The organism is Mycobacterium sp. IS-3022 (assembly GCF_001500065.1).
In the GTDB taxonomy this organism is placed as follows: domain Bacteria; phylum Actinomycetota; class Actinomycetes; order Mycobacteriales; family Mycobacteriaceae; genus Mycobacterium.
In genome coordinates this window covers 342,220-457,562 of sequence record NZ_LQIN01000012.1, presented here as the reverse complement: position 1 = coordinate 457,562, position 115,343 = coordinate 342,220, and the positions used below count along the sequence as shown (strand labels likewise).

General features: G+C 68.7%; 101 protein-coding genes and 1 tRNA gene (1 of these 102 running past the window's edge). 33 read left to right on the top strand and 69 right to left on the bottom strand.

Going from position 1 to position 115,343, the window contains the following annotated elements; genetic code table 11:
* From AU188_RS11450 to AU188_RS11435, 4 genes are all read right to left on the bottom strand, one after another.
* A protein-coding gene (locus AU188_RS11450) for a hypothetical protein (protein ID WP_059163782.1) crosses the window boundary here: on the bottom strand, window positions 1-251 show its 5' portion. 214 nt of this gene lie to the left of the window's left edge; 251 of the gene's 465 nt are visible here — the first part of the coding sequence; it begins with the start codon at window positions 249-251; the stop codon falls past the left edge of the window.
* A 2-nt stretch (window positions 252-253) separates the two neighbouring features.
* A complete protein-coding gene (locus AU188_RS11445; RefSeq protein ID WP_059163781.1) occupies window positions 254-2,542 on the bottom strand; it encodes a glycoside hydrolase family 183 protein in 2,289 nt (762 codons plus the stop codon).
* Between the two features lie 166 nt (window positions 2,543-2,708).
* A complete protein-coding gene (locus AU188_RS11440) occupies window positions 2,709-3,077 on the bottom strand; it encodes a hypothetical protein (RefSeq protein ID WP_059163780.1) in 369 nt (122 codons plus the stop codon).
* An 81-nt stretch (window positions 3,078-3,158) separates the two neighbouring features.
* Window positions 3,159-3,231 (bottom strand) — tRNA-Asn (locus AU188_RS11435).
* A gap of 148 nt (window positions 3,232-3,379) precedes the next feature.
* Between AU188_RS11435 and AU188_RS11430 the strand changes: the two genes are divergently transcribed.
* Window positions 3,380-3,634, top strand: a complete 255-nt coding sequence (locus AU188_RS11430) for a hypothetical protein (protein ID WP_059102463.1) — start codon at window positions 3,380-3,382, stop codon at window positions 3,632-3,634.
* Here the strand turns inward: AU188_RS11430 and AU188_RS11425 are convergent.
* From AU188_RS11425 to AU188_RS11415, 3 genes are all read right to left on the bottom strand, one after another.
* Window positions 3,631-3,927: a DUF7155 family protein gene (locus tag AU188_RS11425; RefSeq protein ID WP_059163779.1), complete on the bottom strand. Its 297-nt coding sequence runs from the start codon at window positions 3,925-3,927 to the stop codon at window positions 3,631-3,633. The genes AU188_RS11430 and AU188_RS11425 overlap by 4 nt on opposite strands.
* 64 nt (window positions 3,928-3,991) lie before the next feature.
* Window positions 3,992-5,911, bottom strand: coding sequence for a DNA primase (gene dnaG / locus AU188_RS11420; RefSeq protein ID WP_059163778.1), 1,920 nt, complete (start codon window positions 5,909-5,911; stop codon window positions 3,992-3,994).
* 40 nt (window positions 5,912-5,951) lie between these two features.
* A complete protein-coding gene (locus tag AU188_RS11415) occupies window positions 5,952-7,208 on the bottom strand; it encodes a deoxyguanosinetriphosphate triphosphohydrolase (RefSeq protein ID WP_059163864.1) in 1,257 nt (418 codons plus the stop codon).
* 59 nt (window positions 7,209-7,267) lie between these two features.
* Here AU188_RS11415 and AU188_RS11410 point away from each other — a divergent pair, with 59 nt between their 5' ends.
* Window positions 7,268-9,274, top strand: a complete 2,007-nt coding sequence (locus AU188_RS11410) for a TPM domain-containing protein (protein ID WP_059163777.1) — start codon at window positions 7,268-7,270, stop codon at window positions 9,272-9,274.
* A gap of 99 nt (window positions 9,275-9,373) precedes the next feature.
* Here the strand turns inward: AU188_RS11410 and AU188_RS11405 are convergent, their stop codons facing one another.
* Window positions 9,374-10,795, bottom strand: coding sequence for a glycine--tRNA ligase (locus tag AU188_RS11405; protein WP_059163776.1), 1,422 nt, complete (start codon window positions 10,793-10,795; stop codon window positions 9,374-9,376).
* Window positions 10,796-10,923: 128 nt separating this feature from the next.
* Here AU188_RS11405 and AU188_RS11400 point away from each other — a divergent pair, with 128 nt between their 5' ends.
* Both AU188_RS11400 and AU188_RS11395 read left to right on the top strand, forming a co-directional pair.
* On the top strand, window positions 10,924-11,289 hold the full coding sequence (locus tag AU188_RS11400; protein WP_059163775.1) for an ArsR/SmtB family transcription factor: 366 nt from the start codon (window positions 10,924-10,926) through the stop codon (window positions 11,287-11,289).
* 2 nt (window positions 11,290-11,291) lie between these two features.
* On the top strand, window positions 11,292-11,705 hold the full coding sequence (locus tag AU188_RS11395) for a Fur family transcriptional regulator (protein WP_172799467.1): 414 nt from the start codon (window positions 11,292-11,294) through the stop codon (window positions 11,703-11,705).
* Window positions 11,706-11,767: 62 nt separating this feature from the next.
* Here AU188_RS11395 and AU188_RS11390 read toward each other — a convergent pair whose 3' ends face one another.
* Genes AU188_RS11390 through recO form a run of 3 tightly spaced genes read right to left on the bottom strand, consistent with a single transcriptional unit; the run spans window position 11,768 to window position 13,903 of the window.
* A complete protein-coding gene (locus AU188_RS11390; protein ID WP_059163773.1) occupies window positions 11,768-12,193 on the bottom strand; it encodes a hypothetical protein in 426 nt (141 codons plus the stop codon).
* Complete coding sequence (locus AU188_RS11385; RefSeq protein WP_059163772.1) at window positions 12,193-13,089, bottom strand: decaprenyl diphosphate synthase; 897 nt, start codon at window positions 13,087-13,089, stop codon at window positions 12,193-12,195. Before AU188_RS11385 ends, AU188_RS11390 begins: the two co-directional genes overlap by 1 nt.
* Window positions 13,022-13,903, bottom strand: coding sequence for a DNA repair protein RecO (gene recO / locus AU188_RS11380; RefSeq protein WP_059163771.1), 882 nt, complete (start codon window positions 13,901-13,903; stop codon window positions 13,022-13,024). The genes AU188_RS11385 and recO overlap by 68 nt, the downstream gene beginning before the upstream one ends.
* A gap of 63 nt (window positions 13,904-13,966) precedes the next feature.
* Between recO and AU188_RS11375 the strand changes: the two genes are divergently transcribed.
* Window positions 13,967-15,484 (top strand): amidase, encoded by a 1,518-nt coding sequence (locus tag AU188_RS11375; protein ID WP_059163770.1) that lies wholly within the window; start codon window positions 13,967-13,969, stop codon window positions 15,482-15,484.
* 56 nt (window positions 15,485-15,540) lie between these two features.
* On the top strand, window positions 15,541-16,056 hold the full coding sequence (locus AU188_RS11370; RefSeq protein ID WP_172799466.1) for a CAP domain-containing protein: 516 nt from the start codon (window positions 15,541-15,543) through the stop codon (window positions 16,054-16,056).
* Here the strand turns inward: AU188_RS11370 and era are convergent.
* The 8 genes from era to hrcA form a co-directional block, all read right to left on the bottom strand.
* Window positions 16,053-16,955: a GTPase Era gene (gene era / locus AU188_RS11365; RefSeq protein ID WP_059163768.1), complete on the bottom strand. Its 903-nt coding sequence runs from the start codon at window positions 16,953-16,955 to the stop codon at window positions 16,053-16,055. The genes AU188_RS11370 and era overlap by 4 nt on opposite strands.
* A 67-nt stretch (window positions 16,956-17,022) precedes the next feature.
* Window positions 17,023-17,343: a cytidine deaminase-like protein gene (locus AU188_RS11360; RefSeq protein ID WP_059163767.1), complete on the bottom strand. Its 321-nt coding sequence runs from the start codon at window positions 17,341-17,343 to the stop codon at window positions 17,023-17,025.
* On the bottom strand, window positions 17,336-18,628 hold the full coding sequence (locus AU188_RS11355) for a hemolysin family protein (protein WP_059163766.1): 1,293 nt from the start codon (window positions 18,626-18,628) through the stop codon (window positions 17,336-17,338). The genes AU188_RS11360 and AU188_RS11355 overlap by 8 nt, the downstream gene beginning before the upstream one ends.
* Entirely contained in the window at window positions 18,625-19,161 is a 537-nt protein-coding gene (ybeY, locus tag AU188_RS11350; protein ID WP_059163765.1) for an rRNA maturation RNase YbeY, read from the bottom strand. Before ybeY ends, AU188_RS11355 begins: the two co-directional genes overlap by 4 nt.
* 9 nt (window positions 19,162-19,170) lie before the next feature.
* Window positions 19,171-20,217: a PhoH family protein gene (locus AU188_RS11345; protein ID WP_059163764.1), complete on the bottom strand. Its 1,047-nt coding sequence runs from the start codon at window positions 20,215-20,217 to the stop codon at window positions 19,171-19,173.
* 86 nt (window positions 20,218-20,303) lie between these two features.
* Entirely contained in the window at window positions 20,304-21,044 is a 741-nt protein-coding gene (locus AU188_RS11340; RefSeq protein WP_059163763.1) for a 16S rRNA (uracil(1498)-N(3))-methyltransferase, read from the bottom strand.
* 13 nt (window positions 21,045-21,057) lie between these two features.
* Window positions 21,058-22,203: a molecular chaperone DnaJ gene (gene dnaJ, locus AU188_RS11335; RefSeq protein WP_059163762.1), complete on the bottom strand. Its 1,146-nt coding sequence runs from the start codon at window positions 22,201-22,203 to the stop codon at window positions 21,058-21,060.
* Window positions 22,204-22,242: 39 nt separating this feature from the next.
* Window positions 22,243-23,274 carry a heat-inducible transcriptional repressor HrcA gene (hrcA, locus tag AU188_RS11330; protein WP_059163761.1) on the bottom strand — a complete coding sequence of 344 codons (1,032 nt, stop codon included), beginning with the start codon at window positions 23,272-23,274 and terminating at the stop codon, window positions 22,243-22,245.
* A 173-nt stretch (window positions 23,275-23,447) separates the two neighbouring features.
* Between hrcA and AU188_RS11325 the strand changes: the two genes are divergently transcribed.
* Window positions 23,448-23,783: a type II toxin-antitoxin system VapB family antitoxin gene (locus AU188_RS11325; RefSeq protein WP_059163863.1), complete on the top strand. Its 336-nt coding sequence runs from the start codon at window positions 23,448-23,450 to the stop codon at window positions 23,781-23,783.
* Here AU188_RS11325 and mbtG read toward each other — a convergent pair.
* The 8 genes from mbtG to AU188_RS11285 all read right to left on the bottom strand — a co-directional run bounded on the left by mbtG (window position 23,780) and on the right by AU188_RS11285 (window position 43,289).
* Window positions 23,780-25,081 carry an NADPH-dependent L-lysine N(6)-monooxygenase MbtG gene (mbtG, locus tag AU188_RS11320; RefSeq protein WP_059163760.1) on the bottom strand — a complete coding sequence of 434 codons (1,302 nt, stop codon included), beginning with the start codon at window positions 25,079-25,081 and terminating at the stop codon, window positions 23,780-23,782. The genes AU188_RS11325 and mbtG overlap by 4 nt on opposite strands.
* Window positions 25,078-29,397, bottom strand: coding sequence for a non-ribosomal peptide synthetase (locus AU188_RS11315; protein WP_059163862.1), 4,320 nt, complete (start codon window positions 29,395-29,397; stop codon window positions 25,078-25,080). The genes mbtG and AU188_RS11315 overlap by 4 nt, the downstream gene beginning before the upstream one ends.
* A 47-nt stretch (window positions 29,398-29,444) precedes the next feature.
* On the bottom strand, window positions 29,445-34,547 hold the full coding sequence (locus AU188_RS11310) for a non-ribosomal peptide synthetase (RefSeq protein ID WP_059163759.1): 5,103 nt from the start codon (window positions 34,545-34,547) through the stop codon (window positions 29,445-29,447).
* Complete coding sequence (gene mbtD, locus AU188_RS11305; RefSeq protein ID WP_059163861.1) at window positions 34,544-37,483, bottom strand: mycobactin polyketide synthase MbtD; 2,940 nt, start codon at window positions 37,481-37,483, stop codon at window positions 34,544-34,546. The genes AU188_RS11310 and mbtD overlap by 4 nt, the downstream gene beginning before the upstream one ends.
* On the bottom strand, window positions 37,483-38,814 hold the full coding sequence (locus AU188_RS11300) for a beta-ketoacyl [acyl carrier protein] synthase domain-containing protein (protein ID WP_059163758.1): 1,332 nt from the start codon (window positions 38,812-38,814) through the stop codon (window positions 37,483-37,485). The genes mbtD and AU188_RS11300 overlap by 1 nt, the downstream gene beginning before the upstream one ends.
* Window positions 38,804-39,547 carry a thioesterase II family protein gene (locus tag AU188_RS11295; RefSeq protein ID WP_059163757.1) on the bottom strand — a complete coding sequence of 248 codons (744 nt, stop codon included), beginning with the start codon at window positions 39,545-39,547 and terminating at the stop codon, window positions 38,804-38,806. Before AU188_RS11295 ends, AU188_RS11300 begins: the two co-directional genes overlap by 11 nt.
* Window positions 39,548-39,732: 185 nt before the next feature.
* Window positions 39,733-41,466: an ABC transporter ATP-binding protein gene (locus AU188_RS11290; protein ID WP_059163860.1), complete on the bottom strand. Its 1,734-nt coding sequence runs from the start codon at window positions 41,464-41,466 to the stop codon at window positions 39,733-39,735.
* Window positions 41,463-43,289 carry an ABC transporter ATP-binding protein gene (locus AU188_RS11285; RefSeq protein WP_059163756.1) on the bottom strand — a complete coding sequence of 609 codons (1,827 nt, stop codon included), beginning with the start codon at window positions 43,287-43,289 and terminating at the stop codon, window positions 41,463-41,465. Before AU188_RS11285 ends, AU188_RS11290 begins: the two co-directional genes overlap by 4 nt.
* Before the next feature lie 103 nt (window positions 43,290-43,392).
* Between AU188_RS11285 and AU188_RS11280 the strand changes: the two genes are divergently transcribed.
* Complete coding sequence (locus AU188_RS11280) at window positions 43,393-44,253, top strand: LLM class F420-dependent oxidoreductase (protein ID WP_059163755.1); 861 nt, start codon at window positions 43,393-43,395, stop codon at window positions 44,251-44,253.
* Here AU188_RS11280 and AU188_RS11275 read toward each other — a convergent pair.
* Window positions 44,245-47,742, bottom strand: coding sequence for a non-ribosomal peptide synthetase (locus tag AU188_RS11275; protein WP_059163754.1), 3,498 nt, complete (start codon window positions 47,740-47,742; stop codon window positions 44,245-44,247). The genes AU188_RS11280 and AU188_RS11275 overlap by 9 nt on opposite strands.
* A gap of 100 nt (window positions 47,743-47,842) precedes the next feature.
* On the opposite strand from AU188_RS11275, the gene AU188_RS11270 reads away from it, so the two are divergent.
* On the top strand, window positions 47,843-49,525 hold the full coding sequence (locus AU188_RS11270) for a (2,3-dihydroxybenzoyl)adenylate synthase (RefSeq protein WP_059163753.1): 1,683 nt from the start codon (window positions 47,843-47,845) through the stop codon (window positions 49,523-49,525).
* A gap of 112 nt (window positions 49,526-49,637) precedes the next feature.
* Here the strand turns inward: AU188_RS11270 and AU188_RS11265 are convergent, their stop codons facing one another.
* Window positions 49,638-54,770 carry a type I polyketide synthase gene (locus AU188_RS11265; protein WP_059163859.1) on the bottom strand — a complete coding sequence of 1,711 codons (5,133 nt, stop codon included), beginning with the start codon at window positions 54,768-54,770 and terminating at the stop codon, window positions 49,638-49,640.
* 206 nt (window positions 54,771-54,976) lie between these two features.
* Window positions 54,977-56,149, bottom strand: coding sequence for a radical SAM family heme chaperone HemW (gene hemW / locus AU188_RS11260; protein ID WP_059163752.1), 1,173 nt, complete (start codon window positions 56,147-56,149; stop codon window positions 54,977-54,979).
* Window positions 56,150-56,307: 158 nt separating this feature from the next.
* Here hemW and AU188_RS25975 point away from each other — a divergent pair, with 158 nt between their 5' ends.
* The 4 genes from AU188_RS25975 (at window position 56,308) to AU188_RS11245 (ending at window position 59,618) form a co-directional block, all read left to right on the top strand.
* Window positions 56,308-56,403, top strand: coding sequence for an Ms4527A family Cys-rich leader peptide (locus AU188_RS25975; RefSeq protein ID WP_353612118.1), 96 nt, complete (start codon window positions 56,308-56,310; stop codon window positions 56,401-56,403).
* 103 nt (window positions 56,404-56,506) lie between these two features.
* Window positions 56,507-58,189, top strand: coding sequence for a nitrite/sulfite reductase (locus tag AU188_RS11255; RefSeq protein ID WP_059163751.1), 1,683 nt, complete (start codon window positions 56,507-56,509; stop codon window positions 58,187-58,189).
* 8 nt (window positions 58,190-58,197) lie between these two features.
* Window positions 58,198-58,890, top strand: a complete 693-nt coding sequence (locus AU188_RS11250) for a phosphoadenylyl-sulfate reductase (protein WP_059163858.1) — start codon at window positions 58,198-58,200, stop codon at window positions 58,888-58,890.
* On the top strand, window positions 58,869-59,618 hold the full coding sequence (locus tag AU188_RS11245; RefSeq protein ID WP_059163750.1) for a sirohydrochlorin chelatase: 750 nt from the start codon (window positions 58,869-58,871) through the stop codon (window positions 59,616-59,618). Before AU188_RS11250 ends, AU188_RS11245 begins: the two co-directional genes overlap by 22 nt.
* A 4-nt stretch (window positions 59,619-59,622) precedes the next feature.
* Here AU188_RS11245 and AU188_RS11240 read toward each other — a convergent pair whose 3' ends face one another.
* The 6 genes from AU188_RS11240 to AU188_RS11220 form a co-directional block, all read right to left on the bottom strand.
* Window positions 59,623-60,672 carry a sulfate/molybdate ABC transporter ATP-binding protein gene (locus tag AU188_RS11240; protein WP_059163749.1) on the bottom strand — a complete coding sequence of 350 codons (1,050 nt, stop codon included), beginning with the start codon at window positions 60,670-60,672 and terminating at the stop codon, window positions 59,623-59,625.
* A gap of 17 nt (window positions 60,673-60,689) precedes the next feature.
* Complete coding sequence (cysW, locus tag AU188_RS11235; protein ID WP_059163748.1) at window positions 60,690-61,502, bottom strand: sulfate ABC transporter permease subunit CysW; 813 nt, start codon at window positions 61,500-61,502, stop codon at window positions 60,690-60,692.
* Window positions 61,499-62,326: a sulfate ABC transporter permease subunit CysT gene (gene cysT / locus AU188_RS11230; RefSeq protein WP_059163747.1), complete on the bottom strand. Its 828-nt coding sequence runs from the start codon at window positions 62,324-62,326 to the stop codon at window positions 61,499-61,501. Before cysT ends, cysW begins: the two co-directional genes overlap by 4 nt.
* Window positions 62,323-63,354, bottom strand: a complete 1,032-nt coding sequence (locus AU188_RS11225; protein WP_059163746.1) for a sulfate ABC transporter substrate-binding protein — start codon at window positions 63,352-63,354, stop codon at window positions 62,323-62,325. The genes cysT and AU188_RS11225 overlap by 4 nt, the downstream gene beginning before the upstream one ends.
* A gap of 117 nt (window positions 63,355-63,471) precedes the next feature.
* A complete protein-coding gene (locus tag AU188_RS25970; protein ID WP_353612117.1) occupies window positions 63,472-63,564 on the bottom strand; it encodes an Ms4533A family Cys-rich leader peptide in 93 nt (30 codons plus the stop codon).
* 140 nt (window positions 63,565-63,704) lie between these two features.
* Entirely contained in the window at window positions 63,705-63,902 is a 198-nt protein-coding gene (locus AU188_RS11220) for a hypothetical protein (RefSeq protein ID WP_059102425.1), read from the bottom strand.
* A gap of 32 nt (window positions 63,903-63,934) precedes the next feature.
* Here AU188_RS11220 and AU188_RS11215 point away from each other — a divergent pair, with 32 nt between their 5' ends.
* The 3 genes from AU188_RS11215 (at window position 63,935) to AU188_RS11205 (ending at window position 67,982) form a co-directional block, all read left to right on the top strand.
* The gene (locus AU188_RS11215; RefSeq protein ID WP_059163745.1) at window positions 63,935-65,176 is read left to right on the top strand and encodes an FAD-dependent oxidoreductase; all 1,242 of its coding nucleotides are present in this window, start codon (window positions 63,935-63,937) and stop codon (window positions 65,174-65,176) included.
* Window positions 65,177-65,246: 70 nt separating this feature from the next.
* A complete protein-coding gene (locus tag AU188_RS11210) occupies window positions 65,247-67,283 on the top strand; it encodes a glycoside hydrolase family 15 protein (protein WP_059163744.1) in 2,037 nt (678 codons plus the stop codon).
* Between the two features lie 87 nt (window positions 67,284-67,370).
* Window positions 67,371-67,982, top strand: a complete 612-nt coding sequence (locus AU188_RS11205; RefSeq protein ID WP_059163857.1) for a sigma-70 family RNA polymerase sigma factor — start codon at window positions 67,371-67,373, stop codon at window positions 67,980-67,982.
* 24 nt (window positions 67,983-68,006) lie between these two features.
* On the opposite strand, the gene AU188_RS11200 is transcribed toward AU188_RS11205, so the two are convergent.
* Entirely contained in the window at window positions 68,007-68,513 is a 507-nt protein-coding gene (locus AU188_RS11200; RefSeq protein WP_502687607.1) for an ArsI/CadI family heavy metal resistance metalloenzyme, read from the bottom strand.
* Between the two features lie 119 nt (window positions 68,514-68,632).
* Between AU188_RS11200 and AU188_RS11195 the strand changes: the two genes are divergently transcribed.
* Window positions 68,633-68,881 (top strand): hypothetical protein, encoded by a 249-nt coding sequence (locus AU188_RS11195; protein ID WP_156426634.1) that lies wholly within the window; start codon window positions 68,633-68,635, stop codon window positions 68,879-68,881.
* A gap of 12 nt (window positions 68,882-68,893) precedes the next feature.
* Here the strand turns inward: AU188_RS11195 and AU188_RS11190 are convergent, their stop codons facing one another.
* From AU188_RS11190 to lepA, 3 genes are all read right to left on the bottom strand, one after another.
* Entirely contained in the window at window positions 68,894-69,556 is a 663-nt protein-coding gene (locus AU188_RS11190) for a sensor domain-containing protein (protein ID WP_059163855.1), read from the bottom strand.
* 107 nt (window positions 69,557-69,663) lie between these two features.
* Window positions 69,664-70,377, bottom strand: a complete 714-nt coding sequence (locus AU188_RS11185) for a sensor domain-containing protein (RefSeq protein ID WP_059163742.1) — start codon at window positions 70,375-70,377, stop codon at window positions 69,664-69,666.
* Between the two features lie 5 nt (window positions 70,378-70,382).
* Entirely contained in the window at window positions 70,383-72,293 is a 1,911-nt protein-coding gene (gene lepA / locus AU188_RS11180; RefSeq protein WP_059163741.1) for a translation elongation factor 4, read from the bottom strand.
* Window positions 72,294-72,326: 33 nt separating this feature from the next.
* Between lepA and AU188_RS11175 the strand changes: the two genes are divergently transcribed.
* Window positions 72,327-72,917 carry a type II toxin-antitoxin system PemK/MazF family toxin gene (locus tag AU188_RS11175; protein WP_059163740.1) on the top strand — a complete coding sequence of 197 codons (591 nt, stop codon included), beginning with the start codon at window positions 72,327-72,329 and terminating at the stop codon, window positions 72,915-72,917.
* A gap of 82 nt (window positions 72,918-72,999) precedes the next feature.
* On the opposite strand, the gene AU188_RS11170 is transcribed toward AU188_RS11175, so the two are convergent.
* Both AU188_RS11170 and AU188_RS11165 read right to left on the bottom strand, forming a co-directional pair.
* Window positions 73,000-73,605 carry a GNAT family N-acetyltransferase gene (locus tag AU188_RS11170; RefSeq protein WP_059163739.1) on the bottom strand — a complete coding sequence of 202 codons (606 nt, stop codon included), beginning with the start codon at window positions 73,603-73,605 and terminating at the stop codon, window positions 73,000-73,002.
* A complete protein-coding gene (locus AU188_RS11165) occupies window positions 73,598-74,026 on the bottom strand; it encodes a CBS domain-containing protein (RefSeq protein WP_059102414.1) in 429 nt (142 codons plus the stop codon). The genes AU188_RS11170 and AU188_RS11165 overlap by 8 nt, the downstream gene beginning before the upstream one ends.
* A 162-nt stretch (window positions 74,027-74,188) precedes the next feature.
* Here AU188_RS11165 and AU188_RS11160 point away from each other — a divergent pair, with 162 nt between their 5' ends.
* Window positions 74,189-75,049 (top strand): ribonuclease Z, encoded by an 861-nt coding sequence (locus tag AU188_RS11160; RefSeq protein WP_059163854.1) that lies wholly within the window; start codon window positions 74,189-74,191, stop codon window positions 75,047-75,049.
* A gap of 150 nt (window positions 75,050-75,199) precedes the next feature.
* Window positions 75,200-75,460, top strand: coding sequence for a 30S ribosomal protein S20 (rpsT, locus tag AU188_RS11155; protein WP_059163738.1), 261 nt, complete (start codon window positions 75,200-75,202; stop codon window positions 75,458-75,460).
* A gap of 82 nt (window positions 75,461-75,542) precedes the next feature.
* On the opposite strand, the gene holA is transcribed toward rpsT, so the two are convergent.
* From holA to AU188_RS11140, 3 genes are read right to left on the bottom strand one after another with little or no spacing between them, the layout of a single operon-like run.
* Window positions 75,543-76,484, bottom strand: coding sequence for a DNA polymerase III subunit delta (holA, locus tag AU188_RS11150; protein ID WP_172799464.1), 942 nt, complete (start codon window positions 76,482-76,484; stop codon window positions 75,543-75,545).
* 14 nt (window positions 76,485-76,498) lie between these two features.
* Window positions 76,499-78,052, bottom strand: coding sequence for a ComEC/Rec2 family competence protein (locus AU188_RS11145; RefSeq protein ID WP_059163736.1), 1,554 nt, complete (start codon window positions 78,050-78,052; stop codon window positions 76,499-76,501).
* A gap of 5 nt (window positions 78,053-78,057) precedes the next feature.
* The gene (locus AU188_RS11140) at window positions 78,058-78,879 is read right to left on the bottom strand and encodes a ComEA family DNA-binding protein (protein ID WP_059163735.1); all 822 of its coding nucleotides are present in this window, start codon (window positions 78,877-78,879) and stop codon (window positions 78,058-78,060) included.
* A 110-nt stretch (window positions 78,880-78,989) separates the two neighbouring features.
* On the opposite strand from AU188_RS11140, the gene AU188_RS11135 reads away from it, so the two are divergent.
* The 3 genes from AU188_RS11135 to AU188_RS11125 are packed head-to-tail and all read left to right on the top strand — an operon-like array spanning window position 78,990 to window position 81,613.
* Window positions 78,990-79,694 carry a hypothetical protein gene (locus AU188_RS11135; RefSeq protein WP_286137389.1) on the top strand — a complete coding sequence of 235 codons (705 nt, stop codon included), beginning with the start codon at window positions 78,990-78,992 and terminating at the stop codon, window positions 79,692-79,694.
* Window positions 79,695-79,730: 36 nt separating this feature from the next.
* The gene (locus AU188_RS11130) at window positions 79,731-80,537 is read left to right on the top strand and encodes an SDR family NAD(P)-dependent oxidoreductase (protein ID WP_172799457.1); all 807 of its coding nucleotides are present in this window, start codon (window positions 79,731-79,733) and stop codon (window positions 80,535-80,537) included.
* Window positions 80,538-80,560: 23 nt separating this feature from the next.
* Complete coding sequence (locus AU188_RS11125) at window positions 80,561-81,613, top strand: NAD(P)H-dependent amine dehydrogenase family protein (RefSeq protein ID WP_059163733.1); 1,053 nt, start codon at window positions 80,561-80,563, stop codon at window positions 81,611-81,613.
* 69 nt (window positions 81,614-81,682) lie between these two features.
* Here AU188_RS11125 and AU188_RS11120 read toward each other — a convergent pair whose 3' ends face one another.
* The 11 genes from AU188_RS11120 to AU188_RS11070 form a co-directional block, all read right to left on the bottom strand.
* The gene (locus tag AU188_RS11120; RefSeq protein ID WP_059163732.1) at window positions 81,683-82,312 is read right to left on the bottom strand and encodes a maleylpyruvate isomerase family mycothiol-dependent enzyme; all 630 of its coding nucleotides are present in this window, start codon (window positions 82,310-82,312) and stop codon (window positions 81,683-81,685) included.
* Window positions 82,312-82,797 carry an SRPBCC family protein gene (locus AU188_RS11115; RefSeq protein ID WP_059163731.1) on the bottom strand — a complete coding sequence of 162 codons (486 nt, stop codon included), beginning with the start codon at window positions 82,795-82,797 and terminating at the stop codon, window positions 82,312-82,314. Before AU188_RS11115 ends, AU188_RS11120 begins: the two co-directional genes overlap by 1 nt.
* The gene (locus tag AU188_RS11110) at window positions 82,794-83,114 is read right to left on the bottom strand and encodes an ArsR/SmtB family transcription factor (protein WP_059163730.1); all 321 of its coding nucleotides are present in this window, start codon (window positions 83,112-83,114) and stop codon (window positions 82,794-82,796) included. The genes AU188_RS11115 and AU188_RS11110 overlap by 4 nt, the downstream gene beginning before the upstream one ends.
* A 44-nt stretch (window positions 83,115-83,158) precedes the next feature.
* Entirely contained in the window at window positions 83,159-83,995 is an 837-nt protein-coding gene (locus AU188_RS11105) for a DegV family protein (protein ID WP_059163729.1), read from the bottom strand.
* On the bottom strand, window positions 83,986-84,708 hold the full coding sequence (octT, locus tag AU188_RS11100) for a diglucosylglycerate octanoyltransferase (protein WP_059163728.1): 723 nt from the start codon (window positions 84,706-84,708) through the stop codon (window positions 83,986-83,988). Before octT ends, AU188_RS11105 begins: the two co-directional genes overlap by 10 nt.
* Window positions 84,698-85,357: a glucosyl-3-phosphoglycerate phosphatase gene (gene gpgP, locus AU188_RS11095; RefSeq protein WP_059163852.1), complete on the bottom strand. Its 660-nt coding sequence runs from the start codon at window positions 85,355-85,357 to the stop codon at window positions 84,698-84,700. Before gpgP ends, octT begins: the two co-directional genes overlap by 11 nt.
* Window positions 85,358-85,377: 20 nt before the next feature.
* The gene (gene rsfS, locus AU188_RS11090) at window positions 85,378-85,779 is read right to left on the bottom strand and encodes a ribosome silencing factor (protein ID WP_059163727.1); all 402 of its coding nucleotides are present in this window, start codon (window positions 85,777-85,779) and stop codon (window positions 85,378-85,380) included.
* The gene (nadD, locus tag AU188_RS11085) at window positions 85,776-86,414 is read right to left on the bottom strand and encodes a nicotinate-nucleotide adenylyltransferase (RefSeq protein ID WP_082686581.1); all 639 of its coding nucleotides are present in this window, start codon (window positions 86,412-86,414) and stop codon (window positions 85,776-85,778) included. The genes rsfS and nadD overlap by 4 nt, the downstream gene beginning before the upstream one ends.
* Before the next feature lie 139 nt (window positions 86,415-86,553).
* Window positions 86,554-88,002 carry a vWA domain-containing protein gene (locus tag AU188_RS11080; RefSeq protein WP_059163725.1) on the bottom strand — a complete coding sequence of 483 codons (1,449 nt, stop codon included), beginning with the start codon at window positions 88,000-88,002 and terminating at the stop codon, window positions 86,554-86,556.
* A gap of 1 nt (window position 88,003) precedes the next feature.
* Entirely contained in the window at window positions 88,004-88,879 is an 876-nt protein-coding gene (locus AU188_RS11075; RefSeq protein WP_059163724.1) for an AAA family ATPase, read from the bottom strand.
* A 16-nt stretch (window positions 88,880-88,895) separates the two neighbouring features.
* Complete coding sequence (locus tag AU188_RS11070) at window positions 88,896-90,152, bottom strand: glutamate-5-semialdehyde dehydrogenase (RefSeq protein WP_059163723.1); 1,257 nt, start codon at window positions 90,150-90,152, stop codon at window positions 88,896-88,898.
* A 74-nt stretch (window positions 90,153-90,226) separates the two neighbouring features.
* On the opposite strand from AU188_RS11070, the gene AU188_RS11065 reads away from it, so the two are divergent.
* From AU188_RS11065 to AU188_RS11045, 5 genes are all read left to right on the top strand, one after another.
* On the top strand, window positions 90,227-91,117 hold the full coding sequence (locus AU188_RS11065; RefSeq protein ID WP_059163851.1) for a PfkB family carbohydrate kinase: 891 nt from the start codon (window positions 90,227-90,229) through the stop codon (window positions 91,115-91,117).
* Window positions 91,114-91,953, top strand: coding sequence for an enoyl-CoA hydratase/isomerase family protein (locus tag AU188_RS11060; protein WP_059163722.1), 840 nt, complete (start codon window positions 91,114-91,116; stop codon window positions 91,951-91,953). The genes AU188_RS11065 and AU188_RS11060 overlap by 4 nt, the downstream gene beginning before the upstream one ends.
* 110 nt (window positions 91,954-92,063) lie before the next feature.
* On the top strand, window positions 92,064-92,393 hold the full coding sequence (locus AU188_RS11055) for an ArsR/SmtB family transcription factor (protein WP_059163721.1): 330 nt from the start codon (window positions 92,064-92,066) through the stop codon (window positions 92,391-92,393).
* Window positions 92,393-92,998, top strand: coding sequence for a cation efflux transmembrane domain-containing protein (locus AU188_RS11050; RefSeq protein ID WP_059163850.1), 606 nt, complete (start codon window positions 92,393-92,395; stop codon window positions 92,996-92,998). The genes AU188_RS11055 and AU188_RS11050 overlap by 1 nt, the downstream gene beginning before the upstream one ends.
* Before the next feature lie 19 nt (window positions 92,999-93,017).
* On the top strand, window positions 93,018-93,626 hold the full coding sequence (locus tag AU188_RS11045; protein ID WP_059163720.1) for a methyltransferase family protein: 609 nt from the start codon (window positions 93,018-93,020) through the stop codon (window positions 93,624-93,626).
* 40 nt (window positions 93,627-93,666) lie between these two features.
* Here AU188_RS11045 and AU188_RS11040 read toward each other — a convergent pair whose 3' ends face one another.
* Complete coding sequence (locus tag AU188_RS11040) at window positions 93,667-95,721, bottom strand: NAD(+) synthase (protein ID WP_059163719.1); 2,055 nt, start codon at window positions 95,719-95,721, stop codon at window positions 93,667-93,669.
* 43 nt (window positions 95,722-95,764) lie between these two features.
* Here AU188_RS11040 and AU188_RS11035 point away from each other — a divergent pair, with 43 nt between their 5' ends.
* From AU188_RS11035 to AU188_RS11015, 5 genes are read left to right on the top strand one after another with little or no spacing between them, the layout of a single operon-like run.
* Window positions 95,765-96,304 carry a cysteine hydrolase family protein gene (locus tag AU188_RS11035; protein ID WP_059163718.1) on the top strand — a complete coding sequence of 180 codons (540 nt, stop codon included), beginning with the start codon at window positions 95,765-95,767 and terminating at the stop codon, window positions 96,302-96,304.
* Window positions 96,305-96,345: 41 nt separating this feature from the next.
* Window positions 96,346-98,799, top strand: coding sequence for a molybdopterin oxidoreductase family protein (locus AU188_RS11030; protein WP_059163717.1), 2,454 nt, complete (start codon window positions 96,346-96,348; stop codon window positions 98,797-98,799).
* Complete coding sequence (locus AU188_RS11025) at window positions 98,796-99,275, top strand: hypothetical protein (RefSeq protein ID WP_059163716.1); 480 nt, start codon at window positions 98,796-98,798, stop codon at window positions 99,273-99,275. The genes AU188_RS11030 and AU188_RS11025 overlap by 4 nt, the downstream gene beginning before the upstream one ends.
* A 42-nt stretch (window positions 99,276-99,317) precedes the next feature.
* The gene (locus AU188_RS11020) at window positions 99,318-100,157 is read left to right on the top strand and encodes an NAD-dependent protein deacetylase (protein ID WP_059163715.1); all 840 of its coding nucleotides are present in this window, start codon (window positions 99,318-99,320) and stop codon (window positions 100,155-100,157) included.
* Between the two features lie 8 nt (window positions 100,158-100,165).
* Entirely contained in the window at window positions 100,166-100,831 is a 666-nt protein-coding gene (locus tag AU188_RS11015) for a hypothetical protein (protein WP_286137388.1), read from the top strand.
* Window positions 100,832-100,868: 37 nt separating this feature from the next.
* On the opposite strand, the gene proB is transcribed toward AU188_RS11015, so the two are convergent.
* The 12 genes from proB to AU188_RS10955 form a co-directional block, all read right to left on the bottom strand.
* Window positions 100,869-101,978, bottom strand: coding sequence for a glutamate 5-kinase (gene proB, locus AU188_RS11010; RefSeq protein WP_059163714.1), 1,110 nt, complete (start codon window positions 101,976-101,978; stop codon window positions 100,869-100,871).
* Complete coding sequence (gene obgE / locus AU188_RS11005; RefSeq protein ID WP_059163713.1) at window positions 101,975-103,423, bottom strand: GTPase ObgE; 1,449 nt, start codon at window positions 103,421-103,423, stop codon at window positions 101,975-101,977. The genes proB and obgE overlap by 4 nt, the downstream gene beginning before the upstream one ends.
* A 76-nt stretch (window positions 103,424-103,499) precedes the next feature.
* On the bottom strand, window positions 103,500-103,757 hold the full coding sequence (gene rpmA / locus AU188_RS11000; RefSeq protein ID WP_059102385.1) for a 50S ribosomal protein L27: 258 nt from the start codon (window positions 103,755-103,757) through the stop codon (window positions 103,500-103,502).
* A 13-nt stretch (window positions 103,758-103,770) separates the two neighbouring features.
* Entirely contained in the window at window positions 103,771-104,082 is a 312-nt protein-coding gene (gene rplU / locus AU188_RS10995) for a 50S ribosomal protein L21 (protein ID WP_059163712.1), read from the bottom strand.
* A 192-nt stretch (window positions 104,083-104,274) separates the two neighbouring features.
* Window positions 104,275-106,974: a ribonuclease E gene (rne, locus tag AU188_RS10990; RefSeq protein ID WP_059163711.1), complete on the bottom strand. Its 2,700-nt coding sequence runs from the start codon at window positions 106,972-106,974 to the stop codon at window positions 104,275-104,277.
* Between the two features lie 305 nt (window positions 106,975-107,279).
* Window positions 107,280-107,699: a nucleoside-diphosphate kinase gene (ndk, locus tag AU188_RS10985; protein WP_156426632.1), complete on the bottom strand. Its 420-nt coding sequence runs from the start codon at window positions 107,697-107,699 to the stop codon at window positions 107,280-107,282.
* A gap of 24 nt (window positions 107,700-107,723) precedes the next feature.
* Complete coding sequence (locus AU188_RS10980; RefSeq protein WP_082686592.1) at window positions 107,724-108,065, bottom strand: DUF4233 domain-containing protein; 342 nt, start codon at window positions 108,063-108,065, stop codon at window positions 107,724-107,726.
* Window positions 108,066-108,148: 83 nt separating this feature from the next.
* Complete coding sequence (folC, locus tag AU188_RS10975) at window positions 108,149-109,570, bottom strand: bifunctional tetrahydrofolate synthase/dihydrofolate synthase (protein WP_059163708.1); 1,422 nt, start codon at window positions 109,568-109,570, stop codon at window positions 108,149-108,151.
* The gene (locus AU188_RS10970; RefSeq protein ID WP_216636177.1) at window positions 109,567-112,245 is read right to left on the bottom strand and encodes a valine--tRNA ligase; all 2,679 of its coding nucleotides are present in this window, start codon (window positions 112,243-112,245) and stop codon (window positions 109,567-109,569) included. The genes folC and AU188_RS10970 overlap by 4 nt, the downstream gene beginning before the upstream one ends.
* 52 nt (window positions 112,246-112,297) lie before the next feature.
* Window positions 112,298-112,915, bottom strand: coding sequence for a DUF937 domain-containing protein (locus AU188_RS10965; RefSeq protein ID WP_059163707.1), 618 nt, complete (start codon window positions 112,913-112,915; stop codon window positions 112,298-112,300).
* Window positions 112,916-113,018: 103 nt separating this feature from the next.
* On the bottom strand, window positions 113,019-114,275 hold the full coding sequence (locus AU188_RS10960; RefSeq protein WP_059163706.1) for a saccharopine dehydrogenase family protein: 1,257 nt from the start codon (window positions 114,273-114,275) through the stop codon (window positions 113,019-113,021).
* A gap of 95 nt (window positions 114,276-114,370) precedes the next feature.
* Window positions 114,371-115,297 (bottom strand): hypothetical protein, encoded by a 927-nt coding sequence (locus tag AU188_RS10955; protein ID WP_059163705.1) that lies wholly within the window; start codon window positions 115,295-115,297, stop codon window positions 114,371-114,373.
* Between the last annotated feature and the right edge of the window lie 46 nt (window positions 115,298-115,343).

The window sequence follows — 115,343 nt, the reverse complement described above, 5'->3', positions numbered from 1 at the left end:
ATGCCCTGTCCGTGCAGTTTCAGTGGCGAGTCGAAGCTCACCCAGCGATCCGCGGGTGGTTGTGGCGTGGTCACCGGCTGCCATGCGCCGCCCCGGCACACCGACGGGCTGTCGGCATCAGGCTGCCGCGTCATGGCACCCTCGAGGTCCGCCGTGCAGCTGCCGCTTGCTGACGGTGGGCCGGGTTCAGCGCAGGCCACCGGCGCACTGGCCAGTGCGACCACAATGCCGACGAGGGTCAGTCGAAGCATGGTCACACCTTGGACAGGTCCGTGCGCATCAACATGACGTTGTAGTCGTCCCACAACGACAGGTTCCAGTACAGGTCGGTACCGGTGCCCTGAGTCGAGGGCGACCACGGGTGCATCATCGGCGCGTAGATGCCACCGGGCTGCTGGCTCATCAGCACCTTCGCGCTCGACCAGGTGCCCTGCGGGGTGTCGGAGGTCCGCATCACGATGTTGTTGAACTGATCGCCATGGAGCACCACGTACTTCTTCAGCGACTTGTTGTACTGGACAGACATTTCACTGACCTGATTGCCGGGATTGGCGACGCCGCACGCACCCTGGTCGACCCCGAAAACGGCTGTGGCCGCGGCGGGGTCGTTTTTGCGCCAGCCGGCCGGGGTCGCGCCCCAGCCGAAGAAGCCGGCGTTTCCGCCGTTCCAGTACTCGTACTTGGTCAGGTCCAGGATGTCCTGTTCCGGCACCCGCGACAGGTACGCGGCGCCCTGTCGGCCGTTGGGGGTGCCGTACATGTAGACGTATCCGTCGCCGGGCCGGACGAACGCCGACTGCTGGAAGTTCTGGTTTCCGCTCCACGGCTGGTTGTAGCGGACCGTCTGCGGCGCGACATGGAAGGTCTCGCCGTTGTCGTCGGACCACGCGATCGCCGAGTAGTTCGTCGTCCAGGAACCCGGCGACCCCCACTGGGACACCGACATGAAACTGACGTACTGGATCGCTCCGAACCGTGAGCCCGGTGTGGGCACCGAGATCCCCGCCGTCGGGATGAGCGTCACACCGGCGGGCAGACCTTCGGGCAAGATGACCTGCCTGGCCCGGTTCGGGTTCCCGTCGGGTCCCAACGGCGCGCCGCCGAACATGTTGCCGGTGTACCACTGACCGTTGGGAATTTCGATCCCGTTGGCGAGGTCCCAATCGGAGCTGCGGAAGATGGTGTTGGACCGCCAGTCCACCGACATGTCGCCGTCGGCGAACGTGTCACCGACGGCGATCAGGACTTGGTGTTCGTTGATCGGCGTGTTCGGGTCGTCGGGAATTCCGTTGTCCCACATGATGCCGAGGTCCGTACCGCCCACGCGGTAGCGGTCGACGGTGTTGGCCATCAGGTCTGAGTATCCGCTGAGGGGATCGTTGGGATATTTGTAGGGGCCCGTCACCCAGGAGACGAATTGTGTCGACGGGCTCACCTGCGGGTTGGGGAAGGGCGAGTAGAGCGGTCCCGTAGGCACCGCCGCTGCTGCCAGCGCCAGTCTGGTCGCCGGTTCCACCAGCGTCGTCGCCGTCGAGTTGGACCGTCCTGTCAACGCCGAGAAGAAATTCTCGAACTCGCGGCGAGCGAATGCGAGCAGGCCCCAGATCAGCGGCGGCTGTGCGGGCGTCGTCGGCGCCGTGCCGGCCAACGGGTTGAGAACCCAATTGATCGCGCTGGACACGACATTGGCCACCGCAGTGAACAGGTTCGCCGGTGCGGTAGGGGTAGGCGCCGACGTCGTCTGAAAAGCGGCCATCGTCGGCGACACGTCGTCCGTCTTCGCCGCCAGCGAGCGGGCATCGGCGAATACTGCGAACCTGGTCGGTTCCTGAACCGCCGCAGCGGGATTCGAGAGCGACTGCACCGTGCGTGCCGTAGCGCTGGCGGCCGGTTGTTCGACCGCCACAGTGGCGGGCCCGTCGAGCTTCGACTGTGACGACGGAGATGAACCCGGTTCGCGCGCAGCAGTTTCCACCGAGTTCTTCGCCGGTTCCGCTGTCGGCGTCGCGGTCGGTTCGGCTGTGGGCGTCTGCGTCGGCTCGGCTGTCGGCGTCTGCGTCGGTTCGGGCTCTGACGTCGCGGTGGGCCCGGGTTCTGGTTCCGGTTTCGGCTGGTCTTGTGTCGCCGCCGTCTCCGCGGCGACGGTGACTTCCGGCGCTTTGGCGTCGGGCGCCGACCCGGTGTTGGTCTGCGCGCTGACCGTCACACCACCGGTGACGGTGGTTGTCGTCGTCGAGGAGTTCTTTGACTCGTCGGCGTCCGCGTCGCCCGGATCGTCGGTCTCAGTCTCGGTCTCTGTCGACGTCTCCGTCGACGTCCGAGTGGAACCCGTGGTCGCGCCGGTCGCCGAAGTCGCGGCGCCGGTCCCGGTTCCGGACCCGCCGGACGGCTCTGTCGAGGATTGCTCGGAGTTGGCGGAGTTACCTGGTTGTGAGTCGGTGGTTTCGGCCCCCGCGACGGCGTGTCCCGAGGCAATCGCACTGCCCACGCCCAGAGCGACGGCCAATCCCCCGACGCGACCGATGTACCTTGCTGCGCCCACGCTTCCCCTCCACGAGAAATCCCCCTCCCCGTCAATTAGCGCCATTTAATAGCACCGGCCAGGTACCGCGCAGCAAAAAGGACAAATGTCGCATGTGCAACAAGCGTCCCTGTGGTGCTGATCGTGTATGGGTTTTGGCAACCGGCTCAGGGGCCAGCAACGCCCGTTAAGAGAGCAGGCCGGCCTTGCGCAGCGCTTCGTCGTACAGCCCCATCGCCTCGCCCAGGCCGTCGTTGACCCAGGCGTCGACCATTCCGACCCGGTCGGCCACCAGTTGGATCTGGGTGATCCACTGCTGGAATTCGCCGTCGCGGCGCAGAGCGTCGATCTGGTCCTGGGAGCCTTGGATCAGGATGAACCCGCCGAGTTCCACGCTCTGCGGACGAAGGATCGCGGTGTCGAACCGCTCGATTCTCCCGTCGCGCCGGAGGCGGTCGAGATAGCCCGTCGTGGACTGTTTGAGGAGTTCGAGAGCGTTTACTTCGCGTCCGCGCGCGGGAATTCCCCACGCGATCCAGAACCCTGCATCGGCCATGCGCCCATCATGCGCTGCCTGCGGGCGCGGTGACGGCGCCGACACGGTCGGGAGATCGGGAAGTCGGGACGATGGTGCCTGCTCCCCCGGCTGGACTCGAACCAGCAACCCTTCGGTTAACAGCCGAATGCTCTGCCAATTGAGCTACAGGGGACTGCTCACCCGCGATCACGCTAGTGTGCGGGCCGGGGGTTGACTCTAGCCTACGTCTCGCAGGGCCCGCCAATACGCCGTCACCCCGCGCGCTCTCAGGTACGTGAGGCAGGATGGGACCGAACACACCGTCGTCTGGAAGGGACCCTGTGATCGGGTATTTCGTCGTATTGGGTGTCGGCTATGTACTGGGCTCGAAGGCCGGCCGTCGCCGATATGAGCAGATCGCCGGAACCTACAAGGCGGTCACCGAGAGCCCGGCGGCCAAAGCCGTGATCGACGCCGGCCGGCGCAAGATCGCCGATCGGGTGTCGCCGGACCCGCCCATGGTCACGTTGACGGAGATCGACAACGGGACGACGGTGATCGGTCCCGATGTCGAGCAAGGAGAGAAGGTCCGTTAACGGTACGGATCGTTGATGGTCTGGCCCGGGAACATCGGCGAAGTGTTGATGCCGATCCCGTCCGATCCGTTGAGGCCGACCTCGGGTGTGCCGACGTTGACGCCGTTGCCGTTGGAGTACGACAGGCACTTGCCGTCTTCCTTGTTGCCGAACCATGCCAGGCAAGCCGGGGCTGCCTGGGTGTCAGACGCCGTCGATCCCAGCACGGATGCGGCGAACGGAGCCGCGACCGCAGCCACCGCGAACGCGCCTGCAGCGACGAGCCGCCGCGCCCGGTTGTTGGTCGATGTCACGTGCCCGCCTTCCTGACCGTTCCCGACGGTTTATAGCGCGCCCACCATATCGCGTTACCGAGGGCTACGCAGAGATGTCGTCGCCGCTCGCCTGTTCCAGCAGGCTGCGGCGATACGCCTCCATCGCGACCAGGTCGCCGAACAGCGCGTGATACTCGTCGCCCTGCTCGACCGGCGACATGCGCTGCAGCTTGGACTTCACCTCGGCGATCTGGCGGCCCACCCACACTTCTTGTAGCCGGGCCAGCACCCCGCCGATGTAGCGAGGCAACCGCTCGTCGTCGTCGACGTTGATGGCCTCCACCCCGAGTTCGTTGACGAGGTTCGCCGCCGCGGGCGTCGCGACCTTGGAGCGGACCGTCTCGATCCATTCCGCGCCGGACCGCCCTGCCGACGTCCCGCCGGCGGCCTCGATGGCCGACCGCACGGCGGCGTAACCCGGATGCGTGAAGCTCTCGACGGTCAGCGAATCGAACACCGGGCCCGCCAGCGCCGGATACTGCAGCGCGGATTTGAGCGCTTCGCGCTGCGGCCACAGCGTCGGATCGGCGGGATCGGGCCGCGACCCCGCGTCCGGGGGGCGGGGTCTGCGCGGCTGCGCCTGTTCGGTCGCGTCGCGCCGCCGACCGCCGCGGTCGGGCAGGCCGCGTTTCTGGGCCTCCTCGCGAACCCGCGTCAACACCTGCGTGTCGTCGGCCCAGCCGACCCAGCCCGCCAGCCGCCGGGCGTACTCGTCGCGCAACATCGGCTCCTTGATGCGCGCCACCATCGGTACGCACCGGCGTAGCGCCGACACCCGGCCCTCCGCGCTGTCGAGGTCGTGCTCGGCCAGTGCGGTGCGAATCGCGAACTCGAACAACGGAGTTCGTCGCGCCACCAGGTCGCGTAGCGCACCCTCGCCCGACTTGAGCCGCAGATCGCACGGGTCCATGCCATCGTCAGCCACCGCCACGAACGACTGCCCGGCCAGGTTCTGCTCACCTTCGAACGCCTTGATCGCCGCGGCGCGCCCCGCGGCGTCCCCGTCGAAGACGTAGATCAGTTCACCGCGAAAGAAGTTGTCGTCCATCATCAGTCGCCGCAGCATCGACAGATGCTCGTCGCCGAACGCGGTTCCGCACGACGCGACCGCCGTCGTCACCCCGGACAGGTGCATGGCCATCACGTCGGTGTAGCCCTCGACCACCACGGCCTGATGCCCCTTGGCGATGTCGCGCTTGGCCAGGTCCAGTCCGAACAACACCGAGGACTTCTTGTACAGCACGGTCTCGGGTGTGTTGACGTACTTGGCCTCCATCGGGTCGTCGTCGAAGATGCGCCGCGCGCCGAAACCGATCACCTCGCCGCCGCTGGCCCTGATCGGCCACAGTAGCCGGCGGTGGAAGCGGTCCATCGGTCCGCGCTTGCCTTCGCGGGACAGCCCGGCCGCCTCGAGCTCCTTGAACTCGAATCCCTTGCGCAGCAGGTGCTTTGTCAACGTGTCCCAGCCCGAAGGGGCGAAGCCGCAGCCGAACCGCTTGGCCGCCGGGGCGTCGAAGTTGCGTTCGATCAGGTACTGGCGGGCAGGCGCGGCCTCGTCGGACTCCAGCGCCGTCGCGTAGAACTCCTGCGCGGCCGCGTTGGCCGCCAGCAACCGGCTGCGGCTGCCGCGGTCGCGCTGCACGTTGGTGGTCGACGCGCCGCTGTAGGTGATCGTGTAGCCGACGCGGTCGGCCAGCAGTTCGACCGATTCGACGAAGCTAACGTGTTCGATCTTCTGGACGAACGCGTAGACGTCGCCACCCTCACCGCAACCGAAACAGTGAAAGTGGCCGTGGTTCGGCCGCACATGAAACGACGGCGACTTCTCGTCGTGAAACGGGCACAGACCCTTCATCGAGTCCGCGCCGGCCCGCCGCAGCTGCACGTAGTCGCCGACGACGTCCTCGATGCGAACCTGGTCACGGATGGCCGCGATGTCGCGATCAGGAATGCGGCCGGCCACCGGGCCAGTCTAGAGCGCCCGGCGTCGGGTGCGATCACGCTTACGCCGGTTCCAACCGCTCCAACCGACCCTCTGTGAAAGAGGCAACCTGGTCGATGACCACGCGCAGTCGGGCGCCGTCGTCGCCTGCGGCGTTGAACGCCGGAACGAAGATCGGGTCGAGGGTCGCCGGTGCGCCCGCGGCCAGCCAGGCCACCACCCGGTGAACGCGCTCGCGCTGCTGTGCCTGCAGCTCCAGATGCCGAGGGTCGGACATGATGAACTGCAGCGCGAGGATCTTGAGCACCGCGACCTCGGCTCGGACCAGTTCCGGGACGCGCAGGTCGGCCTGGTAACGGACCACCGGACCCGATCCGGATTTCTCGCGGGTGGCCGCGATGGCCGCGGAGGCGAACCTGCCGACCAATTCGCTGGTCAACCGTTTGAGCGCGACGGAGGCGGACAAGGTTCCGTCGTATTTGCCGACGGCGGCCACGACCGGCAGGGCAGACAGCCGCGCCGCCGCGGCCACCAGATCGTCGGACCGCAGCCCGGCGCCCATCCCGCTCGCCTCCCCCAGCCGGCCCAGCTCGGCGGCCGCGTCATTGTCGGCCAGCACCCGCATGTCGATGCGACCGGACACCACGCCGTCCTCGACGTCGTGCACGGAGTACGCGACGTCGTCGGCCCAGTCCATCACCTGGGCCTCCAAGCACGGCTTGTCGGCGGGCGCCCCGCTGCGCACCCACTCGGCGGCGGGCACGTCGTCCTCGTAGAAACCGAACTTGGCCGGCCGTGCGCCGCGCCGCCACGGGTACTTGGTGACGGCGTCCAGAGCGGCGCGGGTGAGGTTCAGGCCCGCGCTTTCACCGTCGGCGGCAACGACTTTCGGCTCTAGTCGGGTCAGGATGCGGAAGTTCTGCGCGTTGCCCTCGAAGCCGCCGCAGTTCGCGGCGATCTCGTTCAGCGCGCGCTCGCCGTTGTGCCCGTAGGGCGGATGCCCGATGTCGTGCGCCAACCCGGCGAGGTCGACGAGGTCGGGGTCGCAGCCCAACCCGATCGCCATTCCGCGGCCGATCTGGGCGACTTCCAGCGAGTGGGTCAGCCGCGTGCGCGGTGTCTCGCCTTGGCGCGGCCCGACCACCTGCGTCTTGTCGGCCAGCCGGCGCAGCGCCGCGCAGTGCAGCACCCGGGCCCGGTCCCGCGCGAAATCGGTGCGGTGATGATTGTCGGCGCCCGGCAGCGCGGCACCCTTCGGTGGCTCGACCGCCCGTCGCTCGCGGTCGAACTCGTCGTAGGGATCTTCGTTCGCTGTCACCGACGAATAGTCTGCCAGCACCAACCGGCCGGACCGTGCCGCGCATTAGATTGACGGGCATGCGCCTCGTCCGCTTGCTGACCCTCGTGCTCGCCACGATCGCCGCCGGTGCGCTTGTCGCGCCGGCGGCCTCGGCTGAGACTCCGTTCCGGCTTCCGGGTTACGTCACCGACAACGCGGGTGTGCTGAACCCGGCCAGCCGTGCACAGCTGACCTCGGCGATCGACGAGTTATACGCGAGCCGCAAGACCCGGTTGTGGGTCGTCTACGTCGAGTCGTTCTCCGGCCAGTCGGCGCAGACGTGGGCGCGTAACACGATGCGGGTCAGCGACCTGGGTGATTTCGACGCACTGCTCGCCGTCGCGACAGTCGATCGTGCGTATGCCTTCCTGGTGCCGAACAGCGCCACCGAACTGAGCTCCAGCCGAGTGGAAAGCGTGCGGCGCAACGACATCGAACCCGCACTGCGTCAGGGCGATTGGGCCGGTGCGGCCGTGGCGGCGGCCGAGGGTCTGACTCAGTCCACCGGTTCGGGTTCGAAGATCAGCTGGTTCGGGTTGCTGGTGGCGCTGGGAGTGATCGCGCTTGCGGTGGTGCTGTTGATGTTCTGGCGACGACGTCGGCGGCGCAAGCGTCGGGAGGCCGAGTTCGCGGCGGCACGCCGAGTGGATCCGACCGATCCCCATGCGCTGGCGGCGGTGTCGCTGGACGCCCTCGATGACCTGTCGCGCGCGATGGTGGTCGAAGTGGACAACGCCGTGCGCACCAGTGACCACGAATTACAGCTCGCCGTAGAGGAATTCGGCGCCGAGCGCACGGAGCCGTTCACGCGTGCGGTCAACAACGCCAAGACGACCCTCGGCCAGGCGTTCAACGTCCGGCAGATCCTCGATGACGCCATTCCGGAGACCGCGGCGCAGCGTCGTGACCTGTTGACTCGCGTGGTGGTCGCCGCCGCCAAGGCCGATCGTGAGCTCGACGCGCAGCGGGACGCGTTCGCAGATTTGCGGAATCTGGTGATCAACGCGCCGTCGCGCCTGGACGCGTTGACCCAGCAGGTGGTCGACATCACCGCCCGGCTGGGCCCGTCGCAGGAGAAGCTCGAGCAACTGCACGGCGAGTTCGACGCGACGGCGCTGAGTTCGGTGGCCGGCAACGTGGACGCGGCCAAGGAATTGCTGACCTTCGCCGACCAGAACATCGCCCGCGGCCGCGATCTTGCCGAGCGGCCGGTGGCGGGGCGCCAGACTGAACTCGTCGAATGCGTCCGTGCGGCCGAGGCCGCCTTGGCTCAGGCGCGCGGGTTGCTGGACGCGGTGGACAGCGCTGCCAGTGACATCCGCCGGGCGGCCGCCTCGCTGCCGGCCGCGATCGAAGACATTCAAAAAGGCATCAAGCAGGCCGGCGCCCTGCTGCAGCAGCGCAACGTGCCGCAAGCCGCTCAACTGGCCGAGGCCCGCGACGCGGCGGCGGTCGCGGTGGCGGCCGCGCAGCGCTCGAATTCGGCTGATCCGCTGGGCTCCTTCACCGAGCTGACGAAGGCCGACGCGGATCTGGACCGGCTGCTGGCCGCCGTCGAACAGGAACGGGAAGCGGCCGAGCGACTCAACCGGGCGCTGGACGAGGCGCTGTTCACTGCGCGGTCGCGGGTTCGCTCGGTGTCGGATTTCATCGACACCCGCCGCGGCATCGTCGGTCCGGAGGCCCGCACCCGGCTGGCCGAGGCCGTCCGGCAGATCGGCGCGGCCGAGGAGAAGCGGTCGACGGATCCGGCCGGGGCCATCGCGCACGCCAACGGTGCGGCGATGCTGGCGGCACAGGCGCAAACCCTCGCCAACGCCGATATGCAGAACGCACGACACTCGTATATGGGTGGTCCATTCGGCGGCGGGGGCGGTGGGGGAAACATGGGCGCGATCATCGGCGGGATCTTGATCGGCAACATCCTCAGCGGAGGAATGCGCGGCGGCTTCGGCGGCGGCGGCGTGGGCGGCGGGTTCAGTCCCGGGTCGTTCGGCGGCTCCGGCGGCGGCGGCGGCATGTTCGGCGGCGGCGGCCGGTTCTAACCGCGATGCGCGAGCCGCGCGAGCAGACGCAAAATGCCGCGAAAAGCCCCGCAATTCAAGGGCAATTTGCGCCTGCTCGCGGGATATGTCGCGGGAGATTCAGCAGCCCTTGAGGCGAACGGCGAGGTAGTCGCTGACGTTGTCGAGGGCGACGCGGTCCTGCGTCATCGCGTCGCGCTCGCGGATCGTCACGGCCTGGTCCTCGAGCGAGTCGAAATCGACCGTCACGCAGAACGGGGTGCCGATCTCGTCCTGGCGGCGGTAGCGGCGGCCGATCGCCCCGGCATCGTCGAACTCGACGTTCCAGTTCTTGCGCAGTTCGGCAGCGAGGTCGCGCGCCTTCGGCGACAGCGCCTCGTTACGCGACAGCGGCAGCACCGCGGCCTTGACCGGTGCGAGCCGCGGATCCAGCCGTAGCACGGTGCGCTTGTCGACGCCGCCTTTCGCGTTGGGCGCCTCGTCCTCGGCGTAGGCGTCGACGAGAAACGCCATGAACGACCGCGTCAACCCGGCTGCCGGCTCGATCACGTACGGCACATAGCGGGTGTCGTTGGCCTGGTCGTAGTACGACAGGTCGACACCGGAATGCTTTGTGTGCGTGGACAAGTCGAAGTCGGTGCGGTTGGCGACGCCCTCCAGCTCGCCCCACGGATTGCCGACGAAGCCGAACTTGTACTCGATGTCGACGGTGCGGTCGGAGTAGTGCGACAGCTTCTCCTTGGGGTGCTCGTAGAGCCGGAGGTTGTCGCGGTCGATGCCGAGTTCGACGTACCACTGCAGCCGCTCGTCGATCCAGTACTGATGCCACTCGCGGGCGGTCGACGGCTCGACGAAGAACTCCATCTCCATCTGCTCGAACTCGCGAGTCCGGAAGATGAAGTTGCCCGGGGTGATCTCGTTGCGGAAGCTCTTACCCGTCTGGGCGATGCCGAACGGTGGCTTCTTGCGTTGCGTGGTAACGACATTGGCGAAGTTGACGAAGATGCCCTGCGCGGTCTCCGGCCGCAGATAGTGCAACCCCTCCTCGGTCTCGATCGGCCCGAGGTAGGTCTTGAGCATCATGTTGAAGTCGCGCGGCTCGGTCCACTGGCCCCTGGTCCCGCAGTCCGGGCAGGTGATGTCGCTCATCGGCACGGAGTCGGGATCATCGATCCCCTTCTTCTCGGCGTACGCCTCCTGCATGTGGTCCTGCCGGTGGCGCTTGTGGCAGTTGAGGCACTCGACCAGCGGATCGTTGAACACGTCGACGTGCCCGGAGGCCACCCACACCTCGCGCGGCAGGATGATCGCCGAGTCGAGGCCGACGACGTCGTCGCGGCTGGTGACCACCGAGCGCCACCACTGGCGTTTGATGTTCTCCTTCAGCTCCACCCCGAGCGGACCGTAATCCCATGCCGATCTGGTGCCGCCATAGATCTCCCCCGATTGGTAGACCAGGCCGCGCCGCTTGGCCAGGTTCGCGACGGTGTCGATGATCGAAGAAGATGAAGCCACGACTGCACAGCGTAGCGACCGCCGCATCCCCCGCGAGCGACCGCATTTGCACACGACACGCCGCAGACTTCGGGACAGACACGGCCGCTCGCGCTCGGGGCGGCTCGGGTTGCGGCGTTGACATGCGTCGAAGCGCATGTATTGTGGCGGTCATAATGAAAACCGTTTCCACTTGGGCTGACGGACACGAGGCCGCCCATGACCACAGCGGCGCACCCTTTCCCGAGCTGCCGTCGCGCGATGTGCTCGACACTTCCGGCGACCTGCTGCGCGCACTGGCCGCGCCGGTGCGCATCGCGATCGTGCTGCAGCTGCGGGAGTCGGCGCGCTGCGTGCATGAACTCGTCGACGCGCTGGCCGTACCCCAACCGCTGGTCAGCCAGCACCTGCGGATCCTCAAGGCCGCTGGTGTGGTGGCCGGCGAGCGGTCCGGACGCGAAGTGATGTACCGCCTCGTCGATCACCACCTCGCCGAGATCGTCGTCGCGGCGGTGACGCACGCGGCCGAGGCCGGCCAGTGAGCATGGGAGTGCGCGCCACCCGTCAGCGGGCGGCCATCGCGGCGCTGCTGGACAACCTCGACGAGTTCCGCTCCGCCCAGGAATTGCACGACGAGTTGCGGCGCCGCGGTGAAGGCATCGGGCTGACGACGGTCTACCGCACCCTGCAGCAGATGGCGGCCGCGGGCGTCGTCGACACTTTGCGCACCGACACCGGCGAGTCGGTGTACCGGCGCTGTTCGGAGGACCACCATCACCACCTGGTGTGCCGCGTATGCGGGTCGACTGTGGAAATTCAGGGCGGTGACGTCGAAACCTGGGCCGCCGACATCGCCCACGAACACGGCTTCTCCGATGTCAGCCACACGATCGAGATCTTCGGCGTCTGCGGCGCCTGCGCGGCCGGAAGCCCTGAGACTCCGCGGGCTCGAAACTGAACTTCTGCACGAGGTTCCGCCGGCGGGACAACGCACACAAGTTCAGTTTCGGCGTAAACGGTTCAGCCGACTAGCGCGCGACGCACCTCGGAACCGGTGGCCAGCACCATGAGGATCAGCGTGCGCAGCGCGTCGTCGGTCAACCCGGCGGCCGGAAAGTTGTAGCGCAGCAGCACATCCGCGGCCTTCTTGGAGTTGCGCTTGGCCCCCGCGGCGACCTCCTTGGGCGCGCTCTTGGCCGCCAGCGACACCGTGCCCAGCAGCGTGTTGTGGGCATGCTCGGCGACCTTGGCCCGCAGCTTGGCGTCCAACGGCAGGTCCCAGGCCAGGATCTGGGTGAGCGACACCAGCTCGAGTCCTTCGGCGACCGGCACCGTGCGCAGCGAAGCGAACGTCTCGTCGTGGTGGACGGTCACCGCGCCGTCGGCCTCGCGCGTGACGGGCAGCACCCCCTCGAGGATCTCACCGAGCCGATCTTGTAGCGCCATCACGCCCTGCCGAAGCGTCGGTTGCGGTTGACGTACTCCTCGCAGGCGGCCCACAGATCGCGGCGGTCGTAGTCCGGCCACAGCTTGTCCTGGAACACGAACTCGGCGTATGCCGCCTGCCACAGCAGGAAGTTGCTGGCGCGCTGCTCCCCCGAGGTCCGGATGAACAGGTCGACGTCGGGGATGTCGGAGCGGTGCAGGTGCTTGGCGAAGGTGGCCTCGCTGATGCGATTCGGCTTGATCTTGCCGTCGACCGCCAGCTGCGCGAGCTCGCGGGTCGCCTCGACGATCTCGGTGCGGCCGCCGTAGTTGACGCAGTAGTTGATCGTGATGACGTCGTTGCCGACGGTCATCTGCTCGGCGATGTCGAACTCCTTGATCACGCTGCGCCACATCCGCGGTCGCGAACCGACCCAACGCATCCGCACGCCCATGTCGTTGAGGTTCTCCCTGCGCCGACGCACCACTTCCCGGTTGAAGCCCATCAGGAAGCGCACCTCCTCGGTGCTGCGGTTCCAGTTCTCGGTGGAGAACGCGTACACCGTCAGGTGCTTGATACCGATTTCGATTGCGCCGCAGGTGATGTCGATGAGCACAGCCTCACCCATCTTGTGCCCCTCGGTGCGGTGCAGGCCACGCTGGGTGGCCCAGCGACCGTTGCCGTCCATGACGACGGCGACGTGGCGGGGCACCTGGTCGGCCGGGATCCGGGGCGCGGCCTCCTTGGAGGTGTGCTGGGGCGGGCGGGCGAACCGGCCGTTGGTGCCTGCCGGGATCTCGGGGAAGACGACGGGCCACGTCGACTTGTCGGGGAACGTCGGGTAGTCGTCAGGCGCCGGGGGCAGCTGTGGGTAGATCGCCGGGGCCTTCCTCCGCCCAGCCCGTTCGCTTGCCATGGGGCACATCCTGCCCGACCAGCGACACATGCTGGTCGACCACCACCGCGGTGCGGTGATCGACCAGGGTCCTGTCCACTCGGTACACCCGTTCGACCAGCGGCAACGTCCGCAGTTGGCGCTCCAGATGCCACTGCAGATGCGCGGCGACCAGCCCGCTGGCCTGGCTCCGGTGCGACGACGTCGACGTCTGGGCGTGCTCCCAGTCCCCGTCGTGCAGCGCGGCCATCAAGTCCAGCACTCCCTGCGGCGGCGTCACCGACCCCGATGGCCGGCAGTGCACGCACACGCTGCCCCCAGCCGCCACGTGGAAGGCCCGGTGCGGACCCGGCGCAGCGCATCGCGCGCATTCGGTCAGCGCCGGCGCCCACCCCGCGATCCCCATGGCCCGCAACAAGTAGGCGTCCAGCACGAGCTCACGGGGTCGGCCACCGTCGGCCACCGCCCGCAACGCGGCCACCGTCAGCCGGTGCAGCGCGGGCATCGGGGCGCGTTCCTCACCGGCCAGGCGTTCGGCGGTCTCCAGCACCGCGCATGCGCAGGTGTAGCGGCCGTAATCACTGACGATGTCGGAGGCGAACGCGTCGATGGCCTGCACCTGGGTGACGATGTCGAGATTCCGGCCGGGATGCAGCTGAACGTCGATGTGCGCGAACGGCTCCAGCCTGGCGCCGAACTTGCTGCGGGTACGCCGCACCCCCTTGGCCACCGCCCGCACCAACCCGTGCTCGCGGGTCAGAAGTGTCACGATCCGGTCGGCCTCGCCGAGCTTGTGCTGGCGCACCACCACCGCCCGGTCCCGATACAGCCGCATCGGTTCAGTCTCCCACCACCATCCGTCAGATTCCGATTCGCACCGCCGATATCCTCTGAGGTGATGGTCAACAACGCGCGATTTCCCACCCTGACTCAACAGCTCTTCCAGCTCGCGAGCGGCTCGGTCACGTCGGTGGAACTGGTCCAGCGCTCGCTCGACGCCATCACGGCCAGCCAGCCGACGCTCAACGCGTTCCGCGTGGTGTTCACCGATCGGGCACTGGCCGACGCCGTCCGCGCGGACCGCAAACGTGCCGCGGGCCATGACCTTTCGAAACATCCGCTCTTGGGAATCCCGATCGCGGTCAAGGACGACGTCGACGTCGCCGGGGTGCCGACCCGATTCGGCGCCGACGGTACCGTCCGGCCCGCCACCCAGGACGCCGAGGTGGTGCGGCGGCTGCGGGCGGCGGGCGCGATCATCATCGGAAAGACCAACACCTGCGAACTGGGTCAGTGGCCGTTCACCAGCGGGCCGGCGTTCGGACACACGCGCAACCCGTGGTCGCGCGAGCACACACCCGGTGGGTCCTCGGGCGGTAGCGCCGCGGCGGTCGCGGCCGGACTGGTGACCGCCGCGATCGGCTCCGACGGCGCGGGCAGCGTGCGCATCCCCGCGGCGTGGACGCATCTCGTCGGCATCAAACCGCAGCGCGGCCGCATCTCGACATGGCCGCTGCCCGAGGCGTTCAACGGCATCACGGTCAACGGCGTGCTGGCCCGCACGGTCACCGACGCCGCACTGGTGCTCGACGCCGCGTCCGGAAACGTCGCGGGCGATCGCCATCAGCCACCGCCGGTGAACGTTTCGGAGTGCGTCGCGCAGGCGCCCGGCCCGCTGCGCATCGCGATGTCGACGAAGTTTCCGTTCACGGTGTTCCGGGCCACGCTGCATCCGGAGATCCGCGCGGCGATGGACGTCGTCGCCGAACAACTGCAGCAACTCGGGCACACCGTCGTCGCGGCGGACCCCGAGTACACGCTCGGCATGTCATGGAACTTCCTGTCCAGGTCGACGTCGGGACTGCTGGACTGGGCCGACCGGCTCGGCCACGACGTCAGGCTCGACAAGCGGACCAAGGCCAACTTGCGCATGGGCCGGTTGCTCTCGGAGCACGTGCTGCGCAAGGCCCGCGCTCGCGAAGCCCGCGCGCACCGCCGGATCGGCTACCTCTTCAACATCACCGACGTGGTGTTGGCGCCGACCACCGCGCAACCGCCGCCCAAGGTGCACGAGTTCGACCGCCTCGGCGGGCTGTCGACCGACCGCACGATGATCAAGGCGTGCCCGGTCACCTGGCCGTGGAACCTGCTGGGCTGGCCGTCGATCAATGTGCCCGCCGGGTTCACCAGCGACGGCCTGCCGATCGGCGTGCAGCTGATGGGGCCGGCGAACAGCGAGCCGCTGCTGATCTCGCTGGCAGCGGAGTTGGAGGCGATCAACGGCTGGGCGATGAAGCAGCCGGAGCCCTGGTGGCTTCCCGAACCGGCGCCCGATCCCGAGCCGGCGGCATCCGACGTGCCCATAACGGGCCCCGACCGGCCAGAACACGAGCACGTCTCCGACGAGGTCGCGTAAAGTCTCCCGGAATGAGAGCACTGCGCTACGCCCGTGCGGTTCCGGTGCTGGCCCTGATGGGCGGCCTGGTGGGTGGCGCCGTCGCGGGCGCTCCGGGAGCCGCCGCTGACAACAAACGGCTCAACGACGGCGTGGTGGCCAACGTCTACACGATGCAACGTCAGGCCGGCTGCGACACCGACATCAAGATCAACCCGAAGCTGCGCCTGGCCGCCGAGTGGCACACCAACGACGTGCTCAACAACCGGGCGCTGAACGGCGACACCGGCTCGGACGGGTCGACCGTCGCCGACCGTGCGCGTAAGGCGGGCTACGCGGGCGGCGTCGCCGAAACGGTGGCGATCAACCCAGCGTTGGCGATCAGCGGCATCGAGTTGATCAACCAGTGGTACCACCGGCCGGACTACCACGCGATCATGAGCGACTGCTCCAACGTCGACATCGGCGTGTGGTCGGCGAACTCACTCGACCGCAGCGTGGTGGTCGCGGTGTACGGCAAGGGCGATGTGGCGCCGCCGGCGCACGGGCCGGGCCGGCCGTTCGGCGAGCCGGGCTCGGGCGCCCAGAGCTAAAAGCCCAAGCGGCCCAGCTGTTTCGGGTCGCGCTGCCAGTTCTTGGCGACCTTGACCCGCAGGTCGAGGAACACCTTGGTGCCCAGCAGCTTCTCGATCTGTGTGCGGGCCGCGGTGCCGACCTCGCGCAGCCTGGCGCCGCCCTTGCCGATCACGATGCCTTTTTGGCTGTCGCGTTCGACGTAGAGGATGGCGTGCACGTCGATCAGGTCGTCGCGGTCCTCCCGCGGCGTGACCTCCTCAATGACGACGGCCAGCGAGTGCGGCAGCTCGTCACGTACACCCTCGAGCGCGGCCTCGCGGATCAGCTCGGCCATCAGGGTTTCCTCGGGCTCGTCGGTGAGCTCCCCGTCGGGGTAGAACGCCGGCCCCGGTGGCAGCTTGGCGGCCAGCACATCGACGAGCACGTCGAGATTGTCCGCGGCGGTCGCCGACACCGGAACGATCTCCACGTCGGGGCCGACCAGCTCGCTGACCGCGACCAGTTGTGCGGCGATGCGGTCCTTGGGCACCTTGTCGATCTTGGTGACGACGGCGACCAGCGTGGTCTTGGGCGCGACGGCGCGGATCTGGTCGTGGATCCACCGGTCCCCCGGCCCGATCTTCTCGTCGGCCGGGATGCACCACCCGATGACGTCGACCTCGGAGTAGGTGTCCTTGACCAGATCGTTGAGCCGCTGCCCCAGCAAGGTGCGCGGCCGGTGCAGTCCCGGCGTGTCGACGAGGATGATCTGGAAGTTCTCGCGGTGCACGATGCCGCGGATGGTGTGCCGGGTGGTCTGCGGCCGGTTGGACGTGATCGCCACTTTCGCACCGACCAGCGCATTGGTCAGCGTGGACTTGCCGGTGTTCGGCCGCCCGACGAAACAGACGAAGCCGGAGCGGAATTCGCTGCTCATTTCGCGCCGAGACTGCGGGGAGATCGCGAAATCCGCCGGAAACGCGATCTCTGCGCAGTTTCGACGGTCATGGGATCACCGTGCCGGCTCGGTCGGTGACGATGACGTCGGCGTCCGCCGACAGTTCACGGACCGCGGCCACCCCCGCGTCGTCGCGAGAGCCGCCGACGAGCACCGCGGCCTCCAGACCGGTTGCGCCGCTGGCGACCGCCGCAGCGACGGCGGCCTGAAGTGCGGTGAGTTGCAATGACTTCAACCCCACCGGGGCACCGGCGTAGGTGCGGCCTTCGACGTCGCGCACGGCGGCGCCGCTGCTCGCCGCGGCGCGGCCCATCGCGCCGCGGGCCAGCGTCACCAGCTTGGCGTCCTCGGCGTCGAGCTCACTCATCGTCGTCTCCTTCGGGAGTTTCGGTACGGCTGACCAGAACAGTGCCGATGCGCACCCGCCCGCGGTGGTCCGGTCCGCCCTCGGCCCGCAGTCGCAACCCATCCCAGGTCACCTCGGCGCCGGGCAGCGGCACCCTGCCGAGTTCCAGTGCGACGAGGCCGCCGACGGTGTCCACGTCGAGATCGTCGTCGAACTCGATGTCGTAGAGCTCACCGAGGTCCTCGATCGGCAGTCGGGCCGACACGCGATAGCGGTTGTCGCCCAACTCTTCTACGGGCACCACTTCGCCGGCGTCGTACTCGTCGACGATCTCGCCGACGATCTCCTCGAGCACGTCCTCGATGGTGACCAGACCGGCGATGGCACCGTACTCGTCAACCAGCAGGACCATGTGGACGCGATCGCGTTGCATCTCGCGCAGCAGCTCGTCCAGCGGCTTGGAGTCCGGCACGAACGCCGCGCGGCGCATGACGTCGGAGACCTTGGTGCCGCGACCGCCGTCGGTCGAGTAATACGTCCGCTGGACAAGGTCTTTGAGATACACGACGCCGACCACGTCGTCGACGTTCTCGCCGATGACCGGTATGCGGGAGTGGCCGCTGCGCACCGCGAGCGAGGTCGCCTGCCCCGCTGTCTTGTCGCTCTCGATCCACACCATCTCGGTACGCGGCACCATCACCTCGCGCGCCGGGGTGTCGCCGAGTTCGAACACCGACTGGATCATCCGCCGCTCGTCGTCAGCCACCACACCGCGCTGCTGCGCCAAATCCACGACTTCACGGAGCTCGATCTCGGAGGCGAACGGGCCGTTACGGAATCCGCGGCCCGGGGTCAACGCGTTACCGATCAACACCAGCAGCCGGCTGATCGGTGTCAGCAGCACCGAAAGCACTTGCAGCGGGAGCGCGGCCAGCAACGCGATCGTGTACGCGTGTTGCCTGCCCAAGGTGCGCGGCCCCACGCCGATAGCCACGAAGCTGACCACGACCATGATCGAGGCGGCCACGAACAGTCCCCATGTGACGCCGAGATGCCCGTCGAGGTAGGCGGCGAGCAGCACGGTCGCGCCGACTTCGCAGGCGATGCGCAGCAATACGATCAGGTTGATGTAGCGCGGGCGTTCGGCCACCACCTTGGCCAGCCGCACCGCTCCCGGTCGCTCGTCGCGGACGAGTTCCTCGACGCGCGCCATCGACACGGTGCTCAGCGCCGCGTCGATCGCCGCGAAGAGCCCGCCGAAGGCGACGAGCACGATCGCGAAGATCAGCTGTCCGACACCGGTCACAGTTCGTCGAAGAATCGGGAGTTGTCGAGGAGCCGGCGTTCCTTCTCGGTCTGGCGGTCCTGGTGATACGCCTCGACCTGGTCGGCCACCCACTCTTCGAGCAGTTGGCGCTGCAGGGTGAACATCTCTTTTTCCTCAGCGGGCTCGGCGTGGTCGTAGCCCAGCAGGTGCAGCACTCCGTGCACGGTGAGCAGCGCCAGTTCCTGGCCCAGCGAGTGGCCGGCCGCGGTGGCCTGTTCGGCGGCGAACTGCGGGCACAGCGCGATGTCACCCAACATGGCCGGGCCGGGTTCGGGCGCGTCGGGCCGCCCGCCGGGCTCCAACTCGTCCATCGGGAAGCTCATCACGTCGGTGGGCCCTGGCAGGTCCATCCACCGCATGTGCAGGTCGGCCATCGCCGCGGCGTCGAGCAGGACCATCGACAGCTCGGCGGCGGGGTTGACGTTCATCTTGCGGATGACGAACCGGGCGACGCTGATCAGTTCCTCTTCGGAGACGTCGATGCCCGACTCGTTGGACACCTCGATGCTCATGGTGGCCCGCTACCGTCGCGGCCGGCCGCCGCCGGAGGCGCGTCGCTGCGCCCGGTTCAACTGGGCCGGCTCGTCGTGTCTGGCGTAGGCGTCGACGATCTCCGACACCAGCCGGTGGCGCACGACGTCGGCGCTGGTGAGTTCGGCGAAGTGGATGTCGTCGATGCCCTCGAGGATGCGCATCGCGGCGCGCAGACCCGACGCGGCCCCGCCGGGCAGGTCGACCTGCGTGATGTCGCCCGTCACAACGATTTTCGAGTTGAAGCCGAGCCGGGTCAAGAACATCTTCATCTGCTCGGCGGTGGTATTCTGCGCCTCGTCGAGGATGATGAACGCATCTGAGATCGTTCTGCCACGCATGTATGCCAACGGCGCAACCTCGATAACGCCCGCGCTCATCAGTTTTGGGATCAGCTCGGGGTCCATCATGTCGTGCAGCGCGTCGTAAAGCGGTCGCAGATACGGGTCGATCTTCTCGCTCAGCGTGCCCGGCAGAAAGCCAAGGCGCTCACCGGCTTCCACGGCGGGACGGGTGAGGATGATCCGCGAGACCTGCTTGGACTGTAATGCGTTGACCGCCTTGGCCATCGCCAGATACGTCTTACCGGTGCCGGCCGGCCCGATGCCGAACACGATGGTGTGCGCGTCGATCGCGTCGACATAACGCTTCTGGTTCAACGTCTTCGGCCGGATCGTCTTGCCGCGCCGCGACAGGATGTCGAGGGTGAGCACCTCGGCGGGCGACTCGTTGCCGGTGCCGGTGAGCATCGCGACGCTGTGCCGCACGACTTCCGGGGTCAACGACTGGCCGTTGGCGACGATCGCGATCAACTCGGAGATCACCCGCTCGGCCAACGCGACGTCGGCGGGTTCACCGGAGAGCGTGACCTCATTGCCGCGTGCATGGATATCGGCGGAAAGGGCGCGTTCGAGCGCGCGCAGATTCTCGTCGGCGGAACCCAGTAGGCCCACGATGAGGTCGGGCGGAACATTGATGCTGCTGCGTACCGACTCAGAAGACTGATCAGAGTCAGCGGTCGTCTCGCGGGGCGTCAAGAGGGTTCAGTGCCTACTTTCTGTGTGAAGGGCTTGGCCGTTGCTGTGCTCACAGTTTACCGCTGGGCACTGACCAGTCCCAATGGTTAAGGACGCCAGCGGTCCGTCAGCACGCCCAGCGCCCCCAGCGCGACGGCAGCGGCCGTCGACGTCCGTAGCACATTCGGCCCTAACCGCACCGCCGTCGCACCCGCATCGGACAGCGCGGCGAGCTCGTCGTCGGTGATGCCGCCTTCCGGTCCGACGACCAGGATCAGCGAGTCGGCCGAGGCCAGCGGCACGTCCGTGAGCCGCTGCGTCGCCGATTCGTGCAACACCAGCGCGACGGAACCGCCGCCGAGCCCGTCGACCACCTCCGCCGTCGACACCACACCGTTGACCTCGGGGATGCGGGCCCGCCGCGACTGCCGGGCAGCCGACCGGGCTACTGCGCGCCACCGGCGCAGCCCCTTGTCGACCTTCGCAGCCGTCTCCCATCGCGCCACGCATCGCGCCGCCTGCCACGCCACGAAGCCGTCCGCTCCCGCCTCGGTGGCCAGTTCGATGGCGAACTCCGAGCGGTCGGACTTGGGCAGCGCCTGAACGACAGTGACGGTCGGCGATGGGGGCGGCACGAAGCGCCGATCGAGCACCCGCGCCGTCAGCCTGCCCTTGGCGACCTCGTCGACCTCGCAATGCGCCAACTCTCCGGCGCCGTCGCTGAGGTCCACCCGCTCACCGGACCGGATGCGACGAACGTTGGCGGCGTGGAAACCCTCGTCACCGTCGACGACCGCGCGCTCACCGACTTCAGGCAAGGCGTCGACGTAGAACAGCGCGGCGGACAACGGCGTTTACACGTCAGCGGCCGCTGAACGTCTCACGCAGCCGACTGAACAAGCCGCCACCGGTGGCGGCCGCCTGCGTGGAGCGCACCTCGGCGACGTCGCGGGCCCGCCTGTCCTTGAGTTTTCGCAGCAGTTCGACGTCGTCGTTGTCCAGCCGCGACGGCACCACGACGTCGATGTGCGCGTGCAGATCACCGCGCACTCCCGAGCGCAGATGCGGCATGCCGTGCCCACGCAGCGAAACCACCGAACCCGGCTGGGTGCCCGACGGGATGCTGACCTCGGTGGGTCCGTCGAGGATCGCGTCGACGGTGACCGTGGTCCCCAGCGCCGCGTCGACCATCGGCACGGAGATCGTGCAGTGCAGGTCGTCGCCGTCGCGCAGGAAGGTCGGATGCGGCTGCTCGTGCACCTCGACATACAGGTCGCCAGCGGGCCCGCCGCCGGGGCCGACCTCGCCCTGGGCCGCCAACCGCACCCGCATCCCGTCGCCGACACCGGCCGGGATCTTGACGCTGATCTCCCGGCGGGCGCGCACCCGACCATCGCCGCCGCAGCGGTGGCACGGATCCGGGATGACCTCGCCGACGCCGCCGCACACCGGGCACGGACGTGACGTCATGACCTGGCCGAGCAGAGAACGCTGCACGGTCTGGATCTCGCCGCGCCCGCCGCAGGTGTCGCACGTGACCGGGCTGGACTTACCGTGGGTGCCCTTGCCGTGGCAGAGGTCGCACAGCACCGCGGTGTCGACGGTCACCTGCTTGGTCACGCCGGTCGCGCACTCCTCGAGGTCCAGCCGCATCCGCAGCAGCGAATCCGAACCCGGGCGCACCCGGCCGACCGGACCACGCGAGGTGGCGCCCCCGCCGAAGAACGCCTCGAACACGTCGCCGAGACCGCCGAACCCGGCGAACCCGTTGCCACCCGCGGCGCCCGCCGTTGCCAGCGGGTCGCCGCCGAGGTCGACGATGCGGCGCTTCTCCGGATCGCTGAGCACCTCATAGGCGACGCTGATCTCCTTGAACCGCGCCTGTGCCTCTTCGTCCGGGTTGATGTCGGGATGCAGTTCGCGCGCCAGCTTGCGATAGGCGCGCTTGATCTCCGCATCCGACGCACCCTTGCTCACTCCGAGCAGCCCGTAATAGTCGCGTGCCACGCTGACCTTGCCTGTCTTCCTGGTTAACCGTGCCGGCCGCTACCGGCTGCCTAAGACTTCCCCGATATAGAGAGCAACCGCAGCGACATTAGCGATAGTTCCCGGATAGTCCATTCGGGTGGGGCCCAACACCCCCATACCGCCGTACACCTTGCCCGAACTACCGTATGCCGTGGTGACCACCGAGGTGCCCGCCATCTCCTCGGCCTCGGTTTCGTGGCCGATGCGCACGGTCACCTTGCCGGCCTCCTGCTGCGCCGCCAGCAACCGCAGCACCACCACCTGCTCCTCGAGCGCCTCGAGGACCGACCGCAGCGAGCCGCCGAAGTCGGCGGTGTTGCGGGTGAGGTTGGCGGTGCCGCCCAGCAGCAAGCGCTCCTCGCTGTGCTCGACGAGCGTCTCGACCAGCACGGTCGCCGACCGCCCGACCGCGTCGGCGAGGCCGCCCCGCCCGTTGAGCTGCGACGCCAGATCCGACACCGCTACCGACGCGGCAGCCAGCGGCTTCCCCTCGAGCGCCTGCCCGAGCAGGTCGCGCAGCTTGACCACGTCATGCTCGTCGAGGGCGTCCCCGAGTTCGACGATCCGCTGGTCCACCCGGCCGGTGTCGGTGATCACCACCAGCAGCAGCTTGGCCGGGGTGAGCGCAACCACCTCCAGATGCCGGACCATCGACGTCGACAGCGTCGGGTACTGAACGATCGCGACCTGACGCGTGAGCTGGGCGAGCAGGCGCACCGCGCGGCGTAGCACGTCGTCGAGGTCCACACCGGATTCAAGGAATGCCAGGATCGCGCGTCGTTCCGGCGACGACAGCGGCTTGACCTCGTCGATCCGGTCGACGAACTCGCGATAGCCCTTCTCGGTGGGAACCCGGCCGGAGCTGGTGTGCGGCTGGGTGATGTAGCCCTCGGCTTCCAGCACCGCCATGTCGTTGCGCACGGTCGCACTCGACACACCGAGGTTGTGCCGCTCGACGAGTGTCTTCGATCCGATCGGCTCCTTGGTGGCCACGAAGTCGGCGACGATCGCGCGCAGCACCTCGAACCGGCGGTCGTCGGCGCTACCCATGTCTGATCACCTACCCCTCGAGTCACGTCAGCACCCATTTTAAGGGCACCAACAGCGCAGACAGCGCCCCAGCACTGTTCGTATCGCCCGCGGGCCCATTGCATTAGCCTTTACACCTGATGCCGGCGTGACGCCGCAGCCCGGGGGTGTACGACGCGAAGGACGTTCGCCGGATGATTTTCAAGGGAGTCAGAGAGGGCAGGCCGTATCCCGACCACGGCTTGTCACATCGCCAGTGGGCACAGATCCCGCCGCGGCAGATCCGCCTCGACGAACTGGTCACCACCACCACGGTGCTCGCGCTGGACCGGTTGCTTTCGGAGGACTCGACGTTCTACGGCGACCTCTTCCCGCACGCAGTGCGATGGAAGGGCATCGTCTATCTGGAGGACGGGTTGCACCGGGCGGTGCGCGCCGCGCTGCGCAACCGCACGGTGTTACATGCGCGAGTGTTCGACATGGATGTGCCGTCGCGAGCCGACGCGTGGGCCCAAGCGCAACAGGCTTAGCCGCGCCGCGCAGCGGGCAGCGCGCTGTCGTCGCCGGCTGTGGTCGAGGCCAGGTCGGCGCCCAGGATGCGGTCGGACAACAACCCGAGGCACGACAGGTTCGGGAAACCGGGCCCCTGCGTTAGCCCGGACAGGCCCGGCAGGAACAGCTTCGGCGCCACGCCGGTGACGGCGAGGTCGTCGCCGATGGACTCCTGCAACGCATCCGGAGTCAGCGGTGCGCCGAGGCCCAGTTCCAGCAGATCCAACGCGTCCTGGCCGAGCAGCGGCACGAACCACATGGCGTCGGCGCCCGAGCCGTCGATGACCAGATCGAAACCGTGGACGGTCTCCAGCGACTCCCCGCCCGCAGTGGTGCTCAGCGTCAACCGGATTCGGCTGTCGCGGGCGACCGCGTGCGCGACCCGGCCGCGCAGGTGGCGAATCCGGTCGTCGGCGAGCAGGGCCTCCTGCACCCGCGCGGAGAACACCCCGCGGTCGGTGCGCATCAACGCGTCACGCCGCTCCCCCATCGTGAGGCTGGTCCAGCCGGTGGGATCGGAGAACAGCGTGTTCTCGAAGAATCCCTCGCCGCGGGTGAACAAAGTCACCTGGGGTGAAATCACCGTGATCGTCGAAACCCGGTGGCGGAAAAGCTCATTGAGTATCGACGCCGCGGTCTCGCCACCGCCGATGACGGCGACCCGTTCGGCGCGGATCACCTCGTGCTGCGCGGCGCGATGCCAGAACTGCGCGATCGAGAGCACCCGCGGATTGCCGGGCAGGATCGAACGCTCGGGCTGCCCGGGTCCGGTGATCATCAGGCCGTCGGCCGTCACGGTGCGGTCCGGCGTGCGCAGTGCCCACCGCGGCCCGCCGGAGTCGGTGTCGACCGAAATGGCTTGCACCTCACCGCTGATCACGGTCATCTCGATGTTGGCCGCGACCCAGCGCAGGTACTGGCTCCACCGGCGGTGGGTGGGTGCGGGCCTGCCGCGGTCGATCCACTCGGAGAACTGGCCGGTCGAGATCAGGTACTGCTGCCAGCTGTGCCGGGTCATGCGCTCGTCGAGTTCGGCGTTGCGACGTGGCACCAGCGCCGAGCGGTAGGGGAAGCCGACGTCCTTCTCGGGGCTGGTGCCCAGCCGGTGCTGGCCGTCGGTCCAGCCGCCGTCGGCCTGCCAATTGGCGGCGACACCGGTCTTCTCAACCGCGACGACGTCGGGCACGTCGAGGCCCATGTCGCGCAGTTCGGCGGCCTTGGCGGCCACGGCGACGGCTTTGGCGCCCGCGCCGACCACCGCGAGTGTGCGGCTCATGAGACGACCTCTCGTAGCGATTCCTGCCACATCGCCTGCAGCGTGGTGACGTCATCGGCGGTCAGGATGTCGGGCAGCGTGCGCCACTGGGTGCCCAGCACCGGTGCGTCGGTATCGCCGAGCACCGCCGCCAGCACGGTCAACTCGTGCCGAACGGCCAGCAGCGGCTCGGGAAGCGGCGACACCCCGGCGAGCAGCGCACGGTCCGGCCGAAGCTCGCCGCCGTCGATGCCTACGTGCACGCGGCCCAGGAAGTTCAGCAGCAGCTGCGGCTGCCGGTAGGCGGCGAGGCGTTCGGCGGTGTCCGGCCGCAGATAGCGCAGCAGCCCGTAATCGATGGCGTCGCCGGGTATCTGGGCGACGTCGCGCGCCGAGCGCACCCGCAGCGGGTAGATCGCGGTGAGCAGCCCGACGGTGTCGGAGGTGTCGGCGCCGTCGATGACGCCGTCCGCGCGGCCGTGGGTTTCCAGGGCCAGCAGCGGCGGCGGTGTCTCCTGCCCCCGGTGCAGCCGCCAGCGGGTGACGGTGCGCGCGGCGGCTTCAGCCAGCAGGTGCGGCGTGGGTTCGGAGCCGTTGAGCAAACGCAGCGTCAGGTCGGTATCGGTCACCGCCATCGAGACGACGACGTCGCCGACTCGGTCGGTCTGGGGCCGCAGCCTGCGCGCACCGAGGGCGGGGTCTTCGCCGTCCAGTTGGGCGGCCCAGAAGTCGGCCGTGTCAAGCGCGTACGCCCGCTCGCTGAGCAGTCGCGACCAGCGGCGGTAGCTGGTGTGTTCAGGTGTCGGCGCCGGATCGCGACCGGACGCGACGGTATGCCACGCCGCGTCGAGTTCGGACAGCACGATCCGCCAGGACGCCGGGTCCATCGCCAGCACGTGGGCGGTCAGCAGCAGCACACCACCGCCGCGGGGCGGCCGCAGCCACACCGCGACGAACATCGAGCCCTGTTGCGGGTCAAGGCGTTCGACCGACCGCCGGGCGTGTTCGGCGACGGCGTCGGCCAGGGTTTGGGCGCCGCCGCCGATCCGCACCTCCGTCAGCAGATCCTGCGCCGGGTGCTCGACGAACGTCATCGTCTGCCGGTCCAACCGGCTGCGCAGCACCTCATGGCCGTCGACGACTGCGCGCAGCAACCGCTCGAGCTGTGCACCGGTGATGCCGTCGGGCAACGCGATGGCCTCGGTCTGCGCCAGCCGTCGCGGATCACCGTGCTCGTAGAGCCAGTGCGCGTTGGGCAGCACGGGCACGGGTCCCTGCAGATCGTCGCCGTGGCGGGCGACCGCCGATTCGCTGTCGACGGCCGCGGCGAGCTCGCGCAGCGTCGCGCACTCGAGCATCAACCGCGCGCGTAACGGGATGCCGCGCCTGCGCGCCGCCTGCACCACCGACAGCGCCACGATGCTGTCCAGGCCGAGCGCAAGGAAGTCGGCGGCGACGTCGATGTCGTCGCTGTCGGTGCCGTTCAACACCTCGGCCAACACCGCCGCGAGCGCCGCCTCCGTCTCGGTCTCCGGGGTGGCCGACGGCCCGTCGGCGACGGCGATTTCGGCGAGGGCGGCTTCGTCGACCTTGCCGTGCGCCGTCAACGGCATCTGCTCGACCACCACGATGGAGTGCGGAATCATGTAGCGAGGCAGGCGCTTTGAGACCAGCGTGCGCAGCTCCGACACGTCCGGCGCCGGCGCCGCAGCGACGAAGGCGACCAACTGGGGGCCCCACCGTTGTTCGCGCACTGCCACGTGGGCGTGGCGCACCGCGGGATGGGTGTGCAGAACCGCCGAGATCTCGGCCGGCTCGACGCGGAAGCCGCGGATCTTCACCTGGGCATCCGAGCGGCCGAGGAACTCCAGCGCGGCGTCCGGTCGGCGGCGCACGACGTCCCCGGTGCGGTACATCCGCTCGCCGGGCGCGAAGGGATCGGCGACGAAGCGGGCCGCGGTCTCGCCCTGCCTGCCGAGGTAACCACGCGTCAGCTGACGACCCGCCAGATACAACTCGCCCGGCACTCCGTCGGGCACCGGGCGCAGCCACGAGTCCAGCACGTAGGCCCGGCTCGGCGACGTCGGGCGCCCGATGGTCGGCTCCTCGTGCTCGGCGATCGCGGCCACGACGGCTTCCACGGTGGTTTCGGTTGGGCCGTAACAGTTGTAGGCCGTCATCCCGGTGCGCGCGCACTCGTCGCGGATCATGTTCCACGCCGGAATCCCGACGGCCTCGCCGCCGAGCGCCAGCACGCCGAGCGGCACCGTGGTCAGCAGTCCGACCGCGCGCAGTTGCGCGAACATCGACGGCGTGGTGTCGATCAGGTCGATCCCGTACCGGCCGATGGTCTCGACCAGCGCCTCGGCGTCCCGTTGCACGGCGTCGTCGACGATGTGTACCGCATGCCCGTCGAGCAGGGCGGCCAACGGCTGCCATGCGGCGTCGAAGGTGAACGACCAGGCGTGGGCGACCCGCAGCGGGTGCTGCAGCCGAGCGGCCGCCGGCCGCAGCACGTTTCGGGCGTGGTCGTCGGCGTAGGCCAGCAGGGCCTGATGGGTGCCGACGACCCCTTTCGGTCGGCCCGTGGTGCCGGAGGTGAACACCATGTACGCGGCCTGGCCCGGCGCAGCGGGTACGGCTCGGAACTCCTCGACCGCTTCGGCCGCCGCGGCGAGCAGCTCGTCGTCCACGACGACCGTCGCGCCGCACTGGCCGAGGATGTCGGCGATCCGCTCCGCGGGCATACCGGGGTCCAGCGGCACGATGACGCCACCGGCCTTCAGGACCGCGAACATCGCGATGACGTACTGCGGTCCACGCGAAAGACGGATCGCCACGGGTGTTTCGGTGTGTACGCCGCGCTTGGCCAATGCAGAGGCCAGCCGGTCGGCCGCCTCGTCGAGTTGCCGGTAGGTGAGTTCGCCGCCCGCCCAACTCAGCGCCGGCGAGCCGAGCCTGCTGCTCGCGGTGTCGGTGAACGCGGTGTGCACGCCGAGATGCGCGGGGGCGGGCGCCAGCCCGGCCGCCGGAACCTCGGCCTCACCGTCGAGCAGGACACTGACGGCGCGTAACGGGTTGTCCCAGTGGGTGATCAGCCGTTGAGCGGTGGTGAGCACGCGGCGCCCGAGCGATTCCGGGCTCATCTGGCCGAGCGCACCGTCGATCACCTCGACCAGCACGGTGAGCTCGTCGTCGATCATGTGCGCGGCGATCGTGATCGGGAAGTGCGACACGCTCTCCAGCGCCGCGGGACGGAACGTGGCGCTGTTGGCGACGAAGTCGCCGCCGCCGACCAGACCGCCGGGTGGGAAGTTCTCGTAGACCAGCAGGGTGTCGAACATCTCGCCGATGCCGCCCAGCGAACGCAGTTCGTTGTGGGGCAGATAGCTGTGGTCACGCAGCTTGGCCGCTTCCCGTTGCAGGGCAACGCATTGCGCGCCGACGGGCGCCACCGGGTCAAGTCGGACCCGCAACGGCACGGTGTTGATGAACAGCCCGACCATGGTCTCGACGCCGGCGAGCTCGCCGGGACGACCCGAAACCGTTACGCCGAACACCACGTCGGAGCGGTCGGTGAACGCGGACACCACTGCGGCCCAAGCCATTTGCATCAGGGTGTTGACCGTGACGCCGCGCGACCTCGCGGCTTCGGCCAGGCGGAGCGACGCGGCGCGATCCAGGTTGATCTCGGTGCGGCGCGGTTCTCCGGCGGGCGGCTCGCCGGAGGCCAGCGCCGGCGTGACGAGTGTCGGCCCGCCGAGGTCGGCGAGGTGTTCGCGCCACAGGTTGCGGCTGCTCTCCTGATCCCGGTGTGCCAGCCAGCCGATGTAGTCGCGGTATGGCCGCGGCGGCGGCGGCAACGCGGCAGGGTCGCCGCCCGAGCGGTACAACGAGATCAGCTCGCCGACGAACAACGGCAGCGACCAGCCGTCGATGATGATGTGGTGGGCGACGACGATGAACCGCCAACGCGGACCGGGTGTTTCGATCAACACGAACCGGATCGCGGGACCGCGTTCGAGGTTGAACGGCCGGCCCCGTTCGTCGGCCTCGAGCGCGTCGACCTCGTCGGCCGCCGCGGTGATGTGCCGCCACGGCAGGTCGACGCGGGTGGGCACCACCTGAACCGGTTTGCTCTGGGCGCGCAGGAAACTGGCGCGCAGGTTGGGGTGGCGGGCCAGCATCGCCGCGGCGCACTCGCGCAGCAGGGCGGTGTCGAGGTCGCCGGTCACTTCGGCGACCATCGCGATGACGTACGGGTCCTCGCCACCGTCCTCACCGGTGCTCAACTGCGCCAGCGAGAACAACCCCTGTTGCAGCGGGCTGAGCGCCATCACGTCCTCGATGGCGGGCTTCGATTCGGCCTTGGGTTGGGTTGAAGTCACGGGGCACCGTCTTGCGACGCCGACCACATCGACGTGACCGCCGCCAACTCGTCCGCCGACAGCCCGGACGCTGCCATCGGCTCGTGATGGGTGTCGGGCGTATCGGTTCCCGAGCCGGCCTCGTCGACCACGCTCGCGAGCTCGTGAAGTGTGGAGTGCTCGAACACCATTCGCGCCGTGACCGCCAAACCGGCATCCCGCGCCCTCGCCGCCAGCTGCACCGCGAGAATTGAATCGCCACCCAACTCGAAGAAGTTGTCGGTGCGGTTGACCTCGGCCACGTTGACGACCTCGGCCAGGAGTGCGGCGAGCGCCCGTTCGGTCTCGGTGCGTGCCGGTTCGGCCGGACCCGCGGGTGTCGACGGGCGGCGCGCGTCGGCGGCCTCGACGAACTCGAGCTGACCATCGGCCGTCCACCGCCCGCGCCTACCGGTGGCGCGCAGATCGGCGCCCGTTTCGTCGACGACATGCTCGAACACGTCGCCCACCACGCCGATCGCGACCGGGTCCCGCCAGCCGTCGAGCACGCTGGCCGACGCCGACGCGCTGAACCGGTGCACCACGCGGCGCTCCTCGCGGTCGGCGATCTGCACGTCGCGTACTCGTTGGCCGGGATCGTCGGCGAACGCGGTCAGCACGCGAGACAACCACCCGACGAACCGTTCGGCGGTGCTGCGCCGGTACAGGTCGGTCCGGTAGATGACGTGCCCGCGGTAACCGTCCTCGCCGCCGAAGAAGTTGACCGACAGGTCGGCGTGCGCGACGTCGAAGGGCGGCTCGAGCGCGGTGAACGTGGTGTCGCCGTTCGGCCCCGATTCGATGACCTGATCGGCGGGCAGGGCATCGCGCACATGCACGACGACCCCGAACAGCGGGTTACGCGACAGCGACCGCGCCGGCCGCACCGCGTCGACCACCTGGTCGAACGGCAGGTCTTGATGGGCGTACGCCTCCAGCGCCGTTTCGCGGGCCCGGCGCAGCACCTCGCGCAACGTCGGGTTGTCGGTCAGGTCGTTGCGCAGCACCACGATGTTGATGAAGAACCCGACGAGCTGGTCGAGTTCGGTTTCGGTGCGGCCGGCGACCGGTGTGCCCAGCGGAATGTCCGGGCGCTCACCGGCTTTGTGCAACGCGACCGCCACCGCCGCCTGCAGCAGCATGAATTCCGTGACCCCGAGTTCGGAGCTCAGTTCGGCGAACTTCGCCCGGGTGGCGGCATCGATGCCGAACGAGACGGCGTCGCCTTCCCCGCTCAACACCGGCGGACGCGAAAAGTCCGGCGCCAGACCCGGATCCTCGTGCAGGCCGGCCAATTGCCTGCGCCAGTAGTCACGCTGGGCCGCGACGGGGCCGTCGGTCTGGCCGAGCAGCGCGGCCTGCCACGCCGCGTAGTCGGCGTACTGGACCTGTAGCGGCGCGAACCCGGGTGCGTGGCCGGCGCGCCTGGCCCGGTATGCCGTCAGCAGGTCGGTGAACAACACCATTGCCGACCAGTGATCGGCGGCGATGTGGTGCACCACCAGCGAGACCACGTGCGCGTCCGGCGTCGCCAGCACAGCGGCCCGCACCGGCGGATCGCTTTCGAGGTCGAAGACGTGTCTGCGCTCGGCGTGCAGTTCGGTGTCCAGCCAGGCGTCGTCGTCGCCCCGAGCGCGGCGCACCGCGACCTCGAGGCCGTCGTTGACGATTTGATATGGGGCCCCGTCGATTTCGCGGTAGGTGGTCCGGAGTACCTCGTGCCGGGCCACCACGTCGCGCACCGCCTGCACGAACGCGTCCGTGTCGCACGGTCCGCTGATGCGGGCGGCGAACGGAATGTTGTTGACCGGGCTGGGCCCGTCGATGCGGTACTGGAACCACATCCGCAACTGCGAGGCCGACATGAGCAGAGGCCCGTCGTGCGGAACGGGGACCAGTCGGGGCCGGACGGCCGCGGTGGCCTCCGAGGATGGGGCCGAGTCGATCCGCTGCGCCAGCGCCGCCACGGTGCCGAGTTCGAAGACTTCGCGCACACCGATGTCGACGCTGAACGCGGCCCGCACTGCGGCGACGAGTTTCGTCGCCAGCAGCGAGTGTCCGCCGAGGTCGAAGAACGAGTCGTCGGCACCGATCTGGTCGCGTTCGAGCAGTTCGGCGAACAGGTCGGCGAGCCGCCGCTCGGTTCCCTCGACGGGTTCGCGGTAGGCCGCGCCCGAGTCGATGTCGGGATCCGGCAGCGCCGCGCGGTCGATCTTGCCGTGCGCGGTGATCGGGATCTCGTCGACGACGACGTAGGCCGCCGGCGTCATGTACTCCGGCAGCGCGGCCGCGACGCGGTTGCGGATGCGCTCGACGTTCACGTCCTCGACGGTTTCGGCCGGGGTGACGTATCCGACGAGGCTCTTGCCGACACCGGGCAGGTCGCTGACCACCACCACCGCCTGGCCGACGCTGGGGTCGACGGAGATCGCGGCCGCGACTTCACCGAGTTCGATGCGGAAGCCACGGATCTTGACCTGCTCGTCGGCGCGGCCGACGAACTCGATGTCGCCGTCGGCATTACGGCGGGCCAGATCTCCCGATCGGTACAGCCGGCCACCGGGATTGAACGGGTCGGCGACGAACCGCTCGGCGGTCAGCGCCGCCCGACGGTGGTAGCCGTGGGCGACATGTGTTCCGCCGATGTAGATCTCGCCGATCACCCCGACCGGAACCGGCCGCAGCGCATCGTCGAGCAGGTGGATCTGGGTGTTGATCTTGGGCTTGCCGATCGGCACGATCCGGGTGCCCTGCTTGCCCTCGACCTTGTAGCGGCTCGCGTTGATCACCGTTTCGGTCGGCCCGTAGAAGTTGTGCAGCAGCGCATCGAAGGTGGCGTGGAACTTGTCGGCCAGCTCGCCGGGCAGCGCTTCGCCGCCGATGGGCACCCGCTGCAGCGTGCGCCACTGGTTGACCCCGGGCAGCGACAGAAACAACCCGAGCAGCGAGGGCACGAAGTGCATCGAGGTGATGCCTTCGTCGTGCAACAACTCGGTGAGGTAACCCACGTCGCGAAGGCCGTCCGGCCGGGGAATCACGAGTCGGCCGCCGCAGGCGAGCATGCCGAAGATCTCGGCGATCGAGACGTCGAAACTCGGCGATGCGACCTGCAGGAGCCGCTCTGTGTCGTCGATCCCGTAGTCGCCCTTGAACCAGACGAAGTACTCGGCGACCGGCCGGTGCGGGACCGGGACACCCTTGGGCAGACCGGTCGAACCCGAGGTGTAGATGAGGTACGCGGTGTTGTCCGGATCCAGCCCGCGAACCCGGTCGGCGTCGGTGGGGTCGGTGGTGCGGTAGCCGTCGAGGCCGGTGATCGGTTCGCGGATGATCAGTTTCGGGTCGGAGTCGGACAGGATGAACGTCAGCCGGTCCTCGGGGTAGGTCGGGTCGACCGGCTGGTACACCGCGCCGGCCTTGATCACCCCGAGCGCGGTGATCACCAGTTCCGGTGAGCGGTCCAGCAGCACCGCCACCCGGTCCTCGGTGCCGATGCCCTGCCCGATCAGCCAGTGCGCCACCCGGTTCGCCGACTCGTTGAGCTCGCGGTAGGTGTAGTGGCGCCCCTCGTAGACGACGGCGACCGCGTCGGGTGTGCGCGCCACCTGGGCTTCGACGAGCGCCGTCATCGTCGAGGGGGCGGTGACGAACACCTCCCCGGCCGCCACCCGGTGCAGCCATTCGGCGTCGGCGGCGCCCATCACCTCGAGCTCGGCGATGGAGTTATCGGGGCGTTGCAGCGCATCGTCGAGCAGTACCGCGTAGTGCTCGAGCAGCTGGCGGACCAGTGCCGCGTCGAGGATCTCGACGAGATATTCGGCCTCGACGACGACCCGCGCCTCCGGGGCGTCGAACTCCACCATGAAGCCCAGTGGCAGCTGGGTCAGATGGCTACGCAATTCCGCTCGGCTGCAGGTGATCCCGGGCGGGTTGAAGCTCTCGCCGTCAGCGCCACGGGCGCCGAAGGTCACCCGGGTCATCCGCTCGACGCCGTGCCGGCGATCCGGGTTCAGCTCACGCACCACCCGGTCCAGGTTGACGCGTTGATGCGCGAACGCGCCGACCGCGGTGTCACGTGCGTGCGCGACGACGTCGCGGAAGCTCTGCCGGGCGGCGGGTCGCAGCCGCAGGGCGACCGTGTTGCCGTAGTAGCCGATCACGTCCTCGACCTCGGCGCTGCGGTTCAGCACGGGCGTGGCGACCAGGAAGTCCTCGGCGTGGGTGTAGCGGCGCATCAGCACCCCGAAGGCCGCCAGCAGCACCATGTACGGCGTCGCGCCCGACTCCTTCGCCAGCGCCGCGATCCGGTCAACCGTCGCGTCCGGCAGTTGCAGGGTGAGGCGCTGTGACCGCCAGTTCGTCGGCACCGCAGAGCCGTTCGGGCCCGGCAGCTCCAGCGGCTCGGGTGGATCGGCCAGCACCGTGCGCCAGTAGTCGAGGTCTTCGTCGACCGAACCGAGCGTGTGCGTCGGCGCGGTGACGGCGGGTGCGAGCGGTTCACCAACATACGCCCGGGTGAGGTCGCCGAAGAACACCTGCCAGCAGCCGTCGTCCCAGGCGATGTGGTGCGCGACCAACAGCAGGACGTGCTCGTCGGCGGCGGTGCGCACGGCGGTGAGCCGCAGCGGCGAATCGGTGGCGAGGTCGAACGATGCGCCGAACTCGCGCTGGGCCAGCACTTCCAGTCGGAGTCGGCGCGCGTGCTCGGAGAGGTCGGTCAGATCGTGCACCGCCCAGCCGGGCCTCAGCTCCTCGTGCACGGTCGGTTGCGGTTCGCCGTCATCGTCGGCCTCATAGGTGGTGCGCAACACCGCATGCCGCGCGGCGACGGCGTTGACGGCGTCGTGCAGTCGGGCGACGTCGAGCTCGCCGGTGATCCGGTAGGAGAGGCAGATGTTCAGGATCGCGCCGGTCGGATCGGCCGTCTGGACGAACCACATGCGACGCTGCCCGTCGGACAGCCCGCCCGCCTCGGCGGTCGATGGGTTCTCCGTGCGCAGTCCCCGCTCGGCCAACTTGCGGCGGAGCAGCTCCAGCCGGCGGTCCTCGACCCGCTCGCGGGTATCGACCGTGTCAGTCACGCGTTGTCCACCTTCTCTGATCGTTCTGTGCTGTCGAGGTCGGCGACGAGCTCGCCGCCGGTGATGCCGCCGAGCAGGGTGGCCAGGGGCACTTTCCGGCCGGTCGTCCGCAGCAGCCGTTTGCGTAGGTCCAGGGCCAGCAGCGAGTCGACGCCCATGTCGAGCAGGGACATGTCGAGGTCGATCGAGGCCGGCTCGAGGTTGAGCACCGCGGCGAGTTCGGTCCGCACCCGCGCGGTGGTGTCGGCATCGGGTTCGCTTGTGGCCGAAGGGGTTTCGATGACATCTGCGCTGCGGCTGTCCAGGAACATTCGCAGCCGGCCCTGATCGGCGCTCAGCAACAGCGGGTCCTCGCCGTGATCACGCAGGGTGGCTTCGACTGCCGCGTCGGGCGTCATCGGCAACAGGCCCGACCGTTCGATCCGGGCCACTTCCCCGGCGCCGGCGATGCCGCTGCCGCGCCACAGCCCGTACCTGGCCGCCAGGCAGTGCTGGCCCTTGGCCCGCAGTTGGCCGGCCATCACGTCGAGCATCCGGTTGGCGGCCGAATACGCGGCGTGTCCGTGCCCGCCCCACACGCCGGACAACGACGAACACAACACGATTCGCGCGTCCGGGCGCATCGGCCACAGCTCGGTCATCCGGGCCAGGCCGCCGATCTTGGCCGCCGCGGTGTCTGCGAACGCGCCGGGCGTGATCGCGTCTCGGTCCGTGAAGGACGCCGCGCCTGCGGCGTGGATGAGCAACGAGGCACCGGCCCCGCCGAACTGTCCGGCCACCGCGGCGACCTGCTCGGCGGAGGTGACGTCGCAGCGGGGCGCGACCACGTCGACCTGCGCTGCCGCCAGTTCGGCGACGATCGCGTCGTCGACGCCGCTGCGGCTGAGCAGCACGATGCGACGGGCACCGTGGGCGGCCAGGTACCGGGCGAAGTGCAGTCCCACCGCGCCGTTGCCACCGGTGATCACGACGTCGGCGAGCGTGTTCCCATCCAGCCGCCAGGACGGCGCGGGTTCGACCGATTCGGCCACGGTGCGTACGAAAACCTCTGGGCCCGAGCCGTCGTCGCGTATGGCGGTTTCGTCGGCGCCGGCCAGCAGCGCACCCGCCGCGGCGGCCGCCACGGTGTCGTCGGGTTCCCACGACGGCAGGTCGAGATGCCGGAACGACTGCTCGGGACGTTCGAAGCCGATACTGCGGTGCATCGCCGCCAGCGCGGCCTGCGCGGGCAACGCCGTGGGCTCGCCCGGCCGGACGTGCTCACCGCCGACGGTGACCAGACACACCGCCCGGGTGTCGGGTCCGGCGCCGTCGACGTAGTCGAGCAAGCCTGCGCCGATCAATACGGAGATTTCCCGGGCCGCGCGTTCGGCGTCGGGATGGTCCAGCTCGGGGGCCACCGCGACGACGAGGTCGGCGGTGCGGGCCTCGACGAGTTCAGATCCGCTGCGGCGCAGCGCTGTCCGCAGCCGATCGCCGAGTGTCCCGCCGGGTCCGGTGAGCTCGACTACCGCGACGCGCCGCGCCACGGTTGCCGGTGGCGTGGTGAGGTCCCATTTTTCGCGGGCGACGGTCACGCCGTAGACCGGTGCCAGCGGCTGCGGTTCGGCCCACAGCCGCACGGCGCGCATCGGCGCGTTCGGAAAGCCGCGCAATGGTGGCTGAACGGTGACGTCGACGACGTCGGCCCACCGGTAGCCGGAGTTCGCCACCGCCACGGCGGAAATGTTGGCCGACAACGCTTCCATGGGCGACGCGTCGCGGTGTCCCGATCCGACGACGAGTGGCTCGTCGGTCTGATCGGCCAGCAGGTCACCCAATGCGAACAGCAGGGCCGGATGCGCCGATATCTCGATGAACGCTTCCGCGCCGCGGCGCCTCGCGGCTGCGACGGCGCGGTCGAACCGCACGGTGTTACGTAGGTTGTCGTACCAGTAGTCGGTGAAGCCGGTGCCCGCGGGCACCACGTCCGCGGTCGTCGATCCGATGAAACCTACCGGAGTAGCGGTGAATTCGGCATCCGGGAGCATCTCGCGCAGATCGTCTCGTACCCGTTCCAGCGCGCTGGTGTGGCCGGGATAGTTCACGTCGAGCTCGCGGGCGAACAGGCCCTGCTCGGTCGCGGCGGCCACGAGCGCGGCGATGGCGGCGCGCTGCCCGGACACCGCCACCGAAGCGCCGGCGTTGACCGCGGACACCTCGAGCCAACCGGGGATCGTCGACATCAGCCGTTCGGCGTCGGCGAGCGAGACCCCCAGCGCCGCCATGCGATAGTCGCCGGACAGGCGGTCCACCGCCCTGGCGCGTGCGATGACCACACCGACGGCGGCGGGCAGCGCCGTGCTGCCGGCGATGTATGCGGCGGCGACCTCGCCGAGGCTGTGCCCGACGACGACGTCGGGCTCGATTCCGCATGATCGCCAGATGTGGGCCAGGCCGACGGCGTGGGTGAACTGCGCGGCCTGGATCTGTGTCTGTGACCACTGTCCGCCAGTGGACTCCGCGGTCAGGTACGGCAGCGGCGACGACTCGCCGGCGGCGACGAATGCCTCGGCGCAGCGGTCCGCGTGCGCCCGATACACGGCGGACTGCCGGTATGCCTGTGCGCCCATGGACGGCCACTGGTTGCCTTGTCCGGGGAAGACGAAAGCCACTCGCCCGGTGCCTGTTTCCGATGAGCGGACGACGAGCGGGTGATCGGTTCCCGCGATGACGGCGCGCAGCCCGTCGGCCAGTTCGGCGGTGTCGGCGGCGCGCACGACCGCACGGTGCCTGCGCAGCCGGCGGGTGCGCAGCAGGGTCGCGGCGACCGCCCGCACGTCCGGGTCGTGGTCGAGGTAGCGCAGTATCGCCTCGGCGTCGGCGGCAACGAGTTCTTCGGCGTGCGCGCTCAACACGACCGGGATCCGGCCGTCGGGCAGACCGGTGGCCGCCATCATGCCGCCTCTGATTCGGTCGCAGGCATCGACACCACGATGTGGGCGTTGGTGCCGCTCATACCGAATGCGGTCACCGCCGCGAGACGCCTGCCGTCGACCGCCGGCCAGGGCGTCAGCTGGGTGGCCAGCCGCAGACCTTGGCTGTCCCAGTCGATTTCGCGGCTGGCTTCGTCGGTGTGCAAGGTGGCCGGGATCGCGCCGTGCTCGGCGGCGATCAGCACCTTGGCCAGGCCGAGTCCGCCCGCCGCTGCCTGCGAATGGCCGAGGTTCGACTTGACCGAGCCGAGCAGGCCGCCTTCGCCGGGCGCGGTGGCGCCGTACGTCTGGGCGAGCGACATCAGCTCGGTGCGGTCCCCGAGTCGGGTGCCGGTGCCGTGGCCCTCGATCATCCCGATGTCTTCGGGCCGCACCCCGCTGTGCTCCAGTGCGCGCGCGAACAACCGCGCCTGCGCCTGCCCGCTCGGTGCGGTGAGGCCGACGGAGCGGCCGTCCTGGTTCAGGCAGGTGGCCCGCAACTCGGCGAGTATCCGACGACCGTCGCTCACGGCTCTCGATCGGCGCTGTAACACGAACATCGCTGCGCCCTCGGCCCATACGGTGCCGCTGGCCTGCGCGCTGTACGGCCGGCAGTGCCCGTCGTCGGACAGCGCGTGTTGTTTGGAGAACTCGACGAAGAAGCCGGGCGAACCCATCACGCAGACGCCACCGGCCAGCGCGAGGTCGCAGTCCCCCGATCGCAGCGACTGCGTCGCGGTGTGGATCGCGGTCAGCGTCGACGAACACGAGGTGTCGATGGTCAGCGCGGGCCCGGCGAGACCGAGCGTGTAGGCGATCCGCCCGGAGATCACTCCCAGCGCGGTTCCCGACATCAGATGTCCGGTGAGATTGGAGAACTCGGCGAGGTCGGGACCGTATCCCATCGTCGAGGCGCCAACATAGCAGCCGGTGTCGTGGCCCGCGAGGTCGTCGGGGTTGATGCCGCTGTTCTCCAGCGCCCGCCACGCCACCCGCAGCGCGACCCGCTGCTGCGGATCCATCGCGACCGCTTCCCGCGGCGAGATTCCGAAGAACTCCGGGTCGAAAGCCCCAGCACCCGAGAGGAACCCGCCGAGGTCGTGGATGCGTTTGAACCCGTCGCGCTGCGACCCGTCGAGCACGTCGCGCACCGACCACCCGCGGTCCCGCGGAAACGGGCACAGACCTTCGCGCTGTGCGACCAGCAGGTCCCAGTAGGCGTCGGCGGTGTCGACATCTCCCGGCGCCTCGATCGCCATCCCCACGATGACGATCGGATCGTCGACAGCGTGATCCGGCCCGCTAACCGGCATTGACCAACTCCGCAACCGCGTCGATGTGGTCGTTGATGTAGAAGTGCCCACCGTCGAACAGCGACAGTGTGAACGCGCCTTCGGTATGAGTTTCCCAGCCCCGCAACATGTCCTGGCTGATCCGGTGGTCGTCGCTGCCACCGAGGGTGTGGATGTCGGCGGCCAACCGGGCGCCCGGCTCGCAGGCGTAGCGGTTGAACGCCAGATAGTCCGCCCGCACCGCCCGGACGAGCAACTCGATGAACTCCTCATCCTCGACCAGTCGCGGATCCGTACCGCCGAGATCGACCATGTTGGCGACGATTTCCGCCTCCGCGGTGGGCAACCGCGGTGAACCGGCGATCGTGGAAGGTGCCTGGCTCGCCGAAACCCACAGCTGCCGAACGGAAACCCCGTGACGCTCGGCAACCCGGCCGAATTCGAACGCGATCACCGCGCCCATGCAATGCCCGAACAGTCGCAGCGGGCCGAGCCGGGACCAGTCGCCCGCGGCGAACAGATCGGCGGCCAATCCCTCCACGGTATCCGGGGCGGGATGGGACAGCCGATCCGCACGCTGCGGGTACTGGACGACGTACGCGTCGTCTCCGCCGCCGGCCAAGGCCGACGCGAACGGCCGGTAGGCCGCCGCCGCCCCGCCCGCGTGGGGAAAGACGACGGTCGCGCCGCCGGTGGTCCTCCCGGCGGACCGTTTGATCCAGGGCGCGAAGGCCAGTTGGCTTTGTTCGATCATCGTGTCGAGGTCGTGTCGAGGCTTCGGCGAAGAGTCCGGGGCGAAGTCTGCGCGTCCGCGAGAAATACCCCCATGAGCTCCTCCGTTGATTTAGCGCAGGCTGTCCTAAGTCGGAAGTGAGGTTACCCTATCCTTCGCGGCCGGCCGAGGCCTACGCGCGGTACCGACCACGCAATTCCGCCCAGCTAGTCGCCTGCGGCCATCACCCAGCCCGTCGCGGCCACGCGCCGGCTCCAGAACTGCGCGTACCGGCCGCCGCGCTGCATCAGCTCTGTGTGGGTGCCCTGCTCCTCGACTGCGCCGGTCGGGGAGAGCACCACGATGTTGTCTGCGGCGGTGACCGTGGACAGCTTGTGGGCGATCACGATGACCGTGCTGCGCTGCGCGAGGGTTCGGATGGATTCGGCGACGTGGTGCTCGTTCTCGGGGTCGAGCGCGCTGGTCGCCTCGTCGAACAGCACGATCGGCGCGTTCTTGACCAGCGCCCGCGCGATCGACACGCGCTGACGCTCCCCGCCCGACAGCGCCGAGCCGCCCTCGCCGACGCGGGTCTGCCAACCGTTGGGCAGCCGCTCGACGATGGAAAGCAGGCCGGCGGTGCGGGCCGCCTCGACGATGTCCTCGTCGCTGGCGTCCGACCGCCCGATGCGGATGTTCTCCCACAGCGTGTCGTCGAACAGGTACACGTCCTGGAACACCAGCGACAGTTGGGCCATCAAGTCAGCAGTGAGTTGGTCGCGCACGTCGTGGCCGCCGACCCGGACCACGCCGGAGTCGACGTCGTAGAAGCGGGCGATCAGCTTGGTGATCGTCGACTTGCCCGATCCGGACGGACCGACCAGCGCGGTCATGGTGCCCGGCTCGGCGGCGAAGCTCACGTCCGACAGCACCATGCGGTCCGAGTACCCGAACGTGACGCGGTCGAGTTCGACCCGGCCCGGCACCGCGGCGGGGTTGGCGGTGGCCGGCTCCGAGAGCGCCGCGGTGTCGAGGATCGACGTGATGCGCTGCAGTTCCGCGGTCGCCAGCCTCATCGCGGAGCCGAGTTCGGCCAGCTGTGACAGCGGTGAGGCGAACCGGGCGGCGAGCCCGAGGATGGCCACCAGCGTGATGGGATTGATGTCGCCGCGCACCGCGAGCCAGGCCCCCACCGCGATCAGCACCGAGAACACCGCCTGCACGGCGACGCCGTTCAACATCAACCCGGCCACCGACTGCCTTAACGCGGCGCGCCCGGCCCGATGCTGGGCTTCCAGTGCGTCGCCGAGTGGTTGGTAGTCGGCGCCGGTACGGCCGAACGCCCGCAGCACCGGCTGGTACCGCGCGAACTCGATCACGCGGTTGTTGACGTCGGTCGCCGAATCGTGGGTGCGCACCTCCGCGGTCGCGATCAGCCGGGCGGCGAACCGCCCGCACAGCACCAGCAGCACACCGCCGACCAAGGCGACGAGCCCGATGCGCCAGTCGAAGATGAACAGGCCGGCCACCACGGTGGCTGCGCTGACCGTGTTCACCACCAGCGGGGTGACCAGGTTGCCACCGCTGGTGCCGACGAAAACCGTTCCCTTGACCGCGATCTGGGACACCTTGCCGACGGTCTCGCGAGTGAACCAGCCCAGCGGAAGGGTGACCATGTGGTCCCCGAGCCGATGGTGCAGCAGGCGCATCGTGGTCAGCGCCATACGGATCGCCAGCTTCGCTCCGATGTAGTTGAGCACCGACGCGACGAGGACCGTGACGGCCATCAGCGCCAACCATCGTGCGGTGGCGGCATAGTCGCCGTCGAACATCGTCACCGTGATGGGCACCAGCAACAGCATCACGACGCCGTGCAGGATGCCGTAGACCGTCACCACCGCAAGGAAGCTGAACATCCGGCCCCGCTGCGGGCCGAGGATCTGCAGAAAGCCCCGGATCATCTGGCCACCTCCCATTCGCGGGCATGACCCGCGGTGTACGACTGCCACATCCGCGAGTACTGCCCGCCGGCGGCGAGCAGGTCGTCGTGTCGGCCCTGTTCGACGATGCGCCCGCGGTCGAGCACGACGATGTTGTCCGCGGACACGATCGAGCCCAGCCGGTGCGCGATCACCAGCACGGTGCGCCCGACGATGAGCCGCGAAAGCGCTTCCTGGATCTGGGCTTCCGAATCCGGGTCGGCGAACGCGGTGGCCTCGTCGAGCACCAGGATCGGCGTGTCGGCCAGTAGTGCGCGCGCGATGCTGACGCGTTGCGCCTCGCCGCCGGAGAAGTGCGCGTCCTCGTCGACCACGGACTCATAGCCCTTGGGCAACTGCAAGATTCGGTCGTGGATGCGGGCCGCCTGCGCCGCGGCGACGACCTCTTCGTCGCTGGCGTCGGCCCGGCCGAGCCGAATGTTGTCGGCGACGCTGATGCCGAGAAGTTGCACGTCCTGCAGCACGAACCCGACGTGCCGGTACAACTCGGCGGGGGCGATCTCGCGGACGTCGACGCCGCCGACGCGCACCGTGCCCGCAGTGACATCGTGGAAGCGCGGCACCAGCGTCGCCAGCGTCGACTTGCCGCTGCCCGACGGTCCGACCAGCGCGGTGATGGTCCCGGCCGGCATTGTGAGCGAGATGTCGTGCAGGACGGTGTTACGACCGTCGTAAGAGAACTGCACGTCCTCGAACTGGACCGAGTTGTCCCGCGGCGTCTGCGGATCGCGGGCGACGGGCAGCACGGGCGTGTCGAGCAGGCGCTTGAGGCGCCCCGCCGCGGCGGCGGCCTGCCGCTTGATGTGCGTCGAATAGCCGACGGTCAGCACGGCCGCTGGAATCGTCACCGCGACCAACGTCGAGCCCAGCACCTCGACCGGCGTCACCCAGCCACTGCGGACGAACCAGTAGCCACCGGCGAGGTTGGCCAGCAGCAGCACGGGCGTGTCGATGAAGATCGACGACACCGCCTTGACCCGCACCAGCGGCCCCACCCAGCCGGCGAAGCTGTCGTTGAACTCGTCCGCGGCGTCGGCGAAGCGCTTGTGCGCCTTACCCGCTTCGCCGAACGTCTTGACCACCGACACGCCGGCGATGAACTCGACGATGGTGGCGCTGATCCGTTCGACTCCCCTGTCCAGGCGTTCCATCTGCGTTCGGGAGTCGCGGCCCAACGCGACGTACACGCCGATGTAGAACGGCACGGTGGCCATCGCCAACAGGCCCAGCCGCCAGTCCAGGTAGAAGCAGTAGATCAGCCCGAACAGCGGAGTGGCCAGCGCGCCGGTGTTCTCCACCGCCGAATGGGCGACCAGGAAGTGCAATTCGCCGACGTCGTTCTGCACGGCCTTTTGCACCTCGCCCGACGACCGGGTGCCGAACCAGCCCAGCGGCAACCGGCCCAACTTGTCGACGATCCGCAGCCGCAGTGACCGCTGCAGGTCCACGTCGGCGAAATGCGTGATGGTCAGCGCGGCGCCGCCGGCGAGAGTGCGCACCAGCAGCGCGACGATCACCACCGCGACGACGATCCACACCCTGGTCGGATCCGGCGGGCCGGCGGCGAGCAGCTCGCGGCCGATCTCCACGATGCCGATGAAGGGGACGATGGTGGCGGCCGACGCCAGCAGTTGGTAGCGCGTCGCGCGCGATGTGCGGGCCCGCGTCGGGGCGAGCAGCTGCTGCAGTGCGAGCTTGTCGTAGGTGGCGGCCCGCTTGGCGGCGTCCGGCGCCGCTTCCGGCGCGACCGGTTCGACGTCGGGTGCGGATTGCACAGCGGTCATGCGCCCTCCTGATCTTGGGTAAGGGTCGCCTAACCCTACCGGTCGTGTGACGGGTGCCGGTCGCTACGTAACGTGGGCGGTAGTTACTCAGGAAAGGACCGGTATGGACCTGGCAGGCGTCGGTGTGTGGAGTTCGCAACTGCGGTACGGCGACCAGGGCGAAGCCGCCGAGGCCGCCGCGGAGCTCGAGGACCTCGGGTTCACGGCGCTGTGGATTCCCGACGTCGGTGGTCCGGTCCTCGATTCGGTGGAGCACCTGCTGTCATCGACCAAGCAGGTGGCGATCGCCACCGGCATCCTGAACCTCTGGATGCACGAGCCCGCCGACGTGGCCGCCCGCTACGCGTCGCTCACCGAGACGCACGGCGAACGGTTCCTGCTGGGCATCGGCGTGAGCCACGCGCCGCTGATCGACTCCCGGGAGCCGGGCCTCTACCGCAAGCCGCTGGCCGCGACCCGCAAGTACCTCGACGACATCGACGCGACACCGCAACCGGTACCGGTGGGCAACCGGGTGCTCGCCGCACTCGGCCCCAAGATGCTCGAGCTGGCCGCGACCCGGTCCCGGGGTGCGCACCCGTATCTGGTCACCCCCGACCACACCCGCTACGCCCGTGAACAACTCGGCGAGGGCCCGCTGCTGCTGCCGGAGCAGACCGTGCTGCTCACCACCGACGCCGACGAGGCGCATGCGCTCGGAACCGATTGGCTGCGTTCGTATCTGGCGTTGCCGAACTACGCCAACAACCTGTTGCGGTCGGGATTCACCGAAGAGGACGTGGCCTCGGTCAGCGACCGGTTGTTCGATGCGATCATCGCCTGGGGCGACGAGGAGACGGTGCTCGAGCGGGTACGTGAGCACCACGACGCCGGCGCCGACCACGTCTGCGTGCAGGTGCTCACCGCCGATCCGCGGGAGTTCCCGCGCGATCAGTGGCGCCGTCTGGCCGCCGCCTTACGCTGAGGATTCGAGTTCGGACAGCACGGCCGCGCTGTCCATCTCGGCCACCTCGAGGTACACCTCGGCGACGGCGTCGAGGCGCTCACTGTCGGCTTCCCGGGCCAGCAGTCGCTCGGCCAACTTCGCCACACATCGGGCGGCGAACATGTCGGTGACCAACACGGTCGGGGTGTCGAGCCAGTCCCGGACGCGGGCGATCACCTGGGTCGCCAGCACGGAATCCCCGCCGAGGGAGAAGAAGTCGTCGTCGGCGCCGACCTTGTCGGCCTCGATGTCGAGTACCTCGGCCACGATCGCCACCAGAGCGGACTCGAGCGGGCTGGCCGGCGCTCGATAAGCTTGTGCCGCAGGCGGTTCGGCGTTGGCGAGCAGACGCGCGACGGCCTTCCGGTCGATCTTGCCGTTGACGGTGAACGGGATCCGGTCGGCCACCACGATGACCTTCGGGATCATGTGCGCCGGAACCAGTTCGGCCATCGCCGCCGTGACGGCTCGCGCGTCGACGGCCTGGTCGTCGGTGCGCACCACCGCAGCCAGCACATCGCGATCACCGGGGATGACCGCGGCGACCGCCGCGTCGACTCCCCCGACCCGCTTCAGCGCGGCCTCCACCTCGCCGGGTTCGATGCGGTAACCGCTGATCTTCACCCGGTGATCGACGCGACCGACGAACTCGAGTGCGCCGTCGGGCAGGTAACGCACGAGATCACCGGTGCGGTACCAGGTTCGGCCCTCGTGTTCGACGAACTTCTCGGCGGTCAGATCGGGCCGCCCGCGGTATCCGCGGGCGATGCCGCGTCCGGTGAACCACAACTCGCCGGGCACCCAGTCGGGGCAGTCGCTGCCGTCGGCGGCCACCACGCGGCAGGCGTTGTTCGGCAACGGTGTGCCGTAGGGCACCGAAGTCCAGTGCGCGGGCGGGTCGTCGACCTCGCAGATGGTCCCGTGCACGGCCGTCTCGGTCGCGCCGCCGAGACCCGCGACGCGCACTTTCGGCGCCGACTCGCGCAGCGCCCGAACGAGTTCCGGGCGCACCCAGTCGCCGCCGAGCAGCACCACCCGAAGTCCTGCCAGCCGGTCTGCGCCGGCCTCGAGCAGCATGTCGAGCCACCCGGGCATCCAGTTCAGAAACGTCACGCCGTGCTGCTGGATCAGCCGCGCCCAGGCGTCGGGGTCACGACGCTGATCCTCGTCGACCACGACGACCGCACCGCCCGCGCGCAGGATCGCGAAGATCTCCAGCACCGACATGTCGGCTTCCAGCGACGCCAGCGCCAGGCTGCGGTCGCCCGTGTCGATGCCGAAGTGGTCGGTGACGAACTCGATGGTGTTCATCACCGCGTCGTGGGTCAGTTCCACACCCTTCGGTTCGCCGGTCGAGCCCGACGTGAACAGCACGTAGGCAAGCGCATTCGGGTCGACATCGGCGGGCTGCCGGTCGGTGTCACGGGCGGTGGCCTCGGCGACGGTGAGGACCGGCACGTCGGCGCGCACCGCATCGGCGCCGCCGCACAGCAGCACCGCCGACACCGCACTCGCGTCGAGGATCCGCGCGGTGCGCTCCGCGGGCTGGTCCGCGCCGATCGGCAGGTAGGCGGCTCCGGCCGCCAGGATGCCGAGCACCGCGGGAATCTGCTCGGCGCACTTCGGGCCGACCAGCGCGACCAGGTCACCGGGCGCAACGCCGTTGTCGCGCAACGCTGCGGTGACGCCCAGCGCGCGGTCGCGCAGTTCGCCGTAGGTCAGCTCGCCGTCCCGGCTCAACACCGCGGGCGCGTCGGGCCCGACCAGCGCGTTGCGGAAGAAGCCGTCGTGGATCGCCTCACCGCTGGGCGCTGTCGTGCCGTTCACCGCCTGTCGCACGGCCCGTTGCGCCTCCGGCACGGCGGGCGGATCCGGCGCGTCCCAGGCCGCATCGTCGGTGGCGAGCCGGGTCAGCTCCGCGAGATGGTAAGCGAACATCGCGTCCGCGACGCCCGGCCGGAACGCGTCGACGCGCACGTCCCAGTTGATCATCAGACCGTCTACGAGCGGTGTCGCCTGCGCGTCGATGAGCACCTGCGGCCCTTGCGAAATCGTCCACACCGGAGCGCCGAACTGGTCGGTGACCTCCCCGGCGAACAGGTCGCCGAGGCCGAGGGCACTGGTGTAGACGATCGGCGCCAACACCTGGTTGCCCCGGTGACGGCCGAGGTCGCGCAGCACCGACAGCCCCGAGTAGCTGGAGTGCCGCGCGGTGTTGTGCAGCGTCTCCTGCACCGCCCGGGCCCGCTGCGCGGGTGTGCGCGTGTTGGCGAGGTCGATGTCGAGCATCAGCGACGACGTGAAGCAGCCGACCAGCTTCTCGACGTCGGGATGGAACGGCTCACGGCCGAACATCGGCAGGTTGAGCAGGAACCGCGGACCGCTCGACCACCGGGCCAGCGCGTTGGCGTACGAGGCCGCGACGGCCATCGCGGGTGTGATCCCACGGCGGTGCGCGGCGGCGAACAGGGCGTCGCGGGTCCCGACGTCGAAGATGTGCCAGAGCCGCACGCTGCGCCGTGGGTCCTGCTGTTCGGCGGGCGGAATGAGCGGCAGCGCAGGCGATTCGGGTAGCTCTGGTATCCGCTCGGCCCACCACTGCAGGTCGTCTGCGGACGGTCCCGGATCCGCAGCGGTCAGCGCGGTCCGGTATTCACGGTAGGTGTAACCGAGGTCGGGCAGGTCGCCTCCGCGGTAGAACACCGCGAGGTCGGCCATGAACTTGCGGTAGCTCACCGCGTCCGCGGCGTTCATGTCCATGTCGACGTGCAGCCGCGTCCGTCCGTCCGGGCGCAGCGACAGGCTCAACTCGAGGACATCGCCGTCGAGGATCTGATGCGACTTCTCATGCCGGATGGCCTCGAGGCGCTGCTCGGCCGCCTCGGGCTCCAGGTCGCGCAGGTCGTGGACTGTCACGGGCAGGCCGCGCTCGCCGATCCGCTGCGTGCCGTCCGGGAGGATCTCGACGCGCAACATCGGATGGCGGGCAACGAGTTTCGTCGCCGCGCACCGTAACCGCTGCGGGTCGACCCCGGCGCCGTCGAACTCGACGTACAGGTGCGCGGCCACGCCGCCGAGCTGCTGATCGTCGTTGCGGCCCAACCACATCGCATGCTGCATGGGCGCCAATGGGAACGGTTCGTCCTCGTCGCCGGCGGGCGCGGCTTCGACCACCCGATCCGGGCCACCGTGGCTGGATCGGTCGGACACCAGCGCCGACCATGCTGCGACGGTCGGGTTCTCGGCGAGCGCGGCGAAGTTGACGTCGATGCCCTGTTTGCGCCAGCGCCCGGACAGCGACATCATGCGAATCGAATCGAGGCCAGACGCGATCAGGTCGGCCTCGGGGTCGACGTCGTCGGGATTCACGCCGAGGAGTTCGGCGACCTCCTCGCGGACGGTGCGGTCGGCCGGTCCCGGAGAGGCGGCGTTTTCCGTCGACGCCGAACCCGTCTCACCAACACCCACGCGATCCTCCAGATTAGTACAGGCTGCCCTAACTAACCCCGGGAACGCTACCTTATATTCGAGGCACCAAACACACCTACCCCGAGGGGCCGCATCCGCCATGAGCACCGGTTTCGAGCAGCGCGCACCAGGAGATCGGCCGCTTGGACACAGCGATTCCGGCGACCTCATGACGGGGTTCGTGCCGTTCCCGCCCGACCGCGCCGAGGAGTACCGACGGGCCGGCTACTGGACCGGTGAGCCGCTCGACTCGATCCTGCGCGACGCCGCCGCGGCGTGGCCGGCGCGCACCGCGGTCATCGACCCCGACGTCAGCTATACGTTTGCCGACCTGGACGCGCGGGCCGACCGCATCGCGGCGGCGCTGGCCGACCGCGGCATCGCCCCCGGCGATCGGATGCTTCTGCAGCTGCCGAACACCTGCGAGTTCGCCGTCACGCTGTTCGGCGTGCTGCGCGCCGGCGTCGTACCGGTCATGTGCCTGCCGGGGCACCGGTCCGCCGAACTGAATCACTTCGCCATGGTCAGCGGTGCCGTCGGCCTCATCGTGCCCGACTCGATCGCCGGCTTCGACTACCGCGAACTGGCCGAGGACCTGGTCCGGGACAACCCGCAGCTGCGCCACGTATTCGTCGACGGCGAGCCGGGCCGGTTCCAATCCTGGTCCGCGCTGGCCGATTTCGAGGGCCCACTGCCCGAGCGCGGGCCCGTCGACCCCGATGTGCCCGCCTTGCTGTTGGTGTCGGGCGGCACGACGGGTCTGCCGAAACTCATCGCCCGCACGCACAACGACTACCTCTACACCGCCAGGACGAGCGCACAGGAGTGCCACCTGACCGGTGACGACGTCTATCTCGTCGTGTTGCCCGCCGGGCACAACTTCCCGTTGGCGTGCCCCGGCCTGTTGGGTTCGATGACCGTCGGCGCCACCTCGGTTTTCACCACCGACGCCAGCCCCGAAGCCGCGTTCGCGTTGATCGACCGCCACAAGGTGACGGTCACTGCCCTGGTCAACGCGCTGGCCAAAGTGTGGACCCAGGCCTGCGAGTGGGAACCCGTGCTGCCGACGTCGCTGCGCCTGGTGCAAGTCGGCGGGTCCCGGATGACGCCGCAGGAGGCCGAGTACATCCTGTCCGGGCTCACGCCGGGACTGCAGCAGATCTTCGGGATGGCCGAGGGAATGTTGAACTTCACCCGGCCCGGTGATCCGGTCGACGTCGTGGTCAACACGCAGGGCAGGCCGATGTCGCCGCACGACGAGATGCGCGTGGTCGACGAGTCCGGCGCTGAGGTGGCACCCGGACAGGAAGGCGAGCTGCTGGTCCGGGGGCCCTACACGCTGAACGGCTATTACCGCGCCGACGAGGCGAACGCGCGGTCGTTCACTCCCGACGGCTTCTACCGCAGCGGTGACCGGGTGCGGATCTTCGCCGACGGTCCGCGGGCCGGCTACGTCGAGGTGACCGGTCGTATCAAGGATGTCATCCACCGTGGCGGTGAGACGGTGTCGGCGTCGGATCTCGAGGAGCACCTGTTCGCGCACCCGGCGGTCTACGCCGCGGCCGCGGTCGCCCTGCCCGACGAGTACCTCGGCGAGAAGATCTGCGCAGCAGTTGTTTTCAAGGGAACGCCGATCACGCTCGCCGAGCTGAACAAGTACCTCGACGAGCGCGGCGTTTCGGCGCACTGCAGGCCCGACGTGCTGGCGCCGCTGCCGTCGCTGCCCAAGACGGCGGTCGGCAAGGTCGACAAGAAGAAGGTGGTCTCGCAGTTGGTGTCCTGAGGCGGGTCATCTCACCTTGGGCTGCCGAAACTGAAGTTGTGCAGCAGATTCCGCCGGCGTCTTTTCGTGCATGACTTCAGTCTGGCCGGGGGTCAGAACGCGATGTGTCCGGTCAGGACACCTGGACCTGCTCGGCGGGCTCGGGGGCCGCGAGCAGTTCGACGATCCGTTCGCTGACGGCCGCTGCGGTCGGGTATTCCCACAGCAGCGTCGGCGGCAACGACAGGCCGGTCTGCTTCTCCAGCTGACGCAGCAGCCCGACCGTCATGATCGAGTCGACGCCCAACTCCACCAACGGCAGAGCGGTGTCGACGTCGCCTTCCGACACGCCCAACTGCGCGGCGACCGCGGCGGCGACGACCTGCGCGACACGCGTCGGGTCGGCGTCGACCAGGCCGGCCGGCGGTGGTCCCTCGCTACCGGAGTCGTCGCTGTCCGTCGGCGCCACGTCGGCGAGCATCGGCACCGAGGCGGCGGCCGGAAGCAGCGGCAGCACAACGACGTTCGGCTCGTCATGCCGCATCGCGAGGTCCAGTGCACGCATCGCCTCGTCCGCCCCGACGGTGTCCATGCCCAACGCATCGAGTTGCGCGGCGACGAAGCCGGACGTCGAACCCATACCCAAGCCTCGCCACGCGGTCCAGGCGATGCTGACGGTGCGGTCGCCGAGATTGCGTCGGTGCCGCGCCATCACGTCGAGGAACGAGTTCGCGCACGCATACGCGCCCTGACCCGGGAACCCCGCCAGGTAGCCACACGACGAGAAGAGCACCAGCCAGTCCAGCTGTTCGGGTGGGAACACCTCGTGCAGGGTCAGCGTGCCGTCGACCTTGGGGCGCATCGCCGCGGTGAAGTCGTCGGGCGTGGTGTTGACCAGCAGCGCGCCCGCCTCGACACCGGCTGCGTGGATCACTCCGCGCACCGGCGGCAGGTCGCGTAGCGCGGCGCGCAGTGTGTCGGCCGCGCCGGGCGCTGCGATGTCCATCGCGACCACGCGCACGGAGACACCCCGCTCCTCGAGCGCGGCGACGGTGCGCACCAACTCCGAATCCGCTTGCCACTGCGAGCGGTCCGGCATGCCGCGACGCGACAGCAACACCAGCCGGCGCGCGCCGATGTCGGCCAGCCGCTGCGCCATCCGCAATCCGAGCACCCCGGTGCCGCCGGTGATCACATAGGTGCCGCCGGCCGAGCACTGCAGCGGCGCACCGGACCCCCGACCCGCATGCGCGAGGCGTGCCGTCTGTGCGACGCCGTCGCGCAGCACCACGACGGGATGGCCGTGCACGGAGGCCAGCACGCCGACCGGAAGCCGATCGTCGGCCACGTCGAGCACCCCGCCGAAGACTTTCGGGTGTTCGGCGGCGGCGACCCTGGCCAACCCCCACAGCGGCGCATGCGCCACGTTCGCGCCCTCGTGCACGCCGCGGGTGAGCACCCACATCCGCGCCCTGGCGCCGTGGTCGAGCAGCGCCCGCAGCGTCTGCGTCACCAGGCCGACCGAACGCTCCGGCGAGTCGTGGCTGCGCGGAAGCACCAGTACCACGGCATCGCGGTCCAATGACTCTGCGGCACTGGCGAGTTGAGCCGCGCCGTCGTGCAGCGCGTACGGCACCTCTGCTTCGGACAGGTCCCGCGTAACGAACTCGCGGGTGGCGGCGTCGCCGCCGACCACCACGACGGCCCCCGGCCGGTCGTCCGGTCGCCATGACACCGGTTGCCACGACACGTGATGCAGCATCCGGGACACATCGCTGCCGGAGGGGTTCTCGAGTTGTTCGAAGGACATCCCGGTCAGTGAGGCGAGCACCTTGCCGGAGTCCTCGGCGAGCAGCACGTCGGTCGAGGTGGTGCCCGGCCTGCGTCGAACATGCAGCAGCGCAACGGCGGGCGGTCGGCCGTGCACCCGGACCCGGTCGATGCGGGCGGGCATCCGCAACCGGGGCGGGCCGTCGAAAACCGTGGAGGCCGCGGACGTCGCGGCGTCCAGCAGCGGGGCCCAGGTGTCCGGTACTGCGCGGTCAGCGCGGGCGGCGACTTTGGCGAGCAGTTCGCCGTCGCCACCGTCCAATTCGAGGATGTCCCAGTCGAATCCCATCGCGGCGACGCCGAGCGTCGCGAGGGTATCGATGACGTGACTCGACGGCAGCCGGTCGCGACACCGCTCGCGGGCGGCGGGCTCGTCGAGCACCTCGCCGAGGAGGTCTTCGATGTCGTCGTCGGCGGCGGCCACCGCGCTGCTGTGGGTGAGCCAGCCGCCATCGTCGGCGTCCTCGTCGTTGTCGACCAGGCGCGTGGCCAGGCTCAGCCCGCGGTCCTGCAGGACCACCTGCACGTCGCGCGCCCGCCCCGGCGCCACCGGGGTACGCAGCCGGACGTCGACGAGATCTGCGCCTGCGCGGTCGCAACGCACGTCCAACTCTGCGGCCGCGCCCAGGAAGGTGTTGACGATGACCGCCGCCGGCACGATCTCGGTGCCTTTCACCGGATGGTTGCCCGGGTACGGGCGGGTGTCCAGGTCGACCCGCGTCTGCCACATCTTCGACGCCACCGCGCCGGTCACCTCTGTCCGGCCACCGAGCAGAGTGTGGCTGTCGACGTCGTGCACGCCGCGGCCACCCGGCGGTGGCGTCGGGGTGCGCCAGAACCGCCGGTGCTGCCACTGGGTCACCGGCAGGTCAGCCGCCCACGGTGCAGCCGGCAGGCCGGGATCGACCGGCGCGCCGTAGCAGTGCAACGCAGCGACCGCCGTTGCCACAGAACGCATTTCGGGCCGCTCCCGGCGCAGCAGCGGGACGACGGCGTGCTGGTCGGCCCCAGCAGCGGTTAGTGTCTCGGCGATCGAGTGCGCCACCACCGGATGCGCCGAAACCTCGAGGAACAGCCGGTGCCCGTCCTCGATCGCGGCCGAGACCGCTTCGGCGAACCGCACCCGGTCGCGCAGGTTCGCCACCCAGTAGTGCTGGTCCCGGCGTGCCGCAGACCGCGGGTCGGCCAATGCCGTTGTGTAAAGCCGGGTTTCGGGTTGCCGCGGCGGGGGCAACTGGGCGGTGAGGCTTCCGAGCTCGCCGGTGAGCGCGTCCATCGCGGGGCTGTGGAACGCGACATCGGTGTTGACCCGCCGCACCATCACGCCCTGATCGGTCCACTCCTGGCAGACGTCATCGACCGCGCCGGTCATGCCGGAGATCACCGTCGACTCCGGCGATGCGCTGATCGCGGCCACCACATCGGTTCGTCCGGCCAGCCGCCGATCGGCCTCGCCGAACGGAAGGCGCACCAGCGCCATGGCGCCCTGACCCATCACCGACCGGAAGCCCCGGGCGCGGTAACACGCCACCGCAGCGCCGACGGTCAGGTCGAACACGCCCGCGGTGACGCACGCGGCGACCTCCCCGACCGAGTGACCGATCACCGCCGCCGGTGTGACACCGCGGGCCCGCAGCATCGTGGCCAGGCCCACCTGCATCGCGAAGGTCAACGCCTGCACCCGGTCCGTACCACCGAGGTGCCCGGTGGTCAGCGCTTCCCGCGCCGAGAACCCCAGCTCGGCGGTGAACACCGGGTCGACGGTGTCCACTACATCAGCGAATTCCGGTGCTGTGGCGAGCAATTCGCGACCCATACCGGCCCAGTGCGAGCCGTGGCCGGAGAACACCCAGACGGCGCCGGCGGCCGCGGCGGGCAGCGCCGTCCCGGTCACCACAGCGGCATCCGGTTCGTCTTCGGCCAAGGCGGCCAAGCTCGCAGCCACCCCGGCCACGTCGTCCGCATCGTCGGCGACCACCGCGGCGCGGACCGGCTCGTGCGAGCGGCGCGTCCACAGGGTGGCCGCGACCTCGGCCAGCGGTGGCGGATCGCTTCGCAGGTACTCCGCGAGCGCACCCGCCTGGCTGCGCAAGCGGGCCGTGCTGCGGGCCGAGACCGGGATGATCATGGAACACTGCGGGTTTCGAGCGGGTTCAGCGGCCGCTCGGCTGGCCGGCGCCTCCTCGAGGAGTACGTGCGCGATGGTGCCGCCGTAGCCGTAACTGCAGACCGCGGCGCGCCTGGGCGCATCGCCGACACGGTCCCACGACTCGACCTGCGTCGGCACCCGCAACCCGCTCTCGGCCCAGTCCACCGCGGGTGTCAGCGAGGTGAGGCCCGCCGTCGGCGGAATGGTCCGGTGATGCAGCGTCAGCGCGGCCTTGATGAGCCCGATTACCCCGGCGCCACCTTCGAGGTGGCCGACGTTGGGCTTGACCGACCCGATGCGGCACTTCTCGTCGGCGGGTCTGTCCACTCCGTAGACCGATGCGAGTGCCCGCACCTCGGTGGGGTCGCCGGACGGTGTGCCGGTGCCGTGCGCCTCGACGAAGCCGACGCTCGCGGGTGCGATGCCGGCGAATTGGCAAGCGCGTCGGAACATCTCGGCCTGCGCCTCGCCGTTGGGCGACATGATGCCGACGGTGCGACCGTCCTGCGCGACGGCGCCACCCCGCACGACCGCGTACACGTGGTCGCCGTCGCGGATTGCGTCGGCGAGACGCTTGAGCACCACCACACCCGCGCCTTCACCGCGCCCGTAGCCGTCGGCGGCGGCGTCGAAGGTCTTGCAGCGGCCGTCGGGGGCCGTCGCACCCGCTACGTCGAGCACGCGGGTCAGCCCCGGCCCGATCAACGCGCTGACCCCACCCGCCAGCGCCAGCGACGTCTCACCGGCGTTGAGCATCTGGCACGCCTGGTGCACGGCGACCAGCGAAGCCGCGCATGCGGCGTCGAGAGCCACACTGGGGCCGCGCAAGTCGAGCAGGTGTGACACCCGGTTGGCGATGCCGCACAGCGACGTGCCGATCCCGGTCCACGCTTCGATCCCGGGCAGGTCCTCCATGATGAGCTTGCCGTAGTCGTCGGAGTTGACACCCATCAGCACGGCGGTGTCGCTGCCCGCCAACGACTTCGGCGAAACCCCGGCGTGTTCGAGCGCCTCCCAGCTCACTTCCAGCGCCAGCCGCTGCTGGGGGTCCATCAGCTCCGCCTCGCGCGGTGAGACCCCGAAGAACTCGGCGTCGAAGCCGGACAGGTCGTCGAGGAACGTCCCCCATCGCGTGACGTCCTTGAGCACCGCGGCGTTGCGCGGGTCGCGGCGCCGGTAGGGCTCCCAGCGTTCGTCCGGCACCTCGCGGACGTCGCTGCCGCCGTCGAGCAGGAAGTTCCAGAACTGTTCGGGCGTTCCGATCGAACCGGCCACCCGGCAGCCCATCCCGATGATCGCGATCGGCTCGGGTCGTGTGGAGTCGGCGGTCGAGGCGTCGGTGTGGGTCACGTCAGGTGAGTCCCGGACTCTGGATAGCCTTGCCTAAGAATCCACACGCCATGGCCGCAATACTGGCATATCCGGGCTGGTTTTTGGGATCTACGCGGACCGCTCGGAGGTGGTGCCGGTCACGTTGCGGGCACTCGCCGCATCTAATCGAGCAGATCGCGGACCACGGCGTCGGCCAGCAGGCGGCCGCGACCGGTGAGCACCAGCCGGTCGGCCACCGGGGTCAGCAGCCCGTCGGCGACGGCGCTGTCGGCCCGCCGCCGTTCGGATTCGGTCAGCAAGCTCGTCGGCAGCCCGTCGCGCAGCCGCACCCGCAGCATCACATCCTCGATGTGCATGGTCTCGGCGTCGAGCTGCTCACAGTCGGCCACCGGTAGCCGGCCGTCGGCCAGCATTTGCGCATACGTGTTGGGATGCTTGACGTTCCACCATCGGACCCCGCCGACGAAGCCGTGCGCCCCGGGCCCTGCGCCCCACCATTGGCCGCCGTTCCAGTAGCCGATGTTGTGCAGGCATTCACCGCTCGGGCGGCTCCAGTTGGAGACCTCGTACCAGTCGAAACCAGCCGCCGTCAGGCGTGCGTCGAGCAGCTCGTAGCGGCGGGCCAGCACGTCGTCGTCGGGCGGTGCGAGCTCGCCGCGGCGGACCCGACGGGCCATCGCGGTGCCGTCCTCGACGACCAGCGCGTAGGCCGAGACGTGATCGACCCCGGCCTCGATGACGGTGTCGACCGAGCGCAGCAGGTCGTCGTCGGACTCCCCCGGTGTGCCGTAGATGAGGTCGAGGTTGACGTGCTCGAACCCGGCCGCCCGGGCTTCCCGCGCCGCGCCGAGCGCGCGGCCCGGTGAATGGGTGCGGTCCAGCACCGCCAGCACATGGGGCGCCGCCGACTGCATCCCCAGCGAGACCCGCGTGTATCCGGCCTCGCGCAGCTGGTCGAACAGCAGCGGCGAGGTCGACTCGGGGTTGGCCTCGGTGGTGACCTCGGCGTCGGGCGCCAGCGGGAAATGCGTGCGCACGGCGTCGAGCACCGCGGCCAGGCCCGCGCCGCCCAGCAGGGATGGCGTGCCGCCGCCGACGAACACGGTGTCGACCTGCGGCGCGCTGCCCAGCCGCTGTGCCGCCGACGGCAGCTCGGCACGCAGCGCGACCAGCCACTGGGCGGGGTCGGCGCCGCCCAGCTCGGCGGGGGTGTAGGTGTTGAAGTCGCAGTAACCGCAGCGGGTGGCGCAGAACGGCACGTGGATGTAGACGCCGAACGGCCGCCCCGGCGTGGGCGCGACGGCCGGCAACTCAGCCGGGGCGGTTCGGGTCATGCCAACGATTGTCCGCCTGGGCGCGAGATCGCAGCCACGCAGGCGCCTACTCGTACTCTGCTGCGTGATCGCGGCCTCGATACGCGGTTTCTGCTCACCGTGACCGTATATTCTGCCCGGTTAGGGCATATGTCGGTGTCCGTGGCACAATTGGGCACGTGACCGCCGTCCGCAGCTTCCCCCAGCGTGTAGCCCTGGTGGCGCGGCGGCATGTCGATTTCAAGCGCGTCTGTAGCTGTTGTTGTCTGCCCTGACGCCGTAGACCTGCCCACCTGTATTTCAGCTGGCCGCCGGATCTGCGCCGCCGGACAGCCCCGGTGATGACGCGCGATCCGGCTCCACAGAGGAGCCACGACCATGACCACAGCGGAATCCAAGGCCAAGCCCGCCAAACGCCCCCGCGCCGAGGGCCAGTGGAAACTCGGCTACCGCGAACCGCTCAACGCCAACGAGCAGTTGAAGAAGGACGATGACGCGCTCAACGTGCGGGCCCGCATCGTCGACGTCTATTCCAAGACCGGCTTCGACGGCATCGACAAGACCGATCTGCGCGGCCGCTTCCGCTGGATGGGCCTGTACACCCAGCGTGAGCAGGGCTATGACGGTACCTGGACCGGTGACGAGAACGCCGACCTGCTCGAGGCCAAGTACTTCATGATGCGGGTGCGCTGCGACGGCAAGGCGCTCACCGCCGCCGCACTGCGCACGCTCGGCGAGATCTCCACCGAGTTCGCCCGCGACACCGCCGACATCTCCGATCGGATGAACCTGCAGTATCACTGGCTCGAGATCGAGAACGTGCCCGAGATCTGGGAGCGGCTGGCCGCACACGGGCTGCAGACCACCGAGGCCTGCGGGGACTGCCCGCGCGGCATGCTGGGCTCGCCGCTGGCGGGGTTGTCGCTCGACGAGGTCCTCGATCCGACGCCTGCGCTCGACGAGATCGTGCGTCGCTACATCGGCAATCCCGAGTACTCGAACCTGCCACGCAAGTACAAGACCGCGATCTCCGGATTGCAGGACGTCGCCCACGAGGTCAACGACGTCTCGTTCATCGGGGTCGACCATCCCGAACACGGCCCGGGGCTCGATCTGTGGGTGGGCGGCGGCCTGTCCACCAACCCGATGCTGGCGCAGCGACTCGGCGCGTGGGTTCCGCTCGACGAGGTGCCCGACGTGTGGGAGGCCGTCACCGCGGTGTTCCGCGACTACGGCTACCGGCGGCTGCGGTCCAAGGCAAGGCTGAAGTTCCTGATCAAGGACTGGGGCGTGGAGAAATTCCGCCAGGTGCTCGAGGACGAGTACCTGGGGCGCAAGCTCATCGACGGGCCCGCCCCCGAACCGGTCAAGCACCCGATCGACCATGTCGGCATCCAGAAGCTCAAGAACGGACACAACGCCGTCGGTGTCGCGCCGGTCGCGGGCCGCGTCTCCGGCACGATCCTGAGCAAGGTCGCCGATCTCGCCGAAGCGGCGGGCTCGGACCGGATCCGCTTCACGCCCTACCAGAAGTTGATCATCCTCGATGTGCCCGACGACAAGGTCGACGAACTGGCGGCCGGTCTCGAGGCGCTCGGGTTGCCGCCGCAGCCGTCGCACTGGCGCAAGAACCTGATGGCCTGCACCGGCATCGAGTTCTGCAAGCTGTCGTTCACCGAGACGCGTACCCGGGCCCAGGGGCTGGTTCCCGAGCTGGAGAAGCGGCTCGAGGACATCAACGCCCAGCTCGACGTGCCGATCACGATCAACATCAACGGCTGCCCGAACTCGTGCGCGCGCATCCAGGTCGCCGACATCGGGTTCAAGGGCCAGATGGTCGACGACGGCAACGGCGGTTCGGTCGAGGGTTTCCAGGTGCACCTGGGCGGCAGCCTCGGTCTGGACAGCGGTTTCGGCCGCAAGCTGCGCCAGCACAAGGTGCTGTCCTCTGAACTCGGCGACTACATCGACCGCGTCGTCCGGAACTTCGTGAAACAACGCGAGCATGGTGAGCGTTTCGCTACGTGGGCACTACGAGCAGACGAGGCGGACCTGAGGTGACGGAGTTGATGACAGAGGACGACCTGCAGGCATTGGCCGAGCGCGGTGCGGCCGAACTCGACGGGGCCAGCGCGCTCGACCTGCTGCGCTGGACCGATGAGAATTTCGGCGGCAACTACATCGTGGCGTCGAACATGCAGGATGCGGTGCTCGTCGACCTGGCCGCCAAGGTGCGCCCCGGTGTCGACGTCCTGTTTCTCGACACCGGATACCACTTCGTGGAGACCATCGGCACCCGCGACGCCGTCGAGGCTGTCTACGACGTCAACGTCGTCAATGTCAGACCGGAGAACAGCGTGGCCGAGCAGGACGAGTTGTTCGGCAAGGACCTGTTCGCCCGCGAGCCCAACGAATGCTGCCGGATGCGCAAGGTGGAGCCGCTGTCGGCGGCGCTGCGCGGATACTCCGCATGGGTGACCGGCATCCGCCGGGTCGAGGCACCCACGCGTGCCAACGCCCCACTGATCAGCTGGGATAAGGCATTCGGCCTGGTCAAGATCAACCCGTTGGCGGCCTGGACCGATGAGGACATGCAGGCCTACATCGAGGCCAACGGCGTGCTCGTCAATCCCCTTGTGGACGAAGGCTATCCGTCGATCGGCTGCGCGCCGTGCACGGCGAAGCCGGTCGAGGGCGCCGATCCGCGCAGCGGCCGGTGGGCGGGCACCGGCAAGATCGAATGCGGGCTGCACGCGTCGTGACGGTGCTTGCACCAGCCCGTCGCGCTCTGGTGCTGACGGCCCACGGCAGCGCCGATCCCCGGTCGGCGGCGGTGACACATGCGGTCGCGGGCCGCATTCGACGGCTGCGGCCGTGGCTCGACGTCCGTGCGGCGTTCCTCGAACAGAACGGGCCTTACCTGACTGACACGTTGCGTGAGCTGGATGGCCCCGGTGTCGTCGTCCCGTTCCTGCTCGCCGACGCCTACCACGCGCGTATCGACATTCCCACTGTCATCGAGGAGTCCGGTGCCGTGGTGGACCGGGCCGAGGTTCTCGGCGAGGACCCGGCCCTGATGACGGTGTTCCGCCGGCGCCTCGCCGAGGCCGGGGTATCCCCCGACGACGACGGCCTCGGTGTGATCGTCGTCGCGGTCGGCACCTCCAGGGAAGCCGCCAACGCGCGCACCGCCACAGTGGCGCACACCCTCGGCGCCGGAACTCGTTGGCGCGGAACTCAGATCGCCTTCGCCACCGGTGCCTACCCCGGCGTCGCCGACGCCGCGGAGCGGCTGCGCGCCGACGGCGCCGAGCGCCTCGTCATCGCCCCCTGGTTTTTGGCGCACGGCCGCATCACCGACCGGGTGAGGGCGTACGCCGCCGCGAACGGCATGGCGATGGCCGAACCGCTGGGCTCGCACAACCTGGTCGCCGCGACGGTGCTGGACCGCTTCGACGCGGTGGTCGCCGAGGACCTCGTCGCGGCGTAGCCGCTCAGCGACTCGTCGTCGGCGGCGGCGTGTCGGCCACGGGCAGTTCGGTGTCGGCGGGAATCGCCGGCACGCGGGTGGCGCGCACGTATACGGTGTCGCCTTCGCGCAGTCCGAGCGCCTCGGCGTCGCCGCGGGTGATCTGTGCGGTGAACGGCGTCTGCGTTGCGGCGTTGGTCAATTCGACGCGAACTTCGAAGCCCAGCATGACGATCCGGTCGATGACCGCGCGCACCACGCCGGCGCTCTGCACCGAGTCGTCGGTCGAGGCGATCGCCATCTCGGGATTGCGTCCCACCCGGATGTCGTGCGGGCGCACCAGGGCTCCGTTCAACGACGACACCGCGCCGAGGAACGACATCACGAACGCATTCGCCGGCTCGTCGTAAACCTGTGTCGGCGAACCGATCTGCTCGATACGGCCCTTGTTGAGCACCGCGATCCGGTCGGCGACGTCGAGGGCCTCGGACTGGTCGTGGGTGACCAGCACCGTCGTCACGTGCACCTCGTCGTGCAGACGCCGTAGCCACGCCCGCAGATCCTCGCGCACCTTGGCATCCAACGCGCCGAACGGCTCGTCGAGCAGCAACACCTGCGGGTCCACCGCGAGCGCGCGGGCAAGCGCCATGCGCTGCCGCTGACCGCCGGAGAGCTGGTTCGGGTAGCGGGTCTGAAAACCCGCCAGCCCAACAACTTCCAGGAGGTTGTCGACCTTTTCGGCGATCTCGGCCTTCGGCCGCTTGCGGATCTTGAGTCCGAACGCGACGTTGTCGCGGACGGTGAGGTGCTTGAACGCGGCATAATGCTGGAAGACGAAACCGATACCGCGTCGCTGCGGCGGAATCTTGGTCACGTCACGGCCGTTGATCGTGATCGTGCCACTGTCGGGCTGATCCAGCCCGGCGATCGCGCGCAGCAGGGTGGACTTGCCCGAGCCGCTGGGCCCCAGCAGCGCGGTGAGCGAGCCGGCGGGCACGTCGAAGTCGACGTTATCGAGCGCGGCGAAGTCGCCGTAGCGCTTGTTGGCGCCCTGTACGGTGATCGCGTTCGGCACAGCCGTCGTCTCCTGTTCTACTCGGTCGTCTTCTGGCGGCGGGCGTCGAGAATCACCTGGGCGATCAACACGATCACCGCCACCGCCATCAGCAGCGTCGAGATCGCGTAGGCACCGTATTCCGCGCCGCGCGCATGGCGATCCGACACCAGCAGGGTCAGCGTCTGCGAGGTGCCCGGCAGGTTCGACGACACCATGATCACCGCGCCGTACTCGCCGAGGGTACGGGCGACCGTCAGCACCACGCCGTACATCAGGCCCCACTTGATCGAGGGCAGGGTGACCCGCCAGAACGTCTGCCACGAACTGGACCCCAGCGTCGACGCCGCCTCTTCCTGGTCGGTGCCCAGCTCATGCAGGACGGGTTCGACCTCGCGGATGACGTACGGGACCGTGACGAAGATGCTCGCCAGCACGATGCCCGGCAAGCCGAAGATGATCTTGAGCCCGAGGTTGTTCTCGACGAAGCCGAACGCTCCGGCGCTGCCCCACAACAGGATCAACGCGACACCGACCACCACCGGAGATACCGCGAACGGCAGGTCGATGACCGCCTGAAGCAGGCTCTTGCCGCGGAACCGGTTGCGCGCCAGCACCAGTGCCGTCGGCACCCCGAAGAACACGTTGAGCGGGACCACGATCGCGACCACCAGCAGCGAGAGCTGCAGCGCCGAGATCGCCGCCGGTGTGGTGATCGACTCGACGAAGGTGCCGATGCCGGGAGCCAACGTGCGCCACAGGATGAGCCCGACGGGCACGACCAGCAGGACCAGCAGGTAGCCGAGCGCGACGAAGCGCAGAACGTATCGGGCCGCGGGCGAGGGGGTCACGTCTCGAGCTCCTGACGCTTGGCGGCCCGGGCCCCGACGGTGCGCAGGATGAACAACACGACAAAGGAAAACGACAGCAGCACAATGGAAACCGCGGCGGCCCCGGTCCGGTCGTCGAATTCGATGAGGGTCCGGATGTACTGGGAGGACACCTCGGTCTCCCCCGGCACCGCTCCGCCGATCAGCACGACGGAGCCGTACTCGCCGATCGCGCGGGAGAACGCCAGACCGGTCCCCGACAGCAGCGACGGCAGCAGCGCGGGCAGGATCACCAGCCGGAAGATGGTGAAGTTGTCGGCGCCCAATGACGCCGCGGCCTCCTCCACCTCCCGGTCCAACTCGAGCAGCACCGGCTGCACCGAGCGCACCACGAACGGCAGCGTGACGAACAGTAGCGCGGTGGCCACTCCCCACTTCGTGTGCTGGATGTGCACTCCGACCGGGCTGTTCGGGCCGTAGAGCGCGAGCATCACCAGGCTGGCGACGATGGTGGGCAACGCGAACGGCAGGTCGATGATCGCGTCGACCAGCCGCTTTCCGGGGAAGTCGTCGCGGGTGAGCACCCAGGCGACCAGCAGACCGAAGAACAGGTTCACCACCGCGACGACCGTCGAGATCGTCAACGTCACGCGAAACGATTGCAGCGCCGCGTTGGACGTCACCGCCTCCCAGAACGCAGCCCACCCGCCGCCCGCGGACTGCCAGACGATCGCGGCCAGTGGCAGCAGCACGATCACCGACAGCCACGTCGTCGCGACGCCGACACGCAGCCGAGTGCTGCCGTACCGGCCGGCAAAGATGCCGGGGTCGAGCGCAGCTGTCATCCCGTCGCCTGTTTGTAAATCTTTGTGATCGAGCCGTTGTCCTTGTCGAACAATGCCGGATCGACGGCGCTCCAGCCACCCAGGTCGGCGATCGTCCACAGTTTCTGCGGGGCCGGGAAGTCGGCCGCGAAGTCCTCGGCGACCGCCGGATCGACCGGCCGGAAACCGGCCTGCGCCCAGATCTTCTGGGCCTCCGGGGTGTAGAGGAAGTTCTTCAGCGCATTCGCCTTGTCCTGATGCGCGCTGGAGGTCACCACCGCGACGGGATTCTCGATCTTGAACGTCTGCGGTGGGTTGACGTGTTCGACGGGCTTGCCCTGCCGCTCTATGTTGATCGCCTCGTTCTCATAGCTGAGCAGCACGTCGCCGGTGCCCTGCAGGAACAGGTCGCTGGCCTCGCGGCCCGACGTCGGCCTGGTCTTGATGTGTTCGGTGACGAGCTGGTTCACGAACTCGAGGCCTGCCTGCGGGTTCTGGCCGCCGTTGCTCTTGGCGGCGTACGGCGCCAACAGGTTCCACTTTGCCGAACCGGAACTCAACGGGCTGGGGCTGACCACTTCGAGCCCGGGTTGCAGAAGGTCGTCCCAGTCCTTGATGTTCTTCGGGTTGCCCTCGCGGACAACCAGGGAGACCACCGACCCGAACGGGATGCCCTTCGTGACGCCGGCGTTCCAGTCCTCGGCGACCTTGCCCGCCTCCACCAGGCGGGTGATGTCGGGTTCGACCGAGAAGTTCACGACGTCGGCGGGTTTGCCGTCGACCACCGCGCGCGACTGATCACCAGACGCACCGTAGGACGTCGTGACCGCCACGCCGTCACCTTCCTCGCTGGCCGCGAATGCCGGCAGGATCTCTCTCCAGCCGGGTTCGGGCACCGCGTAGGCGACGAGCGTCAGGGTGGTTTCGGCGTCGCCGCCCTGCCGGTCGCCGCCCGGCACATCGCTCGACCCGCCTCCGCACGCGGCGAGCAGGGTCGCGGTGGTCGCGAGCGCCGCGGCGGCGCGCCAGGAGGTGCGGATGTTGCCCATCGGTGACCTTTCGTTACGGGATTTCGGCGGAATCCGTTCCGACGGAAAGGCGATGGATCGGCACGAGGGCGCCATGCCACAGCCGTCACCGACACCGAACCGCGGACGGGTAGGGAGTCAGCAACAACAACAGACATCGGCGACAGCGCTCGAACCCACGGCAATGAGGGCCAACACATGGCCGCTCTTGTTGCCGGACGCTGTTTGCATGGCGCGAAGCCTAACAGAGTTGGCGTAACCTGCCCGGCAACGGATTCGCAGGTGTCACCGGGTGACCAGCCACATGACGAGCACCAGGATCACCAGGATGACGAGCACCAGCGTCACCCGCGAACGGGGCATCCCGCCGCTCACCGGTCGACGTCGCCATCGTCGTGGCGAATGTGACGCACCAACCTGATCCCGTTGCCCAGCGCGCCGTCGAGCACGACCGCGACGCCGTAGGCCAGCGCGAGCACCACCGGCATCACCACCGCGGTCTGGGCGACGAACGGCAGGCCGGAGAGCCACAGCTCGACGCCGTCCCACCAACTGAGGAAGCCACCCACACGGCCAGCCTAGGCGATGCGAAGATGGGCTCGTGGCAGCCGACTGGGGCCCCGCCCGCCGGGCCGGGGACACCACCTGTGTCGTGGTCGGCGGCGGCCCGGCGGGCGTGATGCTCGGGCTGTTGCTCGCCCGCGCCGGCGTCGAGGTCACGGTGATGGAGAAGCACGCCGATTTCCTTCGCGACTTCCGCGGTGACACGGTGCACGCCAGCACGCTGCGACTGCTCGACGAGTTGGGGCTGTCCGACGAGTTCGCCGCAGTGCCGCACCGCGAGATCGACACGTTGGCGATGACGGTGCAAGGCATGCGGTTTGCGATGGACCTGCGACGTATTCCCGGCCCGCACAAGCACATTGCGCTGGTCCCGCAGTGGGACTTCCTCGAACTGCTGGCGTCGGCCGCCGAACGGGAGCCGTCCTTCACGCTGCTGCGCAGCACCGAGGTGCTGGGGCCGGTCTTCGAGGACGGTGTCGTTGCCGGCGTCCGTTACCGAGGTGCCGACGGTGGGATCCGCGAGATGCGTGCGGCGCTGACCGTCGCCTGCGACGGGCGGTCTTCGACGATGCGCACCGCGATGGGTCTCACGCCGAAGAACTTCGGCGTGCCGATGGACGTCTGGTGGTTCCGGGTGCCCCGCGACGCCGACGATCCGCACGGGCTCGCCGGCGTGCTCGGTGCGGGGCACGCCCAGATCGTCATCGACCGCGGCGACTATTTCCAATGCGCGTATGTCATCCCCAAGGGCCGCGACCAGCAGCTACGCGCAAAGGGCATCGAGTCGCTGCACCGCGGTGTGGTGGCCCTGGTGCCGTGGCTGGCCGACCGCGTCGGCGCGGTGACATCGTTCGACGACGTGAAACTGCTCGATGTGCAACTCAACCGGCTCCCGCGCTGGTACACCGATGGTTTGCTGCTGATCGGCGACGCTGCCCATGCGATGTCGCCGGTGGGCGGCGTCGGGATCAACCTCGCGGTGGCCGACGCCGTCGCGGCGGGGCGGATCCTGGCCGGCCCGTTGCGCTCGGGAACGCTGTCCACCAGGCATCTGGCGCGGGTGCAGGCCCGGCGGTGGCTGCCGACGGCGCTGATCCAGTCGGTGCAGAAGCTGATCCACCGGCGCGTCATCGCGGTCGCCGTCACGGCAACCGGACCCGCCGATCCGCCCCTGCTGGTGCGCGCCGCCGCCAGGCTGCCGTTGCTGCGGAGGGTTGCCGCCTACGGCGTCGCGATCGGGCCCCTGCCCGAACGCATCCCGGCCTTTGCCCGCCGGTGACGGCGCGAGGCGCCCGGCACACCCGGCCGATGAGTAGACGCCGGACACATCGGCAGTCGATGATGTCGGCATGGTTCTGCAACAAACCGGGCCGTCGGACGGGTCCACGGAGACCGAAAACGGGGCGAAACCCGCGCACGCCGTGGTGGCGGACACCCCGCTGACGGTGACCGCCCCGACGCCCTACGCGCCGGGCGGGGCGTTGCGGAACCCGTTTCCGCCGATCGCCGACTACGCGTTCTTGTCCGACTGCGAGAACACCTGTCTGATCTCCTCGGCCGGGTCCGTCGAGTGGCTGTGCGTGCCGCGGCCCGACTCGCCCAGCGTGTTCGGCGCGATCCTGGACCGCGGCGCCGGCCACTTCCGGCTCGGTCCCTACGGGGTGTCGGTGCCTTCGGCCCGCCGCTATCTGCCCGGCAGCCTGATCCTCGAGACGACGTGGCAGACCCACACCGGCTGGCTGATCGTGCGCGACGCGCTGGTGATGGGCCCCTGGCACGACCTGGAGGCACGGTCGCGCACCCATCGCCGCACCCCCATGGACTGGGACGCCGAGCACATCCTGCTGCGCACCGTGCGATGTGTGAGCGGCACCGTCGAGTTGGTGATGAACTGCGAGCCGGCGTTCGACTACCACCGCGTCCCCGCGACGTGGGAGTACTCGGCCCAGGCCTACGGCGAGGCGATCGCTCGGGCCACCCGCGACGCCGACGCGCACCCGACCCTGCGGCTCACCACGAACCTGCGGCTCGGCCTGGAAGGCCACGAGGCGCGGGCACGCACCCGGATGAAGGAGGGTGACAACGTCTACGTCGCGCTGTCCTGGTCCAAACATCCGGTGCCGCAGACCTACGACGAGGCCGCCGACCGGATGTGGCAGACCAGCGAGGCTTGGCGGCAGTGGATCAACGTCGGCGACTTCCCCGACCATCCGTGGCGGTCCTACCTGCAGCGCAGCGCGCTGACGCTCAAGGGGTTGACCTACTCCCCGACCGGTGCGCTGTTGGCGGCTCCCACCACATCCTTGCCGGAAACGCCTCGGGGCGAACGTAACTGGGACTACCGCTACGCGTGGGTGCGCGACTCGACGTTCGCGTTGTGGGGCCTCTACACGCTGGGCCTGGACCGCGAGGCCGACGATTTCTTCGCGTTCATCGCCGACGTGTCCGGCGCGAACAACGGTGAGCGCCACCCGCTTCAGGTGATGTACGCCGTCGGCGGGGAGCGCACGCTGGTCGAGGAGGAGCTGCACCACCTGTCCGGTTACGACGGCGCGCGGCCCGTGCGCATCGGCAACGGGGCCTATAACCAGATGCAGCACGACATCTGGGGCACCATGCTCGATTCGGTGTACCTGCACGCCAAGTCGCGCGAGCAGATCTCCGACACACTGTGGCCGGTGCTCAAGCAGCAGGTCGAAGAGGCGATCAAGCATTGGAAGCAGCCGGACCGCGGGATCTGGGAGGTGCGTGGCGAGCCGCAGCACTTCACCTCGAGCAAGATCATGTGCTGGGTGGCGCTGGACCGCGGCTCCAAACTGGCCGAACTGCAAGGTGAGAAGTCCTATGCCCAGCAGTGGCGGGCGATCGCCGAGGAGATCAAGGCCGACGTGCTCAAGAACGGCGTCGACTCCCGCGGTGTGCTGACGCAGCGCTACGGCGACGACGCGCTCGACGCCTCACTGCTGCTGGCGGTGCTGACCCGGTTCCTTCCGCCCGACGACCCGCGGGTGCGGGCCACCGTGCTGGCGATCGCCGACGAACTCACCGAGGAAGGCCTGGTGCTGCGCTACCGCGTCGAGGAGACCGACGACGGGCTGTCCGGCGAGGAGGGCACCTTCACGATCTGCTCGTTCTGGTTGGTGTCGGCGCTGGTCGAGATCGGCGAGGTGAGCCGCGCCAAGCACCTGTGCGAGCGGCTGCTGTCGTTCGCCAGCCCGCTGCACCTGTACGCCGAGGAGATCGAGCCGCGCACCGGCCGGCACCTCGGCAATTTCCCGCAGGCGTTCACGCATCTGGCGTTGATCAACGCGGTGGTGCACGTTATCCGGGCCGAGGAGGAGGCCGACAGCTCCGGCGTTTTCGTGCCCGCCAACGCCCCGATGTGAGCCGAATCCGCAACTTGTTGCGTCCTTGGAGGGCTACCGTCGTCAGTACTGTGGGGCGCCCGCGCGGGTGCCAAGAGGATGACGGCCATGAGCATCGACGGCATCAAGACCACGCCTGCGGCGGCGCTACATCAACCCACCGACCAGATGTGGCGCGACATATTGCCCCAACTGCAGACCTTCGTGCGCCGGCGGATCGCGGACCCCAACCGGGCCGACGATCTCCTGGCCGACATTCTGCTTCGCATCCACCAGAATGTGGGCGCGCTCAACGACGAGGAGAAGCTGCCGAACTGGGCCTTGCGGATCGCCCGAAACGCGATCGTCGACGAGTACCGACGAGCAGGCCGGAACCGGGAACATCCGGTGTCGACCTTGTCCGAACGGTCCGACCCCGCGCTCACCGACGACGACGAGCCCGCCGCGCTTCACGAGCTGTCCGCTTGCCTGCGGCCGCTTCTCGCCGGGCTGCCGGTGGAGCAGCGGATGGCGGTGGAGATGATCGACCTCGACGGGGTGAGCCAAGCCGAAGCAGCACAGCGAGCCGAGGTCTCCCTGTCGGGGATGAAGTCACGCGTGCAGCGCGGGCGCCGACGGCTCGCGGAGCTGCTCGGGCAGTGCTGCGCACTGACGCTCGACGCTCGGGGCATGCCGATGGACTACGAGCCGCCACCGGGCTGCGAATGCGCTGGGCGCTGACTCCGCAGCCCGACTCGGCTTCTTTCAGGCGCAGCAGGTGCTTTCGACGGAATCGATTGCCGCGCAGCTGGCCTCGCATACGGACGAGGGTGCGGCGTCGGGGTTCGCCGGATTGTCGTCGGTGACAGTGTAGAACTCCCACCAGCCGAGCGGCACATCGGGAGCGGTGACGAACACCTTGTCTTGTGTTGCGTGACAACAGACATCGTGCTCGGCGACGGCGATCTCGAGGCCGACAGCTCTGAAGCGCTCCTGCGCCGCGGTGACCTGCTCGGCTGTGTCGGCTTCGACGCCGAGATGGTTGAGGGTCTCGTCCGCGCCGGGTTTTTCGATCAGCACCAGCTTCAACGGCGGGTCGTCGATCACGAAATTGGCGTAGCCATCACGCACCTTGTGCGGCGGTACGCCAAACATCTTCTCGTAGAACACGGTCGCCGCCGAAACGTCATCGACGTTCAGCGCGAGCTGGATTCGTGTGGTGGCCACGGTGGGTCCTTTCAGGGGAAGTACTTGACGCCTGTTCTGACGCATGCGTGTGTCTACGGACGCACCGGCCGATGTGATCGTGCGTCTTTCTCGACGGAACGCGTCAGTAGATGTGAATACCGCTGGGCAATCGGCCTTGCGGGCAATCACGAAGGAAGTTCACCGTGGAGATTCGTACAATTCTCGGTAAGTCGATCGCGGCAGTCGCAATGTCCACCGCACTCGCCGGCTTCGGAGCCGACGTGGCGGAGGCCAGGCCCCGCGACGGAAGCTGCGCCGCGCTGCAGAATGCGGCCAGCCACGCCAAAGCCAACGCCGACCACTATTTTCGTCAGGGCGACAACGGAAATGCGCGATATTGGCAGTCGGTGTACCAGAAGACGATTCAGAACATTCAGCGGCGGAACTGCTGAAGCTACGGTTGGCTACCTCTTCGCGGCGTTGGCGACCATGTCGGTGGCGATGGTGGCGGCCTCGTCGCCGATCGAGTAGCTGCATGCCCACGCCTCGACGGTCAGGTTCGCCACCACCGACAGGGCGTGCTGGCAGGCCCAGCCACCGGCGTCCTGTTGCGTGGTGAGCTGAGTGACCAAGTTGTCCTCGGCGCTCAGCTCACCCACCTCCCACAGGTACGAGGTTCCCGTATCTTCCACTGCGACAGACGAATCGGCGCAGCCTTCCCATGTCGACCTGGACTTGTCGAAGAACCGCTGCGCCTTTTCGGCCGACGGGTAGAGCACCGCGGTCTGCTCGACCCAGTGGTCGTTGTCCTCGTCGGGTTCGCGCGCCACCTGGTCACGTACGTCCGTCCACCCGCTGCCCGCATACACCGGATCCTCGGCGCCATAGATGGCGCCCAGGCACTCGAGGTCGGAAACCTGCTCGGAATGGTCGGTCATCTCGTCGAGTTCGCTCGTGACCTTCATCGTCGTGGTGCCCATGATCCCGTTCAGTTCACCGATGGACAGCAACACGTTCTCGAGGTCGGACTCGTCCAGCGGCGGCACGTGGAGGCGGGCGTCCTGCCCGCGCACCGCGGTTCCCGAAACGGTGCTCACACAGCCGCCCAGCGAGACGGATGCCACCAGGAAGACAGCGGCGCCAAGCCGGGTCGCCGTGAATCGAGTCACCGCGTTATTGTGACCGACTCAGGGCACCTTCGTGGCGCGGCCGTCAATTCGGTCGCGAGGCGTCCCTAGACACCGATTTTCTGGAGCATCAAGGCCGCGACCGCGGCGGCATCCCGGGCGCCGGTGGCGCTGGGTCCGGCCACGTCGGTGATTTCCACGTCCACGATGCAGTCGCCGGCGACGCCGAGAGCGCGCTGAATCGTCGACCCGGCGTCCTGCATCACCACCGCCGACACGATCCGGTTGTCGATGCCCACTTCGGTGATCCGGCTGGTGGCCTGCGAACCACGCTCGGGCTGTTGCAGCACCAGCGTCCGCCCGTTGCAGCCGTGCCACTTGTCGGCCGAAGCGGCGAAGAAGGCTTGCGCGGCACCGGCATCGCCGAACTCGACCACCCCGAAGAAACCGGTGGCGGTCGGGCCGTTGACGTCGCCGCCGGCCCAAGACCGGCTGGCCACCGAACGCACCGGGCTGGCCTGGTACACCACCTTCTCCAACCGATACCCGGTGCTCACACAGTCGACCGGGGTCGCCTCGGCCTCCCGCACACCCTGCAACAGCATGTCGGCGCCGCCGGTGACCAGTTGGCCCATGAAGCCGCTGGCGCCCAGCGTGGTGGCCAGTTCCTCGGCGGTCGGCAGCACCCGGTCCAGCGCCCGGTGCGGGGATGGCTTGGCGGCCTCGGCTATGTGCACGACCGGCGCCTTGGCCGGCGGCGCCGAACAGCCGGCGAGTATCGCGATCGCGCCCAGCGCCGCCGCCATCGCCGCCCTGCGCATCGCCGCTACTTCTTGGCCTTGTCGGCGGACGAGTCGGTGGACAGGGCGGCGACGAACGCCTCCTGTGGCACCTCGACCCGGCCGATGGTCTTCATCCGCTTCTTGCCTTCCTTCTGCTTCTCCAGCAGCTTGCGCTTGCGCGTGATGTCGCCGCCGTAACACTTCGATAGCACGTCTTTGCGGATCGCGCGGATGTTTTCGCGAGCGATGATCTTCGATCCGATCGCCGCCTGCACCGGAACCTCGAACTGCTGACGCGGGATCAGCTCCTTGAGCTTGGTGGTCATCTTGTTGCCGTAGGCGTACGCCGACTCCTTGTGGACGATCGCACTGAACGCGTCGACCGGCTCGCCCTGCAGCAGGATGTCGACCTTGACGAGTTCGGCCTCCTGCTCGCCGGCCTCCTCGTAATCGAGGCTGGCGTAGCCGCGGGTGCGCGACTTCAACGCGTCGAAGAAGTCGAAGATGATCTCGCCCAACGGCATCGTGTAGCGCAACTCCACCCGCTCCGGCGACAGGTAGTCCATGCCGCCGAGTTCACCTCGCCGCGACTGGCACAACTCCATGATCGTGCCGATGAACTCGCTCGGCGCGATGATCGTCGTCTTGACCACCGGCTCGTAGACCGTGCGGATCTTGCCGTCCGGCCAGTCCGACGGATTGGTGACGACTACTTCCGAACCATCTTCTTGCACAACGCGATACACGACGTTCGGCGACGTCGAGATCAGGTCGAGGTTGAACTCGCGCTCGAGGCGCTCGCGGGTGATCTCCATGTGCAGCAGGCCGAGAAAGCCGCTGCGGAAGCCGAACCCGAGCGCCACCGACGTCTCCGGTTCGTAGGTCAGCGCGGCGTCGTTGAGTTGCAGCTTGTCCAGCGCATCACGCAGCACCGGATAATCCGAGCCGTCAACGGGATACAGCCCCGAGTACACCATCGGCCGCGGCTCGCGGTATCCGGTGAGCGGTTCGGCCGCGCCGTGGCGCGCCGTCGTCACGGTGTCACCGACCTTGGACTGCCGCACGTCCTTCACACCGGTGATGAGGTAGCCGACCTCCCCAACACCCAGGCCCGCCGAGGCTTTCGGTTCCGGCGAGACGATGCCGACCTCGAGCAGTTCGTGGGTGGCTCCGGTGGACATCATCTTGATGCGCTCGCGCGGGACGATCTTGCCGTCGACGACGCGCACGTAGGTGACCACACCGCGGTAGGTGTCGTACACGGAGTCGAAGATCATGGCGCGGGCGGGCGCGTCGGCCTCACCGGTCGGCGGCGGCACCTCCCGAACGACGTGGTCGAGCAGGTCGGCCACCCCGGCACCGGTCTTGCCCGAGACCCGCAGCACGTCGGTGGGCTCACAACCGATGATGTGGGCGAGTTCGGCGGCGTAGCGGTCCGGGTCGGCCGCGGGCAGGTCGATCTTGTTGAGCACCGGGATGATCTGCAGGTCGCGATCCAGTGCCAGGTACAGGTTCGCCAGCGTCTGCGCCTCGATGCCCTGGGCGGCGTCGACGAGCAGCACTGCGCCTTCGCAGGCCTCCAGCGCCCGCGAGACCTCGTAGGTGAAGTCGACGTGGCCGGGGGTGTCGATCAGGTGCAGCACGTATTCGTCGTCCCCGATGCGCCACGGCAGCCGGACGTTCTGCGCCTTGATCGTGATGCCGCGTTCGCGCTCGATGTCCATCCGGTCGAGGTATTGCGCGCGCATGTCCCGATCGGCGACGACACCGGTGAGTTGCAGCATCCGATCGGCCAGCGTCGACTTGCCGTGATCGATATGGGCGATGATGCAGAAGTTCCGGATCTGCGCCGGCGCCGTGAACGTCTGATCGGCGAAATTGCTGATTGGAAATCTCCTGGTAGGACGGTCCTGGGGGTGCCAACAGCGTATCGAGGGCACGGCCTGAGCACACAATCGTGCGGGCGGACCCTCGCTTATGCTCGGGTCATGGCTCCGCCGTGGAGAACATTCCAGAAGTTCGCGGAGAATTTGGTGTTCAACGAGGCGCCGAAGTTCATCCGTCAGATCGGCCAGTCCGACACCGTGCAGCGCGGTATCCAGCAGGGCATCAAGATCGGCCTGGACGCGATCGCCGGCACCTCGAAAGAGGAGGCCCCGGCGATCACCGCGGGACGGCCGGTCAGCCGCAACTTCGTGCCGACCGCACACCGCGCCCGCAAGGTCGTGTACGCGCCCAACCTGGACGGCCGCGCCGACCCCGGCGAGATCGTGTGGACGTGGGTGGTCTACGAGGACGATCCGACGCAGGGCAAGGACCGTCCCGTGCTGGTCGTCGGGCGGGACCGCTCGACGTTGCTCGGCCTGATGCTGTCCAGCCAGGACCACCATCGCCAGGATCCGAACTGGGTCGGCATCGGCAGCGGCACCTGGGACTACGAGGGTCGGCAGAGCTGGGTGCGGCTGGACCGGGTGCTCGACGTGCCCGAGGCCGGCATCCGCCGCGAAGGCGCGATCCTCACCCGCGAGAGGTTCGAAGCGGTCGCGACCCGTCTTCGCGCCGAATACTCCTGGAGCTAGGTCTCGGTACGGCGAGCGGCCGTGTCTGTACGCCGACACGCCGTTGCGCGCGTACATTTCGCGGTCGCTCACGGCCGATGTACTACCGCGGCTCCCGCCACATCGACCACATGCTGGGCCCGCCGTCGGGCAACTTGATCTCGCCGGTGACGTCGAACCCGAAGCGCTGGTAGTACGGGATGTTGTCGGGGTTGCTGGACTCGAGATAGGCCGGCGCGTACTCGGCGTCGCATCGATCGAGTCGCGAGCGCATCAGGGCCTGGCCGAAGCCGGTGCCGCGGACGGTCGGATCGCTGCCGATCACCGCGAGATACCAGTGCGGCTCCTCCGGATGATGTTTCTTCATCAGCTCGGATACCTGCTGACCGCGTCTGACCCGCGAGCCGAACGCCCGGATGAAGCCGGGCATCATCAACAGCTCCTCGAGGCGCCCCTGCTTCCACTGCCCCGGCGGAGCCCACAGCGCCGCGGCGCCGATCCGTCGGCCACCGGCCACCTCGACGGCGTCGGTTCGCAGGAAGTGATGTCGGGTCATGGTCGCGAACATCCGCGCGAGGCCGCGAGCCCGTGCGGCGTCGTCAGGCAGCATCCACATCATCACCGGATCCTGGTAGAACGCGCGGCCCAGGACCTCCGACAGCGTGCGGACATCGCGCCGCCGGGCGGGCGCAACCTCGACGTCAGCCACGGGTGATGTAGGCCTGCAACTGCTCCTGCTGCGTTTCGAGCTCTTCCATCCGCGTCTTGACCACATCGCCGATGCTGACGATGCCCGCCAGCCGGCCGTTCTCCATGACGGGCACGTGCCGGACCCTGTTCGTCGTCATCAACGCGCTCAGGCTGTCGACCGAATCGTCCGGTGCGCAGGTCGCCACGAAGCTGGTCATGATCTCCGACACCGGCCGTCGCAGCAGGTCGGCGCCGTGCGCGTGCAGTGCGCGCACGACGTCGCGCTCGGAGACGATGCCCACCACACCGTCGGGCGACACCACCACCATCGCGCCGATGTTGTGCACGGCCAACTCGGTGAGCAACCCCGCAACCGAAGTCTCCGGGGTAATCGTGGCCACCGCGGCGCCCTTGCTCCGCAACACGTCCGCGATCCGCATCCTTGCCTCCGCTCGTGATGTACCTCACAGGCTAGGTGCGCGCGGGTCGCCGCGGAAGGGTTTGCACGGTTGCAAGCGGGTCACGCCTGCGCAACGCTGCTCTGCGCGGCGGCGGGCCGTCAATGGCGAGTTTTCGACGCGTCCGTCAGGTATATGTGGGCCATGATCGAGGTGACGCTGCTCGGCACCGGAAGCCCCATCCCCGACGCCCGACGGGCCGGCCCGTCGACGCTGGTGCGTGCGGGCGGGCAGACGTTTCTGGTCGACTGCGGACGCGGCGTACAACAACGCCTGACCGCCGCGGGCGCCGCCGCCAACGGGTTGTCGGCGCTGCTGTTGACCCACCTGCACAGCGACCACATCGCGGATCTGGGCGACGTGATCATCACCCGTTGGGTGTCCACCTTCACACCCGATCCGGCCCCGCTGCAGATCATCGGGCCCCCGGGCACCGCCGAGGTGGTCGACGCCACGCTCAAGGCGTTCGGCTTCGACATCGGATACCGCATCGCCCACCACGCCGATCTGACGTCGCCGCCTCCGGTGCAGGTACACGAGTACACCGACGGTGAAGTGTGGAACAGCGACGGGGTGACGATCCGGGTCGCGCCGACCGACCACCGGCCCGTCGCACCGACGATCGGCTTTCGTGTCGAGCACGCCGACGCGTCGGTTGTCCTGGCCGGCGACACGGTGCCGTGCGAGAGCCTCGACGAGCTGGCGGCCGGCGCGGGGGCGTTGGTGCACACCGTCATTCGCAAGGACGTGGTCGACAAGATGCCCATGCAGCGCATCCGCGACATCTGCGATTACCACTCCTCGGTCGAGGAGGCGGCGACGACCGCGGCGCGCGCGGGGGTCGGCATCCTCATCCTGACGCACTACGTGCCGGCCATCGAGGCCGGACAGGAAGACGATTGGCGCGCGCTGGCCGCGTCGGTGTTCGACCGGCAGATCGAAGTCGGCGACGACCTGCATCGCGTCGAAGTACATCCCGGAGTCGGCGCGAAGCCGGCCGGCTGAGGGCGACCGCCGGCCCGCTCAGGGCGACGGCCGGCGGGCTCGCTTTGGGCATTTGCCCTTTACGCTGGTAACCTGAACCCTCGCTGCCCGCGCGCCGGGCGCCTACCAGACTTTGGGAAACTCCAACGGGATTTACGAAGGACTACACGCGTGGCCAACATCAAGTCGCAGGAAAAGCGGATCAAGACCAACGAGCGCCGCAGGCTGCGCAACAAGTCGGTCAAGTCGTCGCTTCACACGGCGGTCCGCGGATTCCGGGAGGCCGTGGAGGCCGGCGACAAGGACAAGGCTCGCGAACTGCTGGCGTCGACCAGCCGCCAGCTCGACAAGGCCGCCAGCAAGGGCGTCATCCACAAGAACCAGGCCGCGAACCGCAAATCGGCTCTGGCCTCGGCGTTCAACAAGCTCTGACCTTTATCGCCGAGTGCACGCCTGGGGTACGCGAATCGCGAGGCTCGGTACGTGAGGCGTGCACTCGACGCAATCAACCCGCTCAGTCCGCGACGAGTTCGGCGACCCTCCTGACGGTTGCCTCCAACGCGAATTCCGGGTCGGCCGCTGCGCCCTTGACATCCGCATTGAGCGCGGCCACCAACCGCATCGCCTCGGCGACCGAGGTGTTCGACCACCGCCGCGCCTGCTTCTGCGCCTTCTGCACCCGCCACGGCGGCATGCCCAACTCTGAGGCCAGCCGGTAGGGGTCACCCGACAACGGCCGCACCCGGGCGATGGTGTGCACGGCTTCGGCCAGCGCATCGGCCAGCACGACATGCGGTTCGCCGCGCATCATCGCCCACCGCAGCGCTTCGGCGGCTCCCGCGACGTCGCCGATGACGGCCTTGTCGGCGATGTCGAACCCCTTTACCTCCGCCTTGCCCGAGTGGTAGCGGCGCACCGCCGCCGCGTCGACCACGCCGCCGGTGTCGGTGACCAACTGCGAACACGCCGCCGCCAGCTCCCGGATGTCTGAGCCGATCGCGTCGAGCACTGCGGTGACCGTGTCGTCGCCGACCTTGACCTTCAGGGCACGGAACTCACGCCGGACGAAGTCGGCGCGCTCGGCGGCCTTGGCGATCCGCGCGCAGGGATGCACCTGCGCGCCCAGCTTCTTGAGTTGATCGGCGAGCACCTTGGCGCGCCCGCCACCGGAGTGCACGACGACGAGCACGGTGCCGGGCGGTAGATCGGCTGCGGCGTCGGAGATCAGCGCGACCGCGTCTTTGCCCGCCTCCGCCGCCGACTCCAGAACCACGACCCGCTCGTCGGCGAACAACGACGGGCTCAGCAGTTCGGCGAGTTCGCTTGTGCTGACGTCGCCGGCACGCAGCCGGTCAACCGGGATGTCGTGACTGCCTGCCTGCTTGCGCGCGTCCCGCAGAACCGCCGCGACCGCGCGTTCGACCAGCAACTCCTCGTCTCCGAGCACCAGATGCAATCGCGACGCTTCGCTCACCCCACGATCGTGTCACGGCCGCCCGACAGCAGCCCCGCCACCGTCCACGCCAGCAGGCACACCGCAGCGACGCTCGCGCCGGCGCGCACCCACCGCGAGCGCCAGGCCACCACCGCCGCGAAACCCGCGGCGGCGCACAGTACCACCCCCGGCAGCCCCGACGGCACCGGCACCGAGGATCCGGGAACGCCGGCCGCCCAGCGGGCGACGTGCAGCAGCCACCACAGTTCCGGACCGGTGAAGCGAATCAGCAGGTCGGCACCGGCGGGCCAGACGCGGCCCAGTGCGGCCGCGGCGGTGCCGACAACGGTGATCGGCGGAATCACCGGCGCGACGGCGACATTGGCGGCGACCGACACGATGCTGAACGTGCCCGCCATCCCGGCGACGAGCGGAGCGGTGACCAGTTGCGCGGCGGTGGCCACGCTGACCGCGTCGGCGGCCGGCTTGGGCCAGCCGCGGTCGACGAGTCGCCGCGACCACACCGGCGCGAGTACGACGAGGGCCGCGGTCGCCGACACCGACAACGCGAAACCGACGTCGACCGCCAGTTCGGGGGATGCGATCAACAACACCAACACGCTGGCCGACAACGCCGGAATCGCCTGCCGGCGCCGATGGGTCAGCACCGCCAACAAGGTGATCGCGCCCATCACGGCGGCGCGCAGCACACTCGCCGTCGGCTGCACGACGACGACGAACGCGAGCAACGCGACCGCGGCGAAACCGACTGCCGCCCGCGGGCCGACCAGTCCAGCCGTCAACAGCACCGCCCCGCACACGATCGTCACGTTGGCGCCGGAGACCGCGGTCAGATGCGTCAGGCCGGCGGCGCGGAAGTCGGCCGTCGTCTGTTTCGGCACCCCCGAGGTGTCGCCGAGCACCAGCGCGGGCAGCATCGTGGCCTGGTCAGGAGGCAGTGACCGCCGTGCCGCGTCAGCGAATGTTGCGCGGATTTCGTGGGCGGCACGGTGGACGGCGGCCGCCTCGCCGTAGGTGGGCTCACCGGTCGCCGACAGCACCGCCACGCTGAGGTCGCGCCGGGTCGGCCGGCCGATTCGGGCCCGGAATGCCACGGGTGTGCCGGCCGTCAGGTCGGCGACGCCGGAGGTCGACGCGAATACCACCACCCGGCCCGACATTTCGCGACCGTCCAACCTCAGCAGCGAGCCGCGGAACACCGTCCGGTTGCCGCCGAGCGCTCGCGGGCTCTCCGTCGGCGTGACGACGACGGCGGCGGCCGTGCCGTAGCGCTGCGCGACCGGGTGGTCGCGCAGCTGTCCGACCTGCAAACCGATCGCGATCGCGAACGCGGCGGCCACCACTGCAACCGCGACGACACCCGCGCCGGCGGCCGTTCCGTCGGCCTGCGCTCGGCGGCTACCACGCCCACCCCACCATCCCAGCGCCGCAGTCGTCGCCACCGCCCCGACAGCGGCGGCAACCGCCCCGTCGACGTGCCAGACGATCCCGGCGCCGGTCACCGCCCAGCTGGTGAGCGCCGCCGGTACGAGCCGTAGATCGAGCGTGGTCGCAACGGCCTCCGCCACCGTCGTCAGACATGGACGAGGTTGCGTAGCTTGTCCAGCCGCGCCGGTCCGATACCGTCCACGTCACCGAGCTGATCGACGCTGGTGAACCGGCCATTCGCGTCGCGCCACGCCACGATCGCGGCGGCGGTCACCGGACCGATGCCGGGCAGCGTGTCGAGTTGTTCGACGGTCGCGGTGTTCAGGTTCACCTTTTCGCCCGGCGGTTTGTCGCCGGTCCCGGGCGACGGTGCGTCCGCCGATGCGGTCGCCGCCGCATCCAGACTGACCGCGCTTCCCATGGCGGCCGGCTCGCCCGGTGGCGCCGCGATACCGACGACGATCTGCTCGCCGTCGGTGACCCGTCTGGCCATGTTGAGTCCCACCATGTCTGCGCCCTCCAGCGGCCCGCCCGCCGCGGCGAGCGCGTCGGCGATCCGGGCGCCCGCCTCGAGCGTGACCAATCCCGGCTTGTGCACCAGGCCCACGACACTGACGACCACGGGCTCATCCGACGTCGAGCTCGCCGCATCCGCAGTCGGGCTCGCCGATGAAACCATCTGCACGGGCGGGAGTTTGGCCGCTGTCACCGCCGGAGTGTCGTCACGCACCAGCACGAACACCGTGATCAGCACCGCGACGACCCCTACCCCGGCGAGCGCAAGGACACCGGCGCGACCGGGATCGGCGCGCACCGCAGCGATCCAACCCGCTGCACCGTTTCCGGTGGTTTCCGGCAGCCAGCGGGTCAGCGACGTGTCCGGTTGGCGCTCCTCGACGTCGGTGTCGGCCTCTACTTCTGCGCCCAGCCGGCGCTGCAGGCGCTCGGCGGCCAGTTCGGTTCGCATGGTGCCGAAGATAGGCGCGCACGCCGCCCGCAAGGCCCGTCGGTGACGGTCGACGACGCGCCCTGTGGATGAAATGAGCGTTGGGGATAACGGCGGTCTACAGTGTTGCTGTGGATCGTCGAGTCCCGATGGTCGCGGCCATCGCGTTCGCCGTTCTGTATACCGTTGCGCTGCTGATGGTTCCGGCGCTCCCGGGCATCGACAAGCCGGGCCTCGACATCGTCACCCACATCCAGCAGAACTCCGGTGCGATGCGCACTCAGGCGCTGTTGGTGGCGTTCGGCTCGCTGGCACTGGTGGTGGTCCTCGGCCACGCGCGCGACCGGTTGGCGGGGCCGTATGCCTTCATGTTCACGATCGGCTCCGCCGTGATTCTCGTGCAGATCAGCATCGCCACCTGGTTCACCTCCGGGTTGGCCTTGCATCCCGGCGAGCTGGGCTCCGGGACCGCGCGGACGATCACCGACATCGTCACGATGTGGGGACCCATGCTCACCGTGGCCGACATCATGGTTGCCGCACCGATTTTGTTGGCGGCCAACGAAGGTCGTTTTCCACGGTGGCTTGGAATCGGCGCCGCCGCCTTCGCCGTCGAGCAGCTCATCGAGACGATCACGATCATCGGACCGCCGGGAAGCTTCATCTCGCCGGGCGGACCGATGAACCTCTACCTCGGCGGGCCGCTGTTCATCCTGTTCTTCCTGGCGCTCGGCGTGGCGCTGTCCCTGCCCGCCGAAACCGAGGCGCTCGCCGAGCGAGCCGACGAATCGGCCGAGCCTGATGCGGTCGAGAACACCGAACCGGACCCGGAATAGTCGGCCGAACCGGACGTAGCCACTAGCATTCCTCCGGTGACGACGTTGCAGCGATACACCGACCGCCGCGTGCTGATCACCGGCGCCGGATCGGGCATCGGCCAGGCGACGGTCCTGCGGATCCTCGACGAGGGCGGCACGGTCGTCGCCGCCGATGTCAGCGAGACCGGGTTGGCCGACACCGCGGCCAAGGCGGACGGGGCCGGCGACCGCCTCACCACCGTGGTGGTCGACGTCGGCAGCGAGGAATCGGTGTCCGCTGGGGTGTCTCGCGCCGTAGCGATGATGAACGGTCTGGACGCCCTCGTCAACGCGGCGGGCATCCTTCGGTCGTCGCACTTCGCCGACACCACCCTCGCCGACTTCGAGCACGTGCTGCGGATCAACCTCATCGGTACGTTTCTCGTCACCCGCGAGGCGCTACCCGCACTGCGCGACGGCACCGCACCCGCGGTCGTCAACTTCAGTTCCACCTCAGCGAACTTCGCGCACCCGTACATGGCGGCGTACGCCGCCTCCAAGGGCGGGATCCAGGCCATGACGCACACATTGGCGTTGGAGTTCAGCAAGGCAGGCATCCGATTCAACTGTGTACAGCCGGGGTCGATCTCCTCTGGAATGACCGACGGCTCAGGGCAATCCGGGCAGAGCGCCGGACCTGGACTGCCGGCAGATGCGGACTATACGTTGTTCGGCAAGATCATGCCGACGCTCGCTATCGACGGCGACGCCATGTTCGCCAAGCCCGACGCGGTGGCGGCCGTTGTCGCGATGCTCGCGGCGCCGGAAGCTTACTTCGTCACCGGCGCGGAGGTCCGCATCGACGGCGGCACCCACATGTAGTCATCCTGACCCGAGGAGATTTCGTGACCACACCCGATCGGCCACTTCGCGTCATCCAGTGGACCACCGGCAACATCGGCCGTCGGTCGCTGCACGCGATCATCGGACGCGACGACATGGAGCTGGTCGGCGTCTACGCTCACAGCCGGGACAAAGTCGGCGTCGACGCGGCAGAACTGGCGGGCTGGCCCGAACCCACCGGAGTCGCGGCCACCAACGACATCGAGGCACTGCTGGCGCAGCGCCCCGACGCCTGCTGCTACAACCCGCTGTGGCCCGACGTCGACGAGCTGTGCCGGCTGCTCGAGGCCGGTGTCAACGTCTGTTCGAGCGCGGCGTGGATCACCGGCGGCAAGCAGTCACCGACGGACCTCGACAGAATCCGGAAAGCCTGCGCGACAGGGAATTCGACGATCTTCGGAAGCGGAGCGCACCCCGGAATGAGCAACATGGTGGGCATGGTGCTCTCCGGCGCCTGTGAACGGGTCGACGAGATCCGCATCACCGAGTCGGTGGACTGTTCGACGTACGAATCGGCCGGAACGCAGACCGCGATGGGCTTCTCACAAGATCCGGACACTCCCGGCCTGACTGAGAGCGTGCGGCGGGAAAGCGAGGTGTTCGCCGAGTCCGCCGCGATGATGGCCGACGCGATCGGCGCCGAACTCGACAGGATGACCTTCGACGTCACATTCACGGCGGCGACCGGAGATTCCGATCTCGGGTTCATGCAGATCCCTGAAGGCACCGTCGCCGGCGTCCACGGTTATCACCGCGGCTGGGTGGGCGAGAAGAACGTCGTCAGCGTCGGATTCAACTGGATCATGGGCGACCACGTCACCCCGCCGAAGCCGCTGGAACACGGCCATGTCATTCAGGTATTCGGGCTTCCGAACATGCGCACCGTGCTGCACTGCCTGCCGCCGAAGGACTGGACCGAACCCGGTTTCATGGGTCTGGGCATGATCTACACCGCGCTGCCGGTGACCAACGCCGTGCCCGCGGTGGTCGCGGCCCCGCCCGGCATCGTGACGCTCAAGGACCTGCCTCCGGTCACCGGCCGCGCCGCGGTGTGACCCACCGCCGAACGCACTACGGCGTACGGTTTCTCGACTTTTCTGTACCCGAGTGTGCGCTCGGTGTGCCTAGAGGCGTTGCGCGAGAGTGCTTTTACCGGCCCCGTCGAGATCCGCGAGCGCAGCCCGGCGGCCCGTCATCACCATCATCAGCGCCTCACCGGGACCGGTCACCTCGGCGCCGTGCCCGTGTGTCCAGTCGACGTCGGTGGCGCGAAGGCGCAGCCCCCGGATCCGCCGGCCCGCCCCCAACCGTGGATTGCCGGGGATCAACGGCAGGATGCGCGCGAGGCGATCGGCGGGGATGGTGCGCGGCCGGTTGAGCGCGCGGCGGATGTCCTGGTGGTGCACCGTGGCGTCGACGAAACCGATCATGCCGCCGAAACCGGCGGTCAAGCCGCGCGGATACAGGTGCCGGTTCAGATACGCGAGCAGTTCATCGGGCGAGAGAGCCGCGAACTCGTCGACTCCGACCTGGTTAGCGTTGACCACCCACCCCTTGGCGAACCGCTTCAGCAGACCGCCGACGCCGAGTTCCTCATAGCTGACCACATGCGCGACAACGTCTTTGACGGTCCATCTGGTGCAGAGGGTCGGGTGGTGCCATTGCTCGGGCGTCAGCTCGGCCAGAAACGCCGCCAGGTCGGCGCGCTCTGCGCGGGCCAACTCCTTGAGGCTCGGTTCGGCGTCGACGGGCATCACGGCGTCTCGCGGTCCAACAGGTCGCCGTAGCGGCGCAGATACAAGGGCCAGCCGGCATCACCGCCGACGCCCGTGGCGACGGAATCCCAACCGTCGCCATGCCGTTCGAGGTGGCGGTGCTCGAGAATGACGCGCGTGCACCCATCGCCCTCGGCGGTGAACACGACCTCGACCTCACTGCACCGCCCGGGATCGGGTTCGAGCTGCCACGTCGGGCCGATGTCCCACGAGAAGACGATGCGGTGCGGCGGCTCGACGACGAGCACCCGCGCCCACGCGCACACACTGCCGTCCTCACCGCGGTCGTAGATGCGCCCGCCGACATGCGGCTCGAAGACCGTCTCGACGATCGGCGTGCCCAACAGGTTGTGCTCGCGCGGCTTGAAGTCGCCGAACCGCTCGGTGAACACCCGAAACGCCCGTTCGAGCGGCGCGTTGACGGTGATGTCGTGGCGGACGACCGCGGATTGGGCAGAGGTCATCGTTGCTCTCCTTCGCGTTCGGTTATTTCCTTGAAGCCGGCCAGCGCCTGCCCCCAGAAGCGGTCGAGCTCGGCCCGCATGGCGGCCAGCCCCGCCGGGTCGAGCTGATAGACGCGCCGGGTCCCGTCGGCGCGGTCGCAGACCAGCCCGGCGCGTTTGAGCACCTTGAGGTGCTGGGACACCGCGGGCCTGCTGACCGGGAGGTCGCGGGCCAGCTCCCCGACCGCCATCGGCCGGTGCGCGAGACGTTCGACGATCGACCGCCGGGTGCGGTCCGCCATCGCCACCCACGCATCGGCATCTTGGTAAGTCGGCACGAACCGTAAGTTATCACTTACCAAAGCCGCGGGCAACGTCCGGATCAGTCGGCGAGCTGGACGACCACCCCGATCGCGCCCGTCCCGACATGGATCGACAGCACCGGACCCATGTCCCTCACCGTGAGCGCTTCGAGCTGAGGGAGCCGGTCCGTCAGCGCGGCGCCGACCTCGTCGGCGCCGTCGTGGTTGTCGACGTGGTGTACCGCGATCGACGCCTGGCGGTCACCGACGAGATCGGCGACGCGGTCCACCATCGTCGCGTGCGCCTTGCTGATCGTCCGGATCCGTTGGTCGAGCACGAGTCGGCCGTCGACGTCGAGGCACAGCAGAGGCTTGAGCGACAACGCGGTGCCCAACCAGGATGCCGCAGTTCCGATCCGCCCGCTGCGCCGCAGGTTGTCCAGCCGGTGCACCACGATGAACGCGTGCGTGCGTTGCACCGCCGAACGCGCAACGGCCTCAACCGAATCCAGGTCCAAGCCGCCGCCGGCGGCGCGCGCGGTGGCGAGCGCGGTGAACCCCACGCCCATCGCCGCCGAGCGGGAATTGACGACCCGTACCGATGGCCCGAACTCGCGAGCGGCCTGCACCGCAGAACTGTACGAACTCGACAGCGCCGCCGACAGGTGCACGGCGACAACGCCGTCGCCGTCGCTGTCCCGCAGCGCCTGGCGGTACATCTCCGCGAGGTCGGCGGGTGTCGCGCCAGCGGTGCTCGCGCGCGGCACCTCGTGCACGTCGTAAGGCACCTCGTCGACACCGTCGCGCAGGTCGATCAGGTCGACCAGCACATGCAACGGCGCCTGCCGGATGTCCCACTGCTTCAACTCGTCGGGCGTCAGGCGCGACGACGAGTCGGTCACCACGACTACGGACACGGCACGCCGGCCTCGGCGAGCGCCTTGAGCATCAAGTCCGCCACTGCTTGATGAGCTTCGAAGTTCCAGTGGATGCCGTCGGGATTGCCGTGGCCGTTCATGACGTACTCCCCGACCGCCGCCTTCAGGTCGACGAGCGGAATATCATGCTGCTCAGCCCATTCGGTGAGCGCTCTGACGGTGCCGTCGCGGCCATGATGCGCCCTGCCGTACGTGTCGGCGATGTGCACCGAGGGCAGACAGGCGACGACGGGGATCCCGGGCCGGTTGAAATCGATGGCGCCACGGGTCATCTCGAGATACTCGGCGGAAAGATGTGGCGGCAGCGCAGCGCGCGCCACCGGTGAGAGCCGCGGCTGCACCCAGCAGTAGCCATCGCGCACCCAGCGCCGCAGCCATGGCGGGCGAACGTAGCGGATCAGTTCGCGCGCAGCGGTGGGCAGCGGCGACGGCAGGGAATCCATGCCGCCCGTCGCGAACACCACCGCGCCGGCCCGCGGCAACGCCGCCCACGCCCGCGGGTCCTGCGTCGCCGCCCACCACACGTCGCGACACGTCCACCCGATCCGGCCGATCAGCTCGACGTCCCAACCAAGCTGGGCGGCAACGATATTGGGCCAGATCCGCGGATCGTCGGCCGGCAGCCCACCGCTGGGACCGTAGTACGACAGCGAGTCGCAGAAGACCAGCAGGGTCGGACGCTCACAAGACATCGTTGGCTACCTGTGCCGAAGCGTTCCACACGTCGAGCCGCCACCGAACGGCCTCGGGCGCCGCGTCGACCGCACTGTGGCCGGACAGCTGCACCCAGCTGGCGTTGCCCATGCCGCCGAGGATCGGCCAGTTGTCGACCGGCAGCCTCAGCAGCGCCGAGGTCAGCGCCGCGATCAGCCCGCCGTGAGCGACCAGCACGACCGGCCGCTCCGGATCCCCACCGGGCTGGTGCAAACCCCACTCCGGCTGTCCGGCGATCAGCTCATCGACCAGCGGCATGCTGCGCGCGGCGACGTCGACGCGGCTCTCCCCTCCCGGCGGCGCCCATCGCGAGTTGTCCCGCCACGCCAGCCGCGCACCGGGCGCCGCGGCGTCGACCTCGAGGTGGGTCAGCCCCTGCCACTCGCCGAGGTGCGTCTCCCGCAACCGGACGTCGGCCGTCACGGGCACGCCGGCGCGGTGGCCGAGCACCACCGCGGTGTCGAACGCCCGCCGCAGATCCGAGGACACGATCGCCAACGGCTGCCGCTTAGCCAGCACCTCTGCCGCCGCGACCGCCTGCTCCCGCCCCAGATCGGTCAGGTCCGTGTCCAGCTGACCCTGCATCCTGCTGACCGCGTTGTACTCGGTCTGCCCGTGCCGCAGCATGACCAGGCGTCGCACCCGTCTCACGGCCGGCCGTCCTCGTCCGTCGCGTTTCGCCCGTGTTGCTCATCGATATCGACCGGGATCGTCGGGCAGTCCCGCCACAACCGGTCCAGCGCATAGAAGTTGCGCTCGTCCTCGTGCTGGATGTGCACCACGATGTCGACATAGTCGAGCAGGGTCCAGCGGCCCTCACGGGCACCTTCGCGGCGGGCCGGTTTGTAGCCGGCGAGGCGCATCTTCTCCTCGACCTCGTCGACGATGGCGTTGACCTGTCGTTCGTTGGACGCCGAGGCGATCACGAAGCAGTCGGTGATGACGAGCTGGCCCGACACGTCGATCACCACGACGTCGTCGGCGACTTTGGCCGCGGCCGCCTGCGCGGCCACCGTCGCCATGCGAACGGCTTCGTCGGAGGCGCTCATCGGTGCTTCCCCTGGGTGGTGAGCGGTTGCGCGGCATAGAGTTTGCGCTTGGCCACGTACTGGACGACGCCGTCGGGCACCAGATACCAGATCGGCCGGTTCTCCTCGGCGCGCTTACGACAGTCGGTCGACGAGATCGCCAGCGCGGGCACCTCGACGAGCTGCAGCGCGTCGTCGGGCAGTTCCTTGACCGCCGCAGCGATGTGCTTACCGTCGAGCTCGTACCCCGGCCGGCTCACCCCGACGAAACTCGCGATGGCGAACATCTCCTCCCAGTTCTGCCACGACAGGATCGACGCCAGCGCGTCGGCCCCGGTGATGAAGAACAGGTCGGCGTCGGGGTTGAGCGCCCGCAGATCGCGCAACGTGTCCTTGGTGTAGGTGGGTCCGCCCCGATCGATGTCCACTCGGCTCACGGTGAACCGTGGATTGGAGGCGGTTGCGATCACCGTCATCAGGTAGCGGTCTTCCGCGGCGGTGACGTGGCGGTCCTTCTGCCACGGCTGCCCGGTCGGGACGAACACCACCTCGTCGAGTCCGAACAGTTCGGCGACCTCGCTGGCCGCGACGAGGTGCCCGTGGTGGATGGGGTCGAACGTCCCACCCATCACGCCGAGCCTGCGCCGAGGAGCCACGAATAGCCAGCTTACGGGAGCTTGTCGGGGCCGACCGTTGGGCGATCACAATGTCAGCCTGAGAGCGCCGCCATGCATATATAGCCGCGACGACGTTCTCAGCGCGACATTGCGTCAGCGATACGCCACGTTCGCCGGCTCAGACCGGCAGCAACCGGTCGATGACCGACGCCAACTGCTTGGCCGACCGGCATTCGTGCATGGTGATGACGTCCTGATAGCGCGGCACCGCCGAGTCGCCGCTGCCCCACAGGTGCCGGGGTTCGGGGTTCAGCCAGTGCGCATGCCGGCTGGAGTTGACCATGTGCGCGAGCAGCTCGATCTCCGGGTTGCGGTAGTTGTTGCGGCCGTCGCCGAGGATCAGCAGCGCGCTGCGCGGCGAGAGCACATTGGGCCATCTGTCCATGAACGACGCGAACGCATGCCCATAGTCGGAGTGCCCGTCGCGGGTGTACACGCCCGCTTCGCGGGTGATGCGCTGCACCGCCACCGCGAGGTCGGCGTCCGGCCCGAACAGTTCGGTGACCTCGTCGGTGGTGTCGATGAAGGCGAAGACGCGCACGCGGGAGAACTGCTGGCGCAGCGCATGCACGAGCAACAGCGTGAAGTGGCTGAACCCGGCGACCGAGCCCGACACATCGCACAGCACGACGAGTTCGGGCCGGGCGGGATGCGGCTTCTTCAGCACCACGTCGATCGGTACCCCGCCGGTGGACATCGACTTGCGCAGCGTCTTGCGCAGGTCGATCTCGCCGGCGCGCGACCGCCGCCGCCGCGCGGCCAGCCGGGTCGCCAGCGTGCGGGCCAGCGGCGCCACCACCCGCCGCATCTGGCGCAACTGCTCACCCGAGGCGCGCAGGAACTCCACGTTCTCGGCGAGCTGCGGCACACCGTACATCTGTACGTGGTCGCGGCCGAGTTGCTCGGCGGTGCGGCGTTTGGTCTCCGCCTCGACCATCTTGCGCAGCTGGTTGATGCGCTGCGCGGCAAGGGCTTTGGCGATCTGCTCCTGCGTCGGCGTGGGTTCCTCGCCGTACGGCGCCAGCAGTCCGGCGAGCAACCGGCCCTCGAGGTCGTCGAGATTCATCGCCTTGAGGGCCTGGTACGACGAGTACGACGGCCCTCGACTGGAGTTGTAGCGGCCGTACTGCTCGACGATCTGGGCGATCATCATGGCCAGTCGTTCGTCGAGATTGGCGAGGTCTGGGTTGTCGGCCAGCATGTCCAGCAGCGCCGACCGCATCGCCTCGACGTCCTCGGGTGGCAGACCCGGGTCGCCGTCGTCCGCTTCACCGTCGTCGTCCACCAGAACCGTGCGCGCGCCCAGCGCGGCCGGGAACCACAGGTCGAACATCGCGTCGTAGGTGTCACGGTGGTCGGGGCGGCGCAGCACCGCGCACGCGATGCCCTCGCGCAATGCCTCCCGATCGGTCAAGCCCAGCACGGAGACGACCTGTCCGGCGTCGACGGTCTCCGAGGGTCCTACCGAAATTCCTTGTGCCCGTAGCGCTTCGACGAACCCGACGAGGTGGCCAGGCAGGCCGTGCGGCGCCAACGGCTGCGACGGTCGGGTCCGGCGGACGGCCATCTCAGTTCAGCCTCAGCTCGCCGGAGGCCTTGATCTGGTCGGACTGGTGTTTGAGCACCACACCCAGGGTGGCCGCGATCGTCGCGTCGTCGATGGTGTCCAGCCCCAGGGCCAGAAGCGTGCGGCCCCAGTCGATGGTCTCGGCCACCGACGGCAGCTTCTTGAGCTGCATTCCGCGCAGCACGCCGATGATCTTGACCAGCTCGTCGGCGAGCCGTTCGGGCAGCTCCGGCACTCGGGACAGCAGGATGCGCCGCTCGAGATCGGGATCGGGAAAGTCGATGTGCAGGAACAGACAGCGGCGCTTGAGCGCCTCGGACAGCTCGCGGGTGGCGTTGGAGGTCAGGACGACGAACGGCGCGCGCTCCGCGCTGATCGTGCCCAGTTCCGGCACGGTAACCGCGAAGTCGGACAGCACCTCCAGCAGCAGCCCTTCGATCTCGATGTCGGCCTTGTCGGTCTCGTCGATCAGCAGCACGGTCGGCTCGGTGCGCCGGATCGCGGTCAGCAGCGGGCGCGACAGCAGGAACTCCTCGCTGAACACGTCGTCGCGGGTGGAGTCCCAATCGCCGTGTCCGGCCTGGATTCGCAGGATCTGCTTGGCGTGGTTCCACTCGTAGAGCGCGCGGGCCTCGTCGACGCCCTCGTAGCACTGCAGCCGCACCAGACCCGATCCGGTCGACTGCGCGACTGCGCGCGCCAGTTCGGTCTTTCCGACACCCGCCGGTCCTTCCACCAACAACGGCTTGCCCAGCCGGTCGGCCAGGAAAACCGCTGTCGCGGTTGCGGTGTCGGGTAGGTAGCCGGTCTCGGCCAGCCGCCTGCCGACATCCTCGATGTCGGCGAACAGCGGCGCTGGGCGCGCGGGGACACTCACGGATAGGGCTCCTATATCAGGCCGGGCGGGTGTGGCCGTCTCCCCACACAATCCACTTGGTTGACGTCAGTTCGGGCAGGCCCATGGGGCCGCGGGCGTGCAGCTTCTGGGTGGAGATTCCGATCTCGGCACCGAACCCGAACTGCTCACCGTCGGTGAACGCCGTCGACGCGTTCACCATCACCGCGGCCGCGTCGACCCGCTCGGTGAATCGTTGCGCCGCAGCGAGATCCGTGGCGACGATCGCTTCGGTGTGCCCGGTGCCGAATTCGTTGACGTGGTCGATCGCCGCGTCGACACCGTCGACCACCGCCAACGCGATGTCCATCGAGAGGAACTCGGCACGCAACTCCTCTTCGGACGGGTTGTCGTGCACCGTCACACCGGCGTCCTTCAGCGCGCGCGTCAGCCGCGGCACCGCGCGATCGGCGATCGCGGCGTCGACCAGAACCGATTCGGCCGCGTTGCAGACGCTGGGCCTGCGTGTCTTGGCGTTGAGCAGGATGCGTTCGGCGACGTCGAGGTCGGCCGACTCATGCACGTACACATGGCAATTGCCCACGCCGGTCTCGATCGTCGGCACCGTCGCGTCCCGGACGACCGCATCGATCAGACCTGCGCCGCCGCGCGGGATGACGACGTCGACCAGCCCGCGCGCCTGGATCAGGTGGGTGACGCTGGCGCGGTCGGAGCTGGGCAGCAACTGCACCGCGTCGACGTCGAGCAGTTCGGTGGCCAGCGCGGCGCGCAACGCGTTCACCAGCGCGGCGTTGGAGTTGGCCGCCGAGGAGCTGCCGCGAAGCAGCACCGCGTTGCCGGACTTCAGCGTCAACCCGAATGCGTCGACGGTGACGTTCGGCCTGCCCTCGTAGACGATGCCGACGACACCGAGCGGGACACGCAGTTGCCGCAGTTGCAGACCGTTGGGCAGCGTGCGGCCCTGCAGCACCTCGCCCAGCGGGTCCGGCAACCGCGACACCTGGCGCAGCCCGTCGGCGATGCCGTCGATCCGGTCCGGGTTCAACTTGAGCCGGTCGAGCATCGCGTCGGGCGTGCCCGCGGCGCGGGCGGTGGCGAGGTCCTGGTCGTTGGCCTCGAGGATCTGCCGCGTCGACATCAGCACGTGGTCGGCGGCGGTGTTCAGCGCGCGGTTCTTGGTTTCCGAGCTGAGAGTGGCCAGCGCACGCGCCGCCACGCGGGCTCGGCGGGCGGCGTCGTGTACCTGACCACGCAGATCGGCGGCGTCAGCGGCCAAGGGGACCTGCACACTCATCAAACCAGCGTATCGAACGGGCTTTGGGAGTTCGACACGTGTCAGGTAGCGGTGCTGCATTAGCGTTGGGGGTCATGGTGGCGCGGGTCTGCAGCCGGGTATGTGTGGTCGGCAGTGTCAACGCCGACCTCACGTTCACGGTGAGCGCCCTGCCCCGCCCGGGCCAGACCGTGCTGGCGTCCGGCCTGTCGACCTCACCGGGCGGTAAGGGCGGCAACCAGGCGGTGGCCGCGGCGCGAGCGGGCGCGGCGGTGCGGCTCGTCGCCGCGCTCGGCAGCGACGCGGCGGCAGAGGCGCTGCGGGGTCACCTCAGCGCCAACGGCGTCGGTCTGGACGGCGTCGTCACAGTGCCCGGACCGAGCGGATCGGCGGTGATCCTGGTCGACTCGTCGGCGGAGAACACGATCGTGGTCGCCGCGGGGGCGAACGCCGCGCTCAACGTGGACTCCGCGGAGATGCGCGGCGTCATCGCCGACTGCGACGTGATGCTGCTGCAATTGGAGATTCCCCTTCCGACCGCGATCGCCGCCGCCCGGGTGGCGCGTGCGGCCGGTGCGGTCGTCATCGTCAACGCCTCACCGCCCGGTGCCCCGCCACACGAGCTGCTCGCCCTGTCCGAGTCGGCGGACGTCGTCGTGGTCAACGAGACCGAGGCCGGCGAATGGCACTGGCCCGTCCCGCATCTGGTGATCACCCGGGGTCCGCGCGGTGCGAGTTATCTGGGCGACGGCGAGCGCTTCGTCGTCCCCGTCCCCGCGGTGCGGGCCGTGGACACCACCGGCGCAGGCGACGTGTTCGCCGGTGTGCTCGCCGCGCACTGGCTCGACGGCCACGAGACCGCGCTGCGCCGGGCGTGTGCCGCCGCGGCCTTGTCCACGCTCGTTCCGGGAGCCGGCGACTGCGCGCCGTACGCCGAAGCCATCGACGACGCGGTATCCAACCGAGCGACAGAAAGGCAGTTATGACGAGCACCCAGCCGAGCACCACGAGCGGCCCGCGGCCACCCGAGGGCGACTGGCTCGGCACCCCGTACCTGAAGTTCACCCGCGAGGGACCGTTCGGGGTGTGCAGGCTCGACCGGCCGGAGGCTCGCAACGCGATGACGCCCGCGATGTACTTCGGGATTCGCTACGCGGTGCGCCACGTCGACGCCGATCCGGACCTGGCCGGACTGCTGATCACCGGCACCGGCGACGTCTTCGCGCCCGGCGGTGACATGGGTGGGGGCGACGGCAGCGACAACTGGCTGACATTCGGGTCGGCGCTCGGCATGGACGTGACCCCGTTCGAGACCCTGCGGCAGTCGGTCAAGCCGGTGGTGTCGGCGGTCAACGGGCTGTGTCAGGGCGGGGGCTTGCAGATCGCGCTGTGCAGCGACATGACGGTGGTCAGTGAGCGGGCCACGTTCCGGGTGCCCGAACTGCTGCGCGGTATCGCCGACACGTACTACAGCCAGATGCTGGCCCGGCTGATCGGTCCCGTGCGGACGCGCGATCTGATGTTCACCGGCCGGACACTGACCGCGCAGGAGGCGCTGGAGTGGGGCATGGTGACGCGCGTGGTGCCCCACGACGCTCTGCTCGACGCGGCGCGCGAAGTGCTCGGCCAGTGCTGTCGGACCGCTCCCGGCGCCCGCGGCGTGGTCAAGTCGAGTCTGGACAACTATCTGGGGCTGTTCGACCGCATCGGGATGCAGGCCAGCTACTCCTCGGCCGAGGCGATGGAGGGCTTCCGGTCGTTCAAGGAGCGCCGCTCGCCGGACTGGGTGCACCCCGAGCTGCGAGTCGACGGCCGCCTCTGACATGGCGATTTCGGTGTAGTTGGTGGCGCTGAACGCGACCAACTACACCGAAATCGCCCGTGGATAGTTCAGGGTTGGCTGAATACAGATAGTGATGTACTGTCTGCGTCATGCAGACGGTCTCCCACAGCGATGCGCTGTCGCGGTTCGGTTGCGCACTGTCGGACCCGACCCGCGCCGAGATCCTGTTGATGCTGCGCGACGGGCCCGGCTATCCCTCGGAACTCGCCGACAAGATCGGCGTCTCCCGCCAGATTCTGTCCAACCACCTGGCCTGCCTACGGGGCTGCGGCCTGGTGCTCGCGCAGCCCGAGGGCCGCCGCAGCCGCTACGAACTCGCCGATGAGCGAATCGCCCACGCACTCGACGACCTGGTCGGCCTGGTGCTCGACGTCGATCCGGCCTGCTGCCCGAACGCGGTCGCCGACGATTGCTGCTGATGCCCGCCACCACCCGGCGCGAAGTGCTTGCCCGTCGCATCCGATGGTTGGTGGCCGCCACGATCACCTACAACGTCATCGAGGCGACCGTCGCGCTGGCCGAGGGCACCCGGGTGTCGTCGTCGGCGCTGATCGGTTTCGGGCTGGATTCGGTTGTCGAAGTCGCCTCCGCGGCGGCCGTCGCCTGGCAGTTCTCGGCGCGCGACCCGGAGACGCGGGAGAAGGCCGCGCTGCGCTTCATCGCGTTCTCCTTCTTCGCGCTCGCGGCGTACGTCAGCGTCGACGCGGTGCTCGCGCTGACCGGCCGCGGCGAGGCTGCGCCGTCGCTGGTCGGGATCGTGCTCGCCGCGCTGAGCCTGGCGATCATGCCCGTGCTGTCGCTGGCGCAGCGGCGCGCCGGCCGTGAATTCGGCTCGACGTCGGCCGTCGCCGACTCCAAGCAGACGCTGTTGTGCACCTACCTGTCGGCGATCCTGCTGGCAGGCCTGGTACTCAACGGCCTCTTCGGCTGGTCGTGGGCCGATCCCGTCGCGGCGCTGGGTATCGCGGTGATTGCGGTTCGCGAAGGCGTCGACGCCTGGCGCGGCGATCCCTGCTGCGCGTGAACATCTAGAAGGAGTCAGCATGCCGATCGTCGCACTCGTCCTGTTCGTGTTGTTCGCCGCGCTCGGATTCGGTTGGCGCAGTTGGCGTCAACGGCGCCGGACCGGATCGACCGGGTTCCGTGGCATCAGCGGGCGGCCGCTGTCGCTCGAGTGGTTCGCCGGGGTGGGATTCGTCGTCGCGATGGCCGCCGCCGTGTTCGCGCCGATCCTGCAGCTCGCCGGCGTGGTCGCGCCGTTGGAGGTTCTCGACCGGCCGTGGCTGAACGTCATCGGCATCGCGCTCGCGGTGGCGGGCATCGGCGCAACGCTCTACGCGCAGTTCGACATGGGCGACTCCTGGCGGATCGGCGTCGACGCAAGCGAGACCACGACTTTGATCCGCAGCGGGGTGTTCGCCCGGGTGCGTAACCCGATCTTCACCGCGATGATGGTTTTCGGCTTCGGAATCGCTCTCATCACACCGAATCTCGTAGCGATGGTCGGCTTCGCGCTTCTGGTCGCGACGATCGAGGCGCAGGTGCGCGTCGTCGAAGAGCCGTATCTGCTCGCGACGCACGGCGACAGTTACCGCGACTATCTCGCCACCGTCGGACGGTTCGTGCCCGGCATAGGCGTGATTTCGGTGTAGCTGGTTGCGCTGACCGCACCCAACGACACCGAAATCACAGTCACTCCTCAGGGATCTCCCGCTCGATCTCGTCGAGCCAGGTGCGCGCAGACATGTCCGACGGCGCCCGCCAGTCACCGCGCGGCGAAAGCGAGCCGCCGTGCGACACCTTCGGGCCGTTGGGCAGCGCCGACCGCTTGAACTGCGCGAACGAGTAGTAGCGCTGCGCGAACACCTGCAGCCAGTGCCGAATCTCCTTCAACGAGTAGGCCGGCCGTTTGTCCTCGGGATAGCCGGTTGGCCAGTCGCCGCGCGCCGGATCGCTCCAGGCGTGCCAGGCGAGAAACGCTACCTTCGAGGGCCGGAACCCGAAGCGCAGCACCTGAAACAGCGAGAAGTCCTGCAGCACATAGGGTCCGACCTTGGATTCGCTGCTCTGGATCTCCTCGTCCTCACCGGCCGGCACCAGTTCCGGGGAGATCTCGGTGTCGAGCACCGACTGCAGTACCTCGTTGACGGTCTCATCGAACTGCTTGGAGGTGATCACCCAGCGAATCAGGTGCTGAATCAACGTCTTCGGCACGCCGCCGTTGACGTTGTAGTGCGACATCTGGTCGCCGACGCCGTAGGTCGACCACCCCAGCGCGAGTTCGGACAGGTCGCCGGTGCCCAGCACGATGCCGCCGCGCTGATTGGCCAGCCGGAACAGGTAGTCAGTGCGCAGGCCGGCCTGCACGTTTTCGAAGGTGACGTCGTAGACCTCCTCGCCGCGCCCGAACGGATGGTCCATGTTCTTGAGCATCAGTTCCGCGGTCGACTTGATGTCGAGTTCGTCGAACGTCACGCCCAACGCCTCGGCCAACCGCACGGCATTGCCTTTGGTGCGGTCGCCCGTCGCGAACCCCGGCATGGTGAACGCGAGAATGTCGCTGCGCGGCCGTTGTTCGCGATCCATCGCCCGCGCCGCGACGATCAGCGCGTGCGTCGAGTCCAGGCCACCGGACAGCCCCAGCACCACCTTGGGGTAGTCGAGCGCACGCAACCGCTGCTCGAGCCCGGCCACCTGGATGTTGTAAGCCTCGTAGCAATCTTGTTCCAGCCGTTGCGGATCCGACGGAACGAACGGGAAGCGTTCGACGTGCCGAAGCAGCCCGATGTCACCGGATGGCGGATCGAGCTGGAACTCCACCCGCCGGTAGGAGTCTGTCGACGTATCGTGGTGACGCCGGTTGTCGTCGAAGGTGCCCATCCGGATGCGTTCGGAGCGCAGCCGTTCCAGGTCGACGTCGGCGATCGAGCGTTGTTCGCCTTTCGGGAACCGCTCGGATTGCGCCAGGCACTCGCCGTTCTCCCAGATCATCGTCTGGCCGTCCCAGGCGAGGTCGGTGGTCGACTCCCCCGGGCCCGCCGCGGAATAGACGTATGCGGCCAGGCAGCGTGCCGACGCGGAGCGGGCCAGCAGGCAGCGGTCCTCGGACCGGCCGATCGTGATCGGGCTGCCCGACAGGTTCGCCAACACCGTTGCACCGGCCAATGCCGCCGACGCGCTCGGCGGAATCGGCACGAACATGTCCTCGCAGATCTCGACGTGCAGCACGAAACCCGGCATGTCGGTCGCGGTGAACAACAGGTCGGGACCGAACGGTACATCGGCCCAGTGGTCTCCGCGCCCCATCCGGATCGCCCCGCGCACGTCGTCGCCGGGCGCCATCTGGCGCCGCTCGTAGAACTCACGGTACGTCGGCAGGTAGGACTTCGGCGCCACGCCGAGCACCCGCCCGCGGTGGATCACCACGGCGGTGTTGTACACCCGGTGCCGGTAGCGCAGTGGGGCGCCGACCACCAGCACGGGCATCAGATCGGCCGAGGCCACGACGATGTCGAGCACCGCGTCTTCGACCGCATCGAGCAGCGCGTCCTGCATCACGATGTCCTCGATCGAATACCCGGACAGCGTCAGCTCCGGAAAGACCGCGAGCGCCACGCTGTCGTCGTGGCAGTCGCGCGCCATCCGCAGCACGGACTCGGCGTTGGCCCGCGGGTCGGCGAGCGCCGTGTGGTGCGTACAGGCGGCGACGCGGACTAAGCCGTGCCGGTACGCCGAGTAGAAATCCATGCCTCATTGTTGCCCGAAAACGGAACGGGGTATGCAAGTCCCCATGAGTGCGACCGCTGTGCTGGTCATCGACATGATGAACACCTACCGTCATCCCGACGCCGAAAAGTTGGCTCCGCACGTCGCTGAGATCATCGACCCGCTGGCCCGGCTCGTCGACGAGGCCCACGATCGCGACGACGTGGACCTCATCTACGTCAACGACAACTACGGCGATTTCAGCGCGGAGTTCGGCGATATCGTGCAGTCGGCGCTGCGAGGTGAGCACCCCGATCTGGTCGAGCCGATCGTGCCCCGCAAGGGTTGCCGGATGCTCACCAAGGTGCGCCACAGCGCCTTCTACGCCACCGCGCTGGCGTACCTGCTGAGCCAACTGAAACCCGAGCGGGTGATTCTCACCGGCCAGGTCACCGAGCAGTGCATCCTCTACACCGCGCTGGACGCCTACGTCCGGCATTTTCCGGTCGTCGTCCCGCCGGATGCAGTCGCCCACATCGACCCGGAACTCAGCGACGCCGCGCTGACGATGATGAAGAGCAATATGAGCGCCGACATCACCCCGGTCGCAGAGTGTTTCCGCTAACGCGTTTGACGTAGTGGTTCGCGGGTAGCCCGACCAAACCGATGATCAACACCAAGCGCGATCGGATCGCCGAACCGTGGGGCACGCGGACGCCTTACGGAAAGGGCGAACACTGGCCGGAACGCGTCGACATGCACCTGGCCGACGGGCTGACCCCCGACGCGGTCGACCGATGGGTGCAGTCGGCGTCAGTGCTGCATTCCAACGGTGACGGCCTCGACATCGCGGTCAAAGACGGCCGCATCGTCGGCATCCGGGGCCGGTCCGTTGATCGGGTAAACCGCGGCCGGGTCGACACCAAGGACCTCTTCGGGTGGCACGCCAACGCGTCCACCGAGCGGCTCACCACGCCGTTGGTGCGCGAGAACGGCAAGCTGGTCGAAACCGACTGGGACACAGCGATGAACCGGATCGTCCGCCGCAGCAAGGAGCTGCTCGAAACGCTGGGTCCGAGCGCATTCGGGTTCTATACCAGCGGTCAGCTGTTTCTCGAGGAGTACTACACACAGGGCGTGATCGCCCACGGTGCGATCGGCACCAACCACGTCGACGGCAACACCCGGTTGTGCACCGCAACCGCCGCCGAGGCGCTCAAGGAATCGTTCGGGTGCGACGGCCAGCCCGGCTCGTACACCGACGTCGACCACGCCGACGTGATCGCCCTTTTCGGGCACAACGTGGCCGAAACCCAAACCGTGTTGTGGATGCGGATGCTGGACCGACTGGCCGGTGACGGCCCGCCCGCCATCGTGTGCGTCGACCCGCGGCCGACTCCCGTCGCCCAGCACGCCACAGTGCATCTCGCGCCGCTGCCGGGGACCAACGTGGCCTTGATGAACGGACTGCTGCACGAGATCCTGCGCAACGACTGGGTGGACCATGACTACGTCGAAGCCAACGCGGTCGGCTTCGACGAACTGCGAAAGCGGGTGGCCGAGTTCCCGGCCGAGCGCGCCGCGAAGATCTGCGACGTGCCCGCCGAGGACATCAGAAAGGCCGCACGGCTGCTCGGTACCGCGCAAAGGCTGCTCTCGACGGTCCTGCAGGGCTTCTACCAGTCCCATCAGGCGACGGCGGCGTCGGTGCAGGTCAACAACATTCACATCGTCCGCGGAATGCTGGGCAAGCCGGGCTGCGGGATCCTGCAGATGAACGGCCAACCCACGGCCGAGAACACCCGCGAATGTGGCGCGGACGGTGACCTGGCGGGATTCCGCAACTGGTCCAACGACTCCCACATCGAAGAGCTGGCCCGGCTGTGGAACATCGACGCACTGCAGATCCCGCACTACGCGCCGCCGACGCACGCGATGCAGATGTTCCGCTACGCCGAGCAGGGCACGCTGCGGCTGCTGTGGATCAGCGCCACCAACCCCGCCGTATCGCTTCCCGAGCTGCGACGTATTCGAGGCATTCTGGGCCAGGACCGGCTGTTTGTGATCGTTCAGGACATCTTCCGCACCGAGACGACCGAACTCGCCGATGTGGTCCTGCCCGCAGCGGCGTGGGGCGAGAAGACCGGCACCTTCACCAACGCCGACCGCACCGTTCACCTTTCGGAGAAAGCCGTCGATCCGCCCGGTGCGGCTCGGCCTGACCTGGACATCTTCCTCGACTACGCGCACCGGATGGACTTCCGCGACAACGACGGCGCGCCGCTGCCGTCGTGGACCGACGCCGAATCGGCGTTCGAAGCATGGAAACGCTGCAGCGCCGGCCGCCCGTGCGACTACACCGGCCTGAGCTACGACAAGCTCCGCGGCTCGGCCGGCATCCAATGGCCTTGCAACGCAGACAATCCCGACGGCACGGAGCGACTGTACGCCAACGGCCGGTTCTGGGCCTCACCCGACTACTGCGAGGCCTACGGCAAGGACCTGATCACCGGTGCACCACTGGAGCCCACCGAGTACCGCGCGATGAATCCGTCGGGCAAGGCGATAATCAAAGCCGCCGAATACATTTCACCGCACGAGCCGCCGCGGCCCGAGTATCCGTTCGCGTTGATCACCGGCCGGACCCTCTACCATTTCCACACCCGCACCAAAACCGGCCGGGCGCCGCAACTGCAGGCCGCCGCCCCGGAGGTGTGGGTGGAGGTGTCGAAGGCCGACGCCCAGCGGTTGACCATCGCAGAGGGCGACGTCGTCGAGATCGGCACGCCGCGGGGCTCGGTCACCGCCAAGGCCCGCATCTGCGGGATCCGCACCGGCGTGCTGTTCCTGCCGTTCCACTACGGCTATTGGGATGTCGACGTCGACGGCGGCCATCACCGCGCCGCCAACGAGCTGACCATCACGGACTGGGACCCGGTGTCCAAACAGCCCGTCTACAAGACCGCGGCGGCGAAGTTGCGCCGGGTAGCCGGTTCGACGTCACCCGCTCCAGCGCCGACCACCGCCGCCTCGGCACCCGTTTCCGACGACGTCGATGCGACAAGCGGAGGCGCCACCGCTGACGCGACTGAATCCCTGACATCTTCGGAGACACCATGAAACTCGGCATGGCGCTGCGGGAGTTGCACCGGTCGGAACTGCGGCTGGCCCGCTCGCTGGACGCGGCCGCCGCGCGGCACCACAACGACCAAGCGATCTACTATGTGGCGCTCGGACTTGCCGGCTGGTCACGCGAGCATCTGGAGCTGATCGCCGAAACCGGCCGGCGCTACGGTGTTCGACTGCGCGCTCACCCCCGCACCTCGGCGATCACCGAGTCCGCGCAGCAGTGGATCAGCGACCGCGTCGGCCGCCGCCCCGAACCCGCGCTGCTGTTGCTCGCCGATCTGCGGCGGCTGCACCGCCTGGCGGCCGGTGTTTCCCTCGACTGGGAGCTGCTGGCGCAGGGGGCGCAGGCCGCCAAGGACGACCGGCTGCTGAAGCTGACCCAGCGGTGCCATCCGCAGGCGCTGCGGCAGATGCGCTGGGCCAATGCGATGCTCAAGGAGCTGTCGCCGCAGGCGCTGATGAACTGACTCGGCGCCTCGACGAACCGACAAGCGCCTACTCTCGATCACGTGGAAGCACCCGAACTCGTCGCCCTGTTGCGTGGCCGCCGGGTCGCCGTGCTCACCGGGGCGGGCATCTCCACCGACTCGGGCATCCCCGACTACCGCGGCCCGGACTCGCCGCCGAGCAATCCGATGACCATCCGGCAGTTCACCGGCGACCCGGTGTTCCGCCAGCGCTACTGGGCCCGTAACCACCTCGGCTGGCGCCACATGGACGCCACGCTGCCCAACGCCGGCCATCGAGCCCTCGCCGCGCTGGAAGCCGCGGGCGTGGTGTCGGGGGTGGTCACCCAGAACGTCGACCTGCTGCACACCAAGGCGGGCAGCCGCAACGTCGTCAACCTGCACGGCACCTACGCGCAGGTGATCTGTCTGGACCGCGGGCACACGATGCCGCGGGCCGTGCTGGCCGATCTGCTGGAGGTCGCCAATCCGGGATTCGCCCGGCGGGCCGCTCAATCCGTCGGTGGCATCGCTGTCGCTCCCGACGCCGACGCCGTCGTCCACGACACCGCGTCGTTCCGCATCGTGGACTGCCCCGACTGTGGCGGGATGCTCAAACCCGACATTGTCTACTTCGGTGAAAGTGTGCCCAAACACCTTGTCGCGCAGGCATATTCTTTGGTCGACGCGGCGGATGCGCTGCTGGTGGCGGGATCCTCGCTGACGGTGTATTCGGGTTACCGGTTCGTGCGGCATGCCGCGGCGACGGGCATGCCGATCGCGATCGTCAACCGCGGACAGACGCGTGGCGACGACCTCGCGACCGTGAAGATCGACAACGGGTGCTCCGCCATGCTGGCGTTGTTGGCCGACGAGCTGCCCGAGGTCGCCACTTCGGCTTGAATGACGGCGTGACGGAAACCACCGACGATGACGCCTCGTGGCTGCGTGCGCTGCTGGAACGACGGCGGCCCGAACCGGGGCCGGTCAACGGCCGGTGGGCGCTGGGCGTCGGGGACATGATCGCCGAGCACTCGCTGACGCCGGCCAAGTTGCGCTGCTTGGTCCGCAAGCTCAACCACTTCGGCGGGGTCGCCATCAGCGAGGACGCGATCGAATTCGACGGCGACACCGTCGAGTGGGCGAAGGTGGAGGAGATCCGCACCCGCAGCCTGATCGAGTACCTGTTCACCGGCGGCGTCGACAAGCAGGTCGACAAGCTGCCGCTGCCGTGGTTCCCGTTCCGTCGCAAGGTGCTCGGCGCGATCTCCCGTGCCGCATTGACGCTGCTTCTGGCCGCGGCCAAGCAGCAGCTGGAAGGCGGTGCGCTGGAGATCCGGATCCCCGCCGAGGTGCGCTACGACGGACTGTTGCGGACCCGCGAACTCGCTCCGGGAATGCTCGCCGCGGTGATCCTCGCCGATCCCGCCGTCCGCCAGTGCTTCGAGGCGACCGCCAAGGCCCACGCGGTGTCGGTGACGCCCGCCGAGGACGACGTCATGGAGGACGCCGACGAGCGCGCCGAGCAGATCAGGTCGATGCTCGAGGGGATTTCGGCGCGAATTCGGCGTAGTTAGATGCGCCCTGCGCAACCAGATACACCGAAATCGCCAATTAGACGGCGACCAGGTCGTCGGCGTGTACTGCGGGACGGCGCAGCTCCGGCGGTAGATCCGACGTCGACCGGCCCAACATGGTGGCAAGTTCGCTGTGGTCGTAGGCCACCACGCCGCGAGCCACCATCGTCGCGTCCTGGGACCGCAACTCGACGACGTCGCCGCCGTAGAAGCGGCCCGACACCGCGGTGATCCCCGCCGGCAGCAGCGACCGCCGCTGACGCACCACCGCCTGCACCGCACCGTCGTCGAGCGTCAAAGCGCCCGCGACCTCGGCGGCGTAGCGCACCCAGAACCGGCGCGCCGACATCCGTTCGGGCCGTGGCGCGAAGACCGTGCCCACCGACGCGTCGGTGAGCGCCGTGGCGGCGTCCGACGCCCCGGCCAGCAGCACCGGCACGCCCGCGTCGGCCGCCAGCAGCGCGGACGACAGCTTTGACGCCATGCCACCGGTGCCCAGATGACTGCCGCGGCCGGCGACCACACCGTCCAGATCCTCCGGTCGTGTCACCTCGGATATGAAGCGGGCGTTGCCCTTTCGAGGATCCGAGTCGTAGAGCCCGTCGATGTCGGACAGCAGTACCAGCGCGTCGGCGCCCACCAGATGCGCCACCAGCGCCGAGAGCCGGTCGTTGTCGCCGAACCGGATCTCGTTGGTGGCCACCGTGTCGTTCTCGTTGACGATCGCGACCGCGTGCAGCGCGCGCAACCTGTCGAGTGTGCGCTGGGCGTTGGTGTGCTGCACCCGCATCGCGATGTCGTGCGCGGTCAGCAACACCTGCCCGACGACGCGGTCGTAGCGATCGAACGCCGCGCTCCACGAGTTCACCAGCGCCACCTGCCCGACGCTGGCCGCGGCCTGCTTGGTGGCCAGATCCGTCGGTCGCCTGGACAGTTTGAGCGGTTCAATGCCCGCCGCGATCGCACCCGAGGACACGATCACCACATCCGAGCCGGCCTGCATGCGCTTCTCGATCGCATCGACCATCGTGGCCACCCGTCGCCCGTCGAACACCCCCGACGGCGTGGTGAGTGCGGTGGTGCCGACCTTGACGACGATGCTGCGCGCGGTGCGGATCGCGTCGCGGGTGCTCAGCGGTGCGCTCATCCGGGTTCCCCGCCCGGCCGTCGCCGCTCCCGTCGGGCGGCCTTGCGTTCGGCGGCGCCGACCCGATCGGTCTGCTCCAGTCGCTGATCGGTGCCGCGCCCCGACATCGGCACGTCCACCCCCGCGGGGGTCTGCGGCTCCCAGTCGAAGGTGACTTCTCCGATGGTGACGGCGCAGCCGGGGCGAGCGCCGAGCTTGAACAGCTCCTCCTCGACGCCCAGGCGCGCCAGCCGGTCACCCAGATAGCCGACCGCCTCGTCGTTGTCGAAATCGGTTTGGGCAACCCACCGTTCGGGCCGGGTGCCGCGGACGACGAAGCCGCCGTGCCCGTCCGGCTCGACAGTGAACCCGCTCTCGTCGACGGCGACGGGCCGGATGACGGGCCGACGCGGCACCACCGCGGGTTGCGATTCGCGATAGGCCGACACCATCTCCCACAGCGCGAAGGTCAACGGCCGCAACCCTTCCCGGGTCACGGTGGAGACCTCGAAGACCGGCCAGCCGTATCGGCGCGCGAGCTCGTCACGCACGAAGTCGGCCAGCTCCCGAGCCTCGGGCACGTCGATCTTGTTGAGCACCACCGCTCGTGGGCGCTCCGCTAGATCACCCAGCGCCGCATCGCCCTTCAGCGTCGGGGTGTAGGCGGCCAATTCGGCTTCCAGGGCGTCGATGTCGGACACCGGGTCGCGTCCAGGCTCCAGCGTTGCGCAGTCCACCACATGGACCAGCACCGCGCAGCGCTCGATGTGCCGCAGGAAGTCCAGGCCGAGACCGCGGCCCTGCGAAGCACCGGGGATCAGGCCGGGCACGTCGGCGACGGTGAAGGTGTTCTCGCCGGCCGACACCACGCCGAGGTTGGGCGCCAGCGTGGTGAAGGGGTAGTCCGCGATTTTCGGTTTGGCCGCCGAGATGACCGACACCAGCGACGACTTGCCCGCGGACGGAAAGCCGACCAGTCCGACGTCGGCCACCGTCTTGAGTTCCAGCGTGAGGTCGCGGACCTGCCCCTTTTCGCCGAGAAGCGCAAACCCGGGGGCTTTGCGGGCGCGCGACGCCAGCGCGGCGTTGCCCAGGCCACCGCGACCGCCGGCGGCGGCTTCGAAGCGGGTGCCGGCACCGACCAGATCGGCGAGCAGTCGACCGTCCTCATCGAGCACGACCGTGCCGTCGGGGACCTTGACCTCGAGGTCCGCACCTGCGGCCCCGTCCCGGTTGCCGCCCGCGCCTTGCTTGCCGGACGGCGCCACGACATGCGGGTGGAAATGGAAGTCGAGCAGCGTGTGCACCTGCGGATCGACGACCAGCATCACGCTGCCGCCGCGGCCGCCGTTGCCCCCGTCGGGGCCGCCGAGCGGTTTGAACTTCTCGCGGTGGACCGAGGCGCAGCCGTTACCGCCGTTGCCGGCCCGCGCGTGGATCACGACGCGGTCGACGAACCGAGGCATCGGTGATCACTCCTTCGAAGAAACGCCATGGCGGACCGTCAGCTCGCGAGACCGCCGCAGCGTTACCTTCGCGAGCTTAAGCCTCTGGTCGGAGAACGCTGACCGTCTTGCGGCCGCGCTTGCTGCCGAAGGTGACAGCGCCGGGAGCAGTGGCGAACAGCGTGTCGTCACCGCCACGCCCGACGTTGGTGCCGGGATGGAAATGAGTACCCCGCTGGCGCACGATGATCTCGCCGGCCTTGACGATCTGGCCGCCGAACCGCTTGACGCCGAGCCGCTGTGCGGCGGAGTCGCGACCGTTACGCGAGCTGGAAGCGCCCTTCTTGTGTGCCATGTCGTCGTCGCTCCTACTTGATCCCGGTGACCTTGAGGACCGTCAGCTGCTGACGGTGTCCCTGCCGCTTGTGATAGCCGGTCTTGTTCTTGAACTTGTGGATGCGGATCTTCGGGCCCTTGGTGTGCTCGAGCACCTCGCCGGTGACGGCGACCTTCTCCAGCGCCTTGGCGTCCGCGGTGACCTTCGCCCCGTCGACGACCAGCGCGACGGGCAGCGAGACGTTGGAGCCGGGCTCGGTATCGAGCTTCTCGACCTTCACCACGTCGCCGACGGCGACCTTGTACTGCTTGCCGCCGGTCTTGACGATTGCGTACGTGGCCATCGTGCTGCTACTCCTACGTCGTTCACTGGGCGCGCGCGACTTGCGGCTGCGCATGTCTGGGTTTCCGGATCTCGGAGTGTCACCGACTCCACTTGGTCCAGAGCCTGGCGACAACTGCTCAAGGCTACTTGAGTCGCCGCACGAGGGTCAAATCACCGCAGGTCACGCGTCGTGGGCGGCGAACGCCACCGGTCAACCCTCGTGGGCCGGCGGGCCCGCGGGCCGAGCGGCCGCCCGGCGCCGATGCCGCCCACCGGAGACCTTTACCGCCGACGGGCCCCCGTTCGCGCCGTACCCCTGCGAGTCGTCGTCCGAATCGTCGTCATCCTCGTCGTCGTCGTCCGAGTCGTCGTCCGAGTCGTCGTCCGAGTCGTCGTCCGAGTCGTCGTCCGAGTCGTCGGAGTCTTCGTCGATGACCTCGATGTCGTCGTCGATGTCGTCCTCATCGTCGTCGGAGTCCAGATCGATCTCGTCGTCGTCGGAGTCCTCGTCCGAATCGTCGTCCGAATCGTCGTCGGAGTCCTCGTCCGAGTCGTCGTAATCCTCGTCCTCGTCCTCGTCGACGGTCTCGGTCACCGCGGCGCGGATGGCCTCCGAATCGGCCTCAGCGACCTCCTCGGCGGGCTTCTGCTCCTCGGTCTCGTCCTCGTCGTCGTCGTGACGACCGTTGGCGGCCGCCATCGCCTTGAACATCGGGTGTTCGCCTGCGGGATGCGGCGGCACCTTGGCGACCGCGACGTCGTCGGACTTCCCGCCGCGCTTACCCCGCTTACCTCGCCGACCGCCACCGCTGTCGGACTTGCGTCCGGCGCTCGACATCGAGTCGACGGGGTCGCCGTGCAGCACGATCCCCCGCCCGCCGCAGTGGGTGCACGAGGTGGAGAACGCCTCCACCAGACCGGTGCCGAGCCGCTTGCGCGTCAACTGCACGAGGCCCAGTGAAGTCACCTCGGAGACCTGGTGTCGGGTGCGATCCCGTGCCAGCGCTTCGGTCAGCCTGCGCAGCACCAGGTCGCGGTTCGACTCGAGCACCATGTCGATGAAGTCGATGACGACGATGCCGCCGATGTCGCGCAACCGCAGTTGGCGCACGATCTCCTCGGCCGCCTCGAGGTTGTTGCGAGTGACGGTCTGCTCGAGGTTGCCGCCGGAGCCGGTGAACTTGCCGGTGTTGACGTCGATGACGGTCATCGCCTCCGTGCGGTCGATGACCAGCGTGCCGCCCGACGGCAGCCACACCTTGCGGTCCATCGCCTTGGTCAGCTGCTCGTCGATGCGGTGCACCGCGAACACGTCGGGACCGTCGGGGGACGCGGGCTCGTACTTCGTCAGGCGCGGAAGCAGTTCAGGTGCAACGGAATTCACGTATTCGTTGATGGTGTTCCAGGCCTCGTCGCCGGACACTGTCAGGCCGGTGAAGTCCTCGTTGAACAGGTCGCGGATCACCTTGACCAGCACGTCGGGCTCTTCATAGAGCGCGACCGCCGCGCCGGCCTTCTTCGCGGTGATCTCGGCGGCCTTGGCCTCGATCTCCGCCCACCGCTTGGCGAGGCGCTCGACGTCGTTGCGGATGTCTTCTTCCTTCACACCCTCCGACGCGGTGCGGATGATCACCCCGGCGTCGGGCGGCACGACCTCCCGCAGAATCTCCTTGAGCCGCTGACGCTCGGTGTCGGGCAGCTTGCGGCTGATACCGGTCGACGAGGCTCCCGGCACGTAGACCAGATAGCGGCCGGCCAGTGACACCTGCGTCGTCAACCGGGCGCCCTTGTGCCCGACCGGGTCCTTGCTGACCTGCACGACGACGTAGTCGCCCGGCTTGAGGGCCTGCTCGATCTTGCGGTTCTGCCCGCCGAGGCCCGCGGCCTCCCAGTTCACCTCGCCGGCGTACAGCACACCGTTGCGACCGCGGCCGATGTCGACGAACGCCGCCTCCATCGACGGCAGCACATTCTGCACGATGCCGAGGTAGATGTTGCCGACCAGGCTGGCCGAGGCCGCCGAAGTGACGAAGTGCTCAACGACGACGCCGTCCTCGAGCACGGCGATCTGGGTGTAGCGGGCGCCTTCGTGAGGTGGTTCGGTGCGGACCTTGTCGCGGACCACCATCATCCGCTCGACGGCCTCGCGCCGGGCCAGGAACTCGGCTTCGCTCAGGATCGGCGGGCGGCGCCTGCCGGCATCGCGGCCGTCGCGCCTGCGCTGGCGCTTGGCCTCCAGCCGGGTCGATCCGCTGATGCCCTGGATCTCGCCGTCGCCGCCTTGGGCGGACTTGTCGGCTCTCGCGGACTTCCGCGGCTCCCGCTCGTGGACGACGGTGTTGGGCGGGTCGTCGGGCGACGTGCCTCCGTCGCTGTCGTCTCCTGAGCCCGATTTACGGCGACGGCGACGACGGCGGCGCCGGGTGGCTCCGTCGGCGCCGGCGTTCTCGTCGTCGCCGGACTCGTCATCGGAGTCGTCCGAGTCGTCGCTGTCCTGCTCGCCGCCCTGGTCGTTGTCGCCGTCGGAGTCGGCGTCGTCGCCGTTCTGCTCACCCCGGCCGCGGCCCCGTCCGCGCCGGCCTCGGCGGCGGCGCCGCCCGGATGGCCGTTCGGACTGGTCATCGTCGGTGTCCTGGCCGTCGTCGCTGTCGTCGTCCTCGTCATCGTCGTCGGCGGTGTCAGCGTCGTAGTCGAACCGGACGGGTTGCGGCGCCACGAACAGCGGAAGGTAGTCGGCGTGCTCCTGGGGGCTCGCCGCGGAATCTTCCGAGCTCAGTCGGGAGTCGGGCTGGTCACCGTCGGAAGGCGGCCCGGCCGCGTCGGCGGTTTCGGTCGCCGACTCCTCCGGCTGGGTGTCCTCCGCGTGTCGCGTGTCTTCTGAAAGGTCTTCGGTTGGGGCATCTTCGGCCACGTAGTCTCCTTAAGCCCCCGGGCGCGTCTCGTTCGACGCGGCCACGCGAGGGCTTCCGCTATTGACCCGGGTAACTTCGCCCGGGCTTGTTGTGGTCTCGCTCCGGGCGGTCCACTGGTGAACCATCCCGGTGCCGGTCTGAATGATGGCTGGACGGTCGGCGCCGCATCACGCGTGGCGATGGTCGCGCACGTCTAAGTCTTCATTCGGGCGTCCGGCCCCGGTTGATGGCCGGCTACCCGAGCCAAGTATCCCACATCACGCCAACCCGCCTGACCAGGCTGGGCGAGCTGGGCCCCGTCTCGTTACGTGCCGGGGAACCAGAGGTCGATCTCGCGGACCGCCGACTCCGCCGAATCCGAGCCGTGCACCAGGTTGTCCTGGGTGATCAGGGCCAGATCACCGCGGATGGTGCCCGGCGTGGCCTTCTCCACCGGATCGGTTCCGCCGGCGATCTGCCGGAACGCCGCGATCGCGCGCGGCCCCTCGACGATCGCCGCCACGACGGGGCCGGAGGTGATGAAGTCGAGCAGCGACCCGAAGAACGGCTTGCCCTCGTGCTCGGCGTAATGCCGGCGGGCAAGGTCGTCGCTGACGGTCACGAGCTGCAGCGCCGCGATGGACAGGCCCTTGCGTTCGATTCGGCCCAGAATCTCCCCGACGAGGCGTCGCTTGACGCCGTCGGGCTTGATCAACACGAGGGTCCGCTCAGTCGGCTCAGTCACGGCCGACAGAATAACCGCCGAACACTACTCGGGAGGACGCTGCTGCTGTCCCGGCAGGAGGCCACGCTTCTGCCTGCGCAACACCTCGGCGCGCAGATACGCGATCACGAGCCAGACCACCAGGAAGACCACGCCGATGAAGCCGATCGCGCCGTGCACGACCACGCCGGCGATCAGCACCACCTGCATGAACAGGTTCACCCAGATCGCCCACGGCCTGCCCTGCACACCGGCCAGCAACACCAACACCACCGCCAGCCCGACCAGGTAGCCGCCGCTGACCGCGGTCAGGCCGCCGCCGACCCGTCCGACCACCGGCAGTGCCAGCAGCACCACGATGGCTTCCAGAATCAGCGTGCCCGCCATCACGCCCCGGAAGCTTCGCCACGGGTCCGGAGCCGCGGAGCCGGCGGCGTTCGGATCGGGTTGCTGCTGCGGCGCAGGTTCGGTCACTGCGGGTCCTTTCCGAACAGCGTGCGCGCCGCTCCGGCGGTGACCACCGAACCGGTGATCACCATCCCGGCGCCGCCGAACAGCTCGCCCTCGTCACTGGATTCCTCGACGATCGCGGTGGCGGTCTCGATCGCGTCGGGCAGCGTGGCGGCGGTGACCACCCGTTCGGGCCCGAACCTCTCCTCGGCCCGCAACGCCAGCGCCTCGACGTCGAGCGCGCGCGGAGATCCGTTGTGGGTGATGACGATCTGGTCGAACACCGGCTCCAGCGCGGCCAGGATGCCGTCGACGTCCTTGTCGCCCATCACCGAAACGACGCCGACGAGGAAGCGGAAGTCGAACTCCTGCTGAAGCGCCTGCGCCAGCGCCGCGGCGCCCGCCGGGTTATGGGCGGCATCGATGAAAACCGTTGGTGCGCTGCGCATCCGCTCCAGCCGCCCCGGACTGGTCACCGCGGCGAAGCCCGCCCGCACCGCGTCGACGTCGAGTTGGCGTTGTGCGCCGGCGCCGAAGAACGCCTCGACGGCCGCCAGCGCCAGGACCGCGTTGTGCGCCTGGTGTTCGCCGTGCAGCGGCAGGAAGACGTCGGAGTAGCGGCCGCCGAGCCCTTGCATTTCGAGCAGCTGTCCGCCGACAGCGACCTGCCTGCCCAGCACCGCGAACTCGGAGTCCTCGCGTGCGACGGCCGCGTCTGCGCGCACCGCCTGGGCCAGCAGCACCTCCATCGCTTCAGGCGCCTGACGCCCGATCACCGCGACAGTGTCGGTCGGAACGAGGTCGTCGTCCTGCTTGGTGATGATTCCGGCCTTCTCCGCGGCGATCTCGGCGATGGTGTCGCCGAGGTATTCGGCATGGTCCACCCCGATCGGGGTGATGACCGCGACGGGCGCGTTGACGACGTTGGTGGCGTCCCAGCGCCCACCGAGGCCGACCTCGACGACGGCGACGTCGATCGGCGCGTCGGCGAACGCGGCGAACGCCATCGCGGTCACCACTTCGAACTTGCTCAATGGCGGGCCTTCCCCTCCGAGAAGCCCAGCTTCGGACTGTTGATCGACCAGTTGCACGAACGGTTCGATCTCGCGGTAGGTCTGCACGTACAGCGCCGGGGTGATCGGCTTGCCGTCGATCGAGATGCGTTCGACGGCGGACTGCAGGTGCGGGCTGGTGGTCCGGCCGGTGCGGCGGTGCAGCGCGGTCAGCAGGGCGTCGACCATCCGTGCCACCGAGGTCTTGCCGTTGGTGCCCGCGATGTGGATGGACGGGTAGCCGCGCTGCGGCGAGCCGAGCAGTTCCAGCAGCGCCGAGATGCGCGTCGTGCTGGGCTCGAGTTTGGTTTCGGGCCAGCGCTGGTCGAGCAGGTGCTCGACCTGGAGAAGCGCTGCGATCTCGTCCGGCGTCGGAACCGGCTCGGTCATGCGAGGCCGGCCAGCCGAGCCGTGATGCGGTCGACCTCTTCTCGCGCCAGCTGCTGACGGCCGCGGATCTTCTCGACGACGTCGGCGGGCGCCTTGGCGAGGAACGCCTCGTTGCCGAGTTTGCCTGTGGTGCTGGCCAATTCCTTCTGCGCGGCCGCCAAATCCTTCTCGAGCCGACGCCGCTCGGCGGCCAGGTCCACCGTTCCCGACGTGTCCACCTCGACGGTCACGGTGCCCCGGGACAGCCGCACCTCGATCGCGGCGGTCGGGTGGAAACCATCACCATCAGCGGTCAGCCAGGCAAGCGACCGGACCGCGGGCACCTGCGCCCGCAGATCCGCGCCGGCGATGTCGGACAACCGCGCCGGCACCTTCTGCCGGTCGCCCAGGCCCTGGTCGCTGCGGAAGCGACGCACCTCGGTGATCAGCTTCTGCATATCGTCGATCCGTTGCCCGGCAACTGAATCCAGCTCGAAACCGGAAGGTTTCGGCCAGTCGGCGATGACCAGCGACTCACCGCCGGTCAGGGTCTTCCACAGCACCTCGGTGACGAACGGCATCACCGGATGCAGCAGTTTGAGCAGGGTGTCGAGCACGGCCGCCAGCACCGCGGTCGTATGGTCGACACTGCTTTCTTGCTGGGAAGCCAGCTGCACCTTGGCCAGCTCCACGTACCAGTCGCAGAACTCGTCCCAGGCGAAGTGGTAGAGCGACTCGCATGCGCGGTTGAACTCGTAGGCGTCGAACGCCGAATCCACTTCGGTGCGAACCTGTTCCATCCGGCCGAGGATCCACCGGTCGGCGTCGGTGAGTTCGCGGGCGTCCGGCAAGGGTGCGGGCGCGGCGCCGTTCATCAGAGCGAACCGGGTCGCGTTGAACAGCTTGGTGGCGAAGTTGCGCGATGCGCGGGCGTGGTCCTCGCCGATGGAGAGGTCGCCGCCGGGGCTGGCGCCCCGCGCCAAGGTGAACCGCAACGCGTCGGCGCCGAAGAGCTCCACCCAGTCCAGAGGGTCGATGCCGTTGCCGCGCGATTTGCTCATCTTGCGGCCATGCTCGTCGCGGATCAGGCCGTGCAGGAAGACGTTCTGGAACGGGACCTGCGGGCCACGCTGACCGTTCAGCGTGATCGCCGGATCGTCGGAAACGAATGTTCCGAACATCATCATCCGCGCCACCCAGAAGAACAGGATGTCGTAGCCGGTCACCAGGACGGTGGTCGGATAGAACTTGGCGAGGTCGGCCGTGTGCTCGGGCCACCCCATCGTGGAGAACGGCCACAGCGCCGAGCTGAACCAGGTGTCGAGCACGTCGGGGTCCTGTTCCCAGCCCTGCGGCGGTGTCTCGTCCGGGCCGACGCACACCGTCTCGCCGTTGGGTCCGTGCCAGATCGGGATGCGGTGGCCCCACCACAACTGCCGGGAGATGCACCAGTCGTGCATGTTGTCGACCCACGCGAACCAGCGCGGTTCGAGGCTGGGCGGGTGGATCACGGTGTCGCCGTTGCGAACTGCGTCGCCCGCCGCCTTGGCCAGCGCTTCGACCTTGACCCACCACTGCAGCGACAGCCGGGGCTCGATCGGCTCACCACTGCGCTCGGAGTGCCCGACGCTGTGCACGTACGGCCTCTTCTCGGCGACAATGCGGCCCTCACGCGCCAGCGCTTCGCGCACCTTGACGCGCGCCTCGAAGCGGTCCTGGCCGTCGAAATCCGTTCCGGTGCCGGTGATTCGGCCCTTGGTGTCCATGATCGACGGCATCGGCAGCGCATGCCGCAGGCCGATCTCGAAGTCGTTCGGGTCGTGCGCGGGGGTGACCTTGACGGCGCCGGTGCCGAATTCGGGGTCGACGTGCTCGTCGGCGACGATCGCGATCTCGCGGTCGATGAACGGGTGTGGCAACGTCTTGCCGACCAGGTCGCGGTAGCGCTCGTCGTCGGGGTGCACAGCGATGGCGGTGTCACCCAGCATCGTCTCGACGCGGGTGGTGGCGACCACGATGTGCGGTTCGTCGTCGTCGAGAGAGCCGTAGCGGAACGACACCAGCTCGCCCTCGATGTCTTCGTATTTGACCTCGAGGTCGGAGATCGCGGTCTGAAGCACCGGCGACCAGTTGACCAGTCGCTCAGCCTGGTAGATGAGGCCGGCGTCGTAGAGGCGCTTGAAGATGGTGCGCACCGCGCGCGACAGACCATCGTCCATGGTGAACCGGTCGCGGCTCCAGTCGACGCCGTCGCCGAGGCGGCGCATCTGCGCGCCGATCGTGCCGCCGGATTCCCGCTTCCAGTCCCAGACCTTGTCGACGAACAGCTCGCGGCCGAAATCCTCCTTGGTCTTGCCGTCGACGGCGAGTTGCTTCTCCACCACCGTCTGGGTGGCGATGCCGGCGTGGTCCATGCCCGGCAGCCACAGCACCTCGTAGCCCTGCATCCGCTTGCGCCGGGTCAGCGCGTCCATCAGCGTGTGGTCCAGCGCGTGCCCCATGTGCAGATTGCCGGTCACGTTCGGCGGGGGCAGCACGATGGAGTAGGCGGGCTTGCTGCTGGCCGCGTCGGCGGTAAAGTAGCCGGCCCTGACCCAGCCCTCGTAGATGTCGCTCTCCACCTCGCCCGGGTTCCAGGACTTGGGCAGCGCGGTCACCGGCGAGGTGCCGGAATCGGAACGAGCGCTGGCGGTCACCCCGCAATTCTAGGGAGGCGGCGCGAGGTCGAGCTCACGCGGTGTGAACTGCCTACCTCTTGCCGCTCAGTAACCCGCCGAGGATGTCGCCGAGTCCACCACCACCACCCTTGCCGCCGCCACCGCCGAGCACGCTGCCCAGAATGCTGCCGAGCGGATTGTTCCCGCCGCCCGCTCCGCCGGCGCCACCGAGGATGCTGCCGAGCACGTCGGCCAGGCCGCCGCCCGCGGGTTCCTGCGTCTGAGACTGGGCCGGGGTGGAACCGCCGGACAGTTTCTTACCGATGTAGGCAAGCACGATCGGGGCCAGGATCGGCAGCAGCTTCTGCATCAGGTCGCTGTTGCCTGCGCCGCCGCCGGCCAGCGCCGACGCGACCGCATTGCTGTCGTTGCCGCCGAAGATCTTCGCGACGTACTGGTCGCCCCGGCTGGCGTCGACCGCGTCGACGTTGACCCCGCCGTCAAGCAGGTCGCTGCTGCCCTCCTGAGCAACAGCTGACTCGAGGTCGCCGGAGTCGATCTCGTTGGCTTGGACGTTCTCCGCCACACCGCCGACGAGCGCCGGTACCAGCGTGCGAATCGCGTTGTTCACTTCGCCTTCGTCGGCGCCGACCTTCTTCGCGATGTCCTGCACCGGAATTTGAGCGAACAGTTCGTCGAGTCCAGCCATTGCATGTCCACCTTCGTTGCTGGGATGTCGCCGGGAATTGCACAACCGCGGTGACGACACTAATGCAGTGGATCATGATTGACAGCGGTTCGGGTCGTCCCGATCAGTTGAGCCGGGTGGTCTCGAATATCACTCCGGCCCCAGGGAATCGAGCCAACAATGCGTCGCCCATCGCCGACGCCGGGGTCAGTACCCCGCGCAGATCCGAAAGGCGATCCCTGTCGAGCGCGAGGGCCAGCCCGCTCTCGCCCAGCATGACCGAAGTCGACTTGTATGCCGGGTCGCCCTGTTGCGACATGGTGGCCCGGTAGCGTGCGCCGGCGGTCGTGGTGGTGTACGTCTCGACGGTGTAGTGGCCCTGTTCGCGGGATTGTTCGCTGGGCCCCGTGCCCGGCTTCGGCAAGATGCGTTCGACGAGTTTGTTCGGCACCTTGTCGAAGAACCGGTTGCCCAGCGCCAGCGTTGCGGCGTTGCCACCGGCGGCCAGCGCCGCGGCCACCGGCGCGAGCACCGAGCGACCCACGCTCTGCTGCTCGCCGTACTCCAGCCGGCGTCCGTACGCGTAGTCCAGTAAAGCGTTGCTGCGTCTGACGATCCGAGTGTTCACCGGCGCCATGATGAACGGGCCGAGCCAGTATCCGTCGAGCTCGGGCGCGACCTCGCGGCCACGCCGCCACCGCACGTCGGGCTGTGCACCGAGTTCAGGTTCGGCACTTCGATTGGGTGTCAGGGTGTACGGATCGTCCAACGCCCGCCGCACCTCGGGGTCGGTCGAGGCAACGCGCATCACTTCGATTATCGACGCCAGGGTGCCGCCCGAGACGCCGCCGACGAACTCCCGCACGACGAAATTGGTGTCGGTCAGCTCGCCGGCATTGTCCTTTTCCGCCTGCCGATACAATGCGAACACGCTGAGATCCGAAGGGACGGAGTCGAATCCACACGAGTGCACGATCCGGGCGCCGGTGTCGATCGCCTGTTCGTGGTACAGGCGGATGCTGTCGCGAATGAAGTTCGCCTCTCCGGTCAGGTCGGCGTAGTCGGTGCCCGCGGCCGCGCACGCGCCCACCAGCGGCAGCCCATACTTCGCGTAGGGGCCGACGGTCGTCACCACCACCTGCGTCCGTGCCGCCATCGCGCTCAAGGTCGAGGGCTGCGACGCGTCGGCCGCGATCAGCTCCCAGGATTGTGCGGATTCGCCCAGTGTCCCGCGCACCGCGAGCAGCTTTTCGGGTGACCGGCCGGCCAGCGCGATACGCGCGTTCGCACCCGCCTTCGCCAAATACTGAGCGGTCAGCTTTCCGACATAGCCCGTTGCGCCGTAGAGGACGATGTCGAATTCCCGCTCCGATGTGCTCATGTGCGCGACGCTACCGACACGCGGGAACGGGAGCGACCAGCGGCCCCGACATCAGCGGGGCCGCCGGCCGATACAGGTTCCTCGGCCAAGGCGCCTCACGGAGCCTCGACGGTGATGCCATCCCCCTCGGTCGCAACGGCGGTGAGGCCATCGCCGTTGACGGTCGCGGTGTTGTTGTCGCCCTCGCCGGAGCTGGCCACGCTGCCGTCACCATTCACCGTCGAGGTGTTGTTGTCGCCCTCGCCCGCCCCGGACGCACTGCCATCACCGCGGGTGATGGCGGTGTTGTTGTCACCTTCGCCGGCCCCGGCCGTGCTGCCATCTCCGTGGACGGCGACGGTGTTGTTGTCACCATCGCCGACGCCGGCACTGCTTCCATCACCCTTGACGGTGGCGGTGTTGTTGTCACCTTCACCGGCGCCGGCGGCGCTGCCATCGCCGATCACCGTGGTGGTGTTTCCGTCGCCTTCACCGGCCACGGCCAATCCGTCGTCGCCGACCACGGTCGCGGTGTTGCCGTCACCCAAGCCAGCCTGGGCCACTCCCCTATCGCCGTTCACCGTCGCGGTGTTGCCATCACCCAGACCGGCCAGAGCGCTACTGTCGTCACCGACGACGCGTGCGGTGTTGCCGTCGCCGTAACTGACGCCATCCCTGGATGTGCTTGCGGAGCTGTTGTCGCCGTTGACAATTGCCCTGTTGCGGTTTCCGCCGACCGCGGTGGCGGAGCTGTCGTCGCCGTGTGCGATCGCCACCGATCCCGTCCCGTCGGATGTGGCGGTCGCAGTGCCTTTCTGCACTCGTGTTTCGCCATTGGTCGAGACGCTGACATCAGGTCCCTTGGCCGAACCGGTGTCCGAGGGTTCGGCGGATGCCACCCATGGCGTCGCGGCGACGGCGGCCCCGACGCCCATCGCGATTGCGAACGCCCCCAGTCGGCCGGCATACCGGCCATACGGTGCCGGGCGAGTGGTCGATTCGTGCGGGCTCCGGTCACAGTTGTTGGGGTTGTGTTTCGTCATGGCGCCCGACCGTAACGGCAACCAATTCCGTTGTGGGCCCTACGTT

What these genes read in the sequence shown, in the direction of transcription:
- AU188_RS11060 (WP_059163722.1), top strand. Translation starts at nt 91,114, where the DNA reads ATGACGAGCACCCAGCCGAGCACCACGAGCGGCCCGCGGCCACCCGAG.
- mbtD (WP_059163861.1), bottom strand. Translation starts at nt 37,483, where the DNA reads ATGGCGGCCACCGGTCTGCCCGACGGCCGGATCCCGGTCGTGTTGAGC.
- AU188_RS10980 (WP_082686592.1), bottom strand. Translation starts at nt 108,065, where the DNA reads ATGGCGGGCACGCTGATTCTGGAAGCCATCGTGGTGCTGCTGGCACTG.
- AU188_RS11250 (WP_059163858.1), top strand. Translation starts at nt 58,198, where the DNA reads ATGACAGAGGACGACCTGCAGGCATTGGCCGAGCGCGGTGCGGCCGAA.
- AU188_RS11405 (WP_059163776.1), bottom strand. Translation starts at nt 10,795, where the DNA reads ATGCGGCGGTCGCTACGCTGTGCAGTCGTGGCTTCATCTTCTTCGATC.
- AU188_RS11270 (WP_059163753.1), top strand. Translation starts at nt 47,843, where the DNA reads ATGAGCACCGGTTTCGAGCAGCGCGCACCAGGAGATCGGCCGCTTGGA.
- AU188_RS11065 (WP_059163851.1), top strand. Translation starts at nt 90,227, where the DNA reads ATGGTGGCGCGGGTCTGCAGCCGGGTATGTGTGGTCGGCAGTGTCAAC.
- AU188_RS11055 (WP_059163721.1), top strand. Translation starts at nt 92,064, where the DNA reads ATGCAGACGGTCTCCCACAGCGATGCGCTGTCGCGGTTCGGTTGCGCA.
- AU188_RS11295 (WP_059163757.1), bottom strand. Translation starts at nt 39,547, where the DNA reads ATGATCGAACAAAGCCAACTGGCCTTCGCGCCCTGGATCAAACGGTCC.
- AU188_RS11025 (WP_059163716.1), top strand. Translation starts at nt 98,796, where the DNA reads ATGAAACTCGGCATGGCGCTGCGGGAGTTGCACCGGTCGGAACTGCGG.
- AU188_RS11185 (WP_059163742.1), bottom strand. Translation starts at nt 70,377, where the DNA reads ATGCGCAGGGCGGCGATGGCGGCGGCGCTGGGCGCGATCGCGATACTC.
- AU188_RS11290 (WP_059163860.1), bottom strand. Translation starts at nt 41,466, where the DNA reads ATGATCCGGGGCTTTCTGCAGATCCTCGGCCCGCAGCGGGGCCGGATG.
- AU188_RS11225 (WP_059163746.1), bottom strand. Translation starts at nt 63,354, where the DNA reads ATGGGCAACATCCGCACCTCCTGGCGCGCCGCCGCGGCGCTCGCGACC.
- AU188_RS11175 (WP_059163740.1), top strand. Translation starts at nt 72,327, where the DNA reads ATGGCTCCGCCGTGGAGAACATTCCAGAAGTTCGCGGAGAATTTGGTG.
- folC (WP_059163708.1), bottom strand. Translation starts at nt 109,570, where the DNA reads ATGACCGAGCCGGTTCCGACGCCGGACGAGATCGCAGCGCTTCTCCAG.
- AU188_RS11045 (WP_059163720.1), top strand. Translation starts at nt 93,018, where the DNA reads ATGCCGATCGTCGCACTCGTCCTGTTCGTGTTGTTCGCCGCGCTCGGA.
- AU188_RS11280 (WP_059163755.1), top strand. Translation starts at nt 43,393, where the DNA reads ATGGACCTGGCAGGCGTCGGTGTGTGGAGTTCGCAACTGCGGTACGGC.
- AU188_RS11285 (WP_059163756.1), bottom strand. Translation starts at nt 43,289, where the DNA reads ATGACCGCTGTGCAATCCGCACCCGACGTCGAACCGGTCGCGCCGGAA.
- AU188_RS11390 (WP_059163773.1), bottom strand. Translation starts at nt 12,193, where the DNA reads ATGGCGCTACAAGATCGGCTCGGTGAGATCCTCGAGGGGGTGCTGCCC.
- rpmA (WP_059102385.1), bottom strand. Translation starts at nt 103,757, where the DNA reads ATGGCACACAAGAAGGGCGCTTCCAGCTCGCGTAACGGTCGCGACTCC.
- AU188_RS11205 (WP_059163857.1), top strand. Translation starts at nt 67,371, where the DNA reads ATGAGCATCGACGGCATCAAGACCACGCCTGCGGCGGCGCTACATCAA.
- AU188_RS11140 (WP_059163735.1), bottom strand. Translation starts at nt 78,879, where the DNA reads ATGCGAACCGAACTGGCCGCCGAGCGCCTGCAGCGCCGGCTGGGCGCA.
- AU188_RS11265 (WP_059163859.1), bottom strand. Translation starts at nt 54,770, where the DNA reads ATGGGCTGCCGGGTGGCCGGTTCGATCGGAACGCCCGAACAGTTCTGG.
- AU188_RS11070 (WP_059163723.1), bottom strand. Translation starts at nt 90,152, where the DNA reads ATGAGTGTGCAGGTCCCCTTGGCCGCTGACGCCGCCGATCTGCGTGGT.
- AU188_RS11255 (WP_059163751.1), top strand. Translation starts at nt 56,507, where the DNA reads ATGACCACAGCGGAATCCAAGGCCAAGCCCGCCAAACGCCCCCGCGCC.
- AU188_RS11400 (WP_059163775.1), top strand. Translation starts at nt 10,924, where the DNA reads ATGAAAACCGTTTCCACTTGGGCTGACGGACACGAGGCCGCCCATGAC.
- AU188_RS11115 (WP_059163731.1), bottom strand. Translation starts at nt 82,797, where the DNA reads ATGACCTCTGCCCAATCCGCGGTCGTCCGCCACGACATCACCGTCAAC.
- rsfS (WP_059163727.1), bottom strand. Translation starts at nt 85,779, where the DNA reads ATGAGCGCCTCCGACGAAGCCGTTCGCATGGCGACGGTGGCCGCGCAG.
- AU188_RS10965 (WP_059163707.1), bottom strand. Translation starts at nt 112,915, where the DNA reads ATGGCTGGACTCGACGAACTGTTCGCTCAAATTCCGGTGCAGGACATC.
- AU188_RS11360 (WP_059163767.1), bottom strand. Translation starts at nt 17,343, where the DNA reads ATGAGTGAGCTCGACGCCGAGGACGCCAAGCTGGTGACGCTGGCCCGC.
- recO (WP_059163771.1), bottom strand. Translation starts at nt 13,903, where the DNA reads ATGCGGCTGTATCGGGACCGGGCGGTGGTGGTGCGCCAGCACAAGCTC.
- AU188_RS11410 (WP_059163777.1), top strand. Translation starts at nt 7,268, where the DNA reads ATGCGCCTCGTCCGCTTGCTGACCCTCGTGCTCGCCACGATCGCCGCC.
- AU188_RS11080 (WP_059163725.1), bottom strand. Translation starts at nt 88,002, where the DNA reads ATGGCCGTCCGCCGGACCCGACCGTCGCAGCCGTTGGCGCCGCACGGC.
- era (WP_059163768.1), bottom strand. Translation starts at nt 16,955, where the DNA reads ATGAGCAGCGAATTCCGCTCCGGCTTCGTCTGTTTCGTCGGGCGGCCG.
- AU188_RS11315 (WP_059163862.1), bottom strand. Translation starts at nt 29,397, where the DNA reads ATGGCGCTCAGCCCGCTGCAACAGGGGTTGTTCTCGCTGGCGCAGTTG.
- AU188_RS11050 (WP_059163850.1), top strand. Translation starts at nt 92,393, where the DNA reads ATGCCCGCCACCACCCGGCGCGAAGTGCTTGCCCGTCGCATCCGATGG.
- cysT (WP_059163747.1), bottom strand. Translation starts at nt 62,326, where the DNA reads ATGACAGCTGCGCTCGACCCCGGCATCTTTGCCGGCCGGTACGGCAGC.
- AU188_RS11325 (WP_059163863.1), top strand. Translation starts at nt 23,448, where the DNA reads ATGATTTTCAAGGGAGTCAGAGAGGGCAGGCCGTATCCCGACCACGGC.
- AU188_RS11160 (WP_059163854.1), top strand. Translation starts at nt 74,189, where the DNA reads ATGATCGAGGTGACGCTGCTCGGCACCGGAAGCCCCATCCCCGACGCC.
- hrcA (WP_059163761.1), bottom strand. Translation starts at nt 23,274, where the DNA reads ATGGGTAGCGCCGACGACCGCCGGTTCGAGGTGCTGCGCGCGATCGTC.
- obgE (WP_059163713.1), bottom strand. Translation starts at nt 103,423, where the DNA reads ATGCCTCGGTTCGTCGACCGCGTCGTGATCCACGCGCGGGCCGGCAAC.
- AU188_RS10960 (WP_059163706.1), bottom strand. Translation starts at nt 114,275, where the DNA reads ATGAGCACATCGGAGCGGGAATTCGACATCGTCCTCTACGGCGCAACG.
- AU188_RS11210 (WP_059163744.1), top strand. Translation starts at nt 65,247, where the DNA reads ATGGTTCTGCAACAAACCGGGCCGTCGGACGGGTCCACGGAGACCGAA.
- AU188_RS11035 (WP_059163718.1), top strand. Translation starts at nt 95,765, where the DNA reads ATGAGTGCGACCGCTGTGCTGGTCATCGACATGATGAACACCTACCGT.
- AU188_RS11120 (WP_059163732.1), bottom strand. Translation starts at nt 82,312, where the DNA reads ATGCCCGTCGACGCCGAACCGAGCCTCAAGGAGTTGGCCCGCGCAGAG.
- AU188_RS11385 (WP_059163772.1), bottom strand. Translation starts at nt 13,089, where the DNA reads ATGGCAAGCGAACGGGCTGGGCGGAGGAAGGCCCCGGCGATCTACCCA.
- AU188_RS11300 (WP_059163758.1), bottom strand. Translation starts at nt 38,814, where the DNA reads ATGCCGGTTAGCGGGCCGGATCACGCTGTCGACGATCCGATCGTCATC.
- AU188_RS11030 (WP_059163717.1), top strand. Translation starts at nt 96,346, where the DNA reads ATGATCAACACCAAGCGCGATCGGATCGCCGAACCGTGGGGCACGCGG.
- gpgP (WP_059163852.1), bottom strand. Translation starts at nt 85,357, where the DNA reads ATGCTGCGGCACGGGCAGACCGAGTACAACGCGGTCAGCAGGATGCAG.
- AU188_RS11165 (WP_059102414.1), bottom strand. Translation starts at nt 74,026, where the DNA reads ATGCGGATCGCGGACGTGTTGCGGAGCAAGGGCGCCGCGGTGGCCACG.
- hemW (WP_059163752.1), bottom strand. Translation starts at nt 56,149, where the DNA reads ATGACCCGAACCGCCCCGGCTGAGTTGCCGGCCGTCGCGCCCACGCCG.
- AU188_RS11370 (WP_172799466.1), top strand. Translation starts at nt 15,541, where the DNA reads ATGGGCGGCCTGGTGGGTGGCGCCGTCGCGGGCGCTCCGGGAGCCGCC.
- octT (WP_059163728.1), bottom strand. Translation starts at nt 84,708, where the DNA reads ATGTCTTGTGAGCGTCCGACCCTGCTGGTCTTCTGCGACTCGCTGTCG.
- AU188_RS10955 (WP_059163705.1), bottom strand. Translation starts at nt 115,297, where the DNA reads ATGACGAAACACAACCCCAACAACTGTGACCGGAGCCCGCACGAATCG.
- mbtG (WP_059163760.1), bottom strand. Translation starts at nt 25,081, where the DNA reads ATGAGCCGCACACTCGCGGTGGTCGGCGCGGGCGCCAAAGCCGTCGCC.
- AU188_RS11200 (WP_502687607.1), bottom strand. Translation starts at nt 68,513, where the DNA reads ATGCGTCAGAACAGGCGTCAAGTACTTCCCCTGAAAGGACCCACCGTG.
- ybeY (WP_059163765.1), bottom strand. Translation starts at nt 19,161, where the DNA reads ATGAGCATCGAGGTGTCCAACGAGTCGGGCATCGACGTCTCCGAAGAG.
- AU188_RS25970 (WP_353612117.1), bottom strand. Translation starts at nt 63,564, where the DNA reads ATGCAAACAGCGTCCGGCAACAAGAGCGGCCATGTGTTGGCCCTCATT.
- AU188_RS11395 (WP_172799467.1), top strand. Translation starts at nt 11,292, where the DNA reads ATGGGAGTGCGCGCCACCCGTCAGCGGGCGGCCATCGCGGCGCTGCTG.
- AU188_RS11375 (WP_059163770.1), top strand. Translation starts at nt 13,967, where the DNA reads ATGGTCAACAACGCGCGATTTCCCACCCTGACTCAACAGCTCTTCCAG.
- AU188_RS11245 (WP_059163750.1), top strand. Translation starts at nt 58,869, where the DNA reads ATGCGGGCTGCACGCGTCGTGACGGTGCTTGCACCAGCCCGTCGCGCT.
- rplU (WP_059163712.1), bottom strand. Translation starts at nt 104,082, where the DNA reads ATGGCCACGTACGCAATCGTCAAGACCGGCGGCAAGCAGTACAAGGTC.
- proB (WP_059163714.1), bottom strand. Translation starts at nt 101,978, where the DNA reads ATGAGCGCACCGCTGAGCACCCGCGACGCGATCCGCACCGCGCGCAGC.
- AU188_RS11440 (WP_059163780.1), bottom strand. Translation starts at nt 3,077, where the DNA reads ATGGCCGATGCAGGGTTCTGGATCGCGTGGGGAATTCCCGCGCGCGGA.
- AU188_RS11040 (WP_059163719.1), bottom strand. Translation starts at nt 95,721, where the DNA reads ATGGATTTCTACTCGGCGTACCGGCACGGCTTAGTCCGCGTCGCCGCC.